Origin of the sequence: Paraburkholderia sp. BR10937 (assembly GCF_040965695.1) — a bacterium.
GTDB lineage: Bacteria > Pseudomonadota > Gammaproteobacteria > Burkholderiales > Burkholderiaceae > Paraburkholderia.
In genome coordinates, this window is the sequence record NZ_JBFRCL010000020.1 from 1 (window position 1) to 114,393 (window position 114,393).

A 114,393-nucleotide genomic window follows, 5' to 3' on the forward strand; every position below is an offset into this window, starting at 1 on the left:
TCGCATACAGCCCTCACGCTCCTATCCCAGGCCACCCAGAAAGGCCAAACCCCATTTCCACCTCGCCTACAAACTCGCGTGATGCAATCGGGCTTAAGTTGAGAGCATTGCCCCGCACAGGGGCAACCCAGGCATACCGCCGCGAAAACAAGCATATCCAGTCGGTGTCAACAACAGAAAACGCTAAGTTTCGCCGCCCTCAGGCAACAACCCAAGCGCCGCCCCCAACGCCCTGCCCCGCTCACCGGCCATCAGTTCAGCGAGCAACTCGGGCAACGGCTTCCCACCCCAGTCAAGCGCCCGCTTGAGCATATAAGGCACAGGACTATGCGGCTCATAGCGCATGAGGTACTCGGCAACAATGGCGAGCAACCGGTACGCCTCATCACGCGACTGCGGCGCATCGAGCCTCCTCGGCCCAGCCGGCTCCAGCACCGCACCAACCGCAGCCACCTGACCCGCTGCAGGCTCGACCACCGCCGGCTCCTGAATCGTTGCGACTTCAACCATCGGTACGTCCTCCCACTCGGGATGTGTCGTGAGCCAGTCACGCAGCACACTCTCCATGCGCTCCAGCGTCTCCAGCAGCGCTCCGAACGACGGCGCCTCCGCGCCGAGCCGCTGCGTGCACCACGCATCGAGTTTCGCGATGGGCGCGCGAGCCGCGCGCAGCGCCTGCAACTGATCGCGCAACGCGGCAGGCTCCGCCGCATGCGCGGCCTGAGCCAACGCCTGCGCCACGCGTGCGGCCTCCTCGCGCTTCGCGGCCGGCACATCCTTGCGGTCCTTCACCGCCACCGCCTCGCGCTGCGCGCCCTGCCAGCGCGCAAGCGTCAGCGCTGATCCGTCAGGCCCCGCGCACAACGCGATCCGGCCGCCGAGCAAGGTCGGAAACTGCTGGGCCACCCACGCGAGCGGTGCGGCCCGAAAGCCCAGGTCGCCATCGCGCGGCAACGGATGAATATCGTCCCAATAGCGCACACACAATTCGCTCAGCAAGACGAAGCAATCGGGCAAGGCAACACATCCGTATCGATGCAGCCAGCTCTCGCCCAGCCATGCGGCGAGCGTCAAGTCCTTGCTACGGCGCGCGAGGAGGTCCTCACAGCCCGCTTCGACAGCGGCCCAGTCGGCGACCTTGAGCGTGGTTTGCCAGATGCCCGCGGGCAACGCCGGATCGTCCTCGCGTCGCGCCGCCTTGATCGCGTCGAAGGCGGCGTCGTGCAGCAGCGGGACGCCGGCTGGCGCGGCGCCCGGTATCGGTTGAACGAGTGCTTGGATGTCGAATGCCGGGTTCATCCGCGCCCCGCCTGGGTGCTCGACGGATACGGTCCATAGGTGACCGCAGGCGTGCCGTATGCGCTGTAGCCCGGCGCCGCGTACGGCAGGTCGGGCCACGCGAGCGCCGTTTTCGACGCGCCGGTCATGCCCAGACGCATGAACATGCGCGCGGTTTGCGTGCCGCCGTTGCGGTCGCGCACCGGCACGCTCAGCACCATGCGCGCGTTGCCCGCGCCCGTGCCGGTATCCACGCCGTCGTCCGGCACCGCGTGCAGGCGCACGAGGCGCAATAGCGACCACGTGTCGTTTGCCGCCCATGTCGCCGCTTCGCCGTCGACTGAGAGCGTCGGCTGCGACGCGTCCTGCATGGGCCGCCACGGGCCGTCCTTCGCCCAGCGCAGGCTCAGCGCGGCAGGCTGGCCCGGCGCCCAGCGCAGCGGCGTGCCCGCCGTGGCGGGCCAGGCGAGCGTCTGGCTGCCGCTCGCGAGCGACCACAGGATCACCTGGTCCGCACCGGCTTCGTCGGCGCGATCGATGCGCCAATCCACCGCCACGTCCACGCCCACGAGCGCGCCGTCCGCGCCGCGCGCCACCAGCGCGTCGAGCCAGGGCTTCGCGCGCGCGAGCTTGGCCAGAAACTGCTGCGCGCCCGCTTGCGAGCCGCCGCTCGCCGCCGCGGCGCTCATGCCGCGTTGCGCGTCCGCGAGCTTCGCGTCGAGCAGTGCCACGAACGCCGCCGTCTGGCGCAGGTCGGCGGCCTGCGCGTTCGCATCCGCGGAGAACGGGAAGCGGCCGGCCAGGTAGCGCGCGAAATAGTTGCGCAGCTGTTCGTAGGCCTCGCCGCCGGTGCCGATCTGCAGCCGGTAGCAGCGCTCGCGCGCCGACGAGACGAGCCGCATGCCCGCGCTCGCGACGATGTCGCCCGAGCCCGGCACGTCCACCTGCGCGAGCGAGGCGCTGCACGTGTCGAGATCCATCTTGTCGAGCTGGTTGGAGATGATCGACGGCACCGCCACCAGCGCGCTCGCCGGGCTGCGCGCGCGGTATTGCGCGAGGTCCGCGAAGAGCGCCTTCCAGCGCGCCACGAGCCGCGCGTCCGCGGTGGAAAGCGGCGGGTTCTGTGTGCTCAGCCAGTCGAGCGCACTCGACGCGAGCGTGGCCGTGTCCGCCACCGCGCTCGACTGCGCCGCAAGATAGGTTTGCAGCGCTTCGGGCGTGGCGGCGCCGAATGCGCGCATCGACCCGCCGGCGTTGCCGTTCCACGCCGAAAAGTCGCCGCGCAGCGGCCGGAACGGTTCCAGCGATTGCAACTGCACATCGGTCGAGCGCAGCACATCGAGCGCGACGTCGCTCACGCGCAGCGCAACGGCTTGCGCGAGATCCGCGCGGCCGAGCGAGTCGAACGCTTCCACGAGATCGGTCGCGTTCTTGCGCAGCATGTCGAAGGACGCGCCCTGCGTCTGCGGCGCGTAAGCGACGTTGCGCGCCCCGCCTGCCGATGTTGCCGCTGTCGCAACGGGTGCCGACAGCGCGGCCACCATGCTGTGCACGGTCGCGTTGCCGGCCGCGGCGAGCAGCGCGCCGCGCCACGCTTCGGGCGCCTGAGCGAGAAGTCCGGCGGAGTATTGCTTGTAGGCGGGCAGGATCGCCAGTGCGCGCTGCGCCGAGTCGGAATCCACGCCGCGAATTTCGGCCGTCGCGCTGCCCTCGCCCGCGACGAACGACTGGCCGAGCAACGTGCGCAACGCGTCGCGCAGCGGCAGCAAGTCTGGCGCCAGCTGCAGCCCTGTGGTGGGATTCGAGGCCAGCACCCCAGGCAGATTCCCGCTTGCGAGCCAGCGCGCCGCGAACGCGCTTTGTTCGCTCTGTTCGTGCTCCAGCACGCTCGCCACCGGCGTCGCGCCGATCAGGCGCAGCCCCTTTGCCGTGTCGAAGGTCGCCGTGAGCCCCGGCACGAGTTCCTGGCCATGTGTGCCCGCCCAGCCGTGGTCCGCGGTATCGACCTGGGTTGCGAGCGTGTCGATGCGCGTGGCCAGCTCGGAGAGCGAGGCGGTGGTCGGCACGGCGCCGGGCGCCTTGAGATCGGCGAGCATGGCCTGGATTTGCGCGGCGTTCGTCGTGAGCGAGGAGTCCTGATAAATGTCGTCGAACCAGCGATCGAAGGTCTCCTCGAAGCACACGCTCGCCCGCGCGTGCGCGGCGCGCGCCTCGGTGCCGTCGAACGACAGTTCGCCGCCTTCCACTGCCGTCGCGCGTATGGCGTCGTCCAGCCCCCCACGGTCGGCCACATGATCGGGCGAAAAACTCACGCCCACTGCGCCGCGCATGAGTTGCGCAAGCATGACGGTGTTGCCGGAATCGCGTTCCACCAGTTCGTTGTAGTTCGTGATCAGCCGCTCGGTCTGCGCCGCGTTCGTGACGAGCCGTGTGCCCTGCGTGTACTCGGGCAGGTCCTGGGGACGCCGTGCGGCGGCCGCGAGGCTCGCGTTGTCGCCCGACTCGTTGGCGCCGTCGCAGTTCAGTTCGGCGAGCCGGCTTACGAGCCGCGCGCGCAGCGGCGAGAACACGAGCCCGCTCAGCACGTGGTATTGCGCGTCGTCGAGCCGGCGGTGCAGGCCGAAATACGACAGCGGCATGAACGGCGTGGCGAGTTGCCAGCGCGGCACCTTGACGAAGGCGTTCGCGGCGCTGCCCAGCGCATTCGCCGCCGCCGTTTCGCTGCTGCTCGCGCCCGCTTCGTGCCAGGCGACGCTCGCGAGCGCGAGCGCGTCGTAGCTGCTCGCCAGTGCACGCGCGTCGCTGCGCACGTGCCAGGTCGTGACTCCGAGGCCCACGCACCAGCACACGCCCAACGCGATCGCTGCGAACGTCGCGATACGGTAGCGTCGCATGCGCAGCGCGAGCACGCGGGGAATGGCGAGTGCGAGTCCCTGCCCCGGCATCAGCAGGTCGTGCCAGAGACGCGACGCGAAGGCCGGCGCGGCCGCGGCGCGCGCCTCGCTGCGCGCCGCGTTCGTGATGGCGGGCTCCTCGCGCTCCTGCGCTTGCGGCATCGCTCCGACGCACCAGATGCCGCGCATGAGCGGCGCGGTGCCGTCCGCGGCGCCGCGCAAGGTGGGCTCGATGTGCTCGCGCAACGGCTCGCGCAGGGTGTCGATGCGCTGCGGCAACAGGAACACGTCGCCGTCCAGCGCACCGTCGAGCGTGCCCATTTCGGTGACCGTCGCCGCGAGCGCGCGGCTCATGGCGGCGAAGGCCTCGTCTACCCACGCGGGTTCGAAGGCGCGCCGCGGCGCATACGGCGAGGCCCAGCCCAGCGGCGTTTCGATGCGGGCGCGGCGCAGACGGGCCGCGAGCGCATCGAAGCCCGGCAGCGCGTCGCAGCCCGTCACCACCACATAGAGCGGCAGCATCTGCCCCAGTTGACGCTGCAGCGCGAGCACTGTGCGCGAAGCTTCGAGCGCAGCGTCGGTGTCCGCGCGCGCGGTTCCGTTTTCGTCGACGAGCGTATCGAGCGCGATCACCCACACGAGCGCGTCGAGCGGGCGGCCCGGCCGGTTGCGCAGCAGGCCGCGCAGCAAGCGCCCGCCAGTCGAGCCGCGCCGGCGCTCGGCGGCCGCGCGCGCGCCGAGCGAGTCGCCGGGCTCCGCGATCAGGATGCCTTCGGCGTCGTGCCAGAGCCTGCCGAACCACGCCGGCTCGCCAACGGGCGAGAGACGCCAGCTGAGCGCCAGCGCGTCGAGCGCCGCCGGTGCGCCCGTGGCCAGCACGCGCGGCACCGAGTACGGATCGCGCACGCCCATCGCGTTGTGCGCCGTGCGCATCATGGCGGAGAAGTTGCGCAGCGGCCGGCGTTCGTCGCGCCCGCGCAGCCAGCGCACGACGAGCACGGCCGCGAGCCCCACGATCAACAGCGCGATGAGGACGATCAGGACGACTACGAGTGTGGTCGTCATGGCCGTGCTCCGCGTGGCGTGGCGTCCGGGCTGTCTTCGCTCTCTTCGCTCACTTCGCCGGCTTCGTCGGCGTGCTGCGCGCTCACCGTGACGATGCGCCGTGCCGCGAGCGCGAGCGTGGCGGGCGGCGCGGTGGCGACCGTCGGCCCCGCGGGGACGTCCTGAGTCCGCGGCATCGCCTGCACATCGGCGGGCTGCGGCGCTGGCCGCATTCTGCGCACCGTGCGTGCGCGCGGCAGCACCATGCCCGTGGTGCTCGTATGGCTCGCCTGCGCGGGACGCCCTTGCGCGATCGACACCGTCTCGAACTGTTCGAGCGAAGGCCGCACGGGCGCCGTCGCGTAGAGCCACAGCAGCTGCGAGATGCCGAGCAGCACCGCGAATCCGCCGCCCACGAACAGCGCGAGGCGTGCGCGGTCTGGAAACATCTGCGTGAGCGGACGGGTTTCGCGCGGCGCCAGCGCGGCGCGTTCGAGTGGCGCGCCAAGCCGGTCGGGCTCGGGGTCACGCTGCATGGCGAAGGCGAACAGCGCGTGGCGCAGCTGGTCGTGACGCAAGGCGCCCGCCTCGCCGCGCAGGCGGCCTCGAAAGCCGAGCGTGAGGCAGGCGAGATACACGTTGGCGAGATCGCGCTGCGCCGGATCGCGTTGCGCGAGCAAGGTTTCGATGGCAGCCGGAATGCGCTCGCCCGCCGCGCGCGTACCGAAAATGCGCGCTTCGAGCGGATACGTTTCCCACGCGCTCGCGCCATTCCACGCCGAGAACAGCAGCAATTCGTCGAGCAGCGCGACATAGGCGTACTGCGCGGCGGCGATGTCCGCTTCGCCCGCCGCGCCGGTCCAGGCCATCGCGTCACGCGCGAGCTTGCGTGTGGCCGACTGCAGCTGGGTGGCGAGCGCGTCGGCATCGCGCTGGGGATCGGCGGGCGTCTCTGCGCTCACGGCGTTCGCCGCACTGGCTGCATTCGCCGCCTGCGCGACCGCGCGCAGGCGCGCGTTCTCCGCGAACGCGAACGCCACGACGAACGCGCGCATGAGCGGCAGGCGCTCGTCACTCGGGTCGCTGGTATCAAGCATGATCGGCTCCCCCCGGGCGTGCGTCGTCGGCGGCATCGCCCGTGGGCGTGAAGAGTTGCACGGCCCAGGGCGCGCGGCCCGGCACGGTCGTGCGGACCTCGATGCACAACGGCTGCGCGCGGTCGAACCACGCATCCTCCACGGCTACCGCGAAGAGCGTCGTGTCGTCGCCCGTCGCGTAGGCCGCGCGCTCCTCGCGCGCGAGCCGCCGGCGCGCGAGGCCGCGCATGCGCTGGCGCGCGAGCGTGGGCACGTAGGGCCGCGACGCGACGACGGCATGATCGAGCCACACGCTCGCGTCGTGCTCGCCCGCGTCGGGCGGCATGCGCAAACCGATCACGAGTTCGCGCGCCACGTTGCCGCCGCTTTCGAACGGCGGCGCGATCCAGAAGCTGCCGCCCTCCTCGGTGAACGCGCGCACGCGATACCCCTGGCGGATCGTCGCGAGTGCTTCGTCCGCCCACGCGAGCAGCGGATCGAAGGACGCGAGCAGCGCCATGTAATCGAACGTCGCGAAGGCGGGCACGCCACGCGCGGGACGCAGCGCCGCGAGCGCGCCCGTCATGCCCGCAACGGCGCGATACAGTTCGGCGGGATGCGCGATGCCGGTGACGAGCGTCGCTTCCACTTCGGGCAGGCGGCTCCAGAGCGCGCAAAGCTGGCGCTCGATCTGGACGGAATCGTCGCGCTCTTCCGCGCGTTGCGCCGCCTGCAGACGCCCCGCCAGGAACACGCATTTTTCGCGCACGCGCAGCAGCAGCTGCATCACACGTTGACCGAGCACCGAGTCGGCGCGCACGAACGGACAAGGCGGCGCATAGTCCGCAATCGCCACGCCGCCGCCCTGCTGCCGCACGCGCATGAGCGGCAAGCGGTCGAATTCGTGACGGCCGAGGTCCGTCATGAGATGCAGGCGCGGCGTCCATGTCGTGATCGAAGCGGGCTCGCCGCCCGAGACGAGATCGGGAACGTCGGGACTCTCGCGCTGGGTGTAGCGCCCGGCCTGCGGATCGAGTTGCCCGCCGCGATACAGCGGCGGCACCGCGAGATAGATCGTGACCTCTTCGTCCGGCGCGCTGAACGCGTGGCTCACGTCGATCTCCAGCACGGGATCGTGCGGTGTGTGGCGGATCGCGAGGCCGTCGGCCAGGATCGCCTCCAGCGCGCTGATGCGCACGAGCCCCTGGGCGAGTCCGGCGGCGTCGTGCTCCAGCGAGAGCACGCCCCAGTAGTGCGCGCGCGCGGCGCCGGCGAGCAACGCGGCATGCCCCGCCGCGTGCAGCGCCTGGGTCTGGAAATGCTGCGGCAGCAAGGGCATGCCGTCGAACCAGCAGACCGGATCGGGAAACGAAGTTCGCATGATGTGTTTGCTTTCTATTGCTAAACGTTTCGTCGCTCAGTGTTGCCGCGCCGCTCTATGACACCGTGGCGTCACACGGTCTCGTTGCTCAATGCGCCGCCTGCACGCTCAGATCCTGGTCGCCGAGCAGCAGCAGCGCGTGAGCGGGCCCCGTGTCGAGCCTCACGCGGTGCGCGCCCGGTGTCTGGTAGTCGGCAAACACCACCACGCCTGCGCCCCGCTTGCCGCCAAACGGAAACGGTGCCGCCGCGATCTGCTGGCCCGGCACGACTTCGAACGACACGATCGTGAGGTCCTCGGGATGATCGCGGCGCCATTGATCGCGCTGCGCGAACCACTTCGCCGAAGGCAGGCCGAGCAATGCATCGAGCAGTTGCTGATTACGCACGAGCACGGCGTCCACGGCGATGGGCGTGTCCTGATTCGCTTGAGTGGAAACGGCAATGGCCAGGGTATCTACCTGTACCTTGGGCAGCGACGAACACGCCGCGAGCACCTGCGCGAGCGCGAACGCCAGCGCGGCGGCACGCCAGCCGTACGGCTTCGCGGCGCGCGACGCGCCGGCGAATAACGTGGTGATCACTGCGCAATCCCCATTGTGTGCGTCGCCTCTTGTCCGCGATGCCTCCTGCCCGCGCGCAGGAGAGTCCATGCTAGTTCGTATTTCTAATCAAGACGCATGTTCTGCTGCGCAAGCTGTTTCGCGCGTAGTCTACAAGCGCCCCACACAACATTGCAATAACGATTTTCTACTCGATCAATTCAAAAACAATTCGTAAATAAACCTGAAAGGAAATGAATCTATGCGCCGTAAATATACTTTGAAATTCCCCGTTTACTGTCCTAAAGTCGTGACCGTCTATCTTCACGACGTGCGCGACGAAGGACAAGGTGAAGCCGCACGCAGCGCGAACGCTTGACGCCGTGAATGCTCTCGTCTGACGAATCCGGGGCATGCTTTAGCTGTGTTTTTTCTGAAGGACCGGGAATGCGCCTGGCAATCGTTTAATTACGTTTTGCGGGGCATTGTCGTCTTAAAGAAAACGCATCATGAAAAGGGCAGATTGACGACAACCGCGCATCTCTCCCGTAACACAATGCAATAGAAGAACGACCGCCACCGAGGTGACCATGGCCGACAGTACCCAGCACTGGTTCGAACGGAACCGACCGCCGCGTGTCCAGATCACGTACGACGTCGAAACGGGCAATGCCATCGAAAAGCGCGAGCTGCCGCTCGTCGTGGGCATTCTTGCCGACCTGTCCGGCAAGCCTGTCGAGCCGTTGCCGAAAATGACGGAGCGCCGCTTCGTCGACATCGACCGCGACAATTTCAACGACGTGATGAAGTCGATCGGGCCGCGCGCGACGCTGCAGGTCGACAACACGCTCGCCGCCGACGGCAGCAAGATCAACGTCGAGCTGAAGTTCGAGCACATCGACGACTTCGATCCTGTGAGCATCGTCCAGCAGATCGGCCCGCTCAAACAGCTCTACGATGCGCGGCTGCGCCTGCGCGACCTCCTCACCAAGCTCGACGGCAACGACGAACTGGACAAGCTGCTCCAGGAAGTGGTGCATGACCCGAAGGGGCTGAGCGAAATCCGTTCGGCGCACCCGCAGGACACGCCGACAGCGCAGCTGCCGCCGCCCGCGGGCGACGCCGCTGCACCCGCCAGCCCTTCCAGTGACACGCCGGCCAGCTAAGCCCAACGCGAGGAGACGATCATGTCCGACATTCAGGCCGCCGCGACCGCGCAGGCGGGTACGGTCACGCTGCTCGACCGCATCGTGCACGAAGGACGCATGGCGCAATACGAGGAGCAGCAGCAGCACGCGCGCGAGCTGCTCGCCGAGTTCGCGCTGCAGGTGCTCGACAAGAACATGACCATCAGCCGCGACACCGTGGCGATGATCAACGATCACATCCGCAAGATCGACGAGCTGATCAGCGAGCAGCTCAACGAAGTGCTGCATCACCCCGACATGCAGGCGCTGGAGTCGTCGTGGCGTGGGCTGCACTTTCTCGTGAAGGGCTCCGAAACGGGCACGCGCCTGAAACTGCGCCTCCTGAACGCTTCGAAGAAAGACCTGCAAAACGATCTCGAGAAGGCCATCGACGTCGACACGAGCGCGCTCTTCAAGAAGATCTACGAAGAGGAATACGGCACGTTCGGTGGTTTTCCGTTCAGCGTACTGGTGGGCGACTACTACTTCACGCGCCAGACGCCCGACGTGAGCCTGCTCGAAAAACTCGCCTCGGTGGCCGCGGCTGCACACGCGCCGTTCATTTCGGCGGCGCACCCGCAACTGTTCGACATGTCGAGCTTCACGGAGCTGGGCGTGCCGCGCGATCTCTCCAAGGTCTTCGAGACGATCGACATGGCCCGCTGGCGCGAATTCCGCAAGAGCGAAGACTCGCGCTATGTCGCACTGACGCTCCCGCACATCCTGATGCGGCGTCCTTATCATCCGGACAGCAATCCGGTAGAGGGCATGAACTTCTTCGAGGATGTCGACGGCACCGACCACTCGAAATATCTGTGGGGCAACTCCGCCTACGCGCTGGCGCAGCGCATCACCAACGCGTTCGCACAATACAGCTGGTGCGCCGCGATTCGCGGCGTGGAAGGCGGCGGCGCGGTCGAGCGCTTGCCGGACCATATCTTCCAGACGGCTTCGGGCGACAAGGCCATGAAGTGCCCGACGGAAGTGGCGATCACCGACCGGCGCGAAAAGGAACTCGACTCGCTCGGCTTCATCGCGCTCGTGCACAAGAAGAACGAAGGGCTCGCGGTGTTCTTCGGCGGCCAGACGGCCTGCAAGCCGGCGCTCTACAACACGCCCGAGGCCACCGCGAACGCGCGCATTTCGGCCATGCTGCCGTATATCCTCGCGGCGTCGCGCTTTGCGCACTATATCAAGGCGATCATGCGCGACAAGGTCGGCAGCTTCATGACGCGCGATAACGTGCGCGCCTATCTCAACACGTGGATTGCCGACTACGTGCTCGTGAACGACAACGCGCCGCAGGAAATCAAGGCCCAGTATCCGCTGCGCGAGGCGCGCGTGGACGTGACAGATGTGCCGGGCAAGCCCGGCGCGTATCGCGCGACGGTGTTCCTGCGGCCGCACTTCCAGCTCGAGGAACTCACTGCCTCGATCCGGCTCGTGGCGACGCTGCCGCCGCCGGCAGCCGCCTGATCCACCCGCAGAAGAAAGCGATTCGATGAACAAACGACGGCCAGGCGGCGCGTGAGCGCCCCTGGTCCCTGAACGCGCCTGGCGCCGCGCACGCGGCCCGCGCGGTTCTCTACTGCTTCGGGAGCAGCAAACCATGGATTCGATCATTCTCGACCTGGGCAGCGACATCAAAGGCGAGTGCACGCTCGAAGGCTATGCCGACAAGATCGAGTTGATGTCGTACAGCCACAACGTAGCGATGCAGGTCACCAACGACGTCAGCAACTCGGAGCGCACGTCGGGCAAACCCCATCTCGGCGAATTCACCGTGACGAAGTTCGTCGACGTCGCCACGCCCACGCTCAACGAATATTGCTGCTCCGGCAAGGCCATTGCGAGCGCGACCATCGTGGTGGGCCGCAACGCCGCCGAAAGCGACGGCAAGATCATGCCGTTCATCACCTATACGCTGAACAATGTCGTGCTGAGCAACGTGAGCGTGTCGGGCGGCGCGGGTGGCAAGCCCGTGGAAACCCTCTCGCTGAACTTCACGAAGATCAAGTGGGAACTCACCGCGCAGAAGGACGACGCCACCAAGGAAGGCACGGCGGCCACGACGTGGGACCTGGCCGCGAACAAGGTCGTGAAGGCGGCAGCCTAGCGCGCACCGCCTATGGCGAACGACCGCGCCTTCATCGCGATCGCGCCCATGCCGCTCTTCGAGCGGCTGGCCGACGACGCGCCCTTCGACGCGCACGAGTCCGTCGACGAACTCGCCGCGCGCACACTGGACGCGGCCGGCTTGCGCGCGTCGGTGCGCGCCGAGTTGCTGCGCCTTCTCAACACGCGCCGCGGCACGCCCCGCCTGCCGCGCGCGCCGGACGTCCTGCTCTACGGCCTGCCCGACTGGAGCGGCCAAAGCGCGGCCCGCGCGGAAGATCGGGCGGTGATCGAGCGTGAAGTGGCCGAGGCGATCCGCGCCTTCGAGCCGCGCCTTCGCAACCCGCGCGTGAAAATCGAAGCGGACGCCGCCGCGCCATGGCGGCTGTGCCTGCGCATTCGGGGAACGCTGCGCGGCAGCGACGGCGTGGAGCACGTCGTCACCTACGTCGCCGGGCAGGACGGCGAAACGCAGTCCATCGGGATCGTCGATGAACGACTCGCTTGATGCGCAACTGCTCGACTACTACCAGCGCGAGCTGACTTATCTGCGCCGCGCGAGCGAAGGCTTCGCGCAGCGTTATCCAAAGATCGCCCGGCGGCTCGAACTCGGCCCTGGCGAGAGCGCCGACCCGAACGTCGAACGCCTGATCGAAAGCTTCGCCGTGCTAACCGCCCGCATCCAGCGCACGCTCGACGACGAATACACCACGCTCACGGACGGCCTTCTCGAACAGTTCTATCCCTACGCGTCGCGGCCCGTGCCCTCCATGACGATCGTGCAGTTCGAGCCGGACTCCACGCAAGGCAGCATCGCCGCGGGGTATCGCGTGCCGCGCGATACCCCCCTCATGCACGTGGACGCGAGCGGCGCGACGATCCAATGGCGCACGTGCAGCGACGTCACGCTCTGGCCGATCACCCTCGCCGCCGCCCAGTTGCTCGACGCCGAGGAAGCCCAGGCGCTCACCGGCAACGCGTCGCTGCAATCGGCGCTGCGGCTCACGCTGCGGGGCATCGGTCCGCACAAGCTGGGCGCGCTGCCGATCGAGCGCCTGCGCGTGCGCCTCACGGCGTCGCCCGTCACCTCCGCCGCGCTCTACGACCTGCTCGGCGCACACAGCGCCGCCACCTGGCTGCAGATGCCAGACGGTACCTTGCGCGCGCAACGCGGCCTGCCCTCCCCTGTTGGCTTCGACGAGGAAGACGCGCTGCTGCCGCTCGAAGACGGCGCGCATCCGGCCTGCCGTCTGCTGGTCGAGTACTTCGCCTTTCCCGAGAAGTTCGCGTTCTTCGATCTGCCGTTCAAGCCGCCTGCCGATGCGCTCGACAGCCTCGATCTCGTGATCGGTTTCACGGCGGCCCCCCGCGGGCGCTTCACGTTGCACACGCAGGATATCCAGCTCGGCTGCGCGAGCGCGCTCAATCTGTTCGCGCGCACCTCCGAACCGTTGCGACCCGACGGCACGGCGCGCGAAATGCGCGTGAGTCCCGACGCGCATCGCGAATCGAGCACCGAGATCTACGCCGTGCGCAACGTGCGCGCCGTGGCTGGCCGCACGGTGACGGACGTGCCGCCCTGGTATGGCTCGATGCATGGCGCGGATTCGGCTGTGTACTGGTACGCGCGGCGCGTGAGCGGGCTGCACCCGTCGCGTCCCGGCAGCGACGTCATGCTCACATTCGTCGATACGCGCTTCAATCCCTCTGCGCCCGCGGCGCGTACGCTCACTGCGGATCTGCTGTGCACCAATCGTCATCTGGCCCACCGGCTCGCGCCGGGCGCCGCGCTGTCGTTCGAGGTGCCGGGCCCGGTGGCGAGCGTGCGCATTGCGCATCGGCCTACGCCGCAGATCGTGGCCGCGCTCGACGGCACGTCGCGCTGGCGTCTCGTGTCGCAGCTCGTCCTCAATCACACGTCGATCGTGGAAGGCCCGCAGGCGCTGCAGTCGCTGCGTGAAATGCTCATGCTCCACAATCTCGGCGCGCATGCCCCGTCGCAGCGCCAGATCGCGGGGCTCGTGGCCGTGTCGAGCGAACCGATCGTCGCGCATGTCGGGACGGACCGCTGGCGCGGCTGGCGCAACGGGCTCGGCGTGCGGATCGAACTCGACGAAGCGAGCTTCGTGGGCGCGAGCACCGTGCTCTTTTCCGGCGTGCTCGCGCAATTCTTCTCGCTCTATGCGAGCGTCAACCGTTTCGTACAGACCTCGCTCGTGCGCGACGGTCGGGAGATCCGCACATGGCGGCCGACGATGGGCAGCCCGCTCGTTCTCTGACGCAGCGGCTCTTCGACGAACCGCACGCGTTCGAATTCACGCAGGCCGTACGCCTGCTCGAGTTGTTGCAGCCGCATGCGCAGCCGCTCGGCACCGGGCTCGACCCCAGCCAGGAAGCGCTCGCGTTGAGCGGCAATCTGTCTCCCGCGTTTCCGGCGAGCGCGCTCGGGCCTTTACGGCGCGGCTTGCCGCGCTCGCTCGCGTTTGCGCCTCAGCCGGGCGAAGAAGCATACGGACAATCCGGACATGCGGGAACGCCCCAGCTCCAGGTCAACGCGTTCGCGCTGGGCGGCCCGAACGGTCCCCTGCCCGGCGCATGGCAGGAATGGCTGCAGGACCGTCTGCGCCGCAAGGACCGCTCGGCGGCGGCGTTTCTCGACATCTTCCAGCATCGGCTGCTGGCGCTGCTCTACCGCGCACAGCGCAAGTACCGCAGCGCCGAGCCGCTGCCCGCCACGGCGCAGCGCTCAGCCGATGTCGTGCTGCGCGCGCTCACGGGCAACGCCTCGCTGAATTCACGCAACCCGTACAACCGCGCGGCACAGGAAACGGCAACGCCGCCCGAGCCGCTCGACCTGCGCGCCGTGCTGGCGCGCGCGGGCCTCTTCGCGAACCGCCGCCGCTCGCTCGCGGGCTTCGACGTCATGGTGCTCCATCATTTCCGCGTCCACGTTCGTTCCACGCCGTTCGCGGGCGGCTGGCGCACGCTGCCCCCGGCGAGCCGCACGGCGATCGGCTCCGGCGGGCGCAACCGGCGACTCGGCCAGAATGCCGTTGCGGGCACGAGGATCTGGGACGAACACCAGGGCATACGCGTGCGGCTGGGGCCGCTCAGGCGTGCGCAGTACGAAGCCTTCCTGCCGGGCGCGCCCGCTCACGAAGCGCTGCAAACGCTCGCCGCCGCATGGTTCGGCGCCGAACTCAAGGTGCATCTCGAGCTGCAACTCGCCGCGGGCGAACTGCCGCGCGCGCGCCTCTCGCGGCACGCGCCGCAGAGGCTCGGCTGGACCGCGTGGGCCGGCGCGGCGGAATCGGCGCCCGCGCGCCTCACGTGCCTTGCACCCGACGACGCGCAGGGGCGTACCGGGCCGTGACGCTCGATCTCAAGACGCTCGTTGCGCTCCTCGAGCGCGAGCCGCGCGAAGCCCTCGAACGCGCCGCGCAGCAATGCCTGCGCGAAACACATTTCGTGGTCGAAATCGAGCACTGGCTGCTCGCGCTCGCCGAACCCGAGGGCGGCGATTTCGCGTGCGTGCTGCCGCACTTCGGCGTGGATCGCGCCGCGCTCAGCGCCGAGATCCGCATGGCGATCGCGCGCTTCAAGCGCGGCAACACGGGCATGCCGTCGTTCTCTCCGGACCTGCTCGTGTGGCTCCAGGACGCCCTCGTGCAATCCACCGTCGTGCTTCAGCAGCCGCGCGTGCGTGCAGCGACACTGCTCATCGCCCTGCTCGAAAACGATGCGCTGCGCGCACGCGTCGTGCATGGGGCGCCCATGCTGCTTCGCGTGGCGAGCGCCGCGCTGCGCGCCAATTTCACCGTCTGGCTCGCGCCCATCGAAGCGGCGGCGCCGCTCGCGTCGACATCGCAGATCGCACCGCTCGAAGCGGCCATCGACGACAACGCGAGCGTTCCCGCGCTGACCGGTGCGCTTGAGCCCGCTGCACCAGCGCCCGCCCTGCTCGACCAATACACGCTCGACCTCACCGCCGAAGCGCGGGCCGGACGCATCGACCCGATCGTCGGACGCAATGCGGAGATTCGCCAGACGCTCGACATCCTGTTGCGGCGGCGGCAGAACAACCCCCTGCTCGTGGGCGCGCCGGGCGTGGGCAAGACGGCCGTGGTCGAAGGACTCGCGCTGCGCATCGCGGCGGGCGACGTGCCGCCGCCGCTTGCCGAGGTCTCGCTGCGCATGCTGGATCTCGCGCTGCTGCAGGCGGGCGCGGGGTTGAAAGGCGAGTTCGAGCGGCGCCTGCGCGCGGTGATCGACGAAGCGCGGCACTCGCCGCGACCGGTGGTGCTCTTCATCGACGAAGCCCATACGATGATCGGCGCGGGCGGCGCGGAAGGCGGCAGCGACGCCGCGAACCTGCTCAAGCCCGCCCTTGCGCGCGGCGAACTGCGCACCATCGCGGCCACCACGTGGCTCGAATACAAGAAGTACTTCGAGCGCGACCCCGCGCTCGCGCGGCGCTTCCAGCTCGTGCAGATCGAAGCGCCCGACGAGCCGACGGCGATCGCCATGCTGCGCGCGCTGGCGCAGAAATTCGAGGCGCACCACAACGTGACGATCCTCGACGCCGCCATCGTCGATGCGGTGAAACTCTCGCATCGGTACATCTCCGCGCGCCAGTTGCCCGACAAGGCGATTGCCGTGCTCGACACCGCGTGCGCGCGCGTGGCGCTGGCGCAGCACGACACGCCGCCGCAACTCGAAGCGGCCAGGCACCGGCAGCGCGCGCTCGACGACGAACTGCTACGCCTGCGCACGGAAACGGTGCTCGGCGCGAATCACACGCAGCGCCTCGCCGCACTCGAAGCCGAACATGCGCACAACGCCACGCTCGTCGAGACGCTGGAGGCGCGCTGGCGTGACGAGGCGGCTACCGTGCGCGAGATTCTCGCGGTACGCGCGCGCCTGGCCGCCCTCGACGCGGCGCCTCGCGATGTCTTCAACGACGGCGCGCAGGAATCGCCAGATAGCGCGGACGCAAGCGAGAACGAAAACGAGAACAGCGAGGCCGCCGACCCGCGCGAAGACCTCGCCGCCGAACTGGCGCGTCTCGAAAGCGGCCTCGAAGCTATTCGCGACGACGACCCCATGGTGCCGGTCTGCGTGGACTCGAAGACCATCGCCGCCGTGATCGCAAGCTGGACCGGCATTCCCGTGGGCAAGATGCTCGCCGATGAGGCCCACGCCGTGCGCACGCTCAAGGGCCGTCTCGCGCAGCGCATCGTGGGGCAAGACGCAGCGCTCGACCGCATCGCCAAGCGCATCCAGGCGTGGCGCGCGGGACTCGCCGACCCGTTGCGCCCGGTAGGCGTGTTCCTGCTCGTGGGGCCGACTGGCGTGGGCAAGACCGAGACGGCCTACGCGCTTGCGGATGCGCTCTACGGCGGCGAGCGCAATCTCATCGTCATCGACCTGGCCGCGTATCAGGAAGCGCACGCGGTCTCGCAGTTGCGCGGCGCGCCGCCGGGCTATGTGGGCTATGCGAGCGGCGGCCAGCTCACCGAGGCGGTGCGCAGGCGCCCTTATAGCGTCGTCTTGCTCGACGAGATCGAAAAAGCGCATGTCGACGTGCTCGAAGCGTTCTACAACGTCTTCGACAAGGGCGTGATGGAGGACGGCACCGGGCTCGTGGTGGACTTTCGCAACACGGTGATTCTCGCCACCAGCAACGTGGGCGCCGAGCTGCTACTCAATACGCCCGCAGCGACGCTTGCCACCGACGCCTTCGCGCGGCGGCTCCACGAAGAACTGCTGCACGCGTTTCGCCCGGCGTTTCTCGCGCGCATGACCGCCGTGCCTTACGCGACGCTCGACGACACGGTGCTGCGCGCCATCATCGAAAAGAAGCTCGAACAACTGCGCATGCGCTACCGCGACGCCACGGGCAAGCAGTTCGCCTTCGACAGCAGGATCATCGACGCCGTGCTCGCGCGCTGCCGCGCCGCGGGCGGTGCGCGTGAGATCGACAACGTGCTCATGAACGAGCTGGTCGGCACGCTCGCGCAGTGGGCGCTCGAATGACGATGCACGGGACCCGCCACACCGCATTCCACTCGACACAATTCCCGCGATGAACCGCCCCATTTCCGCCGACACCGACGCGCGCATCAGCCTCACGGGCAGCGCGTTCAGCACGCTCTTTCCCGCCCGCTTCGATGCGCGCGAGGCGCTGGACGCTGCCACCACGCTGACGCTGCACGCCCACGGCGGATTGCCGCCACCCGCACCCTCGGGCATGACGGGCAACCATGCAACGCTCTCGCTCGCATGGGGCGAGTCGCCTCGGCTGATCGACGCCGTTTGCACGCGCGCCGCACAGTTGCCCTCGACGATAGATGCCAGCCACTTCACCCTGGAACTGCGTTCGTGGTTGTGGCTGCTCACGCTCTCGCGAAACAACCGGATCTTTCAGGGCAAAAACGCCCAGGAGATCATCCAGGCCGTATTCGGTGGGCACAGCTTGACGGACTACTCGTTCTCCGTCACGGGCACGGCAGCGACGCGCGAATGGTGCGTGCAGTACGCCGAGTCCGACTTCGCGTTCGTGAGCCGCCTTTGCGAAGAAGAAGGCTGGTTCTATTTCTTCCGCCACGATACGGGCAGTCATACGCTCGTCATCGCCGACAGCAACGACGCCTTCACGCCCTTGCCCGGCGACGCGACACTGCATTACACAGGCGGCACGAGCGGCACACGCGAATCGACGCAGATCGTCCATTGCGAGGTTGTCGAAGAGACGGCCACCGGGCTCTTCTCGCATACCGACTACGCGTGGGAGACGCCGACTGCACAGCTTTATTCGCAGGCACAGGCGGCATCGAACGGACACAGCGTGTACGAGTATCCGGGGCGCTACGCCACCAGCGACGATGGCTCCACGCTCTCCAAACACCGTGTGGACGCGCTGCGTGCACCCACCCGGATCCTCATTGGCGAAAGCGATTGCCGCGCGCTCGCGCCGGGTTGCCGCTTTACGCTGGCAGATCACGAATCGAGTGACGCCAACATCGAATGGGTCGTGCGCAGCGTGGTTCACGAAGCCGATCACAACCGCTATCGCAACCGCTTCGAAGCGTTTCCGTTCGCGACGACCTGGCGGCCCGCGCGCACGACGCCGCGCCCCTTCATGCCGACGCAGACCGCGACGGTGGTGGGCAAGAGCGGCGAGGAATTGTGGACGGATCAGTACGGCCGTGTGAAGGTTCAGTTTCACTGGGACCGCGACGGTCAGAACGACGAACAGAGTTCGTGCTGGATTCGCGTGGCACAACCGTGGGCGAGCAAGCGCTTCGGCATGCAGTTCATGCCGCGCGTGGGCGACGAAGTCGTGGTGACCTTTATCAACGGCGATCCGGACCGCCCGCTGATCACAGGCAGCGTGTACAACGGTGCAAATCTGCCGCCCTACACGCTGCCCGACAACCAGACGCAGTCCGGCATCAAGACGAATACCTCCAAAGGCGGCAACGGCTTCAACGAACTGCGTTTCGAAGACAAGCAGGACAGCGAGGAAATCTTCCTGCAGGCGCAAAAGGACCTCAACGCCAAGGTGATCAACGACGCCACGTGGACCATAGACCACAACGAAACGAGCACGATCAAGAACGACCGCGCGCATACGGTCAAGGAAGGCAACGACACGCTCACGGTCGAACAGGGCAACCGCACCACGACGGTCAAGACCGGCGACGAAACCGTCGACATCAAGGGCGCACGCACCGTGAAAGCCGGTGGCAACGAGACGCGCACGGTGGGCGGCAACCTCGATCAGACCGTGACGGGCAACATGACGCTCACCGTGGACGGCAACCTCACCATCAAGGTGAGCGGCACGCTGACGCTGCAGAGCACGGGCAATCTCACGGCGAAGAGCGACGCGTCGCTGACGAACCAGGCCGGCGTGTCGCTCACGAATCAGGCCGGGACGTCGCTGACCAACAAGTCGGACGGCACACTTTCGAACGAGGCACAAAGCGTGACGAACAAGGGCGCCGTGCAGCAGACCGTGGACGGAGGCGGCATGCTGGTGGTCAAGGGCGGCATTGTGAAGATCAATTGAGGCGACCATGGATACGATCCAGCCGGTCACGATAGAACGCGACGACACGCGCATTGAAGGCGCGACGCTGGGCGGCGCGCTGCACGGCCCTGTGCGCATCGAGTCGGAAGGACGTCCCGTCGCGATGATGCGTTATGCGAATGGTGTACTCAGTGGACCGGCCACCTACTTCTATCCTGATGGCAATCCCTCGGCACAGGTGCAGTACGCGAACGGAAAGCTCGACGGCAAGGCGCTTTTCTACCACCCCGATGGAAAGATCCAGCGCGAGGAGCACTACGCGAACGGCGTGCTGCACGGCGTATCGCGCACCTGGCTGACCGACGGCACGCTGCTCGAAGAAGCGCATTACCGCAACGGCAAGCTGCATGGCGTCTTGCAGCGCTTCCATCCGAATGGCTGCCTCGCGCTGCGGCAGCCGTTCAATGCCGGAAAGCCGCTCGAAGCGGCGAAACGTTATACCGACGACAACCGCCCGCTAGCGGCGGACGGCAAGCCGCTGCCGCGCTGGAAACAATGGTGGCAGTCGCTCGCTAATCCGTCTTCGGCCTGATTCTCGCGCAGGCAACGCATAAGGAGGTACACGATGACCAGTCCGCAAGTCTGCGCCGGTGCCACATTGCAATGCTCGTTTGGCGGTGCGCCCGGCACGCTGAACGTTCTCCCCGTCAATCGCGTGCTAGTGAGCGGCGTGCCTGCCGCGACGATTGCGGACTCGATTCCGATCGCCAATATCACGCCGTTCGCGCTGTGCCAAAGCCCGGCGAATCCTACCGTGATCGCCGCGACTGCCGCGGCGCTGGGTGTATTCACGCCGATGCCATGCGTTCCGGCCACGCCGTCGCCGTGGATTCCGGGCGGCGCTCCCAGTGTGACGCTGGGCGCCATGCCGGCGCTGGACGCTCAAGGTACGCTCGTTTGTATTTGGGGCGGCGTGATCAAGGTGGTGCAGCCGGGGCAGGTTTCTACGCTTGTTCCGTAGCCATTGCCGCTTTCTGAATTGCGGAAACGAATAACGGAGCTTGCAGATGTTTAATTACATAAGCTCACGACATTCTGGCAAACGCCAGTGCGAAATTTTCGTCAAGTACTTCACTGGAAAATTGTTCCCACAACCAGTAGCAAATGCCGAATTCGTTTACCTATACTCGTTTGACTCTGCAAGGCAGCCCCATTTTCCGAACACCAACAAAAACGGAGCGTGAAATGCGAGGAGCGATGCTTAAGACGAGTTGGGTACTGCTGACTTTGCTTTTGTCGAGTGCCAGTGTTGTCGCGCAGGCCGCCTCGACATGCAGCGGGTTGAGTTGCTTTTTTCGCGGCCAGCTAGTCGAGCAGAGAACGAGCCTGCGCCTGAGCGCAAGCGACTTCACGAAACTGCTAAACACGAACGCAACGGGTCAGCAATTGCTGCAGGTCGCCGGCACGCCGCGCTGCGACATCGAAATCAAGTACTTCCGCTACCTCACGATAGGCGGCGCAGGCGAACCCACCATGTCGAGCGCCGCGCTGATGATCCCCGGCGGCGGCGCCTCGTGTACGGGGCCGCGTCCCCTCATGCTGTACGCGCACGGCACCACGACCTACCGCAACTACAACATCGCCGACATTACTCAAACGGACCCGGCCAACGGCGACGGCGCGGGCGAAGGCATCGCCGTGGCGGCGATCTACGCGGCGCAAGGTTATCTCGTCGTGGCCAGCAACTATGCCGGCTACTCGGGCTCCCCCTTGCCGTATCACCCCTATCTGAACGGCGACCAGCAATCCGCCGACATGATCGATTCGTTACGTGCGGCCCGCTTCGCCCTGGCCCTTCCCGACCCGGCAAACAAGACGCGTGAGAACGGCAAGCTGTTCGTCACCGGATATTCGCAGGGCGGCTACGTGGCGCTCGCCACACACCGCGCGCTGCAGGCGGCCGGCATCAACGTCACCGCTTCCGCGCCGGGCTCGGGTCCCTATGCGCTGGGCGCCATGGCCGATGCCCTCGTCCAGGGCGAAGTCGACCTCGGCTCGACGATCTTTACGGTGCTGGTGACCACGAGCTACCAGCACGCGTACGGCAATATCTATCGCAAGCCAGGCGACTTTTTCGAAGCGGCCTATGCACCAGGGATAGAGAACCTGCTGCCGAGCGTCACGTCAATGGACACGCTTTTCGCCAAAGGCAAACTGCCCTCAACCCAGTTGTTCAGCAGCACGCCGCCCGCGCCGCAGTTCGCCTCGTTGACGCCGCCTCTTGCGCCACCGCTGGCGCCTGCTGAATTGACGCCGCTCTTCGCGTTGGGATTCGGCACCGCGAATCTCGTGCGCAACGCTTATCGCCTGAGTATGCTCGAAGATGCCATCGCCAATCCCGATGGCGCGTTTCCCACGCCGACCGCCGCGATGGCCCCCGCTGCCAGTCCGGCCCAGCCGCTGCGCCAGGCGTTCAGGCGCAACGATCTGCGTAACTGGGTGCCGCGCTCGCCCGTGCTGCTATGCGGCGGCCACCTCGACCCGATGGTGTTCTTTTTCAATGCGGCGATCGAGCAGGCCTACTGGAAGAACGCCAACGTCGCGCCCGGCCTGACGAGCGTGCTCGATGTCGATTCCACGCCTGGCGCGAACGATCCGTTTGCCGCGGTGAAAGCTGGTTTCGCTCAGGCCAAGGCATCAGTCGCCGCCCAGGCGGTTCAGGCGGGTGCAACGGATGGTGGCACGTCTGCCGTGCTTCAGGTCTACCACGCCGACATCGTCGCGCCATTCTGCATGGTCGCGGCGCGCGGCTTCTTCGGCAATTTTTGATTGGCGGCCGCGATCGAGCCCGCGAGTCAGCAATCGCAGCGGAGATTTTCAAATGCCATTACACGTCACCACGAAGGCCACGTTAATCGTGGTGCGCAAATTGATCGAGAACGCGATCAAGGGCAATCCGGCGTTCAAGCCTTATAAGGGGGAGCATGGCCAGGCATCCTGGTTTCTGATTGAGGGCAACCCGCATACCGGTGTAGCAAATCAGGGTAAAGACGTTGTCATCCATGCGGAAATCGATGAGGCGTTTGTCCAGAAAGATGAGACGCTGGTTCAAGATCAAATCGCCGAGACCAATCGTAACAATAAAGGCATGATAGATTCGCGTCCAAAGGAATTCGATCTTGCCGTATGGAATGCAATTGGAAGAATCTGTTCTGCGCGCACCAAGGCCACCAATCTGAAGGTGCCTAAATGCAAGCTTTCAGCCAATCCAGGCCGGTTTCTCGTCTTGCCGCCTGCTGTTTCACATGCGTTGCATATCGACTTCTCAAGATTCGATAGTGACAATCTGACTTTGTTTTCCGCCGAGAAATTCTCTTACGAAGCCTATAAGAGGGAACGTGAAGAATACGAAAGCCAAAAGGATGCGCGCCTCGACCGGGTACTCACGCTTTGGATTGGACCATACCGGGGGCCAGAAGAGCAGGCAGTCAGACACATCGATCCCGTCTATACAGCAGTCAAGAAAGACGTGGGAACCCCGGTGATCGAGGAAAAATTTTACTATCGAATTTTCAATTTCAAGAAAAGCGGCTGGGGTGCGCAGCCCACCGAACAGGTAGACGGCTACTACCGTGCTGTTAGCCTTACCTATCCGAATTACCGTGAAGCTAAAAACGCTTTCAAGCGCATCCTGACGAACCATAGTCAAAACGCCAAGGTCCATTGCTTTGCGGGTACGAATTGGTATGACTCGAAAAAGCACGAAACCGTTTCAGTCTCCGGCGTTAAATATAGTGGTGCCGTTGAGGCCGATGTTCTTGGCGAGACCTATACCAATTTTTAGTCGAGAGCCGTTTGACATAATGTTTTATCGCTCCCTCAGACCAGACAAGGGGCGCTTGCAGCCGACAAGCCGCCATGCGCCCCTTTCCAAGGGCTAGAAGGCCTTGCACGCCTCATGCAGCACATTGAGGCTGAGCGTTCGACGGCACCAGCGAGCCGAAGCGGCAAAAATCCGCTTGACCCGACTACCGTAGTCACCTTCACGATCGATACCCTGTTCAACAGACAGGGTATCGATCGAAATGGAAACGACCCGCGATCCCAGCGACGACGCATTCCTCGAAGCCTTTCTCGCCTGCCGGTTGCCAGCGGCTGCGTTCAATCATCGCAATCATCTGCGCGTGGCGTGGATACACCTGCAGCGCTTCCCGCTGGACGAGGCGATCGAGCGCACCTGTGCCGGTATCGCGCAATACGCCACGCATCTCGGCGCGCCGGGCCGGTACCACCGTACAATCACGGAAGCGCTGATCCGGCTGATGGCGCATGCGGGCGCATCGGACCCGTTACGTTCGTTCGATGAGTTTCTCGCGTACGCACCGGCCTTTTCCGGCGATTGCCGCGCGCTTGTCGCCGAATACTATTCGGCCGCCAAGCTGAGCCGGCCCGGAGCGCGCGTGTTCTTTCTCTCACCCGATAGACTTCCCTTGCCGTCATGACACGTCTCACTCGTTTCACTCCAGGACGACTGGCACGCGAGGCGGGACTCTCACGTTCCTCGCTGCTGCACTACGAAACGCTGGGCTTGCTCGTGCCGGTCGCACGCAGCACCGCGGGCTACCGGCTCTACGATGAGACGCAACGCGAGCGTCTACGCGCAATCTGTGCGTATCGGGCCGCCGGGTTGCCACTCGCCGCAATAGGCGACATCCTCGCAAACGAGGCAGACGCAGCTGCCCAGATCCTTGAAACGCATTTGATGGTGTTGACGGAGGAAATCGCACGTCTCAAGCAGCGTCAGAATGCGATTGCCACGTTGCTGGCGCAACCATCGTTTCGTCGGCGAGGAAAGAAGCGTGGCAAAGACGCGTGGGTAGCGATGCTGCGCAGCGCCGGCTTCGACGATGCGGAGATGGACAGGTGGCATGCAGAATTCGAGGCAGAAAACCCCGATTCGCACGCGGCGTTTCTCGCTTCGCTCGGGCTCACACGGGACGAGGTGAAGGCAATCCGCCGGCGCGCGAAGCTCACAGGCAACACAGCCGCCGGGCATGTGGCCTCGTGAAGGTCATGGAACGCGAAGCCCCGAATGTGCGCCACCGCACGTTCTCGCGCGACTCTCACGCACGTCGTCGCGCTTGCCCGTCTACTCTGCAGCAACCGGCTTTCACTTCCCAATTTGACCAACCAGGAGACGTTCACTCCATGCATGAAAGCGATAGGGTTCGCGCGTTCATCGAGGAAGTCCTGAATCAAGGGCAGATCGACGCTGCGGAGCGGTTCTTCTGGGAGGACATGGTCGAGCAGGTGCCGTTCCCCGGCCAGGGTCCCGGAATCGAGGGCCTCAAGGATGTCGTGCGCGGGATGCGAGCCGCGTTCCCGGACATGCATTGGCGCGTCGAGGAACAACTCACAGAAGGCGACCGCGTGCTGACCCGCTTCGAGTGGACGGGCACGCACAGGGGCGCGTTCCTCGGCGTGGACGCGACGGGGCGCTCCGTCAAGGTATGGGGCATGGTCATCGACCGCTTTCAGGAAGCGAGGATCAAGGAAACCCGCCTCATCATGGATACCCTCGGGCTGATGGTCCAGCTAGGCGCAGTTCCTCCGCCGGGCCAGTGAAACCGCGATGACCGGGTTGGTCCTGCGACCCGCGCGCAGGCGCCAACCCAGGAAACGGCCCTCTTCGCTCGTTACAACGACCGCTTGCACGCCTCATGCAGCGAAGTGAGCCTGCGCACCGGCTCCGCCACATAAGGGTTGCTCTCGTCCCACGCGTAGCCCGCCAGCACCGAGCTAATCATCCGACGGATCAAGGGCGTCTGGCGCGGGTAGTAGATGATGTCCTGCAGCTCGCCGGTGTACCAGCGCTCGACGAAGGCGCGGAACGTGTCGATACCCTTGCGCAGCGGCACGTCGTATTCGGCCTGCCAGTCGACAGCTGCGCCGTCGAGCGCACGATCGAGCACCTTCACGGCCAGATGCGCCGAGCGCAGCGCGATGGTGACGCCCGAAGAAAACACCGGATCGAGAAACTCGCCCGCGTTGCCGAGCAGCGCGAAGCCTGGCCCATGCAATCGTTCGACGTTCGCCGAATAGCCGCCGATCTGGTTCACCGGCATGAGAAATGGCGCGTCGCCAATCAGGCGGTTCAGCGTCGGCTCCTCGCGAATGAGCGCACGCAGCCGCGCCTCGCGTTCTGCTTGCGGCACGTCGAGGAAAGCGGCATCGGCAACACAGCCCACCGACGAGCGGCCGCCCGCTAGCGGGATCATCCAGAACCACACGTCGCGGTGCCCAGGGTGCGTCGCGATGCAAATCTTGTTGCGGTCGAAGGCGTCCAGCGTCAGGCCGTCAAGTACATGACTGAAGATCGCGGCACGCGTCGGCAGACCGGTGGGCGCCTCCAGATTCAGGAGACGCGGCAGCACGCGGCCGAAGCCGCTCGCGTCGAGCACGAATCGCGCGTGCACTTCATAGCGCGCCTGGTTTTCGTCGATCACCTCCAGCACCGGCGCGTCGCCCGTGCGCATGCCCGTGACCGCGTGGCCGAAGCGCACCTCGGCGCCCTGCTCTGCGGCGCAGCCGATCAACAGCTCGTCGAACTTCGCGCGCTCCACCTGGTACGTCGTGCCCCAGCCTGCCGTATGCTTGTCGCGGAAGTCGTACGACGATACCTCGTCGCGCCACACGAAATGCGCGCCATTCTTGTACTGAAAGCCGGCCTCCACCACGGCCTGCAGCATGCCGGCCTCTTCGAGGTACGCCATGCTTTGCGGCAAGAGGCTCTCGCCGATCGAGAAGCGCGGGAAATGCTGGCGCTCCAGCACGAGCACCGAACGTCCCGCCTTGCGCAAGAGGGCTGCAGCCACCGCGCCTGAAGGGCCCGCGCCGATAATCGCCACGTCGACGGCTTCGCGTCGCGCGGATGGGGTCGTCACTGCTGCTCCGATGCTCTTTTCCATGGTCCTGTCCCTTCTCTGCGACCTGACGCGATCTGTTACGTCCTGTCACGTCCTGTTACGTCTGTATGCCCAATGCAAGCGCACTGCGCTGCGCGAAACCGTGATTCTGACACCCCTCGCGCCGCCCTTGCATTTACAATGCCCATTCTCGTCCACGAACGCATTCGCAACGGATAAAAAAATATGTCGGTTTCCGAATCAAATTACGTCCCGTTCGTACCGGAAACGGCCTTCGGCGTCTGGTTTCTGCGCACCCATACGTGGGAGCACCACGTGCTGCGCGTGGCGATCGACGACCTCAAGCGCCTCGTGGACATGCCGTTGCCCGACGCGCCCGAAATCGTCGATGTCGGCTGCGGCCAGGGCAAATCGTTCCGCCTGCTGGTCGAGGCTTTCCGCCCGCGCCGTGTCGTCGGGGTCGACTATCACGAGGCGTCGCTCGAACTGGCGGCGCGTGCCGCGCGCACCTGCCAGGACAAATTGCAGACGCATACGGCGTTCGAGCTGCTGCACGGCGACTGCGCGAGCCTGCCGCTGCCCACGGCCAGCGCGGACATCGTCTTCTGCCACCAGACTTTCCATCATCTCGTCGAGCAGGAACGCGCGCTCGCGGAATTCCATCGCGTGCTCAAGCCGGGCGGCGTGCTGCTGTTCGCCGAATCCACCGAGGCTTACATCCGCTCGTGGGTCATCCGCCTGCTGTTCCGCCATCCCATGCACGTGCAGAAGAGCGCCGACGGCTACCTCGAGATGATCCGCACGGCGGGGTTCCGCTTTTCGGAGCGCAATGTTTCGCTGCCCTACCTGTGGTGGAGCCGTGCCGCCGATTTCGGTCTCTTCGAGCGCCTCGGCCTCCATCATCCCAAGCCTGGGAAGCGGCGCGAAACGCTGGTCAACGTAGCCGCCGTGAAGGCGGCGTGAGCCAGGTCGCCCGCCGCCCTCTGCCGCGGGTTACTTGCCGCCCTTGAGCGTCACCACGTCGCCGACGAGCGCCACGCCGGCGATCATTGCGCCCGCGCCGCACGTGAACTCCGTGGCGCTCTCGCGCAGTTCGTTCTTGTAGTTGCTCTTGATGTTGATGACCGCGTTGCCGCCTTCCTTGCGCGCGCGTTCCTGCAGCTCCTGCACGGCCGAAAGGAACACGTGCTGGCAGGCCGCTTCGTCGCTCTTCCCGAATGCATTCGTCTTCTTGTTCGTGGAAAACTGGCCCAGCGTTTTCTTCACCGCTGGATGAGGCTGGCCCGCAAAGTACAGCGCAATGTCGTCGCTCACCTTGCCGGGCTCGCTCTGCAGCGCGACATCCACGGAATAGGTGTCGACCGTATTGCGTGCGTAGGCGTGCGACGCCGTAAAGGCCGCGCACAGCGCGGCGAACATCCACAGTTTCTTCATTGCTGTTCTCCGTTGGTTCAGTTCGCTTGCAGCACCACGAGGTCACCCGTGACGGCGATGGCCGCCGCGCTCGGGCTCACGCCGCAGGTGTATTCGGTGGCCGACCCGGTTTCGGTGCCGTGAAAGCGCGTGGTCACGTTGATGACGGCGTTGGCGCCCTTGTTGTGGGCGTCCGCGCGCAGCTTGTCGAGCGCGGTGGCGAGCGCCTTGTTGCAGGTGGCCTCGGCGCCGTCGGTCGCGCGGGCGACACGCAGGGAATGCGAGGCGTCACCGACGTGGCGCACGACTTCCGGATGCGGCTGTGCGCCGAAATACACAGCGATCTTCGCGGCGGGGTCCGCGCTGGACGCGGTCTTGGCCGTCGACAGCGAAGCTGCGGGCTGGATCGGCAGCGTGAGGCGCTGCGATCCGCAAGCGGCCAACGTCAGGCTGACGATCGCGGCCGTGCTCAGCGTGAGGCAAGTCTTTTTCATTGGAATCCTCATTATTTTCAGGGTTGCCCGAAACTTCAGACTGCATTCCAGGCGCGAAACACCAGGCTGGCGCAACTGCCGCCGAACCCGAATGAAACCGACATCGCCGTCTCGATGCGCGCATCGCGCGTTTCGCGCACGAGCGGCATGCCGGCGGCCGCTGCATCGAGCGCCTCGATGCCCGCGGCGCCCGCAATCCGGCGATCGCGCATCATCAGCAAGGTGTAGATGGCTTCGTGCGCGCCGCACGCGCCGAGCGGATGACCGCTGAGCGCCTTCGTCGAGGAGAACGCGGGCACGTCGCTGCCAAACACGGTGCGCAGCGCGAGCAGTTCCTCGATATCGCCCGAGGGCGTAGAAGGCGCATGGGTGTTGATGTAGTCCGGGCGGCAGCCGGCCTCGCCGAGCGCCTCGCGCATCGCGCGCGCAATGCCGTTCGCCTGCGGCGCGACCATCTGCGCGCCGTCGGTGCCATGACCGTAGCCGGCCAGCTCTGCGTAGATGCGCGCGTTGCGCGCTTGCGCATGCGCGAGCGATTCGAGCACCAGGATGCCTGCACCCGAGCCGATCACGAAGCCGTCGCGCTGCGCGTCATAAGGCTTCGACGCCCGTTCGGGCGTGTCGTTGAAGCCGCGCGAGAGTGCGCCCATCGCGTCGAACATCAGCGTCATGTTGTCGTGCAAGCCTTCGGCGCCGCCTGCGAGCACGATGTCCTGACGCCCCGTCTGGATCAACTGCATGGCCTGGCCGATCGCGAGCGCCGAAGTCGTGCACGCCGACGAAGGCGAATACGTCACGCCCTCCATTCCGAATACGTGCGCAAGATTCGCCGATGTCGTGCTGCTCATCGCCTGCGGCACCGTATAGGGCGGCACGCGGTCGATACCGCGTGCGTTCGCGCTTGCCATGGCCGTGTCGTATGCGGACATCGTGCCGACACCGGAGCCCACCACTGCGCCGGCCCGCGGCGTGCGCAGCATGTGTGCTTCGAGACCCGCGTCGACGATCGCGCTGCGCGCGGCGTGGCAGGCAAAGCGCGCCGTGTCGCCCATGAAGCGTTCGGCTTTGCGCTCGAACGGCGCTTCGCCCGCAACCGTTGCCACGGCCGCCACCTGGCTCGCGAAGCCGCGCTCGCGCCACGCCTGAACGCGCGCGATGCCGCCGCGTCCGTCGCGCAAGCGCGAGGACACGCCGTCGAGCGTGTTGCCGAGACACGAGACGATGCCCATGCCCGTCACGACGACGCGCTGCAAGCCGCCCACTGATGTCGATGTCCGCATGCTCAACGCGCGCGCCGGAAGATCAGCGACGTGTTCACGCCGCCAAACGCGAAGTTGTTGCTCATCACGTATTCGGCGTCTATCGTGCGCGCCTCGCCCTGGATATAGTCGAGCGGCGCGCAGGCCGGATCGACCTGCGTCAGGTTGAGCGTGGGCGCATACCAGTTGCGCTTCATCATCTCGATCGTCCACCACGCCTCGATCGCGCCGCAGGCACCGAGCGTATGGCCGATATAGCTCTTGAGCGAGCTGATCGGCATGCGCGCGCCGAAGGTCTCCGCCGTGGCCTGGCTTTCGGCCACGTCTCCGCGATCCGTGGAGGTGCCGTGCGCATTCACATACGCGATCGCTTCGGGGGCCAACTGCGCGTCGGCGAGGGCCTGACGCATCGCGACCGCCATCGTCGCCGCCGTGGGCTGCGTGATATGGGCGCCGTCCGAATTGCAGCCGAAGCCCACCACTTCCGCATGAATGCGCGCGCCGCGCGCCACGGCATGCTCGTATTCCTCGAGCACGAGCGTCGCCGCGCCCTCACCCACCACGAGACCGTCGCGCACGGCGTCGAACGGACGCGGCGTGAGCTGCGGCGCGTCGTTGCGCGTACTCGTGGCGTAGAGCATGTCGAACACGGCCACGCCGGGCCCCGAGAGTTCCTCGGCGCCGCCCGCGAGCATGAGCGTCTGCTTGCCGTTCGCGATCATCTCGTAGGCGTAGCCAATGGCCTGGCTGCCCGAAGCGCACGCGCACGACGTCGGCACGATGCGCCCCTTGAGGTCCCAGAAGAGGCTCACGTTCACGGCCGTGGTGTGCGGCATCATCTGCACGTAGCTGTTCGACGTCACGTCGCTCATTGAGCCCGTTTCGAGCATCTTGCCGAATGCGCGCACCGGCTCGACCGAACCCGCCGAGGACCCGTACGCCACGCCCATGCGGCCGTCCTTGAGCGACGGATCGTCGAGCAGACCCGCGTCCGCCAGCGCGTGCTCGCTCGCGCGCACCGCGTAGAGCGAGACCGGGCCCATCGAACGCGTTTTCTTGCGCGGGTAATAGTCGGGTGTATTGAACGCCGGCAACGGGCACGCGAGGCGCGTATGCAGCGCCTCGATATAGTCCCAGTCGTGCACACGCTTGACGGCGTTGACGCCACTCCTGAGCGCGGCTTCGACCTGCTCCCATTGATCGCCGAGCGCGGTCACGCCGCCCATGCCGGTAATGACGACGCGTTTCATCAGACCATCCCGCCGTTGACGCCGATCACCTGGCGCGTGACATAAGACGCCGCGTCGGACATCAGAAAGCCGACCACGGCCGCGACTTCGGTGGGCTGCCCCACGCGATTCATCGGCACGGCCTTGAGCGCGTGTTCGAGCGGCACGTCGTCGAGCATGCCCGTATCGACGAGCCCGGGCGCGACGCTGTTGACCGTGATGTTGCGCGTAGCCAGTTCCACCGCCAGCGCTTTGGTCGCGCCGATCAGCCCGGCCTTGGCGGCGCTGTAGTTGACCTGCCCGCGATTGCCCGTCACGCCCGACACCGAGGCCACCGTCACGATCCGGCCGCCCTTGCGCGCACGCACCATCGGCATGACGAGCGGATGCACGACGTTGTAGAACGCGTCGAGCCCCGTTTCGAGCACGATGTCCCAGTCTTCGTCGGTCAGCGCGGGGAACGCGGCGTCGCGCGTGACGCCCGCGCAGCAGACGATGCCGTAGTAGGCGCCGTGCGCCGCCACGTCGTCTTCGAGCGCTGCGCGGCACGCAGCGCGGTCGCGCACGTCGAACTGCAGCACGCTGGCCGTGCCGCCCTGCGCGACGATGCCCGCCGTGACGGCATCCGCTTCGTTGCGGCCCGTGCGGCAATGCACGGTGACGGCAAAGCCGTTCGCGGCGAGATGATAGGCGATCGCGCGACCGATGCCGCGGCTCGCGCCGGTGACGAGAACACGCCGGCTCATGATCTGGAATTCTCCTCGATGAAAGTCTGAAAATCGCGCGGCTGGTACACCTTCACGGCGGCCTCGGCCAATAGTTTGTCATCCTGACTGATGGTACAGCCGTACGCGCCGTGGCCTTCTTCGCTGCGCAGCAGTTCGTTGACCGTCACGCTGAGCGGTCCGCCGCCTGCGAACGCGCCCTGCGCCGCCTCATAGCGACGCGTGCCGAGCAGCACGCCCGGGCGGGCCGGCTTGCCTTCGCGCATCGACAACAGGCCGACGTGAGCCGCGATTGCCTGCGCCATCAGTTCGATGCCGATCCACGCGGGCATCGCGCCCTGCTCGTCGGCATACCATGCGTCGGCGCGCACGCTGGCAAGCGCCGTAAGGGATTCGTCGCTGCATGCAGCGACCGAGTCGAGCAGCAGCATCGTGCCGCGATGCGGGATGATCGCCTCGATCGGCGGGAACGCATCCGTCGAGAAGGAATGAGCAGAATTCATGGCCTCGATCATCGTCCGAGTATGAGTGAAGCGTTGCTGCCGCCAAACGCGAATGAGTTGCTCATCACGTATTGGCGCACCCCGTTGCGCGGCAAATGCCGCAGGTCTTGAACCAGGTCGAGCGCGGGCAGCGCCAGATCGGCTTCCCCGTCCCACAGATGGCGCGGCAGCGCGACGTCGTCGCGAGCGAGCGTGAGCCACGCGAGCCCCAGTTCGCTCGCGCCTGCCGCGCCGAGCGTGTGGCCCGTGAGCGGCTTCGTGCCGCTCGCGGCCACGCCGTCGGGAAACACGCGCGCCATGAGATGCGCTTCCATCTGGTCGTTCTTGATCGTGGCCGTCGCGTGCAGGTTGACGTAGCCGATCGCGGCCGCGCCGATGCCCGCATCGGCAAGCGCGGCACGCAATGCGAGTTCGCCGCCCGCGCCCTGCGGGTCGGGGGCGGAAATATGGTGGGCGTCGCTCGACTCGCCCGCGCCCGCGAGCATCACCGGTCCTTCCTCCCGGCTCATCAGGAACACTGCCGCGCCTTCGCCGATGTTGATGCCGCGACGCTGTGCGCTCATCGGGTTGGTTCGCACGGGGCTCGTCGATTCGAGCGAGGCGAAGCCTTGCAGCGTGAGTTCGCAAAGCGAATCGACGCCGCCCACGACGACGGCATCGCAAAGGTTCGCGCGCAGCAGACGGCGCGCGGCAGCGAACGCCTTGGCGCTCGAGGTGCATGCAGTGGAGATCGTATACGCCGGGCCGCGCAGATCGAGCGCCGCGGCGGCGAACGGCGCGGCCGTGCCGATCTCCATCTGGCGGTAGTCGAACGTCGAAGCGGCGTCTTGCTGCACCGGCTGCGTGAACGTCGCTTCCGCGGCGCTGATGCCCGACGTGCTCGTACCCAGCACGACGCCGATACGGCCCGCGCCGAAGCGTTCGCGCGCGGCCTCGATGGCAGTGCGGATCTGCGCTAGCGCGGCGAGCAGAAGCCGGTTGTTGCGGCAGTCGTAGCAGGCGAGCGACGCGGGCGGCGCAAGGTCGAGCGGCGCCTTCACGCTGCCCGCGAAAGCGGTGCCGGTGCGGGTCGCGATCGGCCCCATGCCAGGCGCCTCGCCGCGCGCGAGCGCTGTGACGATTGCAGGCACGTCGTCGCCTAGCGCGTTGACCATGCCGAGCGCGTGCAAATAGACAGGGAGCGCCATCAGGCATTTCTCCGTTGATTCGTGGGCATGCCGATCGGCGCGAGCATGACGGACACCATGATGCCGAGCGACAGTGTGGCGCCGAAGCTCTTGAGCGCGGGCATCGAACTCATGCCGAGCATGCCGAACGAGAGCAGCGTGGTCGCGGCGGACAGCAGCACGCCGGTCCATACCGCGCCGCGATCGGTGGCGGCGCGCAGCGCGCCTTCGCGCAAAAAGACGGCGTAGTTCGCGCCCACGCCGAGCACGAGCATCAGCGCCAGCATGTTGAAGAGATTGATGCGCACGTGTGCATAGCCGAAAGCGGCGAGCGTGACGCCAATGGCGAGCCACACCGGCAGCGCGACCGCGATGGCCCCGCGCCAGCCGTAGCGGAACATCAGCAGCGCGAGCACGAGCGTGAGCGCGCCCGCGAGCCAGATCGCACCATCCTGCCGATACACGCCAAAGAGCCGCGATACGCTCGCGGCCTTGTCGACGAAGCTCACGCCGGGCAGCGCGTGCGCGACGTCGAGCAGCGCGGGCGCGTTCGCAGCGGATACGCCCTGCGGAATCACGATCGCCGCGAATGCGCCGGGTGTGCTCACGGATCGCCCGAGCCACAGGTGGCGGAACGGCTGCGACCAGGGTTCGGCAAGCCATCCGTCCACGTGCAGCACGGCAGCGCCCGAGTGCGCCCAGGCATCGAGCCACGTTAGCGCCACTTCGTCACGAAAGCCCGCCGCGCCCAGCAGCGTGCGCAAGGCGGCGGGATCGGCGAACACATGTGCGCCGAGCCACGCGCGATCGGCCCGCTGCCGTGCTTCGGATGGCACGAACGACGTGACCGATTGCCAGCCGCTCGGCGCGGACGCGCCCGTGAGCATGCCGAGCCGCGCGCACAACGCCTCGGTGCGCTCGAGCACGGCCTCGGGCGACGCGCCGCGCACGACGAAGAACTGCGCGCTGTTGTCGGCGCCCACGGCGCTCGACACCACGCGCTCCTGCGCGACGAGCGCCGGGTCCCGCTGGATCAGCAGATGAATGTCGTCGTCGCTGCGCAGTTGCAGCCAGCCCGGCACCGCTACGACCAGGAGAGCGAGCGCGACGCCCCAGGCGCGACGGCCGCCGATCAGCGCCTGCCATTTCGCGAGCGAGCCCGCGGCCACGGCGAAGAGCGTTTGGGGACTGCGGCGCGCGGACTGCGTCATGAGGCTCGGCAGCAGCCAGATGACGGAAGCGAATGCGGTGAAGATGCCGACGATGGCGAAGCACGCGATCTGCCTGAGCGCCGGAAACGGCGCGAAGGTCAGAATGGCGTAGCCAAGCAGGCTCGTGCTGAGCGCCACCGTGAGCGCGGGCAGCACTTCCCGCGCGCCGCGCCGCGAATCCCAGCCGTGCCGCGTGCCCAGGTAGACGACGAAGTACTGAATGGAGTAGTCGACCGCCTCGCCGATCAGGCTCGCGCCGAACACGAGCGTCAGCAGATGCAGCTTGCCGAAGACGAGCATCGTGGCCGCGAGCGCGCAGACGATGCCGAGCGCCGTGGAAACGAACCCCAGCAGGATCAGCCGCGGCGAGCGGAAGATCCACAGCATGAGCACCGCGATGCCCACCGCCGAAACGATGCCGATCACATGGACGTCGCGCTCCGAGGCGCGCCGTGCAGACTCGGCATAGAACACGGCGCCCGTGCGCGCGACGGTCACATCGGGCCACGAAGCCTTGAGCGTAGTTTCACCGTGCGCGACGGCCAGCAGCACACCTCGCTGAACGTCGGACTCGTAGGCTGACCCAGGCAGCGTGCCGATCACGAGCACGCTCGTGGTGTCAGGGCGGTGCGCAACGAGGAAACCGTCCTCGACGGTGAGATTCGATGCCGCGAGCGGCAACCCCGCGAGCCAGTGCTGAAGCCAGCCGAAGGGATCGTCGGCGAGCAACGTTGCGAGACCCGCGTCCGGCAGTCCATAGAGGCGCTCGGCCAGCGCGCCGCGCAGCGTTTCGGCGCTGCCAGAGGCAGTCGCACGGTCTTGCGCCGTGAGCAGGCCAAAGCGGTACGGCAGGTAGAAGCGCGTGATGCGCCCGAGGTCGAATGGCGGGACTTGCGCCGTCACCGAAGTGAACGCGTGACTTGCGTCCAGCACCGTGCCCAGTTGCTGTGCCGCGGCTTTCGCGTGCGCCGCGTCGCGGCTCGACACCAGCAGCACGGCGCGGTTGCCGAGCGCGCTCGCGAGCTGGTCCACGGCCTCTTCGGCCACGGGGTCCGCTTCGGTTGCGGGCAGCAGCGCGAGCAGGTTGGTCTGCAGGGGCGTCGGTCCCGCAAAGCGCCAGGCGCAATACAGCGCCGCCGCGACGGCCAGCAGCAGCCATGCGGCCCGCAGCGACCACTGCCGCCGCGACTGGGTTGCGGTGCGAAGCTCGGAGGAACTCACTATGGCGTTCCGAAAAGCTTCTGGTCGGCGGGCATCAGTTCGGACACCTGCGCGCTGCCGCTAAAGTCGTACTGCGTGACGTCGCCGTTGGCGAACGTGATGCGCAAGCTGTGCAGGAAGTCGCCGCCTTCCATCTCGATGCCGCGCAGCGCCTGCGCGATCTGCGGCTGGCGCGGCACGAGGCGCATCTGCCATTGCGAAGGCGTGCCGCGCGCCGCTACATCGAATTGAGAGTACAGCCCGCTCAGGTCGCCGCCAAGTATCGCCCGCATCATCTTCGCGATCTCCGCCGCACCGCGCGCGCCCTGCACACCGCCGTTCCGGGTGCGCTGATCAGGTTGACCGTTGGCATCGATCACGGTGACGCCGCTGTCGCGCATGATCCACGTCTTCCTGTATGGCGTTTCGACCTGCCAGATCACGCCGCGTTCGCGCAAGAACAGCAGCGAGCCCGTACTGACGAGTGGCGCTTTCATCGCGGCAAGCGTCTGCGTCTGCGTGAAATGCGCACGCACGCCGTTCGCGCGCGCGAGACGCGCCGCGATCTGCGAGACGAGTGCCGCGTCGCTGGCGTTGGCGCCAGTGCTCACGTTCGCGGGCGCCGTCGCGGCCCGCGCCAGCATCCACACCGACTGAAGCGCAAGCAGTGCGGCCACCGCCGCCGCGCATCGTTTCAACGCGCCCATGCACGCTCCAGCTTTTCGAGCACGACAGGCGGCGAAACGAACTGCAGTTCCTGAGTGGCGGCGTTCACGGCGACCTGGATTGTGTAGCCCTTCGTGAGCCGCGTACGCGATTCGCGATCGTGGATTTCGTAGCTGATTTTCAGGCGATTTTCGTATTCGAGCAGGTGCGCGCACACCTCGAGTTGCTGCCCATAAACGGCGGGCCGCACATACTTCAAATGCGCTTCGACCACGGGCCACACGTAGCCCGATGTCTGCATCTCGCGATAGTCGTAGTCGAACTTGCGCAACAGCGCCGCGCGGCCGAATTCGAAATACTTCAGATAGTGACCGTGCCAGCAGACATTCATCGCGTCCACGTCGTGGAACGGCACTTCCACATTCGCGCTCGCGCTCAACACCGGCGTAACCTTGCGTGATTCGCTCATGGCCTGCCCCCCGCGTTCCGCCCGAGGAAATCGCCTGTTGCGATTCGCTCGGTCATGGCACGCAGTTCGTGTTCGAGCGCGCGGTCCTCGTCGACGAATGGCGACGTCGCGGCCACGTCCTCCATGAACGCCGCAAGCGGCTCGGGAATCACCGTCGCGGCGTTGCCGCGCAGCCGCAGGCGCGCGGCCTGCACGGTGGCGAGTGTATGGGCGGCCGTGACCTGCTCGGTGAGCTGCAGCACGCGCAAACAGTCGCGCGCCGCGATCGTCCCCATGCTCACCTTGTCCTGATTGTGCGCCTCCGTCGAGCGGGAGAACACGCTCGCGGGCATCGTGTGCTTGAGCGCCTCCGCCGTCCACGCCGAGGACGAAATCTGCACGGCCTTGAAGCCGTGATTGATCGGCGCGCGCGCACTCGTCGCGCCCGTGAGGTTGCGCGGCAGGCCGTTGTTGAACTTCTCGTCGACGAGCAAGGCGAGCTGCCGGTCCATCAGATCGGCGAGATTCGCCACAGCCGTCTTGAGGCCGTCCATGGCGAACGCGATATGGCCGCCATAGAAGTTGCCGCCGTGCAGCACGCGCTCGCCGTCGGGATCGATCAGCGGATTGTCGTTGGCGCTGTTCAGTTCGTTCTCGATGTCGCGCCGCATCCACGTGAGCGCGTCGTTCGCCACGCCGATCACATGCGGCGCGCAACGGATCGAATAGCGGTCCTGCAAGCGGTGGCCGGGCGTGTCCGGGCGCCCGGCCAGATCGGCGCGGATCCAGGCGGCCGCCTCGCCCTGCCCGGCGTGCGGCTTGGCTTCGAAGATGAACGCGTCGAAATGCGCGGCGCGGCCGTCGAGCGCCACCGTGGCGAGCGCGGTGAGTCGCGCGGCGAGGCGCGCGAGCTGCGCCGCGCGCGTGAACGCGAGACAGGCGAGGCCCGTCATGACCGCCGTGCCGTTCATCAGCGCGAGGCCCTCCTTGGGCGCGAGCGTGAGCGGTTCGCGGCCCAGCGCGAGCCACGCGTCGCGTGCCTCGCACGGCGCGCCGCGAAACTGCACGCCGCGCTCGCCGACCAGCGCCGCCGCGACATACGAAAGCGGCGTGAGGTCGCCGCTTGCGCCCACCGAGCCTTCGGCGGGAATCCGCGGCAACACGCGATGATTGATGAGATCGGCGAGGCGCTCGAGCAGCACCGGGCGCACGCCCGAAAGCCCGAACGCCAGCGAATTCAGACGCGCCGCGATCACGGCGAGCGCCGAGGCGTCGTCGAGATACTCACCCATGCCGCAGCCGTGATAGCGCGTGAGCTGCAGCGGCAGGGCCTCGACGAGCGCCATCGGCACGTCGACGACGCAGGCGTCGCCGTAGCCCGTATTTACACCGTACACGGTCGCACCGGCTGCGAGATGCCGGCGCAAGAACTCCGCGCCGCGCGCGATGCGTTCGCGCCAGGCCGGGTCGTCGTTGAGCCGCACGGCGGCCTCCCCGCGCGCAACCGCCACGACGTCCTCGATCGTCAAATGGCGGCCGCCGACTACCACGGCATCCGCGTTGACTCCGGCATCCTTCAGGTCAGTCTCGGCCATTTGCTCCCCCACTGGGGCGCGCCCAGAAATCGTAGAAGTTGAACCATTGGTACGGCGCTTTGTGGCAATAGTGTTCGAGGCGCGAAGCGAAGCGCTGCGCCCACGCCGCAATATGCTCGGCGCGGCCACGCCGCGGCAGATCGATGCGCTCGGCAAACGGCTCGAAGTAGAGCCGGTAGCCCGTGCGCTCTTTCAGGCAGAACAACAGATAAACGGGGCACGCGAGCGCGTGCGCCAATACATAGGGCCCCTGGGCAAATGCAGCTGTCTCGCCAAGGAACTGCGCCTCGGTGGTTCGGCCGGTTTCGCGCGCAGGCGTGCGGTCGCCGACGATGACGAGCAGCTCGCCGCGCTCGATGCGTTCCTGCATCATCAGCGCCGTCTGCGGGCCGAAGTCGCTCACCGGCACCAGATGCTGCGCGAAATCGTGATGGGCGGAAGCCAGCACGCTATTGAAGCGTTTGGCGTGCTCCGTGTAGACGATGGCCGTCACCTTCGTTTGCGCGCCGCGCACGGCCAGCGCCCGCGCCATTTCGAGGTTGCCGTGGTGCGAGCCGATCACGAGCGCGCCGCGGCCGCTCGCGATCAACGCGTCGAACGCGCGTGGGTCGTCGATCTCCACGTCGGCCTCACCGACGCGGCCTGTCCAGGCGGCCAGCTTGTCGAAGCCCGATTGCGCGAACGAGAGCATATGGCGATAGGCCGTGAACCAGCCGGGGCGCGGCGTCTTGCGTTCCGGCGAGCACTGGCACAGCCGGTCGAAATAGCGCCGCGAGGCGTCACGCGCGGGGCGGCCCGTCACCAGGAAGTAAGCGACGATGGGGTGCAGCCAGAGCGCGGTGAAGCGCCGTCCGAACAGGCCGCAACTCCAGGCGAGCAACGCCATGCCGAGCCGGCTGCCGCGTTCGGCCGTGCGCCACCACGGGTCGTTGCCGTCGCCCGCCTCCGTGCGCCGCGGCAGGACCTTGTGCGCGAGCAGCAGCGGCAGACGCGTGAGCATGCCCGCGACGAGCCGCGTATGGCTGCGGCTGATACGCACGTTGTCCCACAGCACGTCGAAATGCGAGACGCCATCGGCCGCGTAGGTGACGGCGGTCGGAATCGAGATGAACGCCACGCGCCGCCAGTGCAGTCGCACGAGAATCTCGATGTCGAAGTCCATGCGCTCGGGCAGCTTCACGCTGTCGATAAGCGCACACGCGAGATCGAGCGGATAGAGGCGGAAACCGCACATCGAATCGCGAATCGTGAACGAGAGCGTCTCGATCCAGACCCACACGTGGGTCAGATAGCGCCCATAGAGGCGCGCTTTCGGCACACTCTCGTCGTACACGGGCTGGCCGATCACCACCGCGCGAGGATTCGCCTGCGCGGCGGCGAGAAAGCGCGGAACGTCCGCGGCGTCGTGCTGGCCGTCGGCGTCGATCTGCAGCGCGTGTGTATAGCCTGCGTCGCGCGCGGCGCGCAGCCCCGCCATTACCGCTGCGCCCTTGCCGCCGTTCACGGGCAGGCGCCGCAGCGTGAGCTTGCCGGCGTAGCGGCGCGCGAGGTCCGCCAGCACCTGCTGGGTGGCTTCGTCGCTGCCGTCGTCCACGACGATGAGCGGCAGGCCGTGGACGATCAGGTTCGCCACGGTGCCGCCGATCGCGTCCTTGTGGTTGTAGATCGGAATGACGATACAGGCCGCGAGGCTCATGCGGGCTCCCTGTATACGAAAGCGCCGGACGCGCAGTCGCGCTCGCCGACGCGCCACGCGAACGCTACGCGCCGGCGCGCGGCGTCGTGCTTGAGCACGAGCTTGAGCAGCACGCCCGGCGGTACCGGCATGGTGAATTTCAGTTGATCGACCGAGGCGAGCGCACGCACGCCGGGCACCCAGTCGCGCGCGAACCGCATCGCCCAGTCTACCTGCACGACGCCCGGCAAAATCGGCAGCCCCGGAAAGTGGCCCGCGAAATGAACGAGCGCGTGCGGCACGCGCAGTTCGAATGAACGCCCTTCTGCGCCGTCCCATTGCGCGAGCAGCTCGAACCCTTCTGCGCTGGCCGCGAACGCACGGGCGACCGCTTGCGCCTGCACCTTGCCGCGCGAGTCGACTGGCAGCGCGCAGTGAATGCGCCAGTGGCGCGGCAGGACGACCGTATCGAACCAGGCGGCGAGATGGCGTCGCAATGCTTTCAGGAGCAGAACGCGGCCGTCGCGGCGCAGCGTTTCGCAGCCCTCTGCGGTGAGCACCACGAGCGCGCCAATGCGCTCGCGCGAGCCGCCTTCGAGCAGTACGGTCCGCACTTCGGCAACGCCGGGATGCAGCAGCAGTTTGCTCTCCATCTCGCTGAGCGACACACGCTTGCCGTCGAGCTTGACCACGCGGTCGAGACGCCCTTGCAGCACGAAGCGGCCGTGCTCGTCGAACGCGGCCTTGTCGTCGGTGCGCTGCCAGCTGTCGTGGCCCAGGTGCGGCGAGCGCACTTCGAGCGCGCCACCCTCGTCCGCTGCGCCCGCGCGCACGGCGATGCCCGGCATGGGCGTCCACGCTTGCGCTTCGTCTTGTCTGCGCCAGGCGATGCCGCCCGTCTCCGTGCTGCCGTAGATCTCCAGCGGCGCGGCACCGAACGTGGCGGCGTACTGCTTCGCGGTGTCGAGCGGCAGCGGGCCGCCCGACGAGAAGAACGCGCGCGGCTGCGGGGCGAGTGTCGCGAACCCCGGCAGATCGGGCCAGCGCGAGAGCTGCGCAGGCGTCGAGACGATGACGGTCACGTCGCACTGCGCCGAACATTCGCCAATCCGCGCCTGCAATTGCGCGGGGGCGGCGCAGGTCGCGCGGGCGAACGGCCTGCCCGCGGCCAGCGGCCAGAAGACGCGGAACAACAGCCCGTAAATGTGGTGATGCGGCACGCTCGCGAGCACGGCCGCATCGCCCAGCAGTCCACCCCACGCGGCTTCCAGCGTATGCACTTCGGCGTCGAACTGCGCGAGCGTCTTGTGGACGGGCTTCGGCGCACCGCTGCTGCCCGACGTGAACAACGTGAGCGATGCGTTCGCGTCGATCGCCGTGGCGGGTTCGTCGGGTTGAACCGCAGCCGTATCGGCACACCACGCGGCAAGCTCGTTTTCGTCGAGCACCGCGTCGTACGCGTCGCTCAGTTCGGCGAGATAGCCAGGCGTCGCGTTCGCCGGAATCACGGGCACCTTGCCTGCAACAAGCAGTCCGAACAAAGCGCAGGCGAACACATACGGATCGTCGCTCCAAAGCGCGAAGCGCAGGCCCGGCCGCGTGCGCAGGCGCGCCGCAATGCCCAGCGCATGCGCACGGAAGGTAGCGAAATCCGTCACGTTCGCGCCATCGACGCAGACCACGCGACGCGGCTCACGGCAACGCGCCACGAGAAGCTCGTGCAATGCGATCACACCGCCTCCCGTCGCGCAGCACGCGGCAGCATGATCCATTTGCGCCAGACGAACTCGCCGGCGAGCAGTGCGCCGATGATCACATACGCGAGCATGCCGTTGTAGAGCGACCAGGCGCGAGCGGGCCAGGCGAGCGCCGTCCAGGCGGAAACCACACTGTTCAAAGCGAAGAAAACACACCAGAGCTGTGTGACGCGGCGCGTATAGCGCACGATGTGCGCGGGCGGATCAGCATAGGTCAGACGTGCGAATTTTTCGATCATCGACGGCCCATTCACGAGGGTCGCGCCGAAGGCGACGAGCAGCCCGAGATTCACGAGCGAAGGATACAGGCGCATGAGCCGTTCGCTATTGGTGATGACGATGGCCACCGAGGCGACATTGAGCATGACGGCCACGGCCCAGTCCACCGGCGTGAGCTTGCGCAGCGTGGCGGCGAGCGCGCCCGTGCCGGCCACGCGCTGCATCCAGAGCAGCACGAGCAGCAACAAGCCCACGAAGCGCGGCGAATCCCAGCGCCACGCGCAGAGAATCACGGCCGGGTAGGCGAGACCGGCTAGCAGCTTCCATTTGCTGCGCGCCCGCCCGCCTGCCACATTGCTTTCACCTGCCGCGGCAGGCTCAGCCGGGCCGGGCCTGCGAAGAGCCGTCACGAATGGCCTCAAGCCTGGGTCACGAGCAGCGACTCGACCGCGGCGATCACGTCGCCCACCGTGCGCACCTGCTTGAACTCTTCCGGCTTGATGCGGCGGCCCGTCATTTCCTGGAGCTTGATGGCCAGATCGACCGCGTCGATGCTGTCCAGATCCAGTTCCTCGAACAGGTGCGCCTCCGGCGTGACGCGCGCCGGATCGATATCGAAGTTCTCGTGAAAGATCTCGCGGATACGGTCGAGAATTTCAGCTTCGTTCATGATTCAATCCCCTTTCCCTGCAGTGGCTTCCAGCGCCTCGTTTTCGTTTGCGTGGCCCGCGACGAGCGCCGCGAGCGTATTGATCGACCGGAAGTAGCCGCGCACGTTTTCGTCGTCGGCGTTGATGGTCAGTTGATAGCGCTGGCGCAGCACGATGCCGATCTCCAGCGCGTCGATCGAGTCGAGCCCTACGCCGTCGGTGTCGAACAGCGGCGCGTCGTCGTCGATATCGGCGGGCGTGAGATGCTCGAGATCGAGCGCCTCGATCAGGAGCCGCTTAATTTCCAGTTTTAAAGTATCCATAGTCAAACAGGTGCTGTGTGATTTGCGCCTCGATGGTGCGCGTGACGTTGCGCGCGGCGAGTGCGGAAGGCATGTCGCGCGGCGCGAGCGGCTGGACGCCGATGGGCGCCAGCACGTTCACGCTCATGCGGAAGGGGCGCTGCGGAACGTGATACCAGCGCATCTGCTTGGTGAAGGCGGGCGGATCGCAGTGCATGAGCACAGGCAGAACCGGCGCGCCGGCCTCGAGCGCCGTATGCGCGAAGCCGCGCGAGAACGCGTGCAGGCGATTCGGCGCGGGGCTGCGCGAGCCTTCGGGAAAAATGATCATGCTGTAGCCGTTCGCGAGCTGGCGCGCGCAGTCCTGCACGAAGCCTGTGGGATCAGCGTTGCTCACGTACTCGGCCGCGCGCACGATGCCCCAGAAGCACGGGTTGCGCCAGTGCGCATTCTTCACGACGCAACAGGCCGAAGGCGTGAGCGCGAGCAGCACCACCACATCGAGATAGGTGGGATGGTTCGCGACAATGATGGCGGGTGCGCCCGAGCGCAGCGCGTTCGCGCCGGCCACGTCGAGCGTCATGACGCCCGCGCGCTGCAAGGCGGCCACGAGCGAGCGGAAAAACCAGTGAATGATGGTGGTCACCGCGCGTTGCCGCGAGGCGCGATGCGGCCAGACCGACGCGACCGGAAACACGATCACCGAGAAGAGCAGCCCGCACGCGCCGAACAACGCGAGGCTGAAGCCGGTGGCGAAGAGCCGCCAGCCGTAATCAAGCCGAGCCGACATGCCAGCCCCATTGCCATGTGCCGCCGCTGCCCTGCCACGCGGCGCTTTCGCCGCCGTTCAGGCAGTGATGCAGCGCTTCGCTTTGCGTAGCGAATGCGCGTGCCTGCGCTGCCGGGCCCTGCTTGTTTTCCGTGATGGAGCACGCGAGCCGGCCTTGCGGCGCCTCGCTCGCGTCGAGCAGCAATGCGAACGCGCCGCGCTGCACTTCCTGCTCGACCGCGCCGTAGCGCACGTCGGCGGGTTCGTCGGCGTAGACGACCAATACGGGGCTTGCGGGGTCTTCGGTATGCAGCGCATGGCCTTCGAGCAGCGCGTAGCCCAGCGTTGCCGCCCCTGCCGAGAGGGCCGTCGCCGGCGAACGGTCGCCGCGCACGATGCCGAACAGCCCCGTCATCGCATTGAGCACGGAAAGGCTGAACGCGTTCGGCGAAACGGGCTTGTGTGCTTCAATGTCGCGCAGAATGTCCGTCGTGCGGCGCAACTCGCCGTGCCGCGATGCGAAGACCACGCGTGCCCTGGTTTGCGCATCGACGCAGTCACCCGCCACCTGCAGCGCCATCCGCGAAAGCGCGCTCAGGCGGCGGCGCATCATCGGATCGACGAACGCAACCTCAGGCACACTTTCCGATGCGGAAGACCAGAAGGACCAGCGCGCCACGGGCATGGTCCACGACAAATCAGGCATAGGGGTTGACGATAACGGCGGCCGCAACGTGCGGGCTCTCGACCCCGGACGGCGTATGTTTATTTTTCCTCGACCCGCAAGTTTTCTGGGCAAAGTTCTCGTGGGTGCTTTAACGGCGGGCGTCGCGAATTATTTAGGGTGAGACGAGAAATATTTTGAAATGATTTGTTACGCATCAAGAGATGCATTGAAATCAATAATTTAGGCGCGTGACATAAGCACGCATTTACCAAAGCAGATGCCGCTCTGAGCACGACGAATATCGGCCGATGGTTTAGCGCCTCGGGCCCGGCTGAAATAGGCATACACCGGTGCAAGCCGTAGAATTCGGGCACCGCGGGGTAGTTTCAGTCACTGGCTGCCATAACGCCCTACATTTAGCTTCCAGAATCCAAACCCCTATTCCCCAAGTCGCCCTCATGCTTTCCATTTCCACCATCGGGCTGATGGTCTCGGGCTGCGCGATCGTGCTGCTCATGCCGGGGCCGACCAACACCCTGCTCGCCGCCGCCGGTTTGCGGCAGGGTTTGCGGCACTCCGCGCATCTGACCGTCGCCGAACTGGCCGGCTACCTGGTGTCGATTACCGTCTGGGGGTTGTGCTTCACCCATGCGTCGCATTCGCTGGGCTGGCTGCCGAAGGTGCTGCGTGTGGCCAGCAGCCTCTATCTGGCGTGGCTCGCCTTGCGCCTCTGGTTCACGGCCAACTCGATCGAGACGTCGGCCAGGGGTGTGGTCGGCACGCGCACGCTGTTCAGCGCCACGGTGCTCAACCCCAAGGCCATTTTGTTCGCCGGCTCGATTTTTCCGCCCGCGGCGTTCGCGAGCGTGATCACGTGGCTCCAGGCCATGGCGATCTTCGCGGTCCTGCTGATTCCCATTGGCCTGACATGGATCGCCATTGGCGCCGCGCCGCGCAACGACCGTGCGCCGTTCATTCGTCCCGCGTTCTTCCAGCGCTGCGCGTCCGTCGTGGTGGGCGCGTTCTCCGTGTCGCTCATGTGGTCGCTCGCGCACTGACGCTAGCGCGTCATTCCCGGGCTCGCGCGACTTGCGGCGGAACGAGTTCGGCGACGCTGAACCAGCGGCTGCCAGCCGTTCCAGCCAGGCGTTGTAGCGCCTCGGCGTCGTTCACGGCGCATTCCACCGGAAACGACCTGGCCTCGTAGGCGGCTAGCCAGAGCGTCCGCATCACGCCATCCGTGAACGCAACGTACGGTACGGCGGCGCGCGCCGGGCAACTGACTTCTGCAAGCGGCACCGGGTCTTCCTCGCCGAAGCTGAAACCCTCGGCCGCCAGTTCGAAGCGCGGGTCGGCACGCCATGTCTGCGGATTGCCGTTGGCGAGCCCGGCGCAATCGCCGCACGGTTCGTCCCGCCAGAGCCTCAAGAAGCGCGCGCAGTCCACTTCGACCACGGCCCGTTCCGCGTTGCCGTAGTTCGAGCGGCTCACCGACATATACACGTCGGCGACCGAGGTGCGCACGCGAAAAAGCGCGGCACGCTGCCCGTTCAACGCCCTCGCCTGCGGACCCAGATAACTCTTCATCTCCGCCTCCGTTTCGTCGCAGCCCCATGCTTGCCGGAGAAAAATGCGCGGGATAGCAGGAATGCGACAGCGCCAGGGGCAAAAGTGACCCTCTTCATTTTGGCGGCGGGTTGGCGTATTCATTCTCGCGATACAGCGCGTGGGTTCTATGTGCCGCACGCCGATTGGTGGCTTACTTGCGCCATCAAGCCAGCGCCCCCGCACGACGCGCAAGTTGCAGCGGGCGCACCACGACACGAGGAGAACGCGCATGCCCACCGAAAACCCGCAGCACCGCTACGTGCTCACGCTGTCCTGCCCCGCCGCGGCCGGGCAGGTCGCCGCGGTCGCCGGCTTTCTCGACGCGCACAGCGGCTATATCGACGAGCTCACGGTATTCGACGACGACATCAGCACGCGCTTCTTCCTGCGCTGCGTCTTCCACGAGGTCGTGCAGCCCGGCGCGGGCGAACGCTTCGATCTCGCGGGCCTGCGGGACGAGTTCGCCAGCGTCGCGCGCAAGCACGACATGACCTGGGCCATTCACGACCTGCGGGTGCGTCCCAAAGTGCTCATCATGGTGTCGAAGCTCGAGCACTGCCTCGCCGACCTGCTGTTTCGCTGGCGCATGGGCGAGCTGCAGATGGACATCGCGGGCATTGCCTCGAATCACCGCGATTTCGAACCGCTCGCGAGGCAGCACGACCTGCCGTTTCACTATCTGCCCGTCACGCCGGAAACGCGGCGTGAACAGGAGGCCGCCATCCTCGACCTGTTCGATTCGACCGGTTCGGAGCTGCTGATTCTCGCGCGCTACATGCAGATTCTTTCTGACGAAACGAGCCAGAAGCTGGCCGGACGCGCCATCAACATCCACCATTCCTTCCTGCCCGGCTTCAAGGGCGCGCGCCCCTATCATCAGGCGCACGTGCGCGGGGTCAAGCTGATCGGCGCGACGGCGCACTTCGTCACCGACGATCTCGACGAAGGTCCGATCATCGAGCAGGAAGTGCAGCGGGTCGACCATTCGCTGAACCCCGAGCGTCTGCTGGCCGTCGGGCGCGACGTCGAATGCGTGACGCTCGCGCGCGCCGTACGGGTCTTTCTCGAGCGGCGGGTCTTCATCAACGACGGCCGCACCGTCGTCCTGTGAGCAAGCGCCCGGGCGTTCAAGCCGCCATGCTGTGGCGGCGCTGCGCCTGCGCCACCAGCGCCGCGAACGCACCCTCGCTCATCCGGCTCGCCACGCGCTCTGCATAGTCGTGATGCCGCCGCGCGAGCGGCGCACCCACGCAACGCGCCTGCAGATAGCGCAGCAGCCCGATACGCCCGTGGCCGCGCGCCATGCTCTGCTCCAGCAGGGCGAGCGCGGCTTCAGCATCGCCGTGACAGGCGCGTTTGTTGAGTTCGACGGTTACGGTGCGCGGCATGACAGCGGGCCTCGTGGATGGGTGCGGCGTGGGGCGTGTGCCCGCTCACGAGTTGACCAAAGCGGCGGCGGCGGCGCTAGAACGGACGCGCCAGGGCGGCGGAACCGCGCCGCCATGCGGCGTGTATTCCTTCAAGATTTCGCTTTTGCGAAGATCGATGGCGGAAATCGACAAGCGCCTCGGGGCCATATCGGGGAAGCTTGCCTGAAACCGCATCGCCGCTTACCTGTGCCTCCATGTCCGACACCCTCGCCACCGCCGTTTCCATCGACGCCGCTCCCAAGGAGCGCATCCGTTTCGGCATCGTGCTGCTGCCGAACTTCACGCTAACCGCGTTCTCCGGTTTCGTCGACATGCTGCGTCTGTCCGCCGACGAAGGCGACTACAGCAAGCCCGTGCGTTGCTCGTGGCGCGTGATCGGCGAGACGCTCGCGCCCGTGCGTGCGAGCTGCGGCATCCAGATCGCGCCTTGGGAGACCTTTACCGACGCCGAACCGGTCGACTATCTGGTCGTCGTGGGCGGACTGCTGCACTCCGGCCCGCACGCGAGCGAAGCCACGCTGCAGTACATCCGTCGCGCGGCCGGCGGCGAGACGACGGTTGTCGGGATCTGCACAGGCGTTTTCGCGCTCATGCGCGCCGGCGTGCTCGACGGTCATCGTATTTGCGTGAGCTGGTTCCACTATTGGGACTTCATCGAGCGCTTCCCCAACGTGAATGCCGATGCCATCGTCGCCGACCGTCTGTTCGCGATCGACCGTCGCCGCATTACCTGCTCGGGCGGCCGCGCATCAATCGACGTCGCCGCTGCCATTTTGCTGCGCCACTTCGATCATGCGACAGTGCAGAAGGCGCTGCGCATCTTGCTGGTCGGCGAAATGCAAAAGGGCAATGCGCCCCAGCCTCACCCGCCCGGCCTCGAGCCTGCCACGCACCCGAAGGTCAAGCGCGCCGTACTGTTGATGGAGCAGCAGGTTGGCCGCAACGTGCCGCTGGAAGAACTGGCCTGCAAGCTGAACCTCTCGGCGCGGCAACTCGAGCGCCTTTTCAAGGCGGAGACGGGGAAGAGTCCGCGCGCGTTTGCCAATGCGTTGCGTCTGCGGACGGCCGCCTGGTTACTCACGAGTTCGGATCGCACCGTTGCCGATATTGCTTCTAGTTGCGGGTTTTCGGATGCTTCGCATCTTGGGCGTGAGTTTCGCAAGCAGTTCGGCGTGCCGCCGGTGATGTTTCGTGCGCAGCGTAGTGGGCAGGATGCGGTGCAGTTGGCAGATCTCGATGCGCTATTGCGGGGGGGTGCTGCGCTTGCTGAGGGCGAGGTTGTTGTTGGTGGTTCGTTGCACTGACTTTTTTTGCCGGTTGGGCGCTTTGTTTGGCCTTTCCTTGAACACAAGGAAAGGCCAAAAAAACAAAACCGATCACTCAGCGCCCCGCCGCTCATGACTAGGCGCATGCCCAAACTGCACCCGATACGCCTTACTAAAATGGCAGGGTGAATTAAACCCACAAATAGCGGTCACACGAGAAATCGAAGTATCGGTCGTACGCAACAGCTCCCGCGCGCGCTTGAGCCGCAACGTCAAGTAATAATGCGTCGGCGAAACGTTGAGATACGCCTTGAACATCCGCTGCAAATGCCGTTGCGAAAGCCGAACGAGCCGCGCGAGTTCCTCCAGCGACAGAGGCTCCTTGATATTAGCCTCCATCAACCGCACGACCTCCACCAACTCGGCACGCGAAAAACCCACACGCGCATCCACGGGAATAGGCTGCAGATCCGACGAGCCGCGAATCCGCTCGAGAATGAACTGTTCGGACACCTTGGCAGCAAGACTCTGACCAAGTCGCGCGCCAACGAGTTCGAGCATCAGATCGAGCGGCGCGGTGCCGCCCGTGCAAGTGAGCCGGTCGCGATCGACCACGAACAGTTCATCGGCGAAACGCACGCGCGGAAACTCTTCGTGAAGAACCGTGAGATCCTCCCAATGCACGGCGCAGCGATAACCGTCCAGCAGCCCGCTCGCCATCAGCGCGTAAGCGCCGGTGCAAATGCCGCCGAGCGGCACGCCCCGCTGCGCCACCATGGCGAGCGTGGCGCGCACGCCCTCGCTCATGATCTCGCGTATGCGTATGCCGCCGCACACGATCAGCACGTCGGGCAGGCACGCCGGGTCGAGAGCCTGCGCGGGGCGCACCGTGATGCCGTTGCTTGCGCGGGCCGGTGCGCCGTCGAGCGAGTAGATCGACCAGCGGTAATGCTCCGCGCGCCCCACGTAGTTCGCCATGCGCAGAACCTCGACCGCACTCGAAAACGCGATCATCGAAAAGTTCTGCAACGTCAGGAAACCGAAATGGCGGAGAGACGATGCCGTGCGCGTCTCGGGCTCGGGCACGGCGATGTCAGTCGTCACATTGCGCTCCTCGGGAAACGCGGTTGATCGTGTTATTTCGACGCTTACGCCTCGACGACTGCGGGACGCACGCGCATCAGTTGCTTGAGCCCCGAGAACAGCGGCGCTTTCACGGCGCCCGGCGCCCGGCCGAAACTCTCAGTAATGCGGTCGAGGATAATGGCGAGCAGCACGACGGACAGTCCGCTTTCGAAACCGAGGCCAATATCCAGCCGCTGAATGCTCGCGAGCACGTCATTGCCTAGACCACCTGCGCCCACCATCGAAGCGATGATGACCATGGAAAGCGCCATCATGATGGTCTGGTTCACGCCCTGCATGATGGACGGCAGCGCATTGGGAAACTGCACCTTGTACAGCAGTTGCCACGGCGTGCAGCCGAACGCCTGCCCTGCTTCTACGATCTCGCGGTTCACGTGCTTGATGCCGAGGCTCGTGAGGCGAACCGCCGGCGGCATGGCAAAGATCACGGTCGACAGAATGCCCGGCACGCGGCCAAGACCGAACAGCATCGCCGCGGGAATCAGATAGACGAACGCGGGCATAGTCTGCATCAGGTCGAGGATGGGCCGCACGATGGTTTGCACCACCTTGCTCTTCGCCGTCCAGATGCCAAGCGGAATGCCGATCACGAGGCTGATCACCGTCGACGAGAGCGTGAGGCCGAGCGTCACCACGGTCTGATCCCAGAAGCCGGTTGCGTAGATCAGCAACAGCGAGCAGGTGGCGAAGATCGCGAAGCGCCAGCCCACGCGCCACAGGCCGATTGCGATGAAGAACGCCATGAGCGCCCACATGGGGATGGCCTGCAAGCCGTGCTCGACGAGCGCAGCAAAGCCCTCGATTGCCTTGCCGACGGCGTCGAAGCTGTTGGCGTCATGGTCCAGCAGATAGTGAACCGACTGATCGACCCACTGGCCGACGGGAATGATCTCAGACATGGGCAGCACCTCGATTACGCGTAATGACCTTCAGGACGGCGGCCTGATCGATGGAGCCGCAATAGCGGCCCTCGTCGTCGACCACGGGCAGCGCCGTCGTGTTCGCACACACGCGCGAGACCACCTGCTCCAGCGGCGTGCCTAGCGTGATGCACTCGACTTTCTTCAGCGACGGCTGCGCGGCGCCTATCGCATCGCGCGTGACGCACCCGCTGATGCGGCGCTGGGCGTCCAGCACGAACGCGTAATCGGCGCTGCCGTTGAGCGACGAGGCCACGCTGTTCGCGTCGAGCGAGCGGATGAGCGGCACGGCTTCGCGCTGCATGAGATCCCCCGCCGTGAGATAGCGGCTCGTGTCCACGCCGTCGAAGAACGCGCGCACATAGTCATCGGCAGGATTGCTGATGATTTCCTGCGGCGTGCCGATCTGCACGATGCGCCCGCCTTCCATGATCGCGATGCGGCTGCCAATGCGCAATGCCTCTTCGAGGTCGTGAGAAACGAACATGATCGTGCGGCGCTGCTCCTTTTGCAGTTGCAGCAGCACGTTCTGCATTTCCTTGCGCTTGAGCGGATCGAGCGCGGAGAACGCTTCGTCCATGATCATGAGCGAGGGATTCACCGCGAGCGCGCGAGCGAGCCCCACGCGCTGCTGCATGCCGCCCGACAGCTCGGCGGGCAGCTTCTGTGCAAACGCCGCGAGGCCGACCTGCTCCAGCACGGCCAGCGCGCGCCGCTCGCGCTCCTTGCGGCCCACGCCCGCCACTTCGAGGCCGAACGCGGCATTCGCGAGCACGCTGCGCTGCGGCATGAGCGCGAACGACTGGAACACCATGCTCATGTCGGTGCGGCGCAGCGCGACCAGTTCCGAGCGCCGCACGGCTGCGATATCGCGCCCGTCGATGATGACCTTGCCGGCCGTGGGCTCCACGAGCCGGTTGATGAGCCGGATCAGCGTGGACTTGCCCGAGCCGGACAGGCCCATCAGCACGAAGATCTCGCCCTCGTGCACCTCGAACGACGCATTGTTCACGCCGAGCACATAGCCGGTCTTCGCGAACAGCTCGTCTTTCGTCGCGCCCTTCGCGAGCAGCTCACGGGCAAGCTTCGGGTTGGGCCCGAATACCTTGCATAGTCCATCGACCACGATCTTGGGGGATTTCATCGACTCCGTCTCCTCGAACGGCAGGCGCCGGCCCGCACGGTATGTCTACATGGTTGCCAGAAAAAACCCTGCCGGGATGGCGAATTGCGACAGACGCTTACGTAAAAGCGACACGGCGCCGCATCAGAACAACTACATGCTGCATATGCACAATCGCGCCGCGCGCGGCCCGTGACGGGCGCTGGTCTGGCGGGGCCGCGGCGGGCCCCCTGCCGTTTGATTGCTTGCGATTACTGCGTGCCCGCCCAGGCGTTCACACGGTCGCCGTGCGCGGCGCTCCACGTGTCGGCGGCAGCGTCGGGCTTCTCGCCGTTCTGGATCGCGAGCATCACGCTGTCGATCTCACCCGGCTTCCACTGGAAGTTCTTCAGGAACGTCACCACCTGCGGAGCCTTCTTCTCGAGCTCGGGGTTGGCCACGTTGTCGACGTGCTCGGCGGCGCCGTAGACGTTCTTCGGATCGTCGAGGAACCGCAGCTTGTACTTGGCGAACATCCAGTGCGGTGTCCAGCCCGTGACGATCACGGGCTTCTTCGACCCTACCGAACGCGCCAGCTCGGCCGTCATCGCGCTGCCCGAACTCGGCATCACGCTGTAGCTAAGGTCGTATTGCTTGACGGCCTCGTCGGTCTTGCGCATCACGCCCGCGCCGGCGTCGATGCCGACGATGCGACCGCCGAACGCCGACTTGTCCGCGTTCAGATCGGCGATGCTCTTCGCGCTCACGTAGTCGGGCACCACGAGGCCGATCTTCGCGCCGGTGAAGTTCGTCCCGAGGTCGACCACCTTGTCCTTGAATTGCGCCCAATACGCGCCCTGCGTGACGGGCAGCCAGGCGGAAAGCGTCGCGTCGAGGTCGCCGCGCGCCACGCCCTGCCACATGATGCCCGCGGCCACCGGCACGAGCTGCACCGGATAGCCGTAGCGTTTCTCGATGATGCGTGCGGCCACGTTGGACGTCGCGACGCTGTCGTCCCAGCCTTCGACATAACCGATCTTCAAGGTCGGCTTGCCGTCGGCAAACGCCGGGGCGCTCAAGCTCACCATCGCCGATAACACACCGGTCCAAAAGAGTTTTCCAGCCAGCTTCATGGTCGATCTCCTGTGATATGGGCAAGCGCCCCGTGCCTATGCAGATTCGCCCGCCACAATCTGCCGCTAACGTCGATTTACGACGTGTTCTTGTCGTTGCGCGACGCGCGCGCTATTTGTCGACGACGAGGTCGGACAGCGGCTTCGAGCAGCACAGCAGCGCCATGCCCTGATCGATTTCGCGCTGGCGTATGCCGCCGCTATGCTTCATATCCACTTGCCCGGAAACGAGCTTGACCTTGCAGGTTCCGCACATGCCCTGACTGCACGAGGAAGCGAGGCGCACGCCGGCCTGGCGCGCAGCATCGAGCACGGTCTGTTGTGCACCGCATTGAATCTCGCGGCGGCTCTTCGCGAAGGTGATCTTGAAGCTGGCTGTTTCGACGGACAATTCCGCCGGAGGCTGTTCGACTGGCGCTTCGGCCTCAGCCGTAAGCGTTTCGAATGAAAAACTCTCTTCGTGATAGCGTTTGCGCTCAAAGCCCGCTTCGTCGAGCAGATCGCGCACGGCTTTCATGTAGGGCGCTGGCCCGCAGGTGAAGATTTCGCGCTCCATGAAGTCCGGTGCGATCAACTTCAGCAGCGGCAGCGAGAGAAAGCCCGTCACGCCTGACCAATCGGTGCGCGCGCCCACCCTTTCACAGACGAACGACGTGCGGAAATTCGCGCGGCTCGACGCGATCAGCTCCAGCTCGCGCGCGAAGATGATGTCGTCGGGCGTGCGGGCGCTGTGCACGAAAACAATGTCGCGGTCCTCGGCGAGATCGTGATGCGCGCGGCTCATCGACATCAGTGGTGTGACGCCGGACCCCGCGGAAAGGAACAGATACTTCGGCGCAGGGTGACGCGCACAGGTGAATTCGCCGGCCGGCCCGAGCACGCGCAGCGAAACACCCGGACGCAGGTTGTCGTGCAGCCAGTTCGACACCTTGCCGCCCGGCACGCGCTTGACCGTAATGGAAATGGTATGAGGCCGTGCAGGCGACGAGGAAATCGTATAGCACCGGTTGATGGCCTCGCCGTCGATCTCGAGTTCGAGCGTGAGGAACTGTCCCGGCTCGAACGAGAACGTGCGGCCCTGCGGCGAGCGCAGGAAAAAGCTCTTTACGTCGTGCGTTTCCTGCCAGACATGGCAGCACACGAGGGTCTCCTCGACCTCGCTCGTCCACCGCTCGGGCAGCGCGCCCCAGAACGCCGGGCGCGTGACCCGGCTGTCGCTGGCGTCGAGTGGATTGAATTGGGCCGCGTCTCGCATCATGTCAAACTCCGCTCTCTCTGCTTTACGCGTATGCGTTATGCGCCAATCTGCGTGGCGAGGCGGCCGATATACCAGGCCGAGAACTTTTCGACGAGCCCTTCCGTGTATGGCGAATACGGACCCGGTTCATACGCGCTGCTCGCCGCGCCGCGCTGCGAGTACTCCACGAGAGTGCGGTCCTGGTTGTTGGTCGCGTTCCACACGGCGGTGAGGTTCTCCACGTCGTAATCGATGCCCTCGCGCGCGTCCTTGTGAACGAGCCAGCGCGTGCGCACGAGCGTTTCGCCAGCGGACAGCGGAATCACGGAAAACGACACGATATGGTCGCTCATGAAGTGATGCCACGAATTCGGCTGCGTCCAGAACGAGAGGCCGCCGAGATCGGCCGTGCGGAACTCGCCGAGCAGCTTCTTCGAGGCGACCTTCGCGTCCAGCGTTTGCGACTCGCCACAGCGGTCGAGCGGCAGGCGCTGCGTGCGAAAGCCCGTGACATCCAGCAGTTTTTCGACTTCGACCGATGGCAGATCCATCGCTTCCCACTGCTTCGCGCGCTCGTTGCAGGTGCGCTCGAACGCGTCCATGCCTTCCGCGTTGGCGTCCGTGCGCGCGTAGCCAAAGCCGTATTCGTAGAGCGAAATCGTCAGCTCGGGATGATTCGCCACGCAGTGATAGCACTCGCGATTGTTTTCCATCACGAGCTTCCAGTTGCCCTTCTCGATGATGTCGACCTGCGCGGCGACCTTGCAGCCCGCCAGGTCGTGCGGCAGCAGGTACGGCTCCATCTCGGCGCGCATGAGCGCGAAGTCGGCGGGCGGCTCTTCGGCGAGACACACGAAGATCAGGCCCGCGAGATTTTCCACATGCACGCTCTTGAGGCTGTGCTTGCAGCGGTCGAACTGCTCGCCCATATGCTCGGCGAACATCAGCGCGCCGGTCAGGTTGTAGGTCCAGCTGTGATACGGGCACACGATATTGCCCACCGACCCCTTCTCTTCGTTGCACAGACGCGCGCCGCGGTGGCGGCAGACGTTGTGGAACGCGCGCACCTGCATGTCGTCGTCGCGCACGATCAGGATCGAGTCGCCCGCCAGATCGACGGTCACGTAGTCGCCCGGCTCGGGAATCTCCGCTTCCGTGGCGACCTCGATCCAGTGTTGCCGGAAAATCGTCTCCATATCGAGCGCGAAAATCTCCTCGCTCAGGTAGAAGGGCGCCTCCAGGCTGTAACCCGCCTGGCGGCGCTCGATCAGCGCGCGAATCTCTGCCGTTACTTTCATGTGTGCTCCGGATTTTTCATCCCAGTTCGTTGCCGACAGGCCAGCAAAATCAGTAGTCGATGAGTTGATGCTCCCGCAAATACGCGAGGATCACTTGTGCTTTTTCGACCGAACTCCCTTCAATTACGACGTTGCCGCCCCGGCTTTCGGTCGTGGTCGCCGAAAGCATGCGCGCGTGGCCTGAGCGCTTCTCCGCCGCGGCCAGCCGCACGGGTTTACGCTCGATCGGGCCGACCGACCATGCGGAAGCTTCGGTCGATTCGGCGGCGCTGACGTGCGTTGCGCTCGCGGGCCGCACCGCGCCCGCGCGCAGCCGCGCATAGGCGTAATGGGGCTGGGCGTTCGCGAGCGGATGCACGGCGATCACGGCCGGCAGCGCGGTCTGCACGCGACGGCGCAGGCCTTTGGGCAGAAACTGGCGCACCACGGCGGCACGCGTGGCGCTGTCCACGTCGACATCCACGGCGCCGCCCACGATCGGTACACCCAGCGCGGCCGCCACGCGGTACGGCAGCATGCCGCTGTCGTGCGCGCCCTCGGCGCGCGTGCCGGTCAGCACGAGGTCGTAGCCGCGCACGCGCTCGGCGAGCACGCGCGCCGCGTCGCCGGAAGGCGCGCAGGCCAGCACCTCGACTTCGTGCGCGCCCAGCGCGAGGTATTCGGCGAGTGCGGGATTGGCGTCGCCTGCGTGCAGCACGTCGAGACGCGCGCGATGCCGCTCGGCCAGCGTGCGCGCGAGGTCGAGCGCGAGCGCGTCGTTGCGGCTGTACCGCGGCGCCCCGCTCACGGGGTGACGCCCCACCGAAACGAGCACCGCAATGCGCTCGATTCCACGTTGAGGATCATGGCGTGCGTTCATGCGGCGACTCCTGCGGAATGCGTTTCGTCACGTACGGTGCTCATCTCGCCGCGCTTTGCGCGTGCGGCTTGCACCTGTTCGATCAGCGCGGCGATCGTGCCTTGCGCGTCGCCGACTACGGTCAGGTTGGCGCGCTTCGCTATCGGCGCGCTGCCGTCGAGATTCACGGCAATCACATGGCGGCAGTCCTTGATGCCCTGCAAGTGCTGCACGGCGCCCGAAATGCCGAACGCGATATAGACGCTCGCCTCGACCGTCTTGCCCGTTGCGCCCACCTGCTTGTCGCGCGTGAAGTGGCCGTTGTCCACGGCCACGCGGCTCGCGCCGATCGCCGCGCCGAATGCGCCGGCAAGGCGCCCGAACGCGGCAATGTCGGTCACGCCGTTGCCCGCCGAGACGATGAAATCGGCTTCTTCGAGCGCGACCTGGGCGGCGTCGATGGATTCGAGCCCGAGATCCTTGTATGGCGACACGAGGTCCGTAGCCGGCCGGATGAAATCGCCCGCGAGGCGTTCGCCCGCGCCGACGAAAGGCAGCTTCGCCTCGACGGCGTTCGGCGCGAGCAGGACCACGTCGGGCAGCGAGCGCGCGGCCCACGCGCGCTTCGCCTGTTCATACACGCCCACGTGCCTCGCATCGATCTCGACCACGTGGGTCGCCACGCTCGCACCGGCGGCGGCCGCATAACGGCGGCCGAGGTCGCCGTCGCCGCTGGCGTTGTCGGGCAGGAAGACGTGCTTCGGCGCGAGCGCCGCCGCGCAGGCCTGCAGCGCGCGCAACGCGCTTTCCGGCGCGAACGTGCGGCGCTCGAAACCGGGCAGTTCGATCAGCTTGTCCACGCCGAGCGCCCCGGCGTCGTCCTTCAGCTCGCCGAACACGAGTAACGCGACTTCGGTTTGCGCATCGGCCAGCAGCGCGGCGGCGGCGATGGCCTGGCACGCGTGATCGTCGAGCGCGCCGCGTTCGGCGTGCGCAACGGCGAGCAGAACATGATCGGGATGACTCACCACGCGGCGTGGCTTCGCTGCGCTTGCGTGCGCGCGCTGCGCGAGCCACTGCGCATCGCTCGCGTCCGCGCTGCCGGTTTCGCCGAGCGTGATGCGCTTGAGGCCCGCCGCCGTGACCACGAAGGAGCGGCGCGGATCGATTCGTTTGAGAGTATTCATCGATTCACTCCAGCGAGGCGGCCACGAGTTCGGCCACGTCGAGCACGTCGGGGCGCGGGCCCACCACGCCTTCGAGCATGGCCGTGCACTGTGGGCAGGCCACGGCGACCACGTCGGCATTGACCGCGCGCGCGTCGGCGATGCGGATGTCGGGAATGCGCTGCTTGCCGGGGATATCAGTGAGCGGCGCGCCGCCGCCACCGCCGCAGCAGCGTGCACGCATGCCGTGGCGCTCCATCTCCACGACCTTGATGCCGATGGTCTTGAGCAGCTTGCGCGGCGCTTCGGTCTCGCCGTTGTAGCGGCCCAGATAGCAGGGATCGTGATAGGTCGTGCGCTTTTCCGCGAGCGCCTGCACGGCCTTGGGCGCGATGCGTCCGGTCGCGGCGAGTTCCGCGAGGTAGGTCGTGTGATGAAGCACTTCGTAACGCCCGCCAAGCGCGCGGTACTCGTTGCGCAGGCTGTGCATGACGTGCGGATCGGCGGTGACGATGCGCGCGAAGTCCAGCGTGGCGAGCGTCGCCATCATCTGCCTGGCCATCTGCTGGAACGTGGCTTCGTCGCCGAGGCGGCGCGCCACGTCGCCCGTATCGGTTTCCCGCGCGCCGAGCACCGCGTAGTTCACGCCCGCCTTGTTGAGCACCTTCACGAGCGCGCGCAGCGTGCGCTGATAGCGCATGTCGAACGCACCCTCGCCCGCCACCACGAGTATGTCTACACGCTTGCCCGGTTGCGCCACGGGCGCGTTGAGATCGACCGACCAGTCGTAGCGCGCCGCCTTGTCGTAGCCGCCCGCCGTGCCCGTTTCGCGCAGATTGGCCAGCACCTCGGGGCCTTTGCCCGGCACCTCGCCGTGCACCAGCGTCTGGTTGCGGCGCATATCGACGATGGCATCCACGTGCTCGATCAGCATCGGGCACTCCTGCACGCAGGCGCGGCAGGTCGTGCAGGACCACAGCGTTTGCGCTTCGATCAGGTTTGAGACGATCGGACCAGTCGGCGCGCCGCCATGCTGGCCGACCTTGATGCCGGGCGTGGGGCTGCCCGCATAGGCCGCATCGGTGCCGCCCGCCATGCCGACCACGAGATCCTGAATCAGCTTCTTGGGGTTGAGCGGCTGGCCCGAGGCGAAAGCGGGGCACGCGGCCTCGCATTTGCCGCACTGCACGCAGGCGTCGAAGCTCAGCAACTGGTTCCAGCGGAACTCGACGGGTTTCGCCACGCCGTATTCCTGCTTCTCTTCGATGTCGGGGAGCTTCAGCGCGGTGGGCGGCGTGGCCGTGCCGTTGCCGGTCCAGCCCTCGCGCGAGGCCGAAAAACGCTCCTGACGCGGATGGAACGCGAGGTGCAGCAGCCCCGCCACGGCATGCTTCATCGGGCCGCCGCGCGCCGCGCCGAACGTCATCGCGAACGCGCCCACGGCGATCAGCACCGCGCACAGCACCGCGAAGCCGCCCGACATGGCGCCCGCCGGTACGATCGTGAAGAGCGCCACGCCCAGCGCGAACGAACCGAGCAGCCACGGCAGCGTATTCCAGGGCCCGCGCGAGAGGCGTGCCGGCACCGCCTTCGCGTGACGGCGGCGCCACACGAACACCACGCCGATCAGCATGGCGAGCGCCGCGAGAAAGATCAGCTTGTCGAGCCACGGCGAATAGATCGCGAACCCGTAGTTGACGAACACGAGCGCGAGCGCCGCGATGGCGCCCCCCGCGGTGGCGACGTGCGTTTTGGCGATGTACGGATCGCGCGCGACCACGTGGTGCAGATCGACGAAATAACGCTTCGGGATACTGAACAGCTTGCCGACACCGACGGAGCCGGGTGAGGCTGCACGCCCCACCCGCCAGAAAGCGGCACGCTTCGCGACCGCGAACGCGAGCCCCGCCATCGACACCCACAGCAGCGCGGTAATGAGCCAGGTCGGATTCATGGTTCAGAAGTCCTTGGCGAGCCGCAGCGCGTCGTAAATTGCGCCGTGAATGTTGTGCAGGGAGATGCAGTCGCCCACGCGGAACAGCAGGAAGCGGCCATTGCCGAGTTCTTCCGCAAGGCACGGCTGCGCCTCGGCCGCGAAGAGCTTGTGCACGTCCACCTGCCCGCGATTGACCGATTCGGGCTTGAGTTTCCAGTACAACGCGTCGTTGGGCGTGCTGCCGTTTTCGATCACCACCTGATCGACGGCGCGCTCTTCCTGTTCCTCCGTGTACTCGTTGCGCAGCACGGCGATCTTCTTGCCGTCCTCTTCGTACACACGGTCGAGCCAGTAATTCGGCGTGTGGATCACGCCCTGCGCATAGAGGCGGCGATAGAAAATCGGGAACGTGGTGCCGCCCACGTCGTCGGCGACCTTCACGTCGGGCGTCACGATCTCGACCTTCGAGCCGCGGCTCGAAATGAAATCGGCGACGCCTGCGCCAGCATGCGTGCTGACGCCGTCATAGACGAGCACGTTCTGTTTCGGCTCGACCTTGCCGCTCAGGATGTCCCACGCGCTTACGGCGAGCCCCTCTTCCACGCCCCAGGCCGGAACCTGCTGCGTGAAGCTCGACCCGCCCGTGGCGAGCACGATGATGTCGGGCTTTTCCGCGAGGATGGTTTTCTCGTCGGCCGTCACGCCAAGGCGGCGATCCACGCCGAGGCGTTTCGTCTCCATGTCGAACCAGCGCACGATGCCCGCCATCTGCTCGCGCTGCGGCGCTTTCGCGGCGAGCAGAATCTGACCGCCCACGGCGTCGTTCTTCTCGAACAGCACGACGTCATGGCCGCGCAGCCGCGCCACGCGTGCGGCCTCCAGGCCCGCCGGGCCCGCGCCGACCACCACGACCTTGCGCTTGGGGCCGCGCGATTTTTCGATCACGTGCGGCATGGTCGCTTCGCGCGACGTTGCCGCGTTCTGCACGCACAGCACGTCGAGCCCGTTGTACTGGCGGTCGATGCAATAGTTCGCGCCCACGCACTGCTTGATCTCGTCTTCGCGGCCGTCGCGAATCTTGATGACCATGTGCGGGTCGGCGATCTGCGCGCGCGTCATGCCCACGAGATCGACCATGCCGCTCGCGAGCAGACGCTCGGCCTGGCCCGCGTCGCGAATGCTCTGCGCGTGCATGACCGGCAGCTTGACCACCGACTTGATGCCCGCCGCGAGATGCACGAACGGCTCCGGCGGCAGCGCCATGGGCGGCATGCAGTTCGCGAGCGTGTTGTGCGTATCCGCGCCGGAGCCGATCACGCCGAGATAATCGATGAGACCCGTTTCCGACATCGCCTGCGCGATTTCCTTGAGCTGCTCGTGATCGAGGCCGTCTTCGTGGAACTCGTCGCCGCACATGCGCAGGCCGACACAAAAATCCTTGCCCACCGCTTCGCGCACGGCCTTGAGCACTTCCACGCCGAAACGCAGACGGTTTTCGAGCGAGCCGCCCCATTCGTCGGTGCGGAAGTTCGTGCGCGGGCTCCAGAACTGGTCGATCAGATGCTGGTGCGCGGCGGAGATTTCGATGCCGTCCATGCCCGCGTCCTTCACGCGCTTTGCAGCGGCCGCAAAGTCGCCGATGATGCGGCGGATCTCCTCCACCTCGATGATTTTCGCGTTGCCGCGGTGCACGGGCTCGCGTACGCCCGAAGGCGACATCAAATGCGGCCAATGCTCGCCGTGAAAGGCGGAGCGGCGGCCCATGTGGGTGGCCTGGATCATGATCTTCGCTCCGTGGCGGTGCATGGCCTCGGCCAGACGCGCGAGCGGATCGATGATCTTGTCGGTGGCTAGATTCACCGACTTCCACCAGCCCTGTGGACTGTCGATCGACACCGGGCTCGAACCGCCGCATACGGCCAGGCCCACGCCACCCTTGGCCTTTTCTTCGTAATAGCGGATATAGCGGTCGCCCGGCAAGCCGCCCGGCTCCGCGTAGACCTCGGCGTGGGCCGTGCTGACGATGCGGTTGCGCAGCGTGAGCTGATTGAGCGTCAAGGGTTTGAACAGATTGGGGTAGCGCATCGCAGACGACCTCTGGCGTTCGTGTCTTTTGGTGTGACCTGTATTACGGGTGGCGCGCGGTCGTTCAGGCGGCGATCGGCGAGACTTCGAATACGCAGTGCGCGTGGCCTTCGGCGGCGCACTGCACTTCTTTCGACTGCGAACGCGGCGCGTCCTTGCCGCCCTCCGTGGTGTCGTTCACCCAGTCCATCGCGCCCGCGAACCATCCCGCGAACATGTAGCAAAGCTTGCCTTCCTTGCCCGGCTGCGCGAGCACGAACGACGAATGACGCAATTCGATCTTCGCGCGCGCGGTTGCCGGGTCGGCCTCGCGTATCGTGAAGAGGCCCCAGCCGCGCTGCGAAAGACGCTTCAGGTAGTGCTCGAACACGGCCATGCCGGCAATGCCGTGCTTTTCGGCTTCCTTCGCGCACCAGTGGTACGCCGACTTGTAGCCGGCCTGGTAGAGAATCTCGGCGTACGCATCACGGCCCAACGCCTCTTCCACGGCGGTGTGATTGTTGGTGAAGAAGTGACGCGGCACGTACAGCATCGGCAGCGCGTCCGTGGTCCAGACGCCGGTGGCGGGATCGACATCGATCGGCAGTTGCGGTTGCATTTCGTGGGGCTCCAATGACTCAACGAGCGATTTTATTCAGGGTTTCTAATTACTTGAGATGGCCTTTCCACGCTGCATGGTCAGGCCGGACGGTCAACCGCCCCAGACTTCGCCGAATACGCGCATCCAGTTCTCGCCCATGACCTTCTTGATGCGCGTCTCGCCCCAGCCGGCTTTTTGCATGGCGGCGGTGAGATTCGGAAATTCGCCGATCGTGCGGATGCCTTCCGGGTTCACGACCTTGCCGAAATTCGTGAGACGGCGATAACGGCCCTTGTCGTGCGTGATCCAGTCGAAGAACTCGGTGCTGTAGCCTTGCGTGAAATCCGTGCCGATGCCCACGCGGTCCTCGCCGATCAGATCGACCACGTATTCGATCGCTTCGAGATAGTCCTCGACCGTCGAATCCGGGCCCTTCTTGAGGAACGGCGCGAACATCGTTACGCCCACGAAGCCGTTCGCGTCAGCAATCTCCTTCAGCTGCTCGTCGGTCTTGTTGCGCGGATGCTCCTTGAGACCCGACGGACAGCAGTGCGAATACGTCACCGGCTTCTTCGAGCACGCAATCGCATCCGATGACGTCTTTCCGCCCACGTGCGAGAGATCGACGAGGATCCCCACGCGGTTCATTTCCTGGATCACTTCGCGCCCGTAGCCGGAGAGCCCGCCGTCCGGCTCATAGCAGCCCGTGCCGACGAGGTTCTGCGTGTTGTAGCAAAGCTGCACGACATTCACGCCGAGTTCCTTGAACACCTCGATATAGCCCAGGTTGTCTTCGAACGCATACGAGTTCTGGAAGCCGAAGATGATGCCCGTCTTGTTCTCTTTCTTCGCCCGCAGGATGTCGTCGGTCGTGCGCACGAGCGTGAGGATCTCGCTGTACTCGCGAATCTGCTGCTTCATCTGCGCAATGTTGTCCACCGTCTTCTGGAAGTCTTCCCACACGGATACCGTGCAGTTGACGGCGGTGACGCCGCCCTTGCGCATGTCTTCGAACACCGAGCGCTCGAACTTCGAAATGTTCAGGCCGTCGATGATGATGCTGTTGTCGTGCAGAGTGCTCATTAGCCGCTCCGAAACTCGCGAATGAAATTGAAAGGCGGTGGTGTGAGGAATCAGGCTTGCGGATAGATCGGGAAGCGCCTGCACAGCGCGAAGATCTCGCGGCGCACGCGCTGCTCGGTGGCGGCGTCGCCTTCGGGATGCGTGCGCAGCGCGTCGAACACTTCGAGAATCAGGCGGCCGATCTCGCGGAATTCGTCCACGCCGAAACCGCGCGTCGTGCCCGCGGGCGTGCCGAGGCGAATGCCCGAAGTCACCGTGGGCTTTTCGGCGTCGAACGGAATGCCGTTCTTGTTGCAGGTGATGCCGGCGCGCTCGAGCGCCTGCTCGACCTGATTGCCCTTCAGGCCCTTGGGCCGCAGATCGACGAGCAGCAGATGGTTGTCGGTGCCGCCCGTCACGAGATCGACGCCGCCCGCCTTGAGCACCTCGCCCAGCGCCTTCGCGTTGGCGAGCACGCTGTCGATATAGGTCTTGAAGCCGGCGTCGAGCGCTTCGCCGAACGCCACCGCCTTGCCCGCGATCACGTGCATGAGCGGGCCGCCCTGCAGGCCGGGGAACACGGCCGAGTTGATCTTCCTGGCGATCTCCTCGTCGTTGGTCAGCACGAAGCCGCCGCGCGGGCCGCGCAGCGTCTTGTGCGTGGTGGAGGTGACGACGTGCGCGTGCTCGACGGGGTTCTGATGACGCCCCGCCGCGATGATGCCCGCGATATGCGCCATATCCACCATCAGCTTCGCGCCGACCGCGTCGGCGATGGCGCGAAAGCGCGCGAAGTCGAGGGCGCGCGGATACGCGGAAAAGCCCGCGATGATGAGGCTGGGCTTGTGCTGCTGCGCGAGTTCTTCGACCTGGTCGTAATCAATCAGCATGGTTTCGCGGTTCACGCCGTACTGCACGGCGTTGAACCACTTGCCCGAAAGCGCCGGCTTGGCGCCGTGCGTGAGGTGGCCGCCCGCGTCGAGCGACATGCCGAGCACCGTGTCGCCCGGCCTGGCGAGCGCGAGCATGACCGAGCCGTTGGCCTGGGCGCCCGAATGCGGTTGGACGTTGGCGAAGCCCGCGTTGAACAGTTGCTTGATGCGGCTGATGGCGAGTGCTTCCACCTCGTCGGCGAATTCGCAGCCGCCGTAATAGCGCTTGCCCGGATAACCTTCAGCGTACTTGTTGGTCAGCACCGAGCCCTGGGCCTCGAGCACGGCGCGCGACACGATGTTTTCCGACGCGATCATTTCGACCTGCGACTGCTGCCGCTCGAGTTCTTTCAGGATGCTGCTGCGGATTGCCGAATCGCGCTGCGCCAGCGTTTGCGAAAAGAAAGGTTGAGTGTTCGACATAGGGCTTCCGTGACGATGAATGAAGGACTTCCTGCAATGCTGGAGGCCCCGTCGCGACTGGCTTGAGAGCGGCTTTGAACCCGCTTGACCGGCTGGGGACCGACGGTTCTATTCTTGTCGTTCGAATTGGCGCTCAACGTCGAAATTCAGACGCGTTCTTTTCCTTTTCCGCCATCCGCGTCCATTTTTCACAAGTGGCTTCGCCAGGGCGCCCGCTAACGGTGCGCCGTGCCCCATGTTCCCCAATCCGATTTATTTATCGTGCATCGCGGTGCACCAATCCCGCACTCTCGTCCTGTTTCCCGCGTCCGGCTTTTTTGTCCAGATGACTCAGGGTTTTGCCGCATGGCACACTGGACCCGCCAAATTCGAAAATTGCGGTAGCGTAGCCGGCCCCCCGGCCTCACCGGGCCTCCATTGGGCATCAGGCTACCGATCACAAGGAATCGTCCCCCATGCTGCCGGATCGCACAGCGTCGTTAGCGCACTTCGCGTTCATGCCGCTGCCCGACTTCACGATGATCGCGTTCACGAACGCCATCGAAGTTCTTCGTATGGCTAACTACCTGAGCGGGCAGCCGCTTTACAGGTGGTCGATCATCAGCCCGGAGGGCGGCCCGGTCGCGTCGAGCAACGGGCTTTCCATCGACACAGGCCCGGCCGAATGCGTGGGGCAGCCCGATATCGTGTTCGTCTGCGGGGGCATCGATGTGCAGCGGGCCACTACGCCTGCCCATCTCGCTGCGCTGCGCCGCTTCGCGCGCATGGGTGTCACGCTGGGCAGCCTGTGCACGGGGACCTATGCGCTGGCGAAATCCGGGCTGCTGGCTGGGTATGCTTGCGCGATCCATTGGGAAAACATGTCGGCGCTGAAGGAAGAGTTTCCTTCGACGCGTTTTCTCAAGGAGCTCTTCGTCATCGATCGCGACCGCGTGACCTGCACGGGCGGCGTCGCGCCGCTCGACATGATGCTGCATCTCATCACGGCACGTGTGGGCACTGCTCGCGTGACGCAGATCGCCGAGCAGTTCGTGGTCGAGCATGTGCGCGATACGTCTGCCCAGCAGCGCATGCCGCTCGTCGCGCGGCTCGGGTCCGCGAACAAGTCGCTCTTCGAAGTCATTTCTCTCATGGAGAACAATATCGAGGAGCCGCTTTCGCGTGAGGAACTCGCACGGCTTGCGAATATGTCACAGCGGCAGTTGCAGCGGCTCTTTCATGAGCATCTTGGCATGACGCCGACGCATTACTATTTGACGCTGCGGTTGCGGCGGGCGCGTGAGCTGCTGCTGCAGACCGATATGTCGATTATGCAGATTACGATGGCCTGCGGGTTTCAGTCGGCTTGTCACTTTAGCAAGAGCTATCGGGATGCTTTTGGGAGTGCGCCTACTGGGGAGCGGAGGAAGCGGGTTGCACCGCTTTCTGGGTTGGATTCGCCTGGCGCGGCTGTTGTTGTTGTGCCTGCGCCTGTCGTTCATGTTTGAAACCTGGTTTCGCGGCGGTCTGCTAGCGTTGCCCCTGTGCTGGCTCCGGAGCGTCTGTCATCTCGCACCTTCAAAGGTAGTGACAAGGCGCTCATACTTCCGGCGGGGCTGCGCGCGCCGAAGGGCATAGCTAAAACCCTTTGGTTTCCCTGGCAGCCCCAACCGCAGCGCGCGTAGCGAGCAGCGGGATGAATGACGGCCTTGTCACCAAGTTTGGTGGTGCGAGGTGACAGACGCTCCGGAGCCATTCACCATTTACGGCGAGATGAGAACTGTGGCAGGCATTAGCGGTTTGAGCGGCTTTCTTTTGCCTACTTTTCTTTGCCGCTGCAAAGAAAAGTAGGTGCTGCCCCGCACAGGGGCAACGCGTGCGTACCGACGCGACAACAGGAAAACCCCAAAAAACCGGCCAAAAGCCAAAAACCAAAACCAAAACCTAAGCGGCCAACAACCCATGCGGATCAATCACAAACTTCCGCGGCGCACCGCCATCAAACTTTTTATAGCCCTCAGGGGCTTCATCAAGCGAAATAACCGACACATTAACGATCTTGGCGATCGGCAACCGATCAAACAAAATCGCCTGCATGAGATTGCGGTTGTACTTGAGCACGGGCGTCTGCCCCGTATGGAAAGTATGCGACTTGGCCCAACCAAGCCCAAAGCGGATGCTAAGGCTCCCATGCTGCGCTGCCACGTCGCGTGCGCCCGGATCATCCGTCACGTACAGCCCCGGAATACCGATCATGCCCGCGGGCCGCGTAATTTCCATCAGCGAATTGAGGACCGTGGCCGGCGCCTCTTCCGAGTGACCAGAAGCGCCATGCCCATGCGCTTCGAAGCCCACGCAATCCACCGCGCAATCGATCTCCGGCTTGCCGAGTATCTGCTCGATCTGCTCGCCGAGCGTCGCGTCTTTCGAAAGATCGACCACTTCGAAGCCCATGGCCTTCGCATGCGCGAGCCGCTCGGCATTGATGTCGCCGACGATCGTGCAGGCCGCGCCGAGCAAACGCGCCGAAGCCGCAGCCGCCATCCCCACGGGACCCGCGCCCGCGATATAGACGGTCGAGCCCGGCTTTACGCCCGCCGTGACCGCGCCGTGATAGCCCGTAGGCAGAATGTCGGAAAGGCAGGTGAGATCGCGGATCTTCGACATGGCCTGATCGCGGTCCGGAAATTTCAGCAGGTTGAAATCGGCGTACGGCACGAGCACGTATTCGGCCTGGCCGCCAATCCAGCCGCCCATGTCGACATAGCCGTAAGCGCCGCCCGCGCGCGACGGATTCACGTTCAGGCAAACGCCGGTGTGCTGCTCGCGGCACATCGCACAGCGCCCGCACGCCACATTGAACGGTACGGAAACGAGGTCGCCGATCTTCAGCGTTTCGACGTCGTTGCCCACCTCCACCACTTCGCCGGTGATTTCGTGGCCCAGCACGAGACCGACGGGCGCCGTCGTGCGCCCGCGCACCATATGCTGGTCCGAGCCGCAGATATTCGTGCTGACCACCTTCAGAATGACGCCATGGCCGATCGAGCGCCCGCTCGGATCGACCATCTTCGGATACGCGATCTTCTGCACCTCGACCTTGCCCGGACCTTGATACACGACGCCTCGATTACCGCTCATCTCGCTGTCTCCTGTTCGATGCAGCTCGCAACGCTGCTTACCAGATGGCGTCACCTCGTGCAGACTCCGCGCAAGGTAACGATGCTTCGAGCGTAGCCTGCCCGCCGCATACGACGATGTACAAAAAGCGACGCGCCCTTGCTTTGTGCCGACATCGGGCTACGCGTCTCGCCTGCTACGGCTGCCCGCCGCTCTCAGCCCGTATCCATTGCCGATAGTCGGCGCGCGTCCAGTCGAGCCCCACGCCCACGCGCCGCGTGCCCGGCCGGATCTTCGGCTTGTGCACCGCGAGCCTGAGCGTTTCCAGCGCGGGCCATTCGCGAAACGAAAACGCCGCCATGTCCGCCACCAGCGTTTCGAGCAGCCGCGTGTGCGGCTTGCGCCCGAGAAAGTCGGCAAGGCGCGTGCAGTAGCCGTCGTAGTCGATCCAGTCGCCCGCTTCACCCGTCGCGTTCTTCTCGTGCGGCATGCAGCGATAGCCGAGCTGCGCGTCGATCACGAGTGGCTGCGGGGAACCGTGCTCGTGCGGATAGATGCCGATGCGCGCCGGCACGCTCAACGCTTCGACGAATACGCTCCAGCCGCGCCCGCGCGGCTCGTCGTGAGCGCCGAGCGCACCGATTGCGCCCAGCGCGCCGAGCGCCGGCTCGAACGCTGCATCGACGATCTTCATGGCGCGACCGACGCCGCGGCGTCGACCATGATGCGGCAGAAATAATCGGCGAAGCTGCGGCGCACGACGATTTCGAAGCGGTCGTCGCCCGTGGGAATCAGCACGATCGAAGCCTTGAAGTACACGCTCTGCGCGCATTGACCCGGCTTGAAGAGGCGCGGATGCAGGTCGAGCGGGCAGCCGCGCGAGAGCACGTCGCGCGCTCGCGTGCCCTCGATCTCGATCACCGTATTGCCGCTGCCGATGTCCACGGCCGCCGCGTAGGCGTCGCCGAGCACGGCGGTCAGCTTCGCTTCGAGCATGCCGGTTTGCACAGGCGCGAGCGAGCGCACGAGCCATTCGTCGGGTCCGAGCCAGAGCACGTCGTAATGCTCGCTGCGCGCGATGGTGTTCGGCGCGGCAGGCGGCTCGCAGCCCACCACGCTGGCGAACGCCGCGACGAACGCCGGGTCGCTCAATTCGCCGCGCACGTTCACGAGGTCGCGGAACGGCAGCTCGCGCATGGCGAACGCTTTCGAGGCGCGTCCCTCCTGCGCCTTGACCAGATCCGCTGCGCCTACGAGCGGCGACTCCAGGCGCACGCCGACGACGCGCTCCGCGACCGGCAGGGGGTCTTTCGTTTCATTCAACATGCTGACGCACTCCTTCCGTGTCGTAGAAAATCGGGCTCGCGATCTGCGCGCTCACGCGCCGGCCATCGGCCATGGGTATCACCACGCGCTCGCCCATCTTGTTCAAGCCGCCCTTCACGACCGCGAGCGCGATGGAGCGCTGCAGGATCGGGCTGTAATAGCTCGACGTCACGTGGCCGATCATCGGCGTCGTGCCGTCGGACCGCACTTGCGCATCGGGCGCGATGATCTGGCCGCCTTCGGGCAGCACGTATTGCGCGTCGTCGGTCAGCAGTCCGACGAACTGCTTGCGGTTTTCCTTCGCCGTGTCCGAGCGCTTGAGCGAGCGGCGGCCGAGGAAGTCCTTCGTCTGCGAGACGAGACCGCCCATGCCGAGGTCGAAAGGCGTGACCGAGCCGTCGGTGTCCTGGCCCACGATGATGTAGCCCTTCTCGGCGCGCAGCACGTGCATCGTTTCCGTGCCGTACGGCGTGATGTCGAACTCGGCGCCGGCCTCCATCAGCGCATCCCAGACGGCGCGGCCTGCATTGGCCGGCACGTTCACTTCATAGGCCAGCTCGCCCGAGAAGCTGATGCGCATGACGCGCGACTTCACGCCCGCGACGGTGCCGTTGCGATACGACATGAACGGGAACGCGGCGTTGTCGAAGTCGATGTCCTTGCACACCTTCTGCAGCACCTTGCGGCTCTTCGGGCCGACCACGGCGAACGTCGCCCAGTGGTCGGTGACGGAAGCCAGACGCACCTTCATGTCGGGCCACTCGGTCTGCAGCCAGCGTTCGAGCCACGTGAGCACGCGCGCCGCGCCACCCGTAGTGGTCGTCATCATGTAGTGCCGCTCGCCGAGGCGCACTGTCACGCCGTCGTCGAACACCATGCCGTTTTCGTCGAGCATCAGGCCATAACGGCACTTGCCCACTTCGAGCTTGAGCCACGGGTTCGTATAGACCCAGTTGAGCAGCTTCGCGGCGTCGGGCCCCTGGATGTCGATCTTGCCCAGCGTGGAAGCATCGAGAATACCGACGCTGTTGCGCACCGCAAGACACTCGCGCTTCACGGCCGCGTGCAGATTCTCCCCGCTCTTCGGGTAGTACCACGGGCGCTTCCAGTTGCCCACGTCCTCGAACTCTGCGCCATGCTGCACGTGCCACTCGTGAATGCAGGTCTTGCGGATCGGGTCGAGCATGTCGCCCAGTTCGCGCCCCGCGAACGCGCCGAACGTGACGGGCGTGTAGTTCGGGCGGAACGTCGTCGTGCCCGTTTCGGGAATCGTCTTGCCGAGCGCGCTCGCGAGAATCGCCATGCCGTTGATATTGCCGAGCTTGCCCTGGTCGGTGCCGAAGCCCATGGCCGTGTAGCGCTTCACGTGCTCGACCGATTCGAAGCCTTCGCGCGCGGCGAGCAGAATGTCCGCTGCCGAAACGTCGTTCTGGAAGTCGACGAATTGCTTTGGCCCGCGCGCCGCATCCTTGCGGCTGCCCACGAGCCACAGCGCCTGCAGCGGCGTTTCTTCGACCTCGGCCGCCTTGGGCACCGCAGGCCGCTTGAGCGGAAAGCCGAGCGACTTCACCGCGTCGATGCCGCCGTCCACGCCCTGCGTGAGCGCGCGGGCCAGGCCGAATTCGCCCACTGCCGCGCCAACGCTCACTTCCTCCTGCACGCGCTTGCCCGGCATGAAGCACGCCTTCGCGTCGCTCCAGTGCGCCTTGCCGCCCGACTGCGCGAAGAGGTGCAGTACCGGGCTGAAGCCGCCCGACACGGCAACGAGATCGCATGGGAGCGTGGTCTGCTGCGCGCCGGCTTGCCCGTTCGTGTAGCCCACCACGTCGACTGAACTCACGCGCTGCTTGCCGTGCGCACAGTTGATCGCCGCGTTGTACATCACCTTCACGCCCTGGCGGCGCGCGGCGGCTTGCAACGCGCCGTTGCCCTGCGTGCGCGCATCGACGACCGTGACGGTCGCGCCGCATGCCTTGAGGTCGAGCGCACAACGGTAGCCCGCGTCGTTGTTCGTGAACACGACCGCATTGCGGCCCGGCAGCACGCCATAGCGATGGATATACGTCGATACCGCCGAGGCCAGCATGATGCCCGGCAGATCGTTGTTGCCGAACACGATGGGACGCTCGTGCGCACCCGTCGCGAGAATCACGCGCCTGGCGCGGATTTTCCACAACAGCTCGCGCGTGCCCTGGCGCGTGGACACCGGCAGATGCTCCGTCAAACGCTGCGTCACGGTCACGAGATTGTGATCCTGATAGCCGAACGCCGTGCTGCGCGACAGGATCTTCACGTCGGGCATCTGCTTGAGTTCGGCTTCGATCTTCTCGACCCACTGGAGCGCGGAACGGCCATCGATATCGGCCTTGCACGACAACAGGCTGCCGCCCAGTTCGCGCTGGTCGTCCACCAGAATCACGCGTGCGCCGCTTGCGCCCGCCGTATGCGCCGCCGCGAGGCCGGCCGGGCCGCCGCCGACCACGAGGACGTCACAATGCGCGAAGCATTTGTCGTAGCGATCGGCGTCGCGCACTTCGGGCGCCTTGCCGAGACCGGCGGCGTCGCGAATCTTTTCCTCGTACTTCGGCCACCATTTGCGCGGCCACATGAAGGTCTTGTAGTAGAAGCCCGCCGGCAGAAAGCGCGAGAACTTCTGGTTGATCGCCATGCGATCGTTCTCGAGGCTAGGCTCGGCGTTCACGCTCGTCGCCACGAGCCCCTGGTACAGTTCGACTTCGGTCGCACGCGCATTGGGCACCGTATACGCGCCGCGCTCGAGTTGCACGATGGCGTTCGGCTCGGCCACGTCGGCCGTCATGATGCCGCGCGGGCGATGGTACTTGAAGCTGCGCGCGACGAAATGCACGTCGTTGGCGAGCAGCGCCGAGGCGAGCGTGTCGCCCTGAAAGCCCTGATACGTGCGGCCGTTGAACGTGAAGTTCAGCGGAATCGCGCGGTTCACGCGCCCACCGGCGCCGAGGCGGTTTTTCTGGCTCATCGCTGCGTGCTCCCTTGCTTGTTGCCTTGCGCTTCATTTGCCGCGCCGAAGGTCTCGTAACTCTGAATCTCGTAGGTGACGGTGTCGCGCGTCGCCTTGAACCAGCGGCGGCAGCCCTGCGCGTGCAGCCACTGCTCCTTGTGCACGCCGCGCGGGTTGTGACGCATGAAGAGGTAGTCGCCCCACTCCTTGTCGGTGAGCTTGTCGGTCTCGAGCGGACGCGCGATTTCGGCTTCGCCGCCGCACGTAAACTCGACTTCGGCGCGGGGACCGCACCACGGGCATTCGATCAGCAACATGTTGTGGTCTCCTCGTTAATGGGCGACAGCGGCCGCGCCGTGTTCGTCGATCAGGTGGCCGGTATAGAAGCGGTCCAGCGAGAACGGCGCATTGAGCGGATGCGGCTCGTCCTTCGCAATGGTGTGCGCGAACACCCAGCCCGAGCCCGGCGTCGCCTTGAAGCCGCCGGTGCCCCAGCCGCAGTTGAAATAGAGACCCTTCACATCGGTCTTGCTGATGATCGGGCAGGCGTCCGGTGAAACGTCGACGATGCCGCCCCACTGCCGGTTCATGCGTACGCGCGAGAACACCGGGAACATTTCGACGATGGCCTGCAGCGTGCCCTCGATGATGTGGAAGCTGCCGCGCTGGCCAAAACCGGTGTACTGATCCACGCCCGCGCCGATCACGAGATCGCCCTTGTCGGACTGGCTGATATAGGCGTGCACCGCGTTCGACATGATCACGGTGTTCACCACCGGCTTGATCGGCTCCGACACCAGCGCCTGCAGCGGGTGGCTTTCCAGCGGCAGGCGCACGCCGGCCATGTCCGCGAGCGTCGTGGTGTTGCCCGCCGCCACCACGGCGACCTTCTTCGCCTTGATGAAACCCTTCGACGTATCCACACCGGTCACGCGCGCGCCGTCGCGGCGAATGCCCGTCACCTGGCAGTTCTGGATGATGTCCACGCCGTGCTGGTCCGCGCCGCGCGCGAAGCCCCACGCCACGGCGTCGTGGCGCGCCACGCCCGCGCGGCGCTGGATCGAAGCGCCCAGCACGGGGTAGCGGCTGTTCAGGTTGATGGTCGGCTCGATTTCCTTGATCTGCTCGGGCGTGAGGAACTCGGCGTCCACGCCGTTCAGGCGGTTCGCATTCACGCGGCGCTCGGTATCGCGCACGTCCTGCAGCGTATGCGCGAGGTTCATCACGCCGCGCTGGCTGAACATCACGTTGTAGTTGAGGTCCTGCGAGAGCCCTTCCCAAAGCTTCATCGCTTTCTCATAGAGCGCCGCCGATTCGTCCCACAGATAGTTCGAGCGCACGATGGTCGTGTTGCGCGCCGTATTGCCGCCGCCGATCCAGCCTTTCTCCAGAATCGCGACGTTCTTCACGCCGTGCTCCTTCGCGAGGTAATAGGCCGTTGCGAGACCATGCCCGCCGCCGCCGACGATCACCACGTCGTACTCCTTCTTCGGCTCCGGGCTTCTCCACTGCCGCTCCCAGTTCTCGTGATACGACAACCCGTTGCGGAACAGACTGAATATCGAATAGCGGCTCATCTCGCAGACCCCTTGTTGCGCGTTACCATTAGCTTCAGTTAGCACTCGATGACGTTCACGGCGAGACCACCGCGCGACGTCTCCTTGTATTTCGTCTTCATGTCGGCACCCGTTTCGCGCATCGTCTTGATGACGTTGTCGAGCGTGACGTAATGCTCGCCGTTGCCCTTGAGCGCCATGCGCGCGGCATTGATCGCCTTGATCGCGCCCATGGCGTTGCGCTCGATGCACGGAATCTGCACGAGGCCGCCCACGGGGTCGCAGGTCATGCCGAGGTTATGCTCCATGCCGATTTCGGCGGCGTTTTCCACCTGGCGCGGCGTGCCGCCCATGACGGCAGCGAGCGCGGCAGCGGCCATCGAGCACGCCACGCCCACTTCGCCCTGGCAGCCCACTTCCGCGCCCGAAATCGACGCCGTTTCCTTGTAGATGATGCCGATGGCCGCGGCCGTGAGCAGGAAGTTGGCAATGCCGTCTTCGTTTGCGCCCGCTACGAACTTCACGTAGTAGTGCAGCACCGCGGGAATCACGCCCGCCGCGCCGTTCGTGGGCGCCGTGACGACGCGCCCGCCTGCCGCGTTCTCTTCGTTCACGGCCATGGCGTAGAGATTGACCCAGTCGAGCATGGAAAGCGGATCGCGCAGCGACTCCTCGGAGCGCGAACGCAGATGCACCGAGAGATCGGCGGCACGGCGCTTCACCTGCATCGGGCCGGGTAATTCGCCATGCATCTTGCAGCCGCGCTCCACGCAGGCGGCCATCGCGTGCCAGATCGCGAGCAGCCCTTCGCGCACGTCTTCCGGCGAGCGTGCCGCGCACTCGTTCGCGAGGGTGACTTCGGCGATCGAGCGGCCGCTTTCCTTGCACACGCGCAGCAGGTCGTCGCCGGTGCGGAACGGATACGGCACCTCGCGCCCGCTGCGCACGCCGTTCACGCGGTCGCCGTCGCGGTTCACGACAAAGCCGCCGCCCACCGAGTAGTACTCTTTCTCGACGAGCAACTGCCCGTTTTCGTCGAAGGCCTGAAAACGCATGCCGTTGGAGTGCAGCGTGTTTGCGCCGCCCATCGTCTTGCGAAAGAAGCCGATACACTCCTTTTCGTCGAAACGGATGGTCTGCTTGCCGAGCAGCACGAGCGTCTTCTCGCGGCGAATGGCAGCGAGGCGCGGCTCGATCTGGTCGGGATCGACCGAGTCGGGCAAGTTGCCTTCAAGGCCCAGCAGCACAGCCTTGTCGGTGCCGTGGCCCTTGCCCGTCGCGCCGAGCGAGCCGTACAGCTCGACTTTGACGCGGCGCACAAAGGCGAGCAGATTGGCGTCCTCGACATGCGACGCGAAGCGGCACGCAGCGACCATCGGGCCGACGGTATGCGAGCTGGACGGACCGATCCCGATCTTGAACAGGTCGAAAACGCTGACGTTCATCTGACTTCCCTTCGCGCTGAGCGCATGGATGAGCTTGGGTGCAAGTAGACCAAAGAGGCCGTGGCAGCCGATAGAACAAAAACGCCATCGCCGTTGGACGGCCTCGCCAGTCGGGGCTGCGGGCGACTCTGGCGGACGATTCGCCAGGGTTTTACCGCGGGTTTTCCCGATGTTTTGCTGTGGAAAAGTACCCGCATGTCCGCTCAGAACTGATGACGCAAGCCAATGCGCACGTCGGCCTGGGTGGTGGTGGAAGACGGCGTGAAGCTATAGCCGATCACCGCGTCCACACCCTGCGAGGCCTTGAGCCAGTCGCCTGAGATGTACACGTCCGTGCGCTTCGAAAGCAGGTAATGCATCCCCGCCGAAAGCTGGTTCCAGTGGTGGCCATCGAAGTGGGTGTACTGGTAGCCGCCCGCCACGCTCAACGCGGGCGTCACCTGCCAGTTGGCGCCGCCTTCGCCCACCTGCATGTGCTCGCTCTCGCCGAATGCCTTGATCTGCGTGTACGTGAAAGCGCCCATGAGCGTGACGTCGCCGATGGCGTAGCTCGCGCCCGCGCCGAAGGTGGCCTGCTTGTCCACGGGGAACGGCGTCTCCGAGTAGAGCGAGCTGACTGCGCCCGTGGCCGGATCGACGCTCACGGTCGGCCTGCCAAAGAACGTGCGCACGCCGATCATGTTGTACGGGTCGAACGCGTAGATGCCCGATGGGTTGTTCAGCTGCGTGTACGCGGTGCCCATCGCGAACGGGCCGTTCTGGTACTGCGCGCCCACGCTCCAGGCGCTGCCGGTGTGGAAGTCGCCGGGCGTGTTGCTGAACGAGTACATGCCGCCGAACTGGAATCCGCCGAACGTGTTCGACATGAACTTCACGGCGTTCGGCAGATGGTCGCCGTTCATGCGGTCGAAGTCGCCCTGGTTGATTGCGTAGCCGCTCGCCCACGCCGTGACGTTGTAGAGGTAGACGAACTCCTGCGTCATGTCGGCCTGATTGCCGAACGTGAGTGTGCCCCAATCGTTCTGGAGTCCGACATAAGCGAGACGACCGAAAAGCGAGCCGCCGTTGGCAATCTGTCCGTTGCCGAGGCGAAAGCCGCTCTCCAACTGGAACACGGCCTTCAACCCGCCGCCGAGATCCTCTGTGCCCTTGAGGCCCCAGCGGTTCGCCTGCGCAATGCCATCGTCGAATTTCACTTGATGCGAGCCACCCGCATTGCTCACGTAGGTCACGCCGGCGTCGATGATCCCGTACAGGGTGACGCTGCTTTGGGCATGGCTTGCGGTCGAGACAGCGCTCAATGTCACCGCGATGCCGCTCAGTGCCACCGCATTCAGTTTTCTCATGGTGTCGGGTCTCTCTGGTCTGGCGATACAGGTTGTCGGGCCGCGCCGGCAACGCGTGGCGGCTTGCGCGGTGGATCAAAACGTACAAGTCCAAATCTCGCCCGACTTGCGCAGACACGACACGCGCTGGCGCTAACGCGACACGCCAGCGGTAGAAATACCCCTGTAAAACAGGCGCAATCCGTTATCTGGCGGGCCTCGAGAGGGGTTCCGGCGACGCGATCATCGGTAATCCGACGCGGACTTTGTAAAATCCGCCGATCCCGCCATTTCTACGTTTTTATTGATTGAACATTCAATAAAAAATACCTAGAGTGGAAACCTCCCCGAATCGCCCGGAATCACCATGCCCAAGATCGGAATGCGCGACGTGCGCCGCGCGCAACTCATCGACGCCACCCTGCAATCGATCGACGAGTCGGGTCTTTCCGGCACGACGCTCGCGACCGTCGCACAGCACGCGAAGATTTCGACTGGCATCGTCAGTCACTATTTCGGCGGCAAGGACGGCCTGCTCGAAGCCACCATGCGCCACGTGCTGCACGACCTCTGGGAGGCCACGGTGCGGCGTCGCCTCGCCGCGAAAGACGAGCCGCGTGCGCGCTTGCGCGCCATCGTCGCGGCCAATTTCGACGTCTCGCAGGTGAACGCACCCGTCATGAAGACGTGGCTCGCGTTCTGGGCCGAGAGCATGCATCAGCCCGCGCTGCGCCGGCTGCAGCGCGTCAACACGCGACGGCTCCACTCGAACCTCTGCGCGGAGTTCGAGAAGGTGTTGCCGGCCGCTACGGCCCGGCGCGCCGCAAGCGGACTCGCTGCGTTGATCGACGGCCTCTGGCTGCGCGGCGCGCTCACGGGCGAGCCGTTCGACACGAAGGCCGCGCTGCGCGTGGCCAACGACTACATCGACCTGCAACTCGAGGCGCGCGCGAAGCCGCGCTCGGGCAAGTCAGGCAAATAACCCGGCCCGGAGCCAACGATGTCCCTCTTTCCCCTGCAACGCCTCTTCATCGACGGCGACTACAGCGACGCCACCAGCGGCGAAACGTTCGACACCTACGATCCCGCCACCTGCGCCAAGCTCGCCACGGTGCAGCACGCGAGCGCCGCCGATATCGACCGCGCCGTGCAGTCGGCCCGCAACGGCCAGCGCGTCTGGGCCGCCATGCCGTCCATGCAGCGCTCGCGCGTGCTGCGGCGCGCGGTCGAACTGCTGCGCGAGCGAAACGACGAACTCGCGGCACTCGAAACCAGCGACACGGGCAAACCGATCGCCGAAACGCGCAGCGTGGACATCGCCACCGGCGCCGACGTGATCGAGTACTACGCGGGCCTCGCGCCCGCGCTCGAAGGCCAGCAGATTCCGCTGCGCGAAAGCTCGTTCGTCTACACGCGGCGCGAGCCACTGGGCGTCACGGCGGGCATCGGCGCATGGAACTATCCGCTACAGATCGCCTGCTGGAAATCGGCGCCCGCGCTCGCCGCCGGCAACGCGATGATCTTCAAGCCGAGCGAGATCACTCCGCTTTCGGCCTCGAAGCTCGCCGAGATCTATATCGAGGCCGGCGTGCCGCCCGGCGTGTTCAACGTGGTCCATGGCGACGGCCGCGTGGGCGCCATGCTGAGCGTGCATCCCGGCATCGAGAAAATTTCGTTCACTGGCGGCGTCGAAACGGGCAAGAAGGTCATGGCGGCCGCGGGCGGCTCCACGCTCAAGGAAGTCACGATGGAGCTGGGCGGCAAGTCGCCGCTCATCGTCTTCGAAGACGCCGACCTCGAGCGCGCCGCCGATATCGCCGTGACCGCCAACTTCTTCAGCGCCGGCCAGGTATGCACCAACGGCACGCGCGTGTTTGTCCATCAATCGGTGATTGGCGAGTTCGAGGCGCGCGTACTCGAACGCGTGCAGCGCATCCGCGTAGGCAATCCTACCGACCCCGCCACCAACTTCGGGCCGCTCGCCAGCTCCGCGCAGCTCGACAAGGTGCTCGGCTATATCGAGAGCGGCAAGCGCGAAGGCGCGCGGCTGCTCGCGGGCGGCGCGCGCCTCACGCAGGGCGACTTCGCGCGCGGCCAGTACGTGCAGCCCACGGTGTTCTCCGGTTGCCGCGACGACATGCGCATCGTGCAGGAGGAGATCTTCGGGCCGGTGATGAGCATTCTCGCCTTCGCCAACGAAGCCGAAGTGATCGCACGCGCCAACGAATCGCTTTACGGCCTGGCCGCCGGCGTCGTGACCGAAAGCCTCTCTCGCGCGCACCGCGTGATTCATCGGCTCGAAGCCGGCATCTGCTGGATCAACACGTGGGGCGAGTCGCCCGCCGAAATGCCCGTGGGCGGCTACAAGCAGTCGGGCGTGGGCCGCGAAAACGGCATCACCACGCTCGAGCACTACACGCGCCTCAAATCCGTCCAGGTGGAACTGGGACCGTATCAGCCCGTTTTCTGAGGGAGTCCTGCATGGCAGCGCAAGAGTACGACTACATCATCATCGGCGCGGGATCGGCGGGCAACGTGCTTGCCGCGCGCCTCACCGAGGACCGCGACGCGACGGTGCTGCTGCTCGAAGCGGGCGGTCCCGACTACCGCTTCGATTTCCGCACGCAGATGCCCGCGGCGCTCGCCTACCCGTTGCAGGGCCGCCGCTACAACTGGGCCTACGAAACCGATCCCGAGCCGCATATGAACAACCGGCGCATGGAATGCGGGCGCGGCAAGGGGCTCGGCGGATCGTCGCTCATCAACGGCATGTGCTATATCCGCGGGAATGCGCTCGACTACGACGGCTGGGCCGAGCGCAAAGGGCTCGAGAACTGGAGCTATCTGGACTGCTTGCCGTATTTCCGCAAGGCCGAAACGCGTGACGTCGGCGCGAACGACTATCACGGCGGCGAAGGTCCTGTTCACGTGACGACGAGCAAGCCGGGCGTGAACCCGCTCTTCGAGGCGATGATCGAGGCGGGCGTGCAGGCGGGCTATGCGCGCACCGACGACCTGAACGGCTACCGCCAGGAAGGCTTCGGGCCGATGGACCGCACCGTGACGGCCAAAGGCCGGCGCGCGAGCACCGCACGCGGCTATCTGGATCAGGCAAAGCATCGGCCCAACATCGACATCGTCACGCATGCGGTGACGGACCGCGTTCTGTTCAGCGGCAAGCGGGCGTGTGGCGTCGTCTTTCTCGACGGGCCCGCGCGCGTGACCCGCTACGCGCGCCGCGAAGTGCTGCTGTGTGCGGGCGCGATCGCCTCGCCGCAGATCCTGCAGCGCTCGGGCGTCGGTCCCGGTGCATGGCTGCGCGAGCTCGACATTCCCGTTGTGCTCGATCTGCCGGGCGTCGGGCAGAATCTTCAGGACCACCTGGAAATGTACATGCAGTACGAGTGCAAGGAGCCGGTTTCGCTTTACCCTGCACTCCTCATGCGCAATCAACCGGCTATTGGCCTTGAATGGATGCTGCGCGGCACCGGCATTGGCGCGAGCAATCATTTCGAGGCGGGCGGCTTCATTCGCACGCGCGACGACGATCCGTGGCCGAACCTTCAGTATCACTTCCTGCCCGTTGCGATCAACTACAACGGCAGCAATGCGATCAAGATGCATGGCTTCCAGGCGCACGTGGGCTCGATGCGCTCGCCGAGCCGCGGGCGCGTCAAACTGCGCTCGCGCGACCCTCGTCAGCATCCGTCGATCCTCTTCAACTACATGGCCGAAGCGCTCGACTGGCGCGAGTTCCGCGACGCGATCCGCATCACGCGCGAAATCATTGCGCAGCCCGCGCTCGACCGGTTTCGCGGCAGCGAACTGAACCCCGGCGCGGCGCTCAAGAGCGACGCCGAGATCGATGCGTTCGTGCGCAACCGCGCGGAAACCGCCTATCACCCGTCGTGTTCGTGTGCGATGGGCTACGACGACATGGCCGTGGTGGACGGCGAAGGCCGCGTGCATGGACTCGACGGCCTGCGGGTGGTGGACGCGTCGATCATGCCGCGCATCACCACCGGCAACCTCAATGCGCCGACCATCATGATCGCGGAAAAGATCGCGGATCGCATCCGCGGGCGCGAGGCGCTTGCGCGATCGCACGCGCCGTATTTCGTGGCGAACGGCGCGCCGGCACGGGGGGCGGGCTCACCCGCGGCGGACGCCACGTCGCGCAGGGAGAAAATACGCGCGCATAGCGTGACGCTTTAAGCAACGGTGATGGGCCAGAGTCGGCGCGCGATGAGTTGCGCGCCGACTCTGGCTTTTTCTTCGGGTTCGTCGCGCATTCAGCGCGTGATCGGTCCAGCAACAAGCACAGCAACAGTCACAGCAAAAAAAACGCGGCACCACGCGAGCAACCCGCCCGCACGATGCCGCCAACACTGAAGCCAACTCAGACCGACGCGGCCAGCCAATGCGAAACCGCAATCGTCAGCGCGGCCGCAACGAGCGCACCATAAGGCGCGAGGTTCAACCACCGGCTGCGCACCGGCACGCTCACTTCCATATCGAGCGCGCTGCCCGCCGGAAATCGCCCGCGATCCTGCCAGTAATGGCGGAAAGCAAACACCGGCACGATCAGCAGCATGGCAATGATGCCATCGCGCAGCGTGCCCTCGCCTTGCAGATTCGCGCCTGCGCCCACGAACACGAGGTTCGCATAGCCGCACAGCGCACCGAGCGCGAGCAGCCACGTCGGGCAACGAAACGGACGCGCCCACGCGCCGCGATCCATGCGGTGAATCCAGCCCGACTGAAGGTTGAGGAACACGAACAGCATGTAGCAGACGTTCGAGATCGACAGCACCGTCATATAGTCAGACATCGCGAGCAGGACGAGATTGAAACCCAGATCGGTCCACATCGCCGCCGTCGGCGCGCCGTGCTCGTTCACGCGCGAGAGGTAGCGCGGCAGCCAGCCGTCCACCGAAGCCTGATAGAGCGTGCGCGACGAACCCATCATCGACGTCATCACGATCAGCAGGATCGAGAGCATCAGCATCACCACCACGGCGTTGCCCACCCAGGCGCCGCCGCCCACCATCGCGGCCATCGCGGTGCCCACACCGGTACCGTCGCCGATGCGTGGATCGAGCATCATCGCCGTACCCAGCGAGCCCTGAAACGCGAGCGGAACGAGCGTCATCACGACGAGGCAAAGCGCGCCCGACCAGAAGATCGCCCGCGCCGTATCGCGCCGCGGGTCGCGAAACTCGCGCGTATAGCACACCGCCGTTTCGAAGCCGTACGATGCCCATCCCGCCATGAACATCGCGCCCAGCGCCATGACCACGCCCTGCCCGTTCCACGTGCCGAACACGGCCGCGGTGAGATTGCCGTGGGCGTCGTGCCCGAGCGGCAGCAGCGGAAAGAGATGCTTCGCGGGAACATCGCCCGTAACGAAGGGTACGAGCCCGACGATCAGGAGCGGCGTGAGCGACGCGATGCCGAGAATCTTCTGCGTTTTTGCGGCCTTCGAAGCGCCGCTGTGCTGAAGCCGGAATGTGACGAGCAGGAAGGCCGCGGCGATCAGGAACGTCGCGTTGATGCGCAGCGTGAGACCCGGCTTGATGAAGTCCAGGTTGGCGAGCGTCCAGTGCCACTGCAGGATGGCCGCCTCGGGCGCGAACAGCGTGGCGAGCGCGTAGTTCGCGGCGAGTCCGCAGCCGAGCGCCAGCATGGGCGACCATGCGAGCCAGTTACACCACACGGAAACCGGCGCGATCATCTTGCTGTAGCGGACCCAGCCAATTGCTCCGTACACCGAAGCACCGCCCGACTTGTGCGGAAAGAGTCCTGAAATCTCGGCGTAAGTGGCGCTTTGCACGAGGCCCATCGTGATCGATGCGATCCAGATGGCCCAGGCCGGCTGGCCAATGGTCGCGCAAACACCGCCAATCGTGAACAACACGCCCGCGGGCACGCCGCTCGTCACCCAGAACGCGTCTTTCCACGTAAGGCCGCGCTGCAGCCCCTGGCCATGACCGCCTCGTGCGGCGCTCTCCTCTGCGCCATGCGTACCGATTCCTGCTTGCTCCATCTGCCTCCTCCTCTTTTGAACGCTAATCAACCAAAATTGCCGCGCAAATAGGGATGTACCGCAGGGATGTCCGCGGCTCTCACCGCGGACAACGGCGCGTCAATGCACGCCCAGCGAGGCGCGCACGGCAGGCAGGCCCGGCTTGCCGTCCAGCGTGGTCACGCCGGCGAGCCAGTTGTCGAGCACCTGCGGGTTGCTGCGCAGCCAGTCGGCGGCGGCCTTGTTGGGGTCCTCCTTGTTGGCGATCGGCACCATCAAATGGTTCTCGATGGCGGTCGTGAACTGGAGGTTGGAGACGAACTTCGCCACGTTCGGGCAGCGCGCGGCATAGTCGGGCGGTTCCGCGGTCAGCACGCGCGCCGCGCCGTAGTCGGGCCCGAACACCGCATCGCCGCCGGAGAGGTAGTCGATCTTCATCTGCACGTTCATGGGATGCGGCTCCCAGCCGAGGAACACGATCCATTGCTTCTCGCGCACGGCGCGGTTCACCTGTACGAGCATCCCCGCCTCGCTCGATTCGACCAGCTTGAATTTGCCGAGCCCGTACTGGTTCGCGCCGATCATCTTCTGGATCAGCGCGTTGCCGTCGTTGCCGGGTTCGATGCCGTAGATGCGCCCTTGCAGCTTGTCCGCGTATCTGGCGATGTCCTGAAATGATTTCAGGCCGCCCTGGTAGACGTAATCGGGAACGGCAAGCGTATATTTCGCGCCCGTGAGATTGGGCGTCGAGAGCACCTTGATCGAGCCCGACTTCGTGAACGGCTCGATGATCGGGTCCATGGTCGGCGACCAGTAGCCGAGGAACACGTCGATCTGCTTGCTCTTGAGCCCTGCGAACGTGATCGGCACCGAGGCGATCGTCTTGGTCGGCGTATAGCCGAGCGCGCCGAGGATCGTCGACGCCACGCCCGTGGTCGCCGCGATATCGGTCCAGCCCACGTCGGCGAAGCGCACGTCCTTGCACGCGGCGGGATCGGCCGCGTAGGCGCTGGTGCAGAGGATGGCGGCGCACGCGAGCGCGCCTGTCTTAAGCAGGGGGAATCGGCACATCGTCATCTCCTCAGGAATCGAACTGCGTCGCAGGGTCATGAAGGCTCATGACACATGGTTGTCCGGCAAAAAGCCGACCAACGTAGCAATTGCGACGAGCAATTGCGCAGAAGCGACAAGCGATTCCAGCGAGTGCCGATGAACAGCGGCTTTAAGTTAATTGAACGATCAATATACGAACTTGCGCGGCGTTTCTTTCATTTTCAAAACATAATCCATTGCCGCGGCCTCGCGTGCGCCGCGCGGTGTCAGCCTCGCACACGGGGCTGTTGCCAGACCGGGTCGCGCGCGAACTCGACGAAGGACTTCAGGTAGTCGACCACGGCGTCGCCTTCGCGCGTGCCGAGAAAGATCTGCTTCGCGATGCCCTGCTTGCCGAGCTTCACGATCGCGAGCGGCATGCGGTCTGCGTATTCTTCCGCGAGCCAGCGCGGCAGCGCGGCCACGCCGCGCTGGCTCGCGACCATCTGCAGCATGATGTCGGTCGTTTCGATCGTCTTGTGACGGCGCGGCGTGATGCTCGCGGGCCGCAGAAACTGGTTGTAGATATCGAGCCGGTCGGTATCCACGGGATACGTGATGAGCGTTTCGTCGACGAGCTGCTCGGGCTTTACGTAGCGCGCGTTCGCAAGCCGATGGTTTTCCGCGACCACCAGCACCTGCTCGTAGTCGAACACCGGATCGAAACGCAGCCCCGGCCGGTTGAGCGGATCGGGCGTGACCAGCACGTCGATGTCATAGCCGATCAACGCGCCGATGCCGCCAAACTGAAAACGCTGCTTCACGTCGACGTCGACGTCGGGCCAGCGCGCCAGATACGGCGAAACCACCTTGAGCAGCCACTGGTAGCACGGGGCGCATTCCATGCCGATGCGCAGCGTGCCGCGCTCGCCCGCGGCGTACTGCTTCATGCGCTCCTCCGCGAGTTCGAACTGGGGCAGGAGCCGTTCGGCCAACGAGAGCAGATATTGCCCGGCCTGCGTCAGCCGCAGGCTGCGCCCCTCGCGGTCCCAGATTTGCGTGCCGAGTTGCTGCTCGATCTTCTTGACCGTATGGCTCAACGCCGACTGCGTGAGGAAAAGCGCTTCCGCCGCGGCGGTCAGCGAGCCCTGGCGGGCGACTTCGCGGACGATGACGAGGTGAACGCGTTCGAGCATGGAAAAGGACAACCCCGCGCCAGGCTGGCGACAGATGAAAGAAACTAATGGATGGATGAAATAATGCCATTTTTCTTCATCCTCGGATACCTCTATCATCGCTGCCATTCTGGATCGTTTTCAGCACTTTCATTTCGGACGGCACCGCACATGGTCACCACGCACAATCTCGGCTTTCCGCGCATCGGCGCGAAACGCGAACTCAAATTCGGTCTGGAACGCTACTGGAAGGGCGAAACCTCGCGCGACGAACTGAAGGCGCTCGGCGCGCAACTGCGCGCGCGCCACTGGGACAACCAGAAGGGCCTCGATCTCGTGCCCGCCGGCGACTTCGCGTTCTACGACCAGGTGCTCGACATGAGCTTCACGCTCGGCAACCTGCCCGAGCGTGTGCAGGGCTTCCACGGCGACAAGCTCGACAACTATTTCCGCGTGGCGCGTGGCCGCTCGGCCGCAGGCGCCGAGGACCATGCCGCTTGCTGCGGCGGCGTCGCGGCCGGCGAAATGACGAAGTGGTTCGACACGAACTATCACTACATCGTCCCCGAATTCACGGCCGATACGCAGTTCAACCTCGACACCTCGCGTCTTTCCGAGCAGCTGCGCGAAGCCCGCGAACTGGGCGTGAAGGCCAAGCCGGTGATCATCGGGCCACTCACGTACCTGTGGCTCGGCAAGGCCAAGGACGACTCGGACAAGCTGGCGCTGCTGCCGCGCATCATGCCCGTGTATCGCGCGCTGCTCGATTACTTCCGCGTGATGGACGTCGAATGGGTGCAGATCGACGAGCCGATTCTCGTGACCGAACTCGATCCGGCCTGGCGCGCCGCGTTTGCGACGGCCTATGAAGGGTTCGAGCTGCGCAGCGTCAAGCTGCTGCTAGCCACCTACTTCGGCCAGCTGCAGGACAATCTCGACCTCGCCTGCTCGCTGCCCGTCGACGGTCTGCATATCGACGCGATCAACGCCCGCGCCGAAGTCGCGCTGGCCGCGCAAAAGCTGCCTGCACAGAGCGTGCTTTCGGTGGGCGTGATCAACGGCCGCAACATCTGGAAGACGGATCTGAACGCCACGCTCGACTGGCTCGAGCCGCTCGCGAAGCAACTGGGCGAGCGCCTCTGGATCGCGCCGTCGTGCTCGCTGCTGCACGTGCCGGTGGATCTCGCGAGCGAAGGAAAGCTCGACGCCGAAATCCGTTCGTGGCTCGCGTTCGCGCTGCAAAAGCTCGACGAAGTGAAGGTGCTCGCCACGGCGCTGAATGCCGGGCGCGACAAGGTTGCGGCCGAACTCGCGGCGAACGCCACCGCCGTTCAGGCGCGCCGCCAGTCGCCGCACGTGAACAACCCCGCCGTGAAGGCCGCGATCGCGCGCATCGGCGCGCAGCTCGGCAATCGTCAGCACGCTTACGCCGAGCGCGCCGCGAAGCAGGCCGCACGCCTGAAGCTGCCCGCCTTCCCGACCACCACGATCGGCTCGTTCCCGCAAACGGCGGAGATCCGCCAGGCGCGCAGCCAGTTCAAGAGCGGCGCGCTCGACGACGCCGGCTATCAGGCCGCCATGCGCGCCGAAATCGAGCGCAGCGTGCGTGAGCAGGAGCAACTGGGTCTCGACGTGCTCGTGCACGGCGAAGCCGAGCGCAACGACATGGTCGAATACTTCGGCGAGCAGCTCGACGGCTACGCGTTCAGCCAGTCCGGCTGGGTGCAGTCGTACGGCTCGCGCTGCGTGAAGCCGCCCATTCTGTTCGGCGACATCAGTCGCCCGAAGGCGATGACGGTGGAGTGGATCACCTACGCGCAGTCGCTCACGAACAAGCCCATGAAGGGCATGCTCACGGGCCCGGTGACGATCCTCAACTGGTCCTTCGTGCGTGACGACCAGCCGCGTTCGGTCTCGTGCTACCAGCTCGCGCTCGCCATTCGCGAAGAAGTGCTCGACCTGGAAAAGGCCGGCGTGGGCGTGATCCAGATCGACGAGGCCGCGCTGCGCGAAGGTCTGCCGCTGCGCCGTGCGCAATGGGGCGAGTATCTGCGCTGGGCCGTCGAGTCGTTCCGCATCACGGCGAACGGCGTGGAAGACGAAACGCAGATCCACACGCACATGTGCTATTCGGAGTTCAACGACATCATCGCGTCGATCGCCGATATGGATGCGGACGTCATCACGATCGAGACCTCGCGCTCGGACATGGAACTGCTCGACGCGTTCGACGACTTCAGGTATCCGAGCGAAATCGGGCCGGGCGTGTACGACATTCACTCGCCGAACATCCCGACCGAAGCGCACATCGTGCAACTGATGCAGAAGGCCGCCGGGCGCATTCCAGCAGAACGCCTGTGGGTCAACCCGGATTGCGGTCTGAAGACGCGTCAATGGGCCGAGGTGATCCCGGCATTGACCAACATGGTCGCTGCCGCCAGGACGCTGCGCAGCCAGTTGCAATAAGGCGCCGAAGCGCCCCGAGCCGGGCACGGGGAGCTTCAGTTTTCGACCTGATCAGGTTGCTCGCGCAATCATCACCGCAACTCGCGCCGCAAGATCTTCCCCGTGGCCGTCTTCGGTAGTTCGTCGCGAAACTCGACGATGCGCGGGTACTTGTACGCAGCCATGCGCGCCTTGCAGAACGCGATCAGTTCCGCTGCGTCGGCCGCCGCGCCCGCACGCAGGCTCACCACGGCCTTCACGGTCTCGCCGCGATATGGATCGGGCACGCCTACCACGGCCGCTTCGCGCACGGCGGGATGGCCGTAAAGCACGTCTTCCACTTCGCGTGGCCAGACCTTGTATCCGGCTGCATTGATCATGTCCTTCTTGCGGTCGACGAGATAGAACCAGCCCGCTTCGTCCATGAAGCCGACGTCGCCGGTATGGAACCAGCCGCCGCGAAACGCATCGGCCGTCGCCGCCGCGTTGTTCCAGTAGCCGGGTACGACCATCGGTCCACGGCAGACGATCTCGCCCGTTTCGCCGACAGCGAGCATGTGACCGTCATCGTCGACGATCGCCGCTTCAGCGCCCGGCACGGGCACGCCCATGGCCAGCGCGCCGCTGCGCGGATCGACGGGCGCCGTCCTCTCTAGCGGCACCATATGCGTGGGCGAATTCGTTTCGGTAAGCCCGTACGCGCCATGGATCACGTGGCCGAACTTTGCGCGAAATGCCTCCACCACGCTGGGCGCGATGGGCGCGCCACCCGAGTAGATCTTCGTGAGCGTCGCGAGTTGCTCGCGGGTCGCATCGGCGTGATGCAGCAGCGCGATGAACACCGTGATCGCGCCGATCGTGAATTCCGCGCGGTGTTCCTCGATGGCGTCGAGCGTGGCTGCCGGGTCGAAGCGATGCGTGAGGATGAGCGGCGCGCACGCAATCCACGCCGCGCCAATGTGGCCCACCAGTCCGGTAATGTGAAAGAGCGGCGCCACGCCGAGTATCGGGCCGCCTTCGCGCAGGCCGCAGAAATCGCGGTACGTCTGCGCATTGAACGCGAAGTTGCCGTGCGTGCAGATCGCGCCCTTCGGGCGCCCACTCGTGCCCGAGGTGTAGACAAGCATGGCGGGATCGCTCGCCGCCAGCACGACCGGCGGCGGCTTGCGCCCTGCTTCCATGGCTTGGGCCGCCTGCAAGAGATCGCATGTGCCCTCGCCTGCCCCGCTCTCCTCGCGCGGTGCGCCGAACACGCGTGGATCGTCGCGTGTCTGCAGCGCACGCGCGTGCGTCGTGAACACGCGCGGCGCGGCTCTGCCTTCGGCTTCGATGCTCGCCATCACTTCGCGAACGACTTCGCCTTCGAGCGCGGTGTCGCAAATCAGCACGCGCGTTTGCGAATCGTCGAGCAGCAGTTTCAGTTCGCGCGCGCGGTTCATCGGATTGACCGGCACCATCACGGCGCCCGCCTTCCAGATGCCGAGCAAGGCCATCACGAACTGCGGCACGTTCTGCAGATAGAGCGCCACACGGTCGCCGCGCTGCACGCCTTCGTCCAGCAGCAAGCAGGCGATGCGGTCGCTCCATGCGTCGAGCGTCCGCCAGTCGAGCCTGCCGTCGAAGTAGAGCAGCGCGCTTTCGTGCGGCGCGCGAGCGAGCGCCGCCGCGAACATGTCGAGACCGTTCGTATAGTCCTGGCGGGGATTCGGCTCGATGCCGGTGTCGTATAGCGCACGCCAGGGAAAGTGTTCGCAGGCGTTCACGTTCGTCTCCTCAAGCCGCGTCCGTCGGCTGGCCCACCGTGCTGCGTGCCATGAACCAGTAGAACAGCGCCGCGCAGCCCGCAATCGCGCCGCCCATGATGAACGCCAGCGAATACGATCCCGTGCGGTCGACGATAAAGCCCGCCACGACCGGCGAGAACGCCCCGCCGAAATAGCCGCCGAAGTTCTGGATCGCGCTCACGGATGCGACCATCGACGACGGGGCGATGTCGGCCGCGAGCGCCCACGCGTTGCCGATGGTGGCGGCGATGAACGCCAGCCCCAACGTCATCAGCGCGACGCTCGAGCCTATCGTGCCAGCGAACGGCAGCGCCGCCGCGCACACGCCCGCGCCAAGCGCGCCAACCACGATCAGCATGCGCTTGGCGACCATGGGCGAAGCCATGCGGCGATCCACGAGTTTCTTCGCGATCCAGCCCGCGACGATCTCGCCCGCCGCGCCGCCAAACCACGGAATGCTCGCGTAGATGCCCAGTTGTGCGAACGAAATATGAAAGCGATCGAGCAGGTAGAGCGGCAGGAACACGAGGAAGATATTCCACAGCCAGATCGCGCAGAAATAGCCGAAGATCATGCCCCACACGCTGCGCGAGGCGAACAGCGCGCGCCAGCGAATGGGCGCGGTGGTAAGCGAACGCTCGTGGCCGCCGCCGCCCGCTTCGATATAGGCGAACTCCTCACGCGTGAGCCGCTTGCTTTGCGCGGGGTTGCGATAGAGAAACAGGAACAGCACGGCGAAGACGATGCCGATGGCGCCCGTCACGTGAAAAAGCGAGCGCCAGCCGAACGCGATCATCAACGCCACGAGCACGGCGGGCGCGAGCGCGGGCCCCCACTTCGACGACGAATCCCAGATGCCGGTGGCGAAGCCGCGTTCCTTGGCGGGAAACCACGCCGCCGTGATCTTCGCGGAGGTGGGCCAGCATGGCGCCTCGCCCACGGCGAGCAGCACGCGCATGACGATGAGGCCCGAGATCGAGCCGACCACGCCGGTGAGCCACGTCGCCGCGCTCCACCAGATCATGCCCACTGCATAGGCGCGCTTCGCGCCGAAGCGGTCGATGATCCAGCCCGCCGGCAGCTGCATCACGGCGTAGGTCCAGGCGAACACGGTGCCCAGCAGGCCGATTTGCGTGCGCGTGAGGCCCAGGTCGTGAATCATGCCGGGCGCGGCAATCGCGAGATTCGCGCGATCGAGGTAGTTGATGATGCCGCCGAACAGCAGCCAGATCAGCACGCGCCAGCGAAAATTCGCGGCGGTGGCGGCTGTGGCGGTCGATTGTGTGGTGGATGCGGTTGCAACCAGCTCGTCGTCCATCCTGTCTCCTCCTCGTTGGCCTACGTTTTTTTGCATGCGCCGATGCGCAAGCTCGTGAGACTCAAACCGCGTTCGTGCCCAGATCGTGGGACTTTTCTCTGTAGCAGCAACGACACGCACGAGGGACATTGTGCGCCGGTTGGCGCGAATGCAAAACGCCGTATTTGCATAAACGCATGACGTCGATGTGAATACGCTGATCATTATCTCTGTCGCATGCTCTCTTACCAACCGTTACACAGTCGAAGCAATCGTTTCACCTGAATGGCGAGCGACTTCATAGAATTCCTCGGACCGTTGAGCAGCAAGGCGCCACGCCACGACGGTCCCGCGCAGAGCCGCACGGAAAGCCGCATGACACCAGGCCCTGCGCGTGCAATCGATACCAACTACGCAGAAAGGAGTTCACATGACTCGCCTCTCGCTTGCCTCGCTCATCGCGGCTTCGGCCGCCAGCCTTTGCGCCGTTACGCTGAGTGCCCATGCGCAGACCCCCGCGCCCACCGCGGCTTCTGCCTCGACTTCGGCCGCACCCGGCAAGCTGCACGAAGCCGACAAGGCCTTCATCGCGGACGGCACGCAAACCGTCGCCACGCAGCGCGATGCCGCGCGCATTGCCGACTCGCGCTCGACCGACCGCGAAGTGAAGGCTTTCGCCGAAAAACTGGTGGCCGACTATTCGAAGCTGTCCGACTCGATGCGCGCGGCGAGCCCGCGCGGCGTGGATGTGCCGCGCAACGACCCGGATGCGGCCGTGATCAGCAGCATCAATAACCTGCGCGGCGCGGACTTCGACAAGACGTATATCGAGCAGGTCGCGCTGGCCGGCCAGCAAAAGACGCTCTCGGCATTCCAGGCGGAGATTGCCTCGGGCCGCGACGCGGGCCTCAAGAAGGCCGCCACGGAAGGTCTGCCCGTGATCCAGGCCGACTACGCCAAGGCTCAGGAACTCGCCAAGCGCAAGCACCTGGCAGGCTGATGACGATGTGATGTGCGAAGGGGCCGGCCGCATGCGCGCCGGCCCTGCTGCTGCTTACTCGTCCTTCTTCTCGCCGGCCGCGAGGGCGAGCCGCTCCATGCGTCGATCGGGCACGAGCCAGAGCAACGCCACGCCGAAGTAGAAGATCGCGCCAATGCGAGGATAGTCGAACGCCGCGAGCGCAAACCCCGCCAGATACAGCGGCGGCGAAATCTTGCCCTTCACGTCATTGCCCAGCGCGATGGCAAGCGGGCTTTGCGTGCCGTGATAGCGCACCAGCGTGAATTGCAGCACGACATAGGCCAGCGCGCAGAGCAGCAGGTTGACGCCGTAGAGCGCGGTCGGCCAGCGCCCGAACTCGTTCTCGCCCATCCAGCCCGTGGTGAACGGCAGCAGCGAAAGCCAGAACAGCAGATGCAGGTTGGCCCAGAGCACCGCGCCGTTCACGTGGCGCGCCACCTGCAGCATGTGGTGATGGTTGTTCCAGTAGATCCCCACGTAGATGAAGCTCAACACGTAGCTCAGATAAACCGGCCACAGCGGCGCGAGCGCAGCGAGATCGTCGCCATGCGGCACCTTGAGTTCCAGCACCATGATGGTGATGATGATGGCGAGCACGCCATCGCTGAATGCTTCGAGTCGGTTCTTTTCCATCTGCGGAATCGGCTTGCAAGGGACGTAAGGCGAGCGGCAAGTATCGCCGAAGTCGCCGCGCGACGCCACGTAGCCGCTGCGGCGTCGCAGGTGCGTATATTGCGCCACACATGGCGTGCGCGTTCCTGGCCTATGATGGCCGTGAGCGCCAAGCCCGGCCGCCCGCCTCGAATCATGAACTCCACGACCTCCGCAACCCGCCACCGCCCCGAGCACCCCGAGCGCCGCGTGCCCGTCTGGGACCTGCCCACGCGCCTCTTTCACTGGCTGACCGTCGTGCTCGTGGCGGCTGCTTACGTCACGCAGCGCATGAACTGGATGCAGATGCACGTGCGCCTCGGCGAGACGCTGCTCGCGCTCGTGCTGTTTCGCATCCTGTGGGGCTGCTTTGGCAGCGAGACCGCGCGCTTCTCGCGCTTCGTCGCTTCGCCGCGCAAGGCCGTCGAGCATCTGCGCCATCTGCTGCGGCGCGAGCCCGACGTCCAGGTGGGCCACAACGCGGCCGGCGGCTGGATGGTTCTGCTGCTGCTCGCGCTGCTGCTGGTCGAAACCCTCACCGGTCTCTACGACAACAACGACATCGCCGATGAAGGCCCGCTCAGCGAAATCGTGCCCGCCAAAATCGCCAATGCGATCGCCGGCCTGCACGCGTGGGGCTGGGATCTGCTCGCGGCCGCAGTCGTGCTGCACGTGTGCGCGATTGCCGTCTATGCGCTCGTCAAAGGCCACAATCTGGTCGGCCCGATGGTGAGCGGCAAAAAGCGCCTGCCCGCCTCGGTGCGCGCGCCCGCGCGCGGGTCGCTGTGGCTCGCGGCCTTGCTGATGGGGTTATCGGGCGTCGTGGTGGCGCTGCTCGCCGCGTATCTCTGACTCCGATGCCGGAAATTGCGGTGTAAAGCGCACGCGAAGCCCGCACAACGCGTAAAATCAGCGCCTCGTTTTCACTCGACAAGAATCATCGATGGCTACCTACCGCGAATTGCTCGCCCAGAAGCGCGAACTCGACGAGCGCATCGAAGCGGCGCGCGCCGAAGCGGCGCACGAGGCGCTGGCCAACGTGCGCGCGGCAATCGCCGAATTCGGCTTCACGCCCGACGAGGTGTTCGGCAAGCCGCGCCGCGAAAAAGCCGCGCGCCGCGCCCGCAAGGCCGAAGGCAATGAAGGCAATGAAGGCAAAAAGCGCGAGCGCGCCAATCTGGACCTGTTCGGCGACAACGCCTGACCGGCCACCCACGCCCTTCATAAGCAAACAGGGCCGCAAGGGCCCTGTCGCAGGCGGCCATGCCGCGCGCGCCGGTTGGCGCGCGCATGGCATGAACACCGAACGCGTTACTGCGCACCGAGCTTCCTGATCAGCACGTCGAGCTGCGCCACTTCCTCTTGCGTGAGGTCGGTGAGCGGCGCGCGCACCGGGCCCGCGTCGTGGCCCACGAGCTTCGCGCCCGCCTTCACGATGCTCACCGCGTAGCCCGCGCGGCGATTGCGAATGGCGAGGTACGGCAGGAAGAATTCGTCGATGAGCTTGCCGACCGTCGCGTGATCGTCGGCGGCAATCGCGCGGTAGAACTGCATGGCCGTCTTCGGAATGAAGTTGAACACCGCCGACGAATACACGGGCACGCCCAGCGCCTTGTACGCCGCCGCGTAGACTTCGGCCGTGGGCAGGCCGCCCAGGTACGAGAAGCGGTCGCCCAGACGGCGGCGGATCGTCACCATCGCCTCGATCTCGCCCACGCCGTCCTTGAAGCCGATGAGGTTCTCGCAGCGGTCCGCGAGCTGCTCGAGCATGTCGGCGTTGAGCTTCGAATTGGCGCGGTTGTAGACGATCACGCCCATCTTCGGCACGGCCTTGCAGACCTGCTCCACGTGCGCGGCAATGCCTTCCTGCGACGCTTCCGTGAGGTAGTGCGGCATCAGCAGAATGCCTTGCGCGCCGTTGCGCCCGGCTTCCTGCGCGTACTCGATGGCCACGCGCGTGGCGCCGCCCGCGCCCGCGAGAATCGGCACCTTGCCCTTGCAGGTTTCGGTAGCCGTCTTGATGACCTGCGAATATTCGCTCTTCGTAAGCGAGAAGAATTCGCCCGTGCCGCCCGCCGCGAACAGCGCGCTCGCGCCATACGGGGCCAGCCATTCGAGGCGCTCGGCGTAGGTGCTCGCGCGGAAGTTGCCTTGCGCGTCGAAGTCGGTCACGGGGAACGAAAGCAGGCCTTCGGAGACGATTTGCTTGAGTTCTTGCGGCGTGGTCATGGTCTTGATCCTGTTGCGAAGTCAGTAGAGGTTCAGTCGAAGACGGCGTTCAGCGCACGAGGCATGGACGCTTGTTGTCGAATTTCCAGTTGGGAATGAGGTATTGCATGGCGATCGCGTCGTCGCGCGCGCCGAGGCCGTGCTCCTGGTAGAGCGCGTGGGCCTTTTCCAGCTCGTCCATGTCGATCTCGATGCCGAGGCCCGGCTTGTGCGGCACCTGCACCTTGCCGCCCACGATCTGCAGCGGCTCGCGCGTGAGACGCTGGCCGTCCTGCCAGATCCAGTGCGTGTCGATCGCGGTGATCTTGCCGGGCGCCGCGGCGGCCGCATGCGTGAACATCGCGAGCGAAATGTCGAAGTGATTGTTCGAGTGCGAGCCCCACGTAAGGCCCCAGTCGTTGCACATCTGCGCCACGCGCACGGAGCCCTGCATGGTCCAGAAGTGCGGGTCGGCAAGCGGAATATCCACCGACTGCAGCTGAATGGCGTGGCCCATCTGGCGCCAGTCGGTCGCGATCATGTTGGTGGCCGTGGGCAGGCCGGTGGCGCGGCGGAATTCCGCCATCACTTCGCGGCCCGAGTAGCCGTTCTCCGCGCCGCACGGGTCTTCCGCGTAGGCGAGCACGTCGTGCTTGTCGCGGCACAGGCGGATGGCTTCCGCGAGCGACCACGCGCCGTTCGGGTCGAGCGTCACGCGCGCTTCCGGAAAGCGCCCGGCCAGCGCCGTGACCGCTTCCATTTCCGCGTCGCCCGCCAGCACGCCGCCCTTGAGCTTGAAGTCGTTGAAGCCGTAGCGCGCCTGCGCGGCTTCGGCCAGGCGCACGACGGCCTCCGGCGTCATCGCCTCTTCGGTGCGCAGGCGCTCCCAGTCGTCGCGGCCATCGGCGCCGCTCGCGTAGGCGAGATCGGTCTTGTTGCGATCGCCAATGAAGAACAGGTAGCCGAGCATCTCCACTTCGCTGCGTTGCTGGCCTTCGCCGAGCAGCGCCGCAACGGGCACGTTCAAATGCTGGCCGAGCAGGTCGAGCAGCGCGGCTTCGAGCGCCGTGACCGCGTGAATCGTGGTGCGCAGGTCGAAGGTCTGCAGGCCGCGGCCGCCCGAGTCGCGATCGGCGAACTGCTTGCGCACGGTGTTGAGCACCGCCTGCATATTGCCGATGGACTGGCCGACCACGAACGCGCGCGCGTCTTCGAGCGTCTTGCGGATCGCCTCGCCGCCCGGCACTTCGCCGATGCCGGTGTTGCCGGCGCTGTCGCGCAGCAGCACGACGTTGCGCGTGAAGAACGGACCGTGCGCGCCGGAGAGGTTCAGAAGCATGCTGTCGCGGCCCGCCACGGGCACGACGCGCAACTCGGTCACAACGGGCGTAGCGTTCGGTTGAACGGTTTGTGTAGACATGAACGGATTACCTGTAAAGTGCGGCGCGCTGCGCCCTGACAATCGAAACCTTGAATTGAAGCGGTCAAGCGTTGGCGGCGACGATCTCCACCCAGTTCGCGCCGTTGCCGCCCTCGCCGCGCGAGACGGCTGTGAGCGCGCCGCTCGCCGCATCGATCGCGTAGACCGACACGTGTTGCGATTTTTCTCCGCACGCCACGAGAAAACGGCCCGTCGGGTCGATGCGAAAACCGCGCGGCTGTGTTTCCGTCGCGGTCGCGCCGACGTATTCGAGCGCGCCGTCTTGCGATACGCGCAGCGTGAGAATCTGGCTCGTCGTGCGCTCGGACACGTAGACGAAGCGCCCATCGGACGAGACGTGGATATCGGCGGCCCAGACGAGCTTCGCGAGCACGGCCGGGTCGGGCTGCACGGGGTCCGTGGGGCTCGGGCGCGCAAAGCCGTCGTTCAGATGCGCGAGCACCGGCGCGCGCGGCGAGACGTGCAGCGCCGTGAGCTTGCCCGTGGCGGCGTCGCGCGCGAACACCGCCACGGTCGCGCGGAATTCGCTCAGCACGTACAACACGTCGCCGCCGGGCGAAAAGCGCAGATGCCGCGGACCGAAGCCCGCACCGAGATCGACCGCACCGATTTCGACGAGGCGCCCCGCGTCTTCCAGCGCGAAAACAAACACGCGGTCGCTGCCGAGCGACGACGCATAGGCGAAGCGCCCGTCGGCGGAAACGATCACGGCGTGTGCGTGCTCGATCTCGCCGATCACCTGCAGCGGCGCGCCATTACCGCTCTCGAGATCGTTCGCCCCATACACGCTCACGCGATGCTCGCCGTACGAGGCGCCCAGCAGGAAACGCCCCTGCGGCTCGGCACACAGATACGCGAGGCTCGATTCGATCGGCGTCTGCACGCGCGGCGCGAGACTGCCGCTTTGCGCGTCGATGGCGTAGTCGTTGATGCGCTTGTCCGCGCCGCGCGTGGCCGCGTAAAGGCGGCGGCGATCGGGCGAGAGCGCCATCGGCATCACGTTGTCCTGCGCGGCCACGCGCGCTTGCGGCGTGAGCGCGCCGTTACGCGCATCGAGATGAAACACGCCAATGTCGCCGTCTTTCGAATTCGCGACATAGACGAAGAAGCGGTCGGGGTTCGGCTGGTTCATGGTGCGAGTTTCCTTCTCGATTGAGGGTTGCACGCGGGCTTAGTGCGCGCCGCTGCGGACCGAATCGTCGGCAAAGGCGCGGCGCGACGGCTTGTTGCGGGCAAGGAACGCGGCGGCGGCGGCAATCAGCGAGGTCACGCCAAGGCCATAGAGGCCGCCCGTGATCGAGCCCGTATGCTGTTGAAGATAGCCGAAGGTGGCCGGCGCGAAGAACCCGCCCAGGTTGCCGAGCGAATTGATGAGCGCGATCACGCCGGCGGCCACGCGGGTGTCGAGATAGCCTTGCGGCATCGGCCAGAACAGCGACGAAGCCGCCTTGAAGCCGATGGCCGAGAAGCAGATCGCCACGAACGAGAACACCGGGTCCGACGAGGTCGAAGCGAACAGGCCACAGGCCGCGATCACCAGTGCGACGGCGAGCCACGCCTGCTGGAAGCGGTACTTCGCCGAGAGCAGCGCGAAGCAGTACATCGCGACGATCGCGATCATCCACGGAATGGCGTTGTAGAGGCCCACCTGGAAGTCGGTGAGGCCGCCCATCTTGCGGATGATCGTGGGCAGCCAGAACGTGGCCGCGTAGATCGTGAGCTGGATGGCGAAGTAGAGGAAGCAGAACAGCACGATCTGCGGGTCCTTCAGGAGGCGCAGCACCGGCACGTGCGCGCCCGTGGCGGCTTCGCGCTCGGCCTGCTCGCGCACCATGTAGGTCTCGAGCGCGCCCTGTTCGTCGCTCGTGAGCCAGTGGGCATCGCGAATGCGCGACTTCAGGAACACCCAGCTCACGCCGCACAGCACGATGGAAAAGCCGCCTTCGATCAGGAACATCCACTGCCAGCCCGCGAGACCGAGGCCGCGCACGGACAGCAGCGCGCCGGTGATCGGACCCGAGAGCACCGAGGCGAACGCCGAGCCCGCCAGAAACACGGCCGCCGCCTTGCCACGTTCCTTCTGCGGCAGCCACTGCGCGAAGTAGTAGATCACGCCGGGGAAGAAGCCCGCTTCGGCCACGCCCAGCAGAAAACGCAGGACGTAGAACGAGGTGTCGTTGTGCACGAATGCCATGGCGGCGGCCACCACGCCCCACGTGCCCATGATGCGCGTGAGCCACGCGCGTGCGCCATACTTTTGCATGAGGATGTTGGACGGCACCTCGAAGATCGCGTAGCCCACGAAGAACAGCCCCGCGCCGAACCCATACGCCGCCGCCGAAAGACCGATGTCGGCTTTCATGTGCGCGCCAGCGAAACCGACGTTCACACGGTCGATATAGTTCGCGATGAACATGATGAGGAAGAGCGGGAGTACGTGCCGCAGGACCTTGGCGCTGGCTGACTCCAGCAGGTCCTCATAACGGTTGAGGGGGGCGGACATCGGGGTTGTCTCCTTCAGGCGCGGGCAGCGCGCGGATTGGATGCTTCGTGGTACGTTGTCTGATGACATTCTAGACTTGCGCACCAAAGGAGCCAACGTCGTGTTTACCCTGTTCCGGAACGGGAATCATAACCGATAAAGCTCGAATCTGCGCGCTTGTGGCGGTTTTGGGCTGCTGCAGCCGCTTGCCGCGGGTGTGCGGCGGCGACGACCTGGCGTATGATAGTTGTACGATGACTTAACTCACGGCAACGAGACTCGGAGACGATATGCAAATCACTGGTGACATGCTTATTGGAGGCCGCGCGGTGCGCGGCTCGGAAAAGCCGCTCGCGGCTTTCAATCCCGCCACGGGTGAAGCGATCCCCGCACCGGCCTTCGGCAGCGGCACGGCCGCCGACGTCGACGCCGCCTGCCAGCTCGCCGCCGCGGCGTTCGACGCGTACCGCACGCTGCCGCTCGCCGTGCGCGCGGCGTTCCTCGAACGCATCGCCGACGGCATCGCCGCGCTTGGCGACGCGCTCACCGAACGCGCCCACGCGGAAACCGGCTTGCCCAAGGCGCGCCTCGAAGGCGAGCGCGGCCGCACCGTCGGTCAACTCAAGTTGTTCGCGCAGGAAGTGCGCCAGGGACTGTGGCTCACGCCCACGCTCGACGCCGCCCTGCCCGAGCGCAAGCCGCTGCCGCGCGCCGACCTGCGTCTGCAGAAGATCGCGCTCGGCCCGGTCGCCGTGTTCGGCGCGAGCAACTTCCCGCTCGCGTTCTCGGTGGCGGGCGGCGACACGGCCGCGGCGCTGGCGGCGGGCTGCCCGGTCATCGTCAAGGCGCACGGCGCGCACCTCGGCACCTCGGAGATGGTGGGCCGCGTGATCCAGCAGGCCGTGCAGGAGATGGGGCTGCCCGAGGGCGTGTTCTCGCTCATCGTCGGCGCCGGGCGCACCGTGGGCGAGGCGCTCGTTGCGCATCCGGCCATCAAGGCCGTGGGCTTCACGGGCTCGCGCGCGGGCGGCACGGCGCTCATGCGCATCGCCGCGAACCGGCCCGAACCCATTCCCGTCTACGCGGAAATGAGCAGCATCAATCCCGTATTCCTGCTGCCCGAGGCGCTCGCGGCGCGCGGCGCGGCCATCGCACAGGGGTTCGTCGATTCGCTCGTGCTCGGCGCGGGTCAGTTCTGCACGAATCCGGGTCTGGCGATCGGCATCGAGGGTCCGGCGCTCGACCAGTTCGCGCAGGCCGCGGCGCAGGCGCTGGGCATCAAGCCCGCGCAGACCATGCTCACGGCGGGCATCCATGCGGCGTATGAAGAAGGCGCGCGGCGCCTCGCCGAAACCCAGGGCGTGAGCGCCCTCGCGCAAGGCCAGAGCGCGAGCGGCCCGAACCAGGCGTTCGCCGCCCTCTTCGTGACCGACGCGCAAACCTTCCTCGCGCAGCCCGCCCTCGAAGACGAAGTGTTCGGCCCGGCCTCGACGCTCGTGCGCTGCAAGGACGAAGCCGAACTGCTCGCCGTGGCCGAGCACTTCGCGGGCCAGCTCACCGCGACGATCCAGATGGACCGCACCGACGTGCCCGCCGCGATGCGCCTCGTGCCGATCCTCGAGCGCAAGGCCGGCCGGCTGCTCGTGAACGGCTTCCCGACCGGCGTGGAAGTCACGCACGCGATGGTGCACGGCGGCCCGTTCCCGGCCACGTCCGACAGCCGCGCGACCTCGGTGGGCACGAGCGCGATGGAGCGTTTCCTGCGGCCGGTGTGCTATCAGGACTTCCCGGCCGAGTTGCTGCCGCAGGCGCTCGCGGACGCCAATCCGCTCGACCTCTGGCGGCGCAAAAACGGCGAGCTGGTGCGCGGCTGAGTTGCCTCGTCAGCGCGTTGCGCGCATCGCAAATGAAAACAGCGGCCGTTGGCCGCTGTCTTTCCATGCAGGCGACGCTGGAACGCGCTACGCCTTTTCGCCAGACTCCGCCGCGGCGCGGCGCAGCCGCTCGCGGCTGCTCGACAGATGCATGCGCATGGCCGCGCGTGCGCCATCCGGATCGTGACGGGCGATAGCGTCGAAAATGCTCTCGTGCTCGCGGTTCACCAGCTCGGCGTAAGCCTGCGGATCGCGATGCGCGATGCCAGCCGAGTCGACGCGCCGGCGCGGGATCAACGCCGCGCCCATCTGCGTGAGGATGTCGACGAAATAGCGGTTGCCCGTGGCGCGCGCCACCGAGATGTGAAATTCGAGGTCGGCGCCCGAGCTGTCGCCGCCCGTGCGAATGACGACGTCGAGCGTGTCGAGCGCGGCGCGCATGCCCGCAAGGTCGCGCTCGCTCGCACGCTGGGCGGCGAGGCCCGCGGCCTCCGTTTCGAGGCTGATGCGCAGCTCCAGCACGGCCAGCACATCGTCCAGCGTGCTGGCCGGGACGACGTCGAGATCGAGCGGCTCGCGGCGCGGCTCCAGCACGAAGCTGCCGATGCCGTGACGCGTTTCGATCACCGACATGGCCTGCAGACGCGAGATGGCCTCGCGCACCACCGTGCGGCTCACGCCCAGTTGCGTCATGAGGTTGCTTTCGGTGGGCAGTTTGTCGCCGGGCTTGAGTGCGCGCGTCGCGATCTGCTCGCTGATGAAGTTGACGACCTGCTCGGCGAGATTGCGGCTACGCGCGGCGATGGGCGTGGCAAGCGACTCCGCCATGTGGATCTCCTTGGCTCGATATGCGTGCGTAAGTCATTCCATTATACGTTGTCGGACAACCGCCGGAAAAGCGCGCGAGCATGCGACTGAGGACATCCTACGACTGCATGATGGACGTCAACCGGGCAGGACCGGACAGCCCACGAAACGGCGCCGCAAACGATCCTCATTTTATTTCGCATTCCGATGCAATTCGCGTCGTGCCGAGCCGCGACAGGAAGCGCATATCGTTGTGTTAGCAAACATGTCTCGCTGCAATAATCCGGCAGATTTATTTGCACATCCTGGCTGCATAAGTCGTCGTTCTCCGATAATCTCCTCAACAAGGTGCGCGCCCGGCCGTCTTACACAATGAGAATCCCCCACGGACGACGCCTCAACTGATATCGAATCGCAACGCGTTTGTGTCGTTACCATCCGCAACGAGGGAATCATTGAGAACCCGCATCGTCCCGATCATCCTTGCGCTCGCGCTGCCATGGGCGCCGCTCCTCGCGGCGCCGCCCGCCGAGCCCGCGCCTGACACGATGCAGACCCGCGTGATGGGTTGCGCCGCCTGTCACGGCGCACACGGCGAAGGCACCGACAACGACTACTTCCCGCGTCTCGCGGGCAAACCGGCGGGGTATCTGTTCAACCAGCTCGTCGCCTTCCGCGACGGCGGCCGCAGCTACCCGCCCATGAACTATCTGCTGGCGTATCTGCCCGACGCCTACCTCAAGCAGATCGCGGAATTCTTCTCGCAGCAGCACCCGCCCTATCCGCCGCCCGCCAAACCCACGGTCGACGCGGCCATGCTCGCGCTCGGTAAAACGCTCGTCATGAACGGCGACAGCAAGCGCAACGTGCCCGCCTGCGCAGGCTGCCACGGCGCCTCGCTCACAGGCATGCAGCCGGCCATTCCGGGCCTCGTGGGCCTGCACGCGAACTACATCAGCGCGCAACTCGGCGCGTTCCGCTACGGCACGCGCCGCGCCGCCGCGCCCGACTGCATGCACGACATCGCCACCCGTCTCGCCGACCGCGACATCACCGCGATCGCGGCCTGGCTCTCGTCGCAACCCGCGCCCGCCGATACGACGCCGGCGGCGGCCTCGCCGCTGCCGCTCGCGTGCGGCAGCGTCCATAACTAGCCGGGGCCTCGACGTGCGCAGACTTCGATCCCTTCTCCCGTCATCGTCCAGGCCGCTCACGACGCGCCTCTCGCTCGCGGCCGCCACGCTCTGCATGGGCGCCGCGGTCGCGCTCGCGCAAACGGCCGCGCCCAGCGCGAACGCAGCGGACGCGGCGAGCGCCGCCGCGGCGGCAGCCACGGCCAACGCGAAGCCGGTGGCGAGCAACGCCGGGCTGATCGCGCGCGGCGAATACCTCGCGCGCGCCGGCGACTGCATTGCGTGCCACACGGTGCCGTCCGAGCAGATGTTCGGCGGCGGGCGCCCGATGGAAACGCCGTTCGGCACGCTCTACACGCCGAACATCTCGTCGGACAAGACCTTCGGCATCGGCTCGTGGACCGCCGACGAGTTCTACCGCATGCTGCATGAGGGCAAGTCGCGCGACGGCACGCTGCTCTATCCGGCCATGCCGTTCGCGTCGTACACCAAAGTGACACGCGCGGACTCGGACGCCATCTTCGCGTACCTGCTCTCCACGCAGCCCGTGCACAAGGAGAACCGCCCGCACGACCTGCGCTTCCCGTATAACAAGCGCGCGCTGCTGCTCGGCTGGCGCACGCTGTTCTTCCGCCAGGGCGAGTTCAAGCCCGACCCGAAGCAGTCCGCCGAATGGAATCGCGGCGCCTATCTCGTGGAAGGCCTCGGCCACTGCACGATGTGCCATACGGCCATCAACGCGCTGGGCGGCAACTCACCCTCGAAGGCGTTCGAGGGCGGTCTGATTCCCGTGCAGAACTGGTACGCGCCTTCGCTCACCTCGAACAAGGAAGCGGGACTCGGCGACTGGAGCATCGAGGACATCGTCGATCTGCTGCACGCGGGCGTGTCGAAGCGCGGCGCCGTGTACGGGCCGATGGCCGAAGTGGTCTACGACAGCTTCCAGTACCTCACCGAAGACGACGTGCGCGCCGTGGCCGTGTATCTGAAGTCGCTGCCGGGCCGCAACAACGAGGTCGACAAGTCGCCCAAGAGCACCTTCGTGACGGAGGAAGCCGCCCGCCTCGTGCCGCTCGGCAGGAAGATCTACGAGTCGCAGTGCGCGATCTGCCACGCCACCGAAGGCCAGGGCAAGCCGCCGCATTTCCCGCCGCTCGCCGACAACCAGTCGATCCAGATGAACTCGGCCGTGAATCCCATCCGCATGGTGCTCAACGGCGGCTATGCGCCGGGCACGCGCAAGAACCCCATGCCCTATGGCATGCCGCCCTTCGCGCAGTCGCTCTCCGATGAAGAAGTGGCGGCCGTGGTCACGTATATCCGCACGGCGTGGGGCAATCACGGCACGCCGGTTTCCGAACACGAAGTGAACGCGCTGCGTTCCGCGCCGCTTTTCTGAGGCCGCGATGATCGAGACTCCCGTACCCGAACAACCGGGCGAGCGCCCGCAACACGAACAGGTCGACGAGATCGTGGCCGGCGGCCCGGGCGGCGCGCTCGCGCTAGCGGGCATCGCCACGGCGATCGTGGCCGCGCTCTGGTTCATCTTCTACTTCGTCGTGTTCCTGCCGCGCGGCGTCATCCAATAGCTCAGACAGACAAGAAAAGGCCGGCCTCATGTCGAATCCGCTCGATAACCATGCCAGTGCCGAAGTCGCCGCGCGCGTCGAGCGCCGCTGGGCGATGCTCATGGTGGCGTTCGTCACCCTGCTCGTGGCCGTGGTGGTGTTCACGGGCCTGCACTGGGCCATGATGCCGCCCTCGCGCGTGGAACTCGTCAATCCGGAAACGCTGCACGTGTCCGGCGAATTCGTCGAGTCGAACCTCGGCAGCGCCGTGGAGACCGACGGCTCCGTGACGGTGCGCATTCTCGCGCAGCAGTACTCGTTCACGCCGCAATGCATCCTCGTCCCGGCGAACACGCCCATTACGTTCCGCGCGACGAGCGCCGACGTCGTGCACGGCTTTCTCGTCACGGACACCAACCTGAACTCGATGGTCGAGCCGGGCTACATCTCGACGTTCCGCACGACCTTCGACAAACCCTCCGACCACCTCATGCCGTGCCACGAATACTGCGGCACGGGCCACCAGGGCATGTGGGCCCACGTGAAGGTCATCGACAAGGATGCCTTCATGCAGATGGCGAACCAGCCAGGCAATTCAGCGCGGAGACTCAGCTGTGTTAAATAACAAGCGACTCGTACTCGCCCACTTCTGGCTCGCGTTCATCGTCTTCGGCGTGGCGCTGCTGCTCGGCGCGTGGCAGATGTTCGTGCGCAGCCCGCTGCATCCGTGGCTCAACGACCCCGAGCTGTACTACCGCTCGGTCACGGAGCACGGCACTGTGATGGGTTACGTGTTTCCCACGCTCATCGCCATGGGCTTCGGCTACGCGGTCAGCGAACTGGCGCTCAAGCGCCCGCTCGTGGGCGTGAAGTGGGCCTGGCTCGGCTTCATCCTGCTCGCGCTCGGCGCCGTCACGGCCTCGGTGCCGGTGGCGCTCGGCCTCGCCTCCGTGCTCTATACGTTCTACCCGCCGATGATCGGCAACGTGTTCTATTACCTGGGCGTCGTGCTCGTCGTGGTGGGCTCGTGGGTCTGGGTCGCGCTGATGGGCATCAACTCCGCGAAATGGAAACGCGAGAATCGCGGCAAGCCGCTGCCGCTCGCCATGTTCGCGACCACGGCGGGCGCGTATCTGTGGGGCTGGACGGCGGTGGGAGCGGCCATCGAAGTGCTGTTCCAGATCCTGCCCGTGGCCTTCGGCTGGCGCAACACGATCGACGCGGGCCTCGCGCGCGTGTTCTTCTCCTGGACCCTGCACGCCATCGTCTACTTCTGGCTCGTGCCCGCCTATATCGCCTACTACACGATCGTCCCGCGCGCGATCGGCGGCCGGCTCTACAGCGACGTGATGGCGCGTATCTCGTTCATCCTGTTCCTCGTGGTGGCCATGCCGATCGGGATTCACCACCTGTTCGCCGATCCGCAGGTGGGCTCGGGCTTCAAGTTCGTGCAGTCGGTGTTCACGGCGCTCGTCTCGGTGCCCACGCTGCTCACCGTGTTCACGATCTGCGCGTCGGTCGAAATCGCCGGGCGGCTGCGCGGCGGCAAGGGGCCGTTCGGCTGGATCGCGAAGCTGCCGTGGCAGAACCCGCAAATGCTGGCCGTGGCGTTCTCGTTCGTCATGCTCGGCTTTGGCGGCGCGGGCGGCCTCATCAACATGAGCTACCAGCTCGACCAGCCCGTACACAACACGCAGTGGATCACGGGCCACTTTCACCTGATCTATGGCGGCGCGATCGTCATCATGTACTTCGCCATCGCCTACGACCTGTGGCCGCAGATCACGGGCCGCGCGCTCAACAACTGGCGGCTCATGCGCTGGCAGCTGTGGCTGTGGTTCATCGGCATGATCGTGACGACCTTTCCGTGGCACCTGGTCGGCCTCATGGGCATGCCACGGCGTATGGCCTACTACGACTACAGCGACCCGGCGCTCGCGGGCCAGGGCGCGCTCGTGGTGCTCTCGGCCATTGGTGGCCTGATCCTCGTGACCTCGGCGGTGCTGTTCTTTACCGTGCTGCTGCAGGGACATCGCAGCGAGGCGGCCGAGCCCGAGGAATATCGCTTCAGCAAACCGGTGCACGAGTCGGCCACGCTGCCGGTGGCGCTCAATAGCTTCGGGCTGTGGGTCGTGCTGATGGTCGCCCTCACGATCACCAACTATGGCTACCCGATCGCGCAACTGCTGGCGACACCCGAAACGGCCGTGCCCGCGATCCCGATTGGAGCACAGCGATGAGCGACGAACGCCTGTTCTCGTTTCGCAATGTGTGGTTTCGCGCGAGCGTGGGCACGGCCATCGTCGTGTTCGTCGTCTCCGTGCTGATCGGCTTCATCTGGCTGCCTTCCGCCAAGAGCGACCCGTATTTTCAGGGCATCTGGACGGCAATCTGCAGCGCGGCCGGCGTGCCGCGCGACTGGCACCCGGTCGGATCGGCAGTGCCGCCGGACTATAAGCTGAGCCAGGTCGAACTGACGCCGCACATGCTCGATGGCGCGACGACGCTCTCCGTTGGCCGCGGCGCGACGCTCGCCTTGCGTTGCACGATGTGCCATGGCCCGCGCGGCATCAGCATGGCCAATTCGCCGAATCTGGCGGGCCAGTTCGCCATCGTGGTGTTCAAGGAGCTGCACGACTTCCAGACCGGCGCCCGCCAGAACGCGGTGATGTCGCCCATGGCGCGCGATCTGTCCGACGAGGACATGCGCGACCTCGCCGCCTACTACGCCTCGCTGCAGCCGATCGCGCACCTGCATGGCGGCGCGCCCGCCATCGTGGCGCACGGCGCGCCGCTGCGCAATATTCCCGCGTGCGCGTCCTGCCATGGCGGCGTGGACAGCAAGATCGGCAGCCCGTGGCTCGACGGCCTCCCGGCCGCGTACACCAGGGCGCAGTTGCTCGCGTTCGCGAACGGCACGCGCCATAACGACATTTCCGAGCAGATGCGCAACATCGCGCGCAACATGACGCCCGAAGAAATCGACGCGGCCGCCGCCTGGTACGCGGGCGAAACACCACCGAAGCAACCCTGAAGCCACCCCTGCGGGCCTTGCGGCGGTACGCAACTTGCGCGCCCTGCACGTCCTTCACCCAACCTCGCGGAGCGACATCATGCAAAAGACGGCATCGGCAAAATGGCACGGCGGCATCAAGGACGGACAAGGCACGATCTCGACGCAAACCGGCGTGCTCAAGGAAGCGCCTTATGGCTTTGCCTCGCGCTTCGAAGGCGGGCCCGGGACCAACCCCGAGGAGCTGATCGGCGCGGCGCACGCGGGCTGCTTCACGATGGCGTTCTCGCTCTTTCTCACCCAGGCGGGCTTCACGGCCGAGAGCATCGAGACGAAATCGACCGTCACGCTCGACAAGGTGGGCGAAGGCTTCGCCATCACGAGCTGCCAGCTCGACATGACCGCGAAGATTCCGGGCATCGATCAAGCGAAGTTCGACGAGCTTGCGAAGGGCGCCAAGGAAAACTGCCCGGTGTCGAAGCTCTTCGCCAACAACGCGAAGATCACGCTCAACGCGACGCTCGTTTGAGAGGCTGTCATGGCCATCCCCCATGCCGCGCCGGGTGAGGTCTTCGACGTGCGTCCGCTGGGCGGCGCGCTCAAGAACACGAAGTCGACCACCCTGATCCGCGCGCAGCAACTCGAAGTCATGCGCATCGTGCTGCCCGCGGGCAAGCGCCTGCCCGAGCACAGCGTGCCCGGCGAGATCACGGTGCAGTGCGTGGAAGGCGTGATCCGCTTCTTCGTGAACGGCGACCCGCGCACCATGCACGCCGGCGACATGCTGCTGCTCGGCGGCGGCGAAACGCACGCGCTGGAAGCGCTCGACGACGCCTCCGTGATCGTCACGATTCATCTTGCCCATGGGGACAAGTAAGGGCTAGCGCGGCATCCGTCACAAAAAAAGGGCGTGTCCCGGCGAATGCCGGACACGCCCTTTTACCTGTCGAAGACGGGCTGCCCCGCCCCGCTCATTGCTTCGACGGCTGCGGCTCGTCGTTGAGCGTCTTGAGGAACGCGATGATGTCCTGAATGTCGCTTTGCGTCATCGCGGGCTTGTCGCCGAACTTGCGGTCGAACGGCGCATCGGTCACGTCCACGTTCTTCTGGAACTGCGGCGGAATATCGTCGTACTTGTCGATCTTGCCGTCGGGGCCGCGCGGATAGAACTTGCCCGGGTCGGTATTGCGATCGTTGTAGAACGCCATGACGTCGTCGAGGTTGTGGTACACGCCGTTATGGAAAAACACCGTGCGCGTGGCCGAATTGCGCAGCGTGGGCGTGAGGAACATGCCGCAGTACTGCGTCTGGTCCTTGAAGTCCGAGCGGAATGGGCCGCATACGCCCAGATCGAAGAAGTGCGGGTCCTTGTTCTGCGCGAGCTTGTTGTTGCGCGGCACGCCGAGCGCCTCGTACTGGTAGTCCGTGAACATGGGCGGCAGGCCGTCCTTGCCGGGCTTCGAGAGGTGGCAGCCCGCGCAGTTCGCCTTGTTCGGGTCGTTGAAGAGGCGCAGGCCGCGCAGCTCCGCTCGCGAGAAACGCGCATGGCCTTCGAGCCAGCGATCGTACTTGCTGTTATACGGGTGGAACGATGGATCTTCCACCTGGTAGCGCGAGATCGCGAACATCGCCTCCGCCACGGCCAGCTTCGGGTCGCTGAAGATCCGGTCGCCGAACAGCTCCGCGAAGTGCTTCGCATACGGCGCCTTCGCGAGCTTCGTCGCCACCTGCTCGATGCTCGTGTTCGCCATCTCCACGGGGTTGAGCAGCGGACCATACGCCTGCTGCTGCAGCGTGTCGGCGCGGCCGTCCCAGAACAGGCCGCCCTGCGGCACCATCTCCACGGAAGTCGATGCGCCGCCCGCCACCTTCTGCGACTTCACGACGTCGGCGGCGGCCGTGGCCTGCTGGACGACCGTCGGCGCGTCGTCGGCTTCACCCTGGTCGGGACCGATGCTGAAGTTCGGTTGACGGTACAGATACATGAGCGAAGGCGGCGGGCGATAACCCTGCTGGTTCATCGCGAGGCCGCCCATCTGCACGTCGTGCCCATTGGGAGGACCGTAGGAACGATCGGGGCTATGGCACGACGCACAGGACTGCTGACCGGAGCCCGAGAGCGCCGGATCGAAAAAGAGCTGCTTGCCGAGCTGCGCCATCGCCGAAAGCGGTGCGACTGGCGGGCGCTGCAGCACCACCGGGTGCGGATTCGCACCCGTCAGGTTCTCGACGACCTCGCCCACGGCATCGGGCACGTCGGCCGGGAACGCCACGGCGTAGGCGCAAAAACCCAGCGCGCCGACCGCGATCACGGCGGCGGCGGCGCGCAGGACGACCCGCGTGGAGCTCGCCGCACTGCGCGGTTTGGGTGAAGACGGTGTCGGCGAAGTGGAAAGCTCGGACATGATTCGATCTTTCTTTGCGAAATACCACGAAAAGGAAAAGCCGAACGCCGCGAGCACCCAGCGAACATCGAGGCTGGCGTGCAACGCGGCGAGAGCCACACGACGTGACAACGGCGCGAGGCCGGCCGCCCTGCACGCGCGAGACTAGCGCGTGCGAGCGGTCGAACCTCGCGCCGGACGTCGATCAGATCGACGGCGCGGAGCTCAACTGCGTGCCCAGCGTACCGTCGAGATACAACACCGGCAGACTGCCCGTACCGCTAAAGTTGAACAGCGCGCGCATGTCGCCTGCGGCTGCGTCGAACGAACCGCCGCCAAGGCGTGCGCCGCCGAGCCAGTTGTCTTCGATGAAGCGCACGACCGACGCTTGATCGATGAACGTGTGGTCGACGTAGTTGGCCTTCGCCCACGGCGAGATCACGAGGAACGGAATGCGCGTGCCCGGACCGCAGCGGCCGTTGACCGGCGAGCCTGCGATACCCGTGGGCTGCGTGCCGGTGCCGCACACTGCGTTGCCGTTGAGCTGATCGGCAGCGTTCATCGACGAATGCACCGGCGCCATGTACTGGTGGTCGTACCAGCCGTCCGAATCGTCATACGTCACGACGACGGCCGTGTTCTTCCAGTCCGGCTGCTGCATCAGGAAGTTCACGACCTTGGTCACGAACTGCTGTTCGTCGAGCGGGTCCGAATAGCCCGCGTGCGCGTCCTGGGCAGCGGGTGCCTTGAGGAAGCTCACCGACGGGAAGTTGCCCGCCTTCACAGCCGCGAAGAAGTCGTCCGAGTCGTACTGGTGATTGGCCGGGTCGAGCGTCTTGCCGTCCGTTTCGAGCGTGGAGCCAATCGCCGCCGTCGAGCTCGGGCGCAGATGCTGCGGGTTCGCCGTCGTCTTGAAGTACTGGAACCAGTTGTGGTGCGGGCTGTAGTCGGCGGTCGCCGCGTTCACGGCCGTGGCGACCGTGCTGCGCTGGCAGCCCGTCGTGCCGTTGGCGTTGACCGTCTGCAGGTTGAAGCCGCCCATGAAGCCGCCCCACGTGATCTTCTGCGCGTTCAGCAGGTCGCCGATGTTCTGCGCGTTGATCATGGCCTGGTCGGTCTTGCTCGAGCACGTGTCATAGCCCGGATCCACGTCGCCCATCATCGTCAGGCCGCCTGCGCCGTCTTCGATGTAGTAGCTGGGCACCGCAACCGTCGAAGGCAGCTTCGACGTGTTCACGAGTTCGAGACCGTTGGTCTGGCCCGAGACGACTTCGAGCGCGCCCGGCGTCGACGGACCGTAGGTCGTGGTCCATGCGTTGTCGCTCATCGCGAAATTCTGCGCGTAGTTCCACAGCGCCGTGACGGTGTTGCCGTCGTAATAGCCCATCACCTGGCCCTTCGTGCCGAAGGCGCCGGCGCCGCCGCTCGTGCCCTTACCTGTGTACGTCGGGAACAGGTCGAGCAAGCCGTTGTCGCCGGCCTGCTGCTCGGCCGTGTAAGCGTGGTTCTGGTCGGCCGTGGCGGCCTGGGTGCGGTCGAGACGGAACGGGGCCGAAGCGTTCGTGCCGTTGAGCGTCGTGCTCGCATTGCCGTTCGAGTTGATCAGCGCGGTGGTGAGGCCATTGACCGTCGGCGTGCCCGAGGCGGCCGTGAAGGCCGGCTCGCCGCTCGGGTTGGTCGCGTTCGGGTAGGTGGCGAAGTAGTGGTCGAACGATACGTTCTCGCCGTAAATCACGACGAGGTGCTTGATAGGCGTGGCCGTCGTCAGCGTATCCTGCGCCGACGAGACTGCGGCAGACGTCCCCGAATTCGTATTGCTGCTGCCACATGCAAACAGCGCGGCAGCGAGGCCCGCACAAGGCAGGGCGAGTAATGCTCGGCGATACAACATGTAATCAGGCTCCATCGATTGTTTGAGTTGCTTTTTAGAGTCCTTCAGACGCGGCGCGCACGAGTGCGCCCTGCCGCCGCGCCGTTCAGGCGGCGCCCATCCGTCCTGGGAACGAGCGCCAATGCGCCTTACATCAGAGCGAGCGCATTACAACATCGCAAGATGACTACACGGCGACCGTTTAATTTCCGAATACTTTCAGTTATTTTCGGAATCGAAAGAATCGCTGGAGGGACTGTGTGCGCAGGGTTCGGGATTCGGCCCTGGATTCTGTCCGCGCGGGGGGCCGGGATTGAGCCCATTGCACTCCGTGCGGCGCGAGCTATAACTGAAAGCACAGTGCGGATGTTCTCTGCGCCCGTGCGCCCCTTCTACTTGCGCCGCGCCGCGCTGTGCCGCCCCCGAATGCGTGGGCGCGCTTCCTTCGTGAGTAGTGAGCTAAGACGTTCGGCAGCCGTGCGCTGCGCGCAGGCATCCCGACTTTCCAGAATGAGTGTGCGGCCTCAGGCTTTGCCTCTCGCTCGCGCGCACCTTCGCCGCGGAGTCATTCCGCCGTTATTCCGCAGTGACGTCGTCATTGCCGCGAAGGCGCACTCACGAACTCGAGAAAGGAGGTTGACATGACATTACGCCTGGCATTGATCGCTGCATGCGTGGCGGCCGTGGCAGCCGCTACGCCGGGCACGGCGCGCGCGAAGGACGAACCCGTATCGCAGGAGCGCGCGCATCAGACGATGACCGACGACGCCGATGCTTCGGCGCAGGCCAGCACCGACATGTCGTATGGCGGCACGCCCGATACGCACAGCGCTTCGGGCCATCGCACGGGCAAGATGTGCTGGCCGCGTCCCGACTGCGACGTGTTTTCTGGTCACTGAAACGCGCCCGCTGAACGAGCGCCGATGAACCCGAGGCGGCGGCGCGCAAGATCCGCCGCCCTCGCCTCTCACACTTTCAACGCCTGCGCGCGGGCGGGCCGCCGCTTTATGCGCGCCGGGCGAAACCCACCGCGCGCCACGTGAACAGCGCCCCCGCCAGCATCAGCAGGCTCGTGCCGAGGAACACGGCGCGCATGCCCAGATGCCCGCCGACGAAGCCGCCGATCAGCGGCCCGAGCACCTGCCCCGCGAATTGCGCCGAGACCGAATAGCCGAGCACGCTGCCCGCGGCATGGTCCGGCGCATTGTGACGAATCACCGTCGCGATGCACGGCAGCAGCGCCGCGAGCGATACGCCCATGAGAAAGCGCAGCACGACGAGTTGCCAGCCCGCCGTAACGAACGCCTGCGGCACGAGCAGCAATGCCGAGGCCGCCAGCGCCACGACGATCACTTTCGCGTGCCCGACACGGTCCGCCACGCGTCCGAGCCGCGAAGCGGCGACGATGCTGCCGAGCGCCGCCGCCGACATCGCGAGGCCCGCGACGAACGTCACGCGCGCGGCGTCGTGCACGAGCGTCGCCACGTACACGGTGATGATGGGTTCGATCGACATGTTGGCGAGCATCAGCAGCATGCCGGTCACGAGCATGGCGACGATCGGGCGCTTGTCGGGCAGCGCCGACCAGCCGCCCGTGTGCGCCGCATGCGCTACGCGCGCGGGGCGCGGCGCTTCCTTCACGAACACGCAGGTCGCGATGAAGGCCGCGAAGATCGTTGCGCCCGCCACCCAGAACGTGGCGCGCAGGCCGATGAGCGGCGGCAGCGTGCCCCCCAGCAACGGCCCGATCAGATTGCCGGCCATGATGCCCGACGACAGCACGCCGAGCGCCCACGCCGAACGGTGACGCGGCGTTTGCGTGGCGACGAGGATGGTCGAGCCCGACGAATAGCCACCCGCGAAACCCGCGAGCAAACGCAGCGCGACGAGTTGCCAGATATTGCGCGACATGCCGATGAGCGACATCGTGACCGCCATGCCGAGGCTCGCACGTACGAGCATGGGCTTGCGGCCGTAGCGGTCGCCGAGGCGTCCCCACACGGGAGCGACGAGCGCCGCCGTGAAGAACGTCGCGCTGTACGCAATGCCCGACCACTGCACGATCGCCGCATGGCCGCGCACGCCCAGTTCCTCCACGTAGAGCGGCAGGAACGGCAGCATCAGCGTCATGGCGACGAGCGTCGTGAACGAGCCCACCACGCAGACCGCGAGATTGCGCCGCCAGTGTTGCTCGACTTCGGCGTCGTGCGGGTTTTGGGGTGGTGGTTGCTGCGTGCCGGAAGCGGCAGGCGAAGCCGTGAATGAAGCAGTGGAAGTCGAGTCGGACGCCCCGGCGCGATCGCGTGGCGGATCGTCGGGGTCTTCTGCGCGGGAGGTCATCGGCGGATCGAGGCAGCGGCGGGCGACGCGCTTCACCCGCTTGCCAGGCGAAGTCGCAAGGCACCTACGTTAAGCGAAGCGCGCCGCGCCTGTCAATTTTTTAAGCGTCCGCCGAAGATGGGCGCTCAGGCGCCGGCCGGCCGAAGGGACTGGCATGAGGCGCGCCGTTCGTTTGCCGCTTATTGCACCGCCGTCTGCAGCAGCCCCACTACGCGCTGCAGCGGCACGAGCACTTCGGCGTCGATGCCATAGAGCGGGCCGAGCGTCTGCGAGACGTCGCGATAGTCGAGCCGCGTGTGCCCTTCGTTGTCTTCCCAGATCACCATGCGCAGCGGCAACTCGACCGCCGCGTGCGGGTTGGCCGCCATGACGGGCGTCCCCGCCTTCGGATTGCCGAACAGGATGAGGCGCGTGCGGCGCAGGCTGAGCCCGGCGGTCTCGGCGGCTTCGCGCTGGTCGACGTCGGCGAAGATATCCGCGCCCGCCTTGGCCAGCGCGGTCTTCAGGCGCGCGATCGTCGTGTCGAAGTCGTGGGCGCTCTTGAGCGCCAGCACGGACGAGGGATGTTGCCCGTATTCGGCCATGACAGACTCCTCCAATGGCGCACGGCCCGCGCGAATGCGCGATGCATGCAACGGCACTTTATCCCAGAATGCACGGCGGATGATCCAGGAAGCGCGGGCAGGAGTCAGGCGCACGGCTTGCCGGCACGCGTCTTCTTTGCGCCATGCGACTGCGCGCCGTGCGCCGCCTGGTGCGACCACGCACACCACCACGCCCACGCCGCGCCTGCCGAGAGCACAGCGGCGATCAGCAGATTCACACGCATGCCCGCACCGATCGACGCGCGCCCCGCGATCATGGCGCCCGCCACGGCCACGCCGAGCGCCGCGCCGGTCTGCCGGGCGGCGTTGAGTACGCCGGCCGCGATGCCAGCGCGTCCCTGATCGACCGTCGCCATGAGCGCCGCCGTGGCCGCGGGCGTGATCAGGCTCGCGGCGAAACCGATGGCCGGCAGCGGCAAGGCCAGCAAGTCGTATCGCCCCGTCGCGCCGCACGCCGCCGCGCCGAGATAACCCGCCGCCGCGAGCAGGCAGGCGAGCGCGACGAGCGCACGCGGCCCGAGCCGCGCCACGGCGCGCCGCGAAAGCAGACTGCCGAGCGGCACCACCACGGTGAGCGGCAGGAAGGCGAGGCCCGCGCGCAACGGCGCGTAGCCGCGCTCCTGCTGGAGATACAAACTGAGTCCGAATAGCAGACCGTAAAACGTGAACGCCGCAATCATCGAGACCAGCACGGCCGCGCTGAACACGCTATCGCGGAAGAAGCCGAGCGGCAGCATCGGCTGCGCGCGGTGCTTTTCGAGCGCGACGAAGACGATCGCCGCCCCACCCGCCAGCACGAGACCGCCTACGACGAGCGGCGCACGCCAGCCGTGCCCAGGCGCCTCGATGATGGCGGCATTGAGCAGCGCCAGCGCCGCGATGGCCGCGGTCTGGGCCGCCAGATCGAGCCGGCGCGGCGCG

The 114,393-nt window shown here is 65.9% G+C and carries 98 protein-coding genes and 2 pseudogenes (1 of these 100 only partly in view); 37 read left to right on the top strand and 63 right to left on the bottom strand.

Features of this window, described 5'->3' with window-relative positions; all coding sequences use genetic code 11:
• Positions 1-183: 183 nt before the first annotated feature.
• The 5 genes from tssA to AB4Y44_RS17870 all read right to left on the bottom strand — a co-directional run bounded on the left by tssA (position 184) and on the right by AB4Y44_RS17870 (position 8,256).
• On the bottom strand, positions 184-1,299 hold the full coding sequence (gene tssA, locus AB4Y44_RS17850; protein ID WP_368700411.1) for a type VI secretion system protein TssA: 1,116 nt from the start codon (positions 1,297-1,299) through the stop codon (positions 184-186).
• Positions 1,296-5,237: a type VI secretion system protein gene (locus AB4Y44_RS17855; protein WP_368700412.1), complete on the bottom strand. Its 3,942-nt coding sequence runs from the start codon at positions 5,235-5,237 to the stop codon at positions 1,296-1,298. Before AB4Y44_RS17855 ends, tssA begins: the two co-directional genes overlap by 4 nt.
• A complete protein-coding gene (locus tag AB4Y44_RS17860; RefSeq protein ID WP_368700413.1) occupies positions 5,234-6,313 on the bottom strand; it encodes a DotU family type IV/VI secretion system protein in 1,080 nt (359 codons plus the stop codon). Before AB4Y44_RS17860 ends, AB4Y44_RS17855 begins: the two co-directional genes overlap by 4 nt.
• Positions 6,306-7,673 carry a type VI secretion system baseplate subunit TssK gene (gene tssK, locus AB4Y44_RS17865; protein WP_342925149.1) on the bottom strand — a complete coding sequence of 456 codons (1,368 nt, stop codon included), beginning with the start codon at positions 7,671-7,673 and terminating at the stop codon, positions 6,306-6,308. The genes AB4Y44_RS17860 and tssK overlap by 8 nt, the downstream gene beginning before the upstream one ends.
• Before the next feature lie 88 nt (positions 7,674-7,761).
• The gene (locus AB4Y44_RS17870) at positions 7,762-8,256 is read right to left on the bottom strand and encodes a hypothetical protein (protein ID WP_342925148.1); all 495 of its coding nucleotides are present in this window, start codon (positions 8,254-8,256) and stop codon (positions 7,762-7,764) included.
• Between the two features lie 548 nt (positions 8,257-8,804).
• Here AB4Y44_RS17870 and tssB point away from each other — a divergent pair.
• The 15 genes from tssB (at position 8,805) to AB4Y44_RS17945 (ending at position 25,176) form a co-directional block, all read left to right on the top strand.
• A complete protein-coding gene (tssB, locus tag AB4Y44_RS17875) occupies positions 8,805-9,380 on the top strand; it encodes a type VI secretion system contractile sheath small subunit (RefSeq protein ID WP_342925147.1) in 576 nt (191 codons plus the stop codon).
• Between the two features lie 21 nt (positions 9,381-9,401).
• A complete protein-coding gene (tssC, locus tag AB4Y44_RS17880) occupies positions 9,402-10,877 on the top strand; it encodes a type VI secretion system contractile sheath large subunit (RefSeq protein WP_069267983.1) in 1,476 nt (491 codons plus the stop codon).
• A 133-nt stretch (positions 10,878-11,010) separates the two neighbouring features.
• The gene (locus AB4Y44_RS17885) at positions 11,011-11,517 is read left to right on the top strand and encodes an Hcp family type VI secretion system effector (protein ID WP_342925146.1); all 507 of its coding nucleotides are present in this window, start codon (positions 11,011-11,013) and stop codon (positions 11,515-11,517) included.
• Positions 11,518-11,529: 12 nt separating this feature from the next.
• Positions 11,530-12,024: a type VI secretion system baseplate subunit TssE gene (tssE, locus tag AB4Y44_RS17890; protein ID WP_342925145.1), complete on the top strand. Its 495-nt coding sequence runs from the start codon at positions 11,530-11,532 to the stop codon at positions 12,022-12,024.
• Entirely contained in the window at positions 12,008-13,795 is a 1,788-nt protein-coding gene (gene tssF, locus AB4Y44_RS17895; RefSeq protein ID WP_368700414.1) for a type VI secretion system baseplate subunit TssF, read from the top strand. The genes tssE and tssF overlap by 17 nt, the downstream gene beginning before the upstream one ends.
• Positions 13,759-14,889, top strand: coding sequence for a type VI secretion system baseplate subunit TssG (gene tssG, locus AB4Y44_RS17900; protein ID WP_342925143.1), 1,131 nt, complete (start codon positions 13,759-13,761; stop codon positions 14,887-14,889). Before tssF ends, tssG begins: the two co-directional genes overlap by 37 nt.
• Entirely contained in the window at positions 14,886-17,552 is a 2,667-nt protein-coding gene (tssH, locus tag AB4Y44_RS17905) for a type VI secretion system ATPase TssH (protein ID WP_368700415.1), read from the top strand. The genes tssG and tssH overlap by 4 nt, the downstream gene beginning before the upstream one ends.
• Positions 17,553-17,601: 49 nt before the next feature.
• On the top strand, positions 17,602-19,590 hold the full coding sequence (locus tag AB4Y44_RS17910; protein WP_342925141.1) for a type VI secretion system tip protein TssI/VgrG: 1,989 nt from the start codon (positions 17,602-17,604) through the stop codon (positions 19,588-19,590).
• Positions 19,591-19,597: 7 nt separating this feature from the next.
• Positions 19,598-20,143 (top strand): toxin-antitoxin system YwqK family antitoxin, encoded by a 546-nt coding sequence (locus AB4Y44_RS17915; RefSeq protein ID WP_342925140.1) that lies wholly within the window; start codon positions 19,598-19,600, stop codon positions 20,141-20,143.
• 33 nt (positions 20,144-20,176) lie between these two features.
• On the top strand, positions 20,177-20,572 hold the full coding sequence (locus tag AB4Y44_RS17920) for a DUF4280 domain-containing protein (RefSeq protein WP_342925139.1): 396 nt from the start codon (positions 20,177-20,179) through the stop codon (positions 20,570-20,572).
• 236 nt (positions 20,573-20,808) lie between these two features.
• The gene (locus AB4Y44_RS17925; protein WP_368700416.1) at positions 20,809-22,380 is read left to right on the top strand and encodes an alpha/beta hydrolase family protein; all 1,572 of its coding nucleotides are present in this window, start codon (positions 20,809-20,811) and stop codon (positions 22,378-22,380) included.
• Between the two features lie 52 nt (positions 22,381-22,432).
• A complete protein-coding gene (locus AB4Y44_RS17930; RefSeq protein WP_368700417.1) occupies positions 22,433-23,395 on the top strand; it encodes a hypothetical protein in 963 nt (320 codons plus the stop codon).
• Between the two features lie 241 nt (positions 23,396-23,636).
• A complete protein-coding gene (locus tag AB4Y44_RS17935; protein WP_342925136.1) occupies positions 23,637-24,053 on the top strand; it encodes a hypothetical protein in 417 nt (138 codons plus the stop codon).
• Positions 24,050-24,619, top strand: a complete 570-nt coding sequence (locus AB4Y44_RS17940) for a MerR family transcriptional regulator (RefSeq protein ID WP_368700418.1) — start codon at positions 24,050-24,052, stop codon at positions 24,617-24,619. Before AB4Y44_RS17935 ends, AB4Y44_RS17940 begins: the two co-directional genes overlap by 4 nt.
• A 140-nt stretch (positions 24,620-24,759) precedes the next feature.
• Positions 24,760-25,176 carry an ester cyclase gene (locus AB4Y44_RS17945; RefSeq protein WP_368700419.1) on the top strand — a complete coding sequence of 139 codons (417 nt, stop codon included), beginning with the start codon at positions 24,760-24,762 and terminating at the stop codon, positions 25,174-25,176.
• Between the two features lie 71 nt (positions 25,177-25,247).
• On the opposite strand, the gene AB4Y44_RS17950 is transcribed toward AB4Y44_RS17945, so the two are convergent.
• Entirely contained in the window at positions 25,248-26,495 is a 1,248-nt protein-coding gene (locus tag AB4Y44_RS17950) for an NAD(P)/FAD-dependent oxidoreductase (RefSeq protein WP_368700420.1), read from the bottom strand.
• 207 nt (positions 26,496-26,702) lie between these two features.
• On the opposite strand from AB4Y44_RS17950, the gene AB4Y44_RS17955 reads away from it, so the two are divergent.
• Positions 26,703-27,440, top strand: a complete 738-nt coding sequence (locus tag AB4Y44_RS17955) for a class I SAM-dependent methyltransferase (protein ID WP_368700421.1) — start codon at positions 26,703-26,705, stop codon at positions 27,438-27,440.
• A 30-nt stretch (positions 27,441-27,470) separates the two neighbouring features.
• On the opposite strand, the gene AB4Y44_RS17960 is transcribed toward AB4Y44_RS17955, so the two are convergent.
• The 18 genes from AB4Y44_RS17960 to AB4Y44_RS18045 all read right to left on the bottom strand — a co-directional run bounded on the left by AB4Y44_RS17960 (position 27,471) and on the right by AB4Y44_RS18045 (position 44,464).
• Positions 27,471-27,911 (bottom strand): excinuclease ABC subunit A, encoded by a 441-nt coding sequence (locus tag AB4Y44_RS17960; RefSeq protein WP_342925131.1) that lies wholly within the window; start codon positions 27,909-27,911, stop codon positions 27,471-27,473.
• Between the two features lie 17 nt (positions 27,912-27,928).
• Entirely contained in the window at positions 27,929-28,384 is a 456-nt protein-coding gene (locus tag AB4Y44_RS17965) for a signal peptidase (RefSeq protein ID WP_342925130.1), read from the bottom strand.
• Between the two features lie 35 nt (positions 28,385-28,419).
• Positions 28,420-29,664 carry a beta-ketoacyl synthase N-terminal-like domain-containing protein gene (locus tag AB4Y44_RS17970; protein WP_368700422.1) on the bottom strand — a complete coding sequence of 415 codons (1,245 nt, stop codon included), beginning with the start codon at positions 29,662-29,664 and terminating at the stop codon, positions 28,420-28,422.
• A gap of 2 nt (positions 29,665-29,666) precedes the next feature.
• Positions 29,667-30,893 carry a beta-ketoacyl-ACP synthase gene (locus tag AB4Y44_RS17975; RefSeq protein WP_368700423.1) on the bottom strand — a complete coding sequence of 409 codons (1,227 nt, stop codon included), beginning with the start codon at positions 30,891-30,893 and terminating at the stop codon, positions 29,667-29,669.
• Positions 30,893-31,618, bottom strand: coding sequence for a 3-ketoacyl-ACP reductase FabG2 (locus tag AB4Y44_RS17980; protein WP_368700424.1), 726 nt, complete (start codon positions 31,616-31,618; stop codon positions 30,893-30,895). Before AB4Y44_RS17980 ends, AB4Y44_RS17975 begins: the two co-directional genes overlap by 1 nt.
• On the bottom strand, positions 31,615-32,100 hold the full coding sequence (locus AB4Y44_RS17985; protein ID WP_368700425.1) for a hotdog family protein: 486 nt from the start codon (positions 32,098-32,100) through the stop codon (positions 31,615-31,617). Before AB4Y44_RS17985 ends, AB4Y44_RS17980 begins: the two co-directional genes overlap by 4 nt.
• An 8-nt stretch (positions 32,101-32,108) precedes the next feature.
• Positions 32,109-33,290 carry a beta-ketoacyl-[acyl-carrier-protein] synthase family protein gene (locus tag AB4Y44_RS17990; protein ID WP_368700467.1) on the bottom strand — a complete coding sequence of 394 codons (1,182 nt, stop codon included), beginning with the start codon at positions 33,288-33,290 and terminating at the stop codon, positions 32,109-32,111.
• The gene (locus AB4Y44_RS17995; RefSeq protein WP_368700426.1) at positions 33,287-35,698 is read right to left on the bottom strand and encodes an MMPL family transporter; all 2,412 of its coding nucleotides are present in this window, start codon (positions 35,696-35,698) and stop codon (positions 33,287-33,289) included. Before AB4Y44_RS17995 ends, AB4Y44_RS17990 begins: the two co-directional genes overlap by 4 nt.
• The gene (locus AB4Y44_RS18000; protein WP_368700427.1) at positions 35,698-36,384 is read right to left on the bottom strand and encodes an outer membrane lipoprotein carrier protein LolA; all 687 of its coding nucleotides are present in this window, start codon (positions 36,382-36,384) and stop codon (positions 35,698-35,700) included. Before AB4Y44_RS18000 ends, AB4Y44_RS17995 begins: the two co-directional genes overlap by 1 nt.
• Positions 36,372-36,812: an acyl-CoA thioesterase gene (locus AB4Y44_RS18005; protein ID WP_368700428.1), complete on the bottom strand. Its 441-nt coding sequence runs from the start codon at positions 36,810-36,812 to the stop codon at positions 36,372-36,374. The genes AB4Y44_RS18000 and AB4Y44_RS18005 overlap by 13 nt, the downstream gene beginning before the upstream one ends.
• Positions 36,809-38,386: a histidine ammonia-lyase gene (gene hutH, locus AB4Y44_RS18010; RefSeq protein ID WP_368700429.1), complete on the bottom strand. Its 1,578-nt coding sequence runs from the start codon at positions 38,384-38,386 to the stop codon at positions 36,809-36,811. Before hutH ends, AB4Y44_RS18005 begins: the two co-directional genes overlap by 4 nt.
• A complete protein-coding gene (locus AB4Y44_RS18015) occupies positions 38,373-40,082 on the bottom strand; it encodes a glycosyltransferase (RefSeq protein ID WP_342925124.1) in 1,710 nt (569 codons plus the stop codon). Before AB4Y44_RS18015 ends, hutH begins: the two co-directional genes overlap by 14 nt.
• Positions 40,079-41,794 (bottom strand): AMP-binding protein, encoded by a 1,716-nt coding sequence (locus tag AB4Y44_RS18020; RefSeq protein WP_368700430.1) that lies wholly within the window; start codon positions 41,792-41,794, stop codon positions 40,079-40,081. Before AB4Y44_RS18020 ends, AB4Y44_RS18015 begins: the two co-directional genes overlap by 4 nt.
• Positions 41,791-42,390 (bottom strand): hypothetical protein, encoded by a 600-nt coding sequence (locus AB4Y44_RS18025; protein ID WP_342925152.1) that lies wholly within the window; start codon positions 42,388-42,390, stop codon positions 41,791-41,793. Before AB4Y44_RS18025 ends, AB4Y44_RS18020 begins: the two co-directional genes overlap by 4 nt.
• 65 nt (positions 42,391-42,455) lie before the next feature.
• Complete coding sequence (locus tag AB4Y44_RS18030) at positions 42,456-42,707, bottom strand: acyl carrier protein (RefSeq protein WP_028208535.1); 252 nt, start codon at positions 42,705-42,707, stop codon at positions 42,456-42,458.
• A 3-nt stretch (positions 42,708-42,710) separates the two neighbouring features.
• Entirely contained in the window at positions 42,711-43,010 is a 300-nt protein-coding gene (locus AB4Y44_RS18035) for a phosphopantetheine-binding protein (protein WP_028212563.1), read from the bottom strand.
• The gene (locus tag AB4Y44_RS18040; RefSeq protein WP_342925122.1) at positions 42,985-43,779 is read right to left on the bottom strand and encodes a lysophospholipid acyltransferase family protein; all 795 of its coding nucleotides are present in this window, start codon (positions 43,777-43,779) and stop codon (positions 42,985-42,987) included. The genes AB4Y44_RS18035 and AB4Y44_RS18040 overlap by 26 nt, the downstream gene beginning before the upstream one ends.
• On the bottom strand, positions 43,763-44,464 hold the full coding sequence (locus tag AB4Y44_RS18045) for a beta-ketoacyl synthase chain length factor (RefSeq protein WP_368700431.1): 702 nt from the start codon (positions 44,462-44,464) through the stop codon (positions 43,763-43,765). Before AB4Y44_RS18045 ends, AB4Y44_RS18040 begins: the two co-directional genes overlap by 17 nt.
• Positions 44,465-44,883: 419 nt before the next feature.
• On the opposite strand from AB4Y44_RS18045, the gene AB4Y44_RS18050 reads away from it, so the two are divergent.
• Positions 44,884-45,483, top strand: a complete 600-nt coding sequence (locus AB4Y44_RS18050; RefSeq protein ID WP_368700432.1) for a LysE family translocator — start codon at positions 44,884-44,886, stop codon at positions 45,481-45,483.
• 10 nt (positions 45,484-45,493) lie between these two features.
• On the opposite strand, the gene AB4Y44_RS18055 is transcribed toward AB4Y44_RS18050, so the two are convergent.
• Positions 45,494-46,012 (bottom strand): hypothetical protein, encoded by a 519-nt coding sequence (locus AB4Y44_RS18055; RefSeq protein ID WP_368700433.1) that lies wholly within the window; start codon positions 46,010-46,012, stop codon positions 45,494-45,496.
• A gap of 250 nt (positions 46,013-46,262) precedes the next feature.
• Here AB4Y44_RS18055 and purU point away from each other — a divergent pair, with 250 nt between their 5' ends.
• Positions 46,263-47,144: a formyltetrahydrofolate deformylase gene (gene purU / locus AB4Y44_RS18060; RefSeq protein ID WP_368700434.1), complete on the top strand. Its 882-nt coding sequence runs from the start codon at positions 46,263-46,265 to the stop codon at positions 47,142-47,144.
• A gap of 16 nt (positions 47,145-47,160) precedes the next feature.
• Here purU and AB4Y44_RS18065 read toward each other — a convergent pair whose 3' ends face one another.
• On the bottom strand, positions 47,161-47,421 hold the full coding sequence (locus AB4Y44_RS18065; RefSeq protein WP_342925117.1) for a hypothetical protein: 261 nt from the start codon (positions 47,419-47,421) through the stop codon (positions 47,161-47,163).
• Between the two features lie 236 nt (positions 47,422-47,657).
• Here AB4Y44_RS18065 and AB4Y44_RS18070 point away from each other — a divergent pair, with 236 nt between their 5' ends.
• Positions 47,658-48,767, top strand: coding sequence for a GlxA family transcriptional regulator (locus tag AB4Y44_RS18070; protein ID WP_368700435.1), 1,110 nt, complete (start codon positions 47,658-47,660; stop codon positions 48,765-48,767).
• Positions 48,768-48,839: 72 nt separating this feature from the next.
• Here the strand turns inward: AB4Y44_RS18070 and AB4Y44_RS18075 are convergent, their stop codons facing one another.
• From AB4Y44_RS18075 to AB4Y44_RS18135, 13 genes and pseudogenes are all read right to left on the bottom strand, one after another.
• A complete protein-coding gene (locus AB4Y44_RS18075) occupies positions 48,840-49,832 on the bottom strand; it encodes a GlxA family transcriptional regulator (RefSeq protein WP_342923515.1) in 993 nt (330 codons plus the stop codon).
• A gap of 44 nt (positions 49,833-49,876) precedes the next feature.
• Positions 49,877-50,773 (bottom strand): choline ABC transporter permease subunit, encoded by an 897-nt coding sequence (choW, locus tag AB4Y44_RS18080; protein WP_342923514.1) that lies wholly within the window; start codon positions 50,771-50,773, stop codon positions 49,877-49,879.
• Positions 50,766-52,156 (bottom strand): annotated as a pseudogene (locus tag AB4Y44_RS18085) (glycine betaine/L-proline ABC transporter ATP-binding protein); the annotation flags it as partial. The pseudogene AB4Y44_RS18085 and the gene choW, both read right to left, overlap by 8 nt.
• Positions 52,157-52,168: 12 nt before the next feature.
• Positions 52,169-53,029, bottom strand: a complete 861-nt coding sequence (locus tag AB4Y44_RS18090) for a glycine betaine ABC transporter substrate-binding protein (protein ID WP_368700436.1) — start codon at positions 53,027-53,029, stop codon at positions 52,169-52,171.
• Positions 53,030-53,141: 112 nt separating this feature from the next.
• Entirely contained in the window at positions 53,142-54,287 is a 1,146-nt protein-coding gene (locus AB4Y44_RS18095; protein ID WP_368700437.1) for a 2Fe-2S iron-sulfur cluster-binding protein, read from the bottom strand.
• 35 nt (positions 54,288-54,322) lie between these two features.
• Positions 54,323-55,564: an aromatic ring-hydroxylating dioxygenase subunit alpha gene (locus AB4Y44_RS18100; protein WP_368700438.1), complete on the bottom strand. Its 1,242-nt coding sequence runs from the start codon at positions 55,562-55,564 to the stop codon at positions 54,323-54,325.
• 49 nt (positions 55,565-55,613) lie between these two features.
• Positions 55,614-56,423 carry an electron transfer flavoprotein subunit beta/FixA family protein gene (locus AB4Y44_RS18105; protein WP_368700439.1) on the bottom strand — a complete coding sequence of 270 codons (810 nt, stop codon included), beginning with the start codon at positions 56,421-56,423 and terminating at the stop codon, positions 55,614-55,616.
• Positions 56,420-57,589, bottom strand: coding sequence for an FAD-binding protein (locus tag AB4Y44_RS18110; protein ID WP_368700440.1), 1,170 nt, complete (start codon positions 57,587-57,589; stop codon positions 56,420-56,422). Before AB4Y44_RS18110 ends, AB4Y44_RS18105 begins: the two co-directional genes overlap by 4 nt.
• A 4-nt stretch (positions 57,590-57,593) precedes the next feature.
• A complete protein-coding gene (locus tag AB4Y44_RS18115) occupies positions 57,594-59,522 on the bottom strand; it encodes a (Fe-S)-binding protein (protein ID WP_368700441.1) in 1,929 nt (642 codons plus the stop codon).
• Between the two features lie 3 nt (positions 59,523-59,525).
• Positions 59,526-61,589: an NADH:flavin oxidoreductase gene (locus tag AB4Y44_RS18120; protein ID WP_342923507.1), complete on the bottom strand. Its 2,064-nt coding sequence runs from the start codon at positions 61,587-61,589 to the stop codon at positions 59,526-59,528.
• 64 nt (positions 61,590-61,653) lie between these two features.
• Positions 61,654-62,187, bottom strand: a complete 534-nt coding sequence (locus AB4Y44_RS18125; protein WP_342923506.1) for a DUF5943 domain-containing protein — start codon at positions 62,185-62,187, stop codon at positions 61,654-61,656.
• 93 nt (positions 62,188-62,280) lie between these two features.
• Positions 62,281-63,252 (bottom strand): dipeptidase, encoded by a 972-nt coding sequence (locus AB4Y44_RS18130; protein ID WP_368700442.1) that lies wholly within the window; start codon positions 63,250-63,252, stop codon positions 62,281-62,283.
• 50 nt (positions 63,253-63,302) lie between these two features.
• A complete protein-coding gene (locus AB4Y44_RS18135) occupies positions 63,303-64,586 on the bottom strand; it encodes a serine hydroxymethyltransferase (protein WP_368700443.1) in 1,284 nt (427 codons plus the stop codon).
• A gap of 455 nt (positions 64,587-65,041) precedes the next feature.
• Between AB4Y44_RS18135 and AB4Y44_RS18140 the strand changes: the two genes are divergently transcribed.
• Complete coding sequence (locus tag AB4Y44_RS18140; RefSeq protein ID WP_342923503.1) at positions 65,042-66,073, top strand: GlxA family transcriptional regulator; 1,032 nt, start codon at positions 65,042-65,044, stop codon at positions 66,071-66,073.
• 436 nt (positions 66,074-66,509) lie between these two features.
• On the opposite strand, the gene fdhA is transcribed toward AB4Y44_RS18140, so the two are convergent.
• The 8 genes from fdhA to AB4Y44_RS18180 all read right to left on the bottom strand — a co-directional run bounded on the left by fdhA (position 66,510) and on the right by AB4Y44_RS18180 (position 76,338).
• Complete coding sequence (fdhA, locus tag AB4Y44_RS18145) at positions 66,510-67,706, bottom strand: formaldehyde dehydrogenase, glutathione-independent (RefSeq protein WP_368700444.1); 1,197 nt, start codon at positions 67,704-67,706, stop codon at positions 66,510-66,512.
• Between the two features lie 175 nt (positions 67,707-67,881).
• A complete protein-coding gene (locus AB4Y44_RS18150) occupies positions 67,882-68,379 on the bottom strand; it encodes a dihydroneopterin aldolase (protein ID WP_342923488.1) in 498 nt (165 codons plus the stop codon).
• Positions 68,376-69,011, bottom strand: coding sequence for a sarcosine oxidase subunit gamma (locus AB4Y44_RS18155; RefSeq protein ID WP_342923487.1), 636 nt, complete (start codon positions 69,009-69,011; stop codon positions 68,376-68,378). The genes AB4Y44_RS18150 and AB4Y44_RS18155 overlap by 4 nt, the downstream gene beginning before the upstream one ends.
• The gene (locus AB4Y44_RS18160; protein WP_368700445.1) at positions 69,001-72,009 is read right to left on the bottom strand and encodes a sarcosine oxidase subunit alpha family protein; all 3,009 of its coding nucleotides are present in this window, start codon (positions 72,007-72,009) and stop codon (positions 69,001-69,003) included. The genes AB4Y44_RS18155 and AB4Y44_RS18160 overlap by 11 nt, the downstream gene beginning before the upstream one ends.
• A complete protein-coding gene (locus AB4Y44_RS18165) occupies positions 72,006-72,308 on the bottom strand; it encodes a sarcosine oxidase subunit delta (RefSeq protein WP_342923485.1) in 303 nt (100 codons plus the stop codon). The genes AB4Y44_RS18160 and AB4Y44_RS18165 overlap by 4 nt, the downstream gene beginning before the upstream one ends.
• 15 nt (positions 72,309-72,323) lie before the next feature.
• Entirely contained in the window at positions 72,324-73,568 is a 1,245-nt protein-coding gene (locus AB4Y44_RS18170; RefSeq protein ID WP_042260300.1) for a sarcosine oxidase subunit beta family protein, read from the bottom strand.
• 38 nt (positions 73,569-73,606) lie between these two features.
• Positions 73,607-74,992 (bottom strand): L-serine ammonia-lyase, encoded by a 1,386-nt coding sequence (locus AB4Y44_RS18175; protein WP_342923484.1) that lies wholly within the window; start codon positions 74,990-74,992, stop codon positions 73,607-73,609.
• Positions 74,993-75,195: 203 nt separating this feature from the next.
• The gene (locus tag AB4Y44_RS18180; RefSeq protein ID WP_342923483.1) at positions 75,196-76,338 is read right to left on the bottom strand and encodes a porin; all 1,143 of its coding nucleotides are present in this window, start codon (positions 76,336-76,338) and stop codon (positions 75,196-75,198) included.
• 346 nt (positions 76,339-76,684) lie between these two features.
• Here AB4Y44_RS18180 and betI point away from each other — a divergent pair, with 346 nt between their 5' ends.
• The 3 genes from betI to betA are packed head-to-tail and all read left to right on the top strand — an operon-like array spanning position 76,685 to position 80,532.
• Complete coding sequence (betI, locus tag AB4Y44_RS18185; protein WP_342923482.1) at positions 76,685-77,299, top strand: transcriptional regulator BetI; 615 nt, start codon at positions 76,685-76,687, stop codon at positions 77,297-77,299.
• An 18-nt stretch (positions 77,300-77,317) separates the two neighbouring features.
• Complete coding sequence (gene betB / locus AB4Y44_RS18190; RefSeq protein WP_368700446.1) at positions 77,318-78,787, top strand: betaine-aldehyde dehydrogenase; 1,470 nt, start codon at positions 77,318-77,320, stop codon at positions 78,785-78,787.
• Positions 78,788-78,798: 11 nt separating this feature from the next.
• Positions 78,799-80,532 (top strand): choline dehydrogenase, encoded by a 1,734-nt coding sequence (gene betA / locus AB4Y44_RS18195; RefSeq protein ID WP_368700447.1) that lies wholly within the window; start codon positions 78,799-78,801, stop codon positions 80,530-80,532.
• A gap of 184 nt (positions 80,533-80,716) precedes the next feature.
• Here the strand turns inward: betA and AB4Y44_RS18200 are convergent.
• The 3 genes and pseudogenes from AB4Y44_RS18200 to AB4Y44_RS18210 all read right to left on the bottom strand — a co-directional run.
• Positions 80,717-82,288 (bottom strand): annotated as a pseudogene (locus AB4Y44_RS18200) (APC family permease); the annotation flags it as partial.
• Between the two features lie 174 nt (positions 82,289-82,462).
• Positions 82,463-83,413, bottom strand: a complete 951-nt coding sequence (locus tag AB4Y44_RS18205) for a choline ABC transporter substrate-binding protein (protein ID WP_368700448.1) — start codon at positions 83,411-83,413, stop codon at positions 82,463-82,465.
• A gap of 248 nt (positions 83,414-83,661) precedes the next feature.
• The gene (locus tag AB4Y44_RS18210; protein ID WP_368700468.1) at positions 83,662-84,570 is read right to left on the bottom strand and encodes a LysR family transcriptional regulator; all 909 of its coding nucleotides are present in this window, start codon (positions 84,568-84,570) and stop codon (positions 83,662-83,664) included.
• A gap of 150 nt (positions 84,571-84,720) precedes the next feature.
• Here AB4Y44_RS18210 and metE point away from each other — a divergent pair, with 150 nt between their 5' ends.
• On the top strand, positions 84,721-87,015 hold the full coding sequence (metE, locus tag AB4Y44_RS18215; protein ID WP_368700449.1) for a 5-methyltetrahydropteroyltriglutamate--homocysteine S-methyltransferase: 2,295 nt from the start codon (positions 84,721-84,723) through the stop codon (positions 87,013-87,015).
• A gap of 71 nt (positions 87,016-87,086) precedes the next feature.
• Here the strand turns inward: metE and AB4Y44_RS18220 are convergent, their stop codons facing one another.
• Both AB4Y44_RS18220 and AB4Y44_RS18225 read right to left on the bottom strand, forming a co-directional pair.
• Positions 87,087-88,757, bottom strand: coding sequence for a class I adenylate-forming enzyme family protein (locus AB4Y44_RS18220; RefSeq protein ID WP_368700450.1), 1,671 nt, complete (start codon positions 88,755-88,757; stop codon positions 87,087-87,089).
• A gap of 10 nt (positions 88,758-88,767) precedes the next feature.
• The gene (locus AB4Y44_RS18225) at positions 88,768-90,096 is read right to left on the bottom strand and encodes an MFS transporter (RefSeq protein ID WP_368700451.1); all 1,329 of its coding nucleotides are present in this window, start codon (positions 90,094-90,096) and stop codon (positions 88,768-88,770) included.
• A gap of 409 nt (positions 90,097-90,505) precedes the next feature.
• Here AB4Y44_RS18225 and AB4Y44_RS18230 point away from each other — a divergent pair, with 409 nt between their 5' ends.
• Positions 90,506-91,075, top strand: coding sequence for a DUF4142 domain-containing protein (locus AB4Y44_RS18230; RefSeq protein WP_133184567.1), 570 nt, complete (start codon positions 90,506-90,508; stop codon positions 91,073-91,075).
• A 54-nt stretch (positions 91,076-91,129) separates the two neighbouring features.
• Here AB4Y44_RS18230 and AB4Y44_RS18235 read toward each other — a convergent pair whose 3' ends face one another.
• A complete protein-coding gene (locus tag AB4Y44_RS18235; protein WP_342923474.1) occupies positions 91,130-91,729 on the bottom strand; it encodes a TMEM175 family protein in 600 nt (199 codons plus the stop codon).
• Between the two features lie 174 nt (positions 91,730-91,903).
• On the opposite strand from AB4Y44_RS18235, the gene AB4Y44_RS18240 reads away from it, so the two are divergent.
• Both AB4Y44_RS18240 and AB4Y44_RS18245 read left to right on the top strand, forming a co-directional pair.
• Entirely contained in the window at positions 91,904-92,599 is a 696-nt protein-coding gene (locus AB4Y44_RS18240) for a cytochrome b/b6 domain-containing protein (protein ID WP_342923473.1), read from the top strand.
• 91 nt (positions 92,600-92,690) lie between these two features.
• Positions 92,691-92,951: an H-NS family nucleoid-associated regulatory protein gene (locus tag AB4Y44_RS18245; RefSeq protein WP_342923472.1), complete on the top strand. Its 261-nt coding sequence runs from the start codon at positions 92,691-92,693 to the stop codon at positions 92,949-92,951.
• 107 nt (positions 92,952-93,058) lie between these two features.
• On the opposite strand, the gene kdgD is transcribed toward AB4Y44_RS18245, so the two are convergent.
• From kdgD to AB4Y44_RS18265, 4 genes are all read right to left on the bottom strand, one after another.
• Complete coding sequence (kdgD, locus tag AB4Y44_RS18250; protein WP_368700452.1) at positions 93,059-93,976, bottom strand: 5-dehydro-4-deoxyglucarate dehydratase; 918 nt, start codon at positions 93,974-93,976, stop codon at positions 93,059-93,061.
• 49 nt (positions 93,977-94,025) lie between these two features.
• The gene (gudD, locus tag AB4Y44_RS18255) at positions 94,026-95,375 is read right to left on the bottom strand and encodes a glucarate dehydratase (RefSeq protein ID WP_342923470.1); all 1,350 of its coding nucleotides are present in this window, start codon (positions 95,373-95,375) and stop codon (positions 94,026-94,028) included.
• A gap of 64 nt (positions 95,376-95,439) precedes the next feature.
• A complete protein-coding gene (locus tag AB4Y44_RS18260; protein ID WP_368700453.1) occupies positions 95,440-96,528 on the bottom strand; it encodes a lactonase family protein in 1,089 nt (362 codons plus the stop codon).
• Between the two features lie 39 nt (positions 96,529-96,567).
• Entirely contained in the window at positions 96,568-97,899 is a 1,332-nt protein-coding gene (locus AB4Y44_RS18265) for an MFS transporter (RefSeq protein WP_342923468.1), read from the bottom strand.
• 269 nt (positions 97,900-98,168) lie between these two features.
• On the opposite strand from AB4Y44_RS18265, the gene AB4Y44_RS18270 reads away from it, so the two are divergent.
• Positions 98,169-99,752 carry an aldehyde dehydrogenase (NADP(+)) gene (locus AB4Y44_RS18270; RefSeq protein ID WP_368700454.1) on the top strand — a complete coding sequence of 528 codons (1,584 nt, stop codon included), beginning with the start codon at positions 98,169-98,171 and terminating at the stop codon, positions 99,750-99,752.
• Between the two features lie 87 nt (positions 99,753-99,839).
• On the opposite strand, the gene AB4Y44_RS18275 is transcribed toward AB4Y44_RS18270, so the two are convergent.
• Complete coding sequence (locus AB4Y44_RS18275) at positions 99,840-100,580, bottom strand: FadR/GntR family transcriptional regulator (RefSeq protein ID WP_342923466.1); 741 nt, start codon at positions 100,578-100,580, stop codon at positions 99,840-99,842.
• 527 nt (positions 100,581-101,107) lie between these two features.
• On the opposite strand from AB4Y44_RS18275, the gene AB4Y44_RS18280 reads away from it, so the two are divergent.
• From AB4Y44_RS18280 to AB4Y44_RS18315, 8 genes are all read left to right on the top strand, one after another.
• Positions 101,108-101,713 (top strand): cytochrome c, encoded by a 606-nt coding sequence (locus tag AB4Y44_RS18280; RefSeq protein ID WP_368700469.1) that lies wholly within the window; start codon positions 101,108-101,110, stop codon positions 101,711-101,713.
• A gap of 94 nt (positions 101,714-101,807) precedes the next feature.
• Complete coding sequence (locus AB4Y44_RS18285; RefSeq protein WP_368700470.1) at positions 101,808-103,091, top strand: cytochrome c; 1,284 nt, start codon at positions 101,808-101,810, stop codon at positions 103,089-103,091.
• Between the two features lie 7 nt (positions 103,092-103,098).
• Positions 103,099-103,281: a hypothetical protein gene (locus tag AB4Y44_RS18290; protein WP_342923465.1), complete on the top strand. Its 183-nt coding sequence runs from the start codon at positions 103,099-103,101 to the stop codon at positions 103,279-103,281.
• A 28-nt stretch (positions 103,282-103,309) separates the two neighbouring features.
• A complete protein-coding gene (locus tag AB4Y44_RS18295) occupies positions 103,310-103,885 on the top strand; it encodes a cytochrome C oxidase subunit II (RefSeq protein WP_342923464.1) in 576 nt (191 codons plus the stop codon).
• Positions 103,875-105,500 (top strand): cbb3-type cytochrome c oxidase subunit I, encoded by a 1,626-nt coding sequence (locus AB4Y44_RS18300; protein WP_342923463.1) that lies wholly within the window; start codon positions 103,875-103,877, stop codon positions 105,498-105,500. Before AB4Y44_RS18295 ends, AB4Y44_RS18300 begins: the two co-directional genes overlap by 11 nt.
• Positions 105,497-106,294 (top strand): c-type cytochrome, encoded by a 798-nt coding sequence (locus AB4Y44_RS18305; protein WP_342923462.1) that lies wholly within the window; start codon positions 105,497-105,499, stop codon positions 106,292-106,294. Before AB4Y44_RS18300 ends, AB4Y44_RS18305 begins: the two co-directional genes overlap by 4 nt.
• A gap of 79 nt (positions 106,295-106,373) precedes the next feature.
• Positions 106,374-106,802, top strand: coding sequence for an OsmC family protein (locus AB4Y44_RS18310; protein ID WP_342923461.1), 429 nt, complete (start codon positions 106,374-106,376; stop codon positions 106,800-106,802).
• Positions 106,803-106,811: 9 nt separating this feature from the next.
• On the top strand, positions 106,812-107,150 hold the full coding sequence (locus AB4Y44_RS18315) for a cupin domain-containing protein (RefSeq protein WP_254315481.1): 339 nt from the start codon (positions 106,812-106,814) through the stop codon (positions 107,148-107,150).
• A 94-nt stretch (positions 107,151-107,244) separates the two neighbouring features.
• On the opposite strand, the gene AB4Y44_RS18320 is transcribed toward AB4Y44_RS18315, so the two are convergent.
• The gene (locus tag AB4Y44_RS18320) at positions 107,245-108,678 is read right to left on the bottom strand and encodes a cytochrome c peroxidase (RefSeq protein WP_342923460.1); all 1,434 of its coding nucleotides are present in this window, start codon (positions 108,676-108,678) and stop codon (positions 107,245-107,247) included.
• Positions 108,679-108,862: 184 nt separating this feature from the next.
• The gene (locus tag AB4Y44_RS18325; RefSeq protein ID WP_342923517.1) at positions 108,863-110,545 is read right to left on the bottom strand and encodes an alkaline phosphatase family protein; all 1,683 of its coding nucleotides are present in this window, start codon (positions 110,543-110,545) and stop codon (positions 108,863-108,865) included.
• Positions 110,546-111,168: 623 nt separating this feature from the next.
• On the opposite strand from AB4Y44_RS18325, the gene AB4Y44_RS18330 reads away from it, so the two are divergent.
• Entirely contained in the window at positions 111,169-111,426 is a 258-nt protein-coding gene (locus AB4Y44_RS18330; RefSeq protein WP_342923459.1) for a hypothetical protein, read from the top strand.
• Positions 111,427-111,532: 106 nt separating this feature from the next.
• Here the strand turns inward: AB4Y44_RS18330 and AB4Y44_RS18335 are convergent, their stop codons facing one another.
• The 3 genes from AB4Y44_RS18335 to AB4Y44_RS18345 all read right to left on the bottom strand — a co-directional run.
• Positions 111,533-112,867: a multidrug efflux MFS transporter gene (locus AB4Y44_RS18335; protein ID WP_342923458.1), complete on the bottom strand. Its 1,335-nt coding sequence runs from the start codon at positions 112,865-112,867 to the stop codon at positions 111,533-111,535.
• Positions 112,868-113,046: 179 nt separating this feature from the next.
• A complete protein-coding gene (locus tag AB4Y44_RS18340) occupies positions 113,047-113,451 on the bottom strand; it encodes a DUF302 domain-containing protein (protein WP_368686764.1) in 405 nt (134 codons plus the stop codon).
• Between the two features lie 104 nt (positions 113,452-113,555).
• Positions 113,556-114,393: the 3' portion of an MFS transporter gene (locus AB4Y44_RS18345; RefSeq protein WP_368700455.1), read on the bottom strand. The gene runs 632 nt beyond the window's last position; only the last 838 of its 1,470 coding nucleotides appear in the window; the start codon falls outside the window, past its right edge; the stop codon is at positions 113,556-113,558.

What these genes read in the sequence shown, in the direction of transcription:
- tssA (WP_368700411.1), bottom strand. Translation starts at nt 1,299, where the DNA reads ATGAACCCGGCATTCGACATCCAAGCACTCGTTCAACCGATACCGGGC.
- AB4Y44_RS17855 (WP_368700412.1), bottom strand. Translation starts at nt 5,237, where the DNA reads ATGACGACCACACTCGTAGTCGTCCTGATCGTCCTCATCGCGCTGTTG.
- AB4Y44_RS17860 (WP_368700413.1), bottom strand. Translation starts at nt 6,313, where the DNA reads ATGCTTGATACCAGCGACCCGAGTGACGAGCGCCTGCCGCTCATGCGC.
- tssK (WP_342925149.1), bottom strand. Translation starts at nt 7,673, where the DNA reads ATGCGAACTTCGTTTCCCGATCCGGTCTGCTGGTTCGACGGCATGCCC.
- tssB (WP_342925147.1), top strand. Translation starts at nt 8,805, where the DNA reads ATGGCCGACAGTACCCAGCACTGGTTCGAACGGAACCGACCGCCGCGT.
- tssC (WP_069267983.1), top strand. Translation starts at nt 9,402, where the DNA reads ATGTCCGACATTCAGGCCGCCGCGACCGCGCAGGCGGGTACGGTCACG.
- AB4Y44_RS17885 (WP_342925146.1), top strand. Translation starts at nt 11,011, where the DNA reads ATGGATTCGATCATTCTCGACCTGGGCAGCGACATCAAAGGCGAGTGC.
- tssE (WP_342925145.1), top strand. Translation starts at nt 11,530, where the DNA reads ATGGCGAACGACCGCGCCTTCATCGCGATCGCGCCCATGCCGCTCTTC.
- tssF (WP_368700414.1), top strand. Translation starts at nt 12,008, where the DNA reads ATGAACGACTCGCTTGATGCGCAACTGCTCGACTACTACCAGCGCGAG.
- tssG (WP_342925143.1), top strand. Translation starts at nt 13,759, where the DNA reads ATGGCGGCCGACGATGGGCAGCCCGCTCGTTCTCTGACGCAGCGGCTC.
- AB4Y44_RS17910 (WP_342925141.1), top strand. Translation starts at nt 17,602, where the DNA reads ATGAACCGCCCCATTTCCGCCGACACCGACGCGCGCATCAGCCTCACG.
- AB4Y44_RS17915 (WP_342925140.1), top strand. Translation starts at nt 19,598, where the DNA reads ATGGATACGATCCAGCCGGTCACGATAGAACGCGACGACACGCGCATT.
- AB4Y44_RS17920 (WP_342925139.1), top strand. Translation starts at nt 20,177, where the DNA reads ATGACCAGTCCGCAAGTCTGCGCCGGTGCCACATTGCAATGCTCGTTT.
- AB4Y44_RS17925 (WP_368700416.1), top strand. Translation starts at nt 20,809, where the DNA reads ATGCTTAAGACGAGTTGGGTACTGCTGACTTTGCTTTTGTCGAGTGCC.
- AB4Y44_RS17930 (WP_368700417.1), top strand. Translation starts at nt 22,433, where the DNA reads ATGCCATTACACGTCACCACGAAGGCCACGTTAATCGTGGTGCGCAAA.
- AB4Y44_RS17935 (WP_342925136.1), top strand. Translation starts at nt 23,637, where the DNA reads ATGGAAACGACCCGCGATCCCAGCGACGACGCATTCCTCGAAGCCTTT.
- AB4Y44_RS17940 (WP_368700418.1), top strand. Translation starts at nt 24,050, where the DNA reads ATGACACGTCTCACTCGTTTCACTCCAGGACGACTGGCACGCGAGGCG.
- AB4Y44_RS17945 (WP_368700419.1), top strand. Translation starts at nt 24,760, where the DNA reads ATGCATGAAAGCGATAGGGTTCGCGCGTTCATCGAGGAAGTCCTGAAT.
- AB4Y44_RS17955 (WP_368700421.1), top strand. Translation starts at nt 26,703, where the DNA reads ATGTCGGTTTCCGAATCAAATTACGTCCCGTTCGTACCGGAAACGGCC.
- AB4Y44_RS17960 (WP_342925131.1), bottom strand. Translation starts at nt 27,911, where the DNA reads ATGAAGAAACTGTGGATGTTCGCCGCGCTGTGCGCGGCCTTTACGGCG.
- AB4Y44_RS17965 (WP_342925130.1), bottom strand. Translation starts at nt 28,384, where the DNA reads ATGAAAAAGACTTGCCTCACGCTGAGCACGGCCGCGATCGTCAGCCTG.
- AB4Y44_RS17970 (WP_368700422.1), bottom strand. Translation starts at nt 29,664, where the DNA reads ATGCGGACATCGACATCAGTGGGCGGCTTGCAGCGCGTCGTCGTGACG.
- AB4Y44_RS17975 (WP_368700423.1), bottom strand. Translation starts at nt 30,893, where the DNA reads ATGAAACGCGTCGTCATTACCGGCATGGGCGGCGTGACCGCGCTCGGC.
- AB4Y44_RS17980 (WP_368700424.1), bottom strand. Translation starts at nt 31,618, where the DNA reads ATGAGCCGGCGTGTTCTCGTCACCGGCGCGAGCCGCGGCATCGGTCGC.
- AB4Y44_RS17985 (WP_368700425.1), bottom strand. Translation starts at nt 32,100, where the DNA reads ATGAATTCTGCTCATTCCTTCTCGACGGATGCGTTCCCGCCGATCGAG.
- AB4Y44_RS18000 (WP_368700427.1), bottom strand. Translation starts at nt 36,384, where the DNA reads ATGGGCGCGTTGAAACGATGCGCGGCGGCGGTGGCCGCACTGCTTGCG.
- AB4Y44_RS18005 (WP_368700428.1), bottom strand. Translation starts at nt 36,812, where the DNA reads ATGAGCGAATCACGCAAGGTTACGCCGGTGTTGAGCGCGAGCGCGAAT.
- hutH (WP_368700429.1), bottom strand. Translation starts at nt 38,386, where the DNA reads ATGGCCGAGACTGACCTGAAGGATGCCGGAGTCAACGCGGATGCCGTG.
- AB4Y44_RS18015 (WP_342925124.1), bottom strand. Translation starts at nt 40,082, where the DNA reads ATGAGCCTCGCGGCCTGTATCGTCATTCCGATCTACAACCACAAGGAC.
- AB4Y44_RS18030 (WP_028208535.1), bottom strand. Translation starts at nt 42,707, where the DNA reads ATGAACGAAGCTGAAATTCTCGACCGTATCCGCGAGATCTTTCACGAG.
- AB4Y44_RS18035 (WP_028212563.1), bottom strand. Translation starts at nt 43,010, where the DNA reads ATGGATACTTTAAAACTGGAAATTAAGCGGCTCCTGATCGAGGCGCTC.
- AB4Y44_RS18040 (WP_342925122.1), bottom strand. Translation starts at nt 43,779, where the DNA reads ATGTCGGCTCGGCTTGATTACGGCTGGCGGCTCTTCGCCACCGGCTTC.
- AB4Y44_RS18045 (WP_368700431.1), bottom strand. Translation starts at nt 44,464, where the DNA reads ATGCCTGATTTGTCGTGGACCATGCCCGTGGCGCGCTGGTCCTTCTGG.
- AB4Y44_RS18050 (WP_368700432.1), top strand. Translation starts at nt 44,884, where the DNA reads ATGCTTTCCATTTCCACCATCGGGCTGATGGTCTCGGGCTGCGCGATC.
- AB4Y44_RS18055 (WP_368700433.1), bottom strand. Translation starts at nt 46,012, where the DNA reads ATGAAGAGTTATCTGGGTCCGCAGGCGAGGGCGTTGAACGGGCAGCGT.
- purU (WP_368700434.1), top strand. Translation starts at nt 46,263, where the DNA reads ATGCCCACCGAAAACCCGCAGCACCGCTACGTGCTCACGCTGTCCTGC.
- AB4Y44_RS18065 (WP_342925117.1), bottom strand. Translation starts at nt 47,421, where the DNA reads ATGCCGCGCACCGTAACCGTCGAACTCAACAAACGCGCCTGTCACGGC.
- AB4Y44_RS18070 (WP_368700435.1), top strand. Translation starts at nt 47,658, where the DNA reads ATGTCCGACACCCTCGCCACCGCCGTTTCCATCGACGCCGCTCCCAAG.
- choW (WP_342923514.1), bottom strand. Translation starts at nt 50,773, where the DNA reads ATGTCTGAGATCATTCCCGTCGGCCAGTGGGTCGATCAGTCGGTTCAC.
- AB4Y44_RS18090 (WP_368700436.1), bottom strand. Translation starts at nt 53,029, where the DNA reads ATGAAGCTGGCTGGAAAACTCTTTTGGACCGGTGTGTTATCGGCGATG.
- AB4Y44_RS18095 (WP_368700437.1), bottom strand. Translation starts at nt 54,287, where the DNA reads ATGATGCGAGACGCGGCCCAATTCAATCCACTCGACGCCAGCGACAGC.
- AB4Y44_RS18100 (WP_368700438.1), bottom strand. Translation starts at nt 55,564, where the DNA reads ATGAAAGTAACGGCAGAGATTCGCGCGCTGATCGAGCGCCGCCAGGCG.
- AB4Y44_RS18105 (WP_368700439.1), bottom strand. Translation starts at nt 56,423, where the DNA reads ATGAACGCACGCCATGATCCTCAACGTGGAATCGAGCGCATTGCGGTG.
- AB4Y44_RS18110 (WP_368700440.1), bottom strand. Translation starts at nt 57,589, where the DNA reads ATGAATACTCTCAAACGAATCGATCCGCGCCGCTCCTTCGTGGTCACG.
- AB4Y44_RS18115 (WP_368700441.1), bottom strand. Translation starts at nt 59,522, where the DNA reads ATGAATCCGACCTGGCTCATTACCGCGCTGCTGTGGGTGTCGATGGCG.
- AB4Y44_RS18120 (WP_342923507.1), bottom strand. Translation starts at nt 61,589, where the DNA reads ATGCGCTACCCCAATCTGTTCAAACCCTTGACGCTCAATCAGCTCACG.
- AB4Y44_RS18125 (WP_342923506.1), bottom strand. Translation starts at nt 62,187, where the DNA reads ATGCAACCGCAACTGCCGATCGATGTCGATCCCGCCACCGGCGTCTGG.
- AB4Y44_RS18130 (WP_368700442.1), bottom strand. Translation starts at nt 63,252, where the DNA reads ATGAGCACTCTGCACGACAACAGCATCATCATCGACGGCCTGAACATT.
- AB4Y44_RS18135 (WP_368700443.1), bottom strand. Translation starts at nt 64,586, where the DNA reads ATGTCGAACACTCAACCTTTCTTTTCGCAAACGCTGGCGCAGCGCGAT.
- AB4Y44_RS18140 (WP_342923503.1), top strand. Translation starts at nt 65,042, where the DNA reads ATGCTGCCGGATCGCACAGCGTCGTTAGCGCACTTCGCGTTCATGCCG.
- fdhA (WP_368700444.1), bottom strand. Translation starts at nt 67,706, where the DNA reads ATGAGCGGTAATCGAGGCGTCGTGTATCAAGGTCCGGGCAAGGTCGAG.
- AB4Y44_RS18150 (WP_342923488.1), bottom strand. Translation starts at nt 68,379, where the DNA reads ATGAAGATCGTCGATGCAGCGTTCGAGCCGGCGCTCGGCGCGCTGGGC.
- AB4Y44_RS18155 (WP_342923487.1), bottom strand. Translation starts at nt 69,011, where the DNA reads ATGTTGAATGAAACGAAAGACCCCCTGCCGGTCGCGGAGCGCGTCGTC.
- AB4Y44_RS18160 (WP_368700445.1), bottom strand. Translation starts at nt 72,009, where the DNA reads ATGAGCCAGAAAAACCGCCTCGGCGCCGGTGGGCGCGTGAACCGCGCG.
- AB4Y44_RS18165 (WP_342923485.1), bottom strand. Translation starts at nt 72,308, where the DNA reads ATGTTGCTGATCGAATGCCCGTGGTGCGGTCCCCGCGCCGAAGTCGAG.
- AB4Y44_RS18170 (WP_042260300.1), bottom strand. Translation starts at nt 73,568, where the DNA reads ATGAGCCGCTATTCGATATTCAGTCTGTTCCGCAACGGGTTGTCGTAT.
- AB4Y44_RS18175 (WP_342923484.1), bottom strand. Translation starts at nt 74,992, where the DNA reads ATGAACGTCAGCGTTTTCGACCTGTTCAAGATCGGGATCGGTCCGTCC.
- AB4Y44_RS18180 (WP_342923483.1), bottom strand. Translation starts at nt 76,338, where the DNA reads ATGAGAAAACTGAATGCGGTGGCACTGAGCGGCATCGCGGTGACATTG.
- betI (WP_342923482.1), top strand. Translation starts at nt 76,685, where the DNA reads ATGCCCAAGATCGGAATGCGCGACGTGCGCCGCGCGCAACTCATCGAC.
- betB (WP_368700446.1), top strand. Translation starts at nt 77,318, where the DNA reads ATGTCCCTCTTTCCCCTGCAACGCCTCTTCATCGACGGCGACTACAGC.
- betA (WP_368700447.1), top strand. Translation starts at nt 78,799, where the DNA reads ATGGCAGCGCAAGAGTACGACTACATCATCATCGGCGCGGGATCGGCG.
- AB4Y44_RS18205 (WP_368700448.1), bottom strand. Translation starts at nt 83,413, where the DNA reads ATGTGCCGATTCCCCCTGCTTAAGACAGGCGCGCTCGCGTGCGCCGCC.
- AB4Y44_RS18210 (WP_368700468.1), bottom strand. Translation starts at nt 84,570, where the DNA reads ATGCTCGAACGCGTTCACCTCGTCATCGTCCGCGAAGTCGCCCGCCAG.
- metE (WP_368700449.1), top strand. Translation starts at nt 84,721, where the DNA reads ATGGTCACCACGCACAATCTCGGCTTTCCGCGCATCGGCGCGAAACGC.
- AB4Y44_RS18225 (WP_368700451.1), bottom strand. Translation starts at nt 90,096, where the DNA reads ATGGACGACGAGCTGGTTGCAACCGCATCCACCACACAATCGACCGCC.
- AB4Y44_RS18230 (WP_133184567.1), top strand. Translation starts at nt 90,506, where the DNA reads ATGACTCGCCTCTCGCTTGCCTCGCTCATCGCGGCTTCGGCCGCCAGC.
- AB4Y44_RS18235 (WP_342923474.1), bottom strand. Translation starts at nt 91,729, where the DNA reads ATGGAAAAGAACCGACTCGAAGCATTCAGCGATGGCGTGCTCGCCATC.
- AB4Y44_RS18240 (WP_342923473.1), top strand. Translation starts at nt 91,904, where the DNA reads ATGAACTCCACGACCTCCGCAACCCGCCACCGCCCCGAGCACCCCGAG.
- AB4Y44_RS18245 (WP_342923472.1), top strand. Translation starts at nt 92,691, where the DNA reads ATGGCTACCTACCGCGAATTGCTCGCCCAGAAGCGCGAACTCGACGAG.
- kdgD (WP_368700452.1), bottom strand. Translation starts at nt 93,976, where the DNA reads ATGACCACGCCGCAAGAACTCAAGCAAATCGTCTCCGAAGGCCTGCTT.
- gudD (WP_342923470.1), bottom strand. Translation starts at nt 95,375, where the DNA reads ATGTCTACACAAACCGTTCAACCGAACGCTACGCCCGTTGTGACCGAG.
- AB4Y44_RS18260 (WP_368700453.1), bottom strand. Translation starts at nt 96,528, where the DNA reads ATGAACCAGCCGAACCCCGACCGCTTCTTCGTCTATGTCGCGAATTCG.
- AB4Y44_RS18265 (WP_342923468.1), bottom strand. Translation starts at nt 97,899, where the DNA reads ATGTCCGCCCCCCTCAACCGTTATGAGGACCTGCTGGAGTCAGCCAGC.
- AB4Y44_RS18270 (WP_368700454.1), top strand. Translation starts at nt 98,169, where the DNA reads ATGCAAATCACTGGTGACATGCTTATTGGAGGCCGCGCGGTGCGCGGC.
- AB4Y44_RS18275 (WP_342923466.1), bottom strand. Translation starts at nt 100,580, where the DNA reads ATGGCGGAGTCGCTTGCCACGCCCATCGCCGCGCGTAGCCGCAATCTC.
- AB4Y44_RS18280 (WP_368700469.1), top strand. Translation starts at nt 101,108, where the DNA reads ATGCAGACCCGCGTGATGGGTTGCGCCGCCTGTCACGGCGCACACGGC.
- AB4Y44_RS18285 (WP_368700470.1), top strand. Translation starts at nt 101,808, where the DNA reads ATGGGCGCCGCGGTCGCGCTCGCGCAAACGGCCGCGCCCAGCGCGAAC.
- AB4Y44_RS18290 (WP_342923465.1), top strand. Translation starts at nt 103,099, where the DNA reads ATGATCGAGACTCCCGTACCCGAACAACCGGGCGAGCGCCCGCAACAC.
- AB4Y44_RS18295 (WP_342923464.1), top strand. Translation starts at nt 103,310, where the DNA reads ATGTCGAATCCGCTCGATAACCATGCCAGTGCCGAAGTCGCCGCGCGC.
- AB4Y44_RS18305 (WP_342923462.1), top strand. Translation starts at nt 105,497, where the DNA reads ATGAGCGACGAACGCCTGTTCTCGTTTCGCAATGTGTGGTTTCGCGCG.
- AB4Y44_RS18310 (WP_342923461.1), top strand. Translation starts at nt 106,374, where the DNA reads ATGCAAAAGACGGCATCGGCAAAATGGCACGGCGGCATCAAGGACGGA.
- AB4Y44_RS18315 (WP_254315481.1), top strand. Translation starts at nt 106,812, where the DNA reads ATGGCCATCCCCCATGCCGCGCCGGGTGAGGTCTTCGACGTGCGTCCG.
- AB4Y44_RS18320 (WP_342923460.1), bottom strand. Translation starts at nt 108,678, where the DNA reads ATGTCCGAGCTTTCCACTTCGCCGACACCGTCTTCACCCAAACCGCGC.
- AB4Y44_RS18330 (WP_342923459.1), top strand. Translation starts at nt 111,169, where the DNA reads ATGACATTACGCCTGGCATTGATCGCTGCATGCGTGGCGGCCGTGGCA.
- AB4Y44_RS18335 (WP_342923458.1), bottom strand. Translation starts at nt 112,867, where the DNA reads ATGACCTCCCGCGCAGAAGACCCCGACGATCCGCCACGCGATCGCGCC.
- AB4Y44_RS18340 (WP_368686764.1), bottom strand. Translation starts at nt 113,451, where the DNA reads ATGGCCGAATACGGGCAACATCCCTCGTCCGTGCTGGCGCTCAAGAGC.